Source organism: Delftia sp. DT-2 (assembly GCF_028401915.1).
Classification (GTDB): domain Bacteria; phylum Pseudomonadota; class Gammaproteobacteria; order Burkholderiales; family Burkholderiaceae_C; genus Comamonas; species Comamonas tsuruhatensis.
The window spans coordinates 168,888-280,942 of the sequence record NZ_JAQOTI010000004.1; the positions used below are offsets into that span (position 1 = coordinate 168,888).

Sequence of the window (112,055 nt, forward strand, 5' to 3'; positions counted from 1 at the left end):
GGTGGCGGGCCAGCAATTCCAGCGCCTCGGGGATTTCAGCGCGGCGCGGCAGGCCGGAGCCAGGCAGCTCGGCCTGCTCCATGGCATGAGCCGTGCGCTGCAGCAGCCGCAGGATCAGCGCCTCCGAGCCGCGGACAGCCTGCACCAGGCAGGCCTGCAACGCGGCAACAGAAACGGGTGGAGGATTCATGGCCCGAAGAATACAGGCTCCAGCCCGTGCCGGAGGCGCTTTGAGGCTTGCCTTTGATGCTTACTTCAGTGCCTTGTAGCGCATGCGCTTGGGCTTGGCGCCTTCTTCGCCCAGACGCTTTTTCTTATCGGCTTCGTACTCCTGGTAGTTGCCGTCGAAATACACCCACTGCGAATCGCCTTCGGCGGCCAGGATGTGCGTGGCGATGCGGTCGAGGAACCAGCGATCGTGGGAGATCACCAGCACCGTGCCCGCGTACTCCAGCAGCGCATCTTCCAGCGCGCGCAGGGTTTCCACGTCCAGGTCGTTGGAGGGTTCGTCCAGCAGCAGCACGTTGCCGCCCTGGATCAGCGTCTTGGCCAGGTGCAGGCGGCCGCGCTCGCCGCCGGAGAGGTTGCCGACCTTCTTTTGCTGGTCCTGTCCGTTGAAGTTGAAGCGGCCTGCGTAGGCGCGCGAGGCCATCTGGAACTTGCCGACGTTGATGATGTCCAGCCCGCCCGAGATGTCTTCCCACACCGTCTTGTCGTTGGCCAGCGCGTCACGCGTCTGCTCCACATAGGCCATCTTGACCGTCTGGCCCACGATGACTTCGCCGGAATCGGCCTGCTCGCGCCCCGCGATCAGCTTGAACAGCGTGGACTTGCCGGCGCCGTTGGGGCCGATGATGCCGACGATGGCGCCAGCGGGGATGTTCATGGTCAGGTTGTCGATGAGCACGCGGTCGCCAAAGCTCTTGGTGACGTTGTTGAACTCGATGACCTGGGTGCCCAGGCGCTCGGCCACAGGAATGAAGATTTCCTGGGTTTCATTGCGCTTTTGGTATTCGAAATCGCTCAGTTCCTCGAAGCGCGCGATACGGGCCTTGGACTTGGCCTGGCGGCCCTTGGCGTTCTGGCGAACCCACTCCAGTTCCTTCTTTAGGGCCTTGGCACGGGCTTCCTCGCCCTTTTGCTCGGACTCCAGGCGGTTTTGCTTCTGGATCAGCCACTCGGAGTAGTTGCCCTTGTAGGGAATGCCGTGGCCACGGTCCAGTTCCAGGATCCACTCGGCGGCGTTGTCCAGGAAGTAGCGATCGTGGGTGATGGCCACCACGGTGCCGGTGAAGCGGTGCAGGAACTGCTCCAGCCATTCCACGGACTCGGCGTCCAAGTGGTTGGTGGGCTCGTCCAGCAGCAGCATGTCGGGCTTGGACAGCAGCAGCTTGCACAGCGCCACGCGGCGCTTCTCGCCGCCGGACAGTTTGCCGATCACGGCGTCCCAGGCCGGCAGGCGCAGGGCGTCGGCGGCGATCTCCAGCTGGTGCTCGGAGTCGGTGCCGGCAGCGGCGATCTTGGCTTCCAGCTCGCCTTGCTCGGCAGCCAGCGCGTCGAAGTCGGCGTCGGGCTCGGCGTAGGCGGCGTAGATTTCATCGAGGCGCGCGCGGGCCGCGTTGACTTCGGCCATGGCCTCTTCCACGGCCTGGCGCACCGTGTGCTCTGGATTGAGCTGAGGCTCCTGCGGCAGATAGCCGATGGACAGGCCCTGCATGGGCAGCGCCTCGCCTTCGAATTCCTTGTCCACCCCGGCCATGATCTTGAGCAGCGAGGACTTGCCAGAGCCGTTCAGACCCAGCACGCCGATCTTGGCGCCCGGGAAAAAGCTGAGAGAGATATCCTTCAAGATCTGCCGCTTGGGCGGCACGGTCTTGGTGAGGTGGTTCATCGAAAAAACGTATTGAGCCATTCTGGTCCGAGTACTTGAATCGTTGATTTCTGCAAAAACCGGGCAACAAATCGGTTGCACGCCAGCCGTGATTATCGGCGCATGCGACAATACCCTGCGTTGCGGGTTCCAGTTGCCCGTGACATCAGCATTCCAGCTGGGGACGATGGACGCTGTTTTCCAGGCTCCCGACATTGAACCTCATCCGCCTACGACTGGTCCGGCAACCGCCCTGGTTGCCTCGGCAGGCTGATACCCAGCGCCCCGGACGGGCGCATCTTTGATCACATGACATTTGAAGAACTGAATCTGGCTCCCGCCATTCTGAAGGCCGTGCTTGAGGAGGGTTACGAGAACCCGACTCCCATCCAGGCACAGGCCATTCCGGCGGTGCTCGCCGGCCACGACCTGCTGGCAGGCGCCCAGACCGGCACCGGCAAGACCGCGGCCTTCACCCTGCCCATGCTGCACCGCCTCTCGCAAGGCCAGGTGCCGCGCAACAAGTTCGGCGGCAAGGGCATCCGCGCCCTGGTGCTGACGCCCACGCGTGAACTCGCAGCGCAGGTCGAGGAATCGGTGCGCAGCTACGCGAAGTACCTGGACATCAACTCCACCGTCATCTTCGGCGGCGTGGGCATGAAGCCCCAGATCGACCGCATCAAGAAGGGCGTGGACATCCTGGTCGCCACGCCGGGCCGCCTGCTGGATCTGCAGCAGCAAGGCTTCATGGACCTGTCCACCGTCGAAGTCCTGGTGCTCGACGAAGCCGACCGCATGCTGGACATGGGCTTCATCCACGACGTCAAGAAGGTGCTGGCCCTGGTGCCCAAGGAAAAGCAAAGCCTGCTGTTCTCGGCCACCTTCAGCGACGAGATCCGCGACCTGGCCAACGGCCTGCTGCGCAATCCGCAGTCCATCCAGGTCACGCCCAGCAACACCACCGTGCAGCGCATCACCCAGGTGATCCACCCCGTGGGCCGCGGCAAGAAAAAGCAGGTGCTGCTGCACATCATCAACGAGAACAACTGGAGCCAGGTTCTGGTGTTCACGCGCACCAAGTTCGGCGCCAACAACGTTGCCGAATTCCTGACCAAGAACAACATCAGCGCCATGGCGCTGCACGGCAACAAGAGCCAGAGCGCACGCACCCAGGCACTGGCCGGCTTCAAGACCGGCGAGCTGCGCGCACTGGTGGCCACCGACATCGCTGCACGCGGCATCGACATCGATGAGCTGCCGCACGTCGTGAACTACGAAATCCCCAACGTCTCCGAAGACTACGTGCACCGCATCGGCCGCACGGGCCGTGCCGGGCGCGAAGGCCATGCCGTCAGCCTCGTGTGCATGGACGAAGAAGGCTTCATGATGGACATCGAGCGCTTCACCAAGCAGGAAATCCCCGTGCAGGTGCTCGAAGGCTTCGGCCCGGAAGAAGGCGAAGTGGCCGAACCCATCGCCATGGGCCGCCAGACCATCTGGGGCGGCGCGGGCAAGCCGCCCAGCCGTGACGTCATGCAGGCCGCCGCCAAGGCTGCGCGCCAGGAAATGATGGACCGCATCCGCACCAACAAGGCTGCCCAGCCCGACCGCGGCGGTCGTGCAGGCGGCCGTGGCCAGGCAGCACCCAAGGCAGGCTCGGACGAAGGCCGCTCCGAAGGCAGCGCAGGCGGCCAGGGCCGTGGCCGCAACCACGCCGGCGCAGGCGCCAACAACAAGCCGCGCCGCGACCGCTTCGACGGTCCGGGCAACGGCTCCGGCGCTGCTCACCGCCCCAAGGCAGGTCCCCAGAACGCCCCCCGTCGCGGCCCGCGTCCTGACGGCGAAGGCGGCGGTGGCCGTCGCTTCGACGACCAGCCCCCGCGCGCTGATGCCCACCTGGGCACGCAGCTCGGCCATGCACGCAGCAGCGGACCGCGCGGCGGTGCCGGTGGCGGCCAACCCGACCCGATGCGCACCAGCGTGGACACCATGGCCGAACGCGGCCGCCGCGGCGGCGGTGGTTTCAACCGCGGTGGCGGCGGCGGTGGTGGCTTCGGCGGCGGTGGCCGTGGCGGCTCCTCGCGCGGCGGCTACGGTCGCTGACCGGCACTGAATACCCGGCGTGCCAGGCGGCATGCCGGGCATTGCACCAGCCCAAAGGGCTGCATCTCCCCGGGGCTGCAGCCCTTTTGCATTGCACAGATTGCGCCTTCAGCCGACAGCGCGCCGCAAGCCTGCATGACTATCATCCCGATAGCATTGCGGCCTGCGGCGACTGAAGGCCGCACCCCTTTTTCCCGGATTCCCCAAGATTCCACACGACTGGTTCCTCAAGGCCACGCCATGACACTGCTGACTCCACCCGCCATACCCTCCAGCCAGCGCCCCGATCCGGAGCTGCCACAGGGCCGGCTGCGGTGGTCGGCCCTGGCATGCACCGCCCTGCTGGCCGCCTGCTCCAGCACGCCGCTGCCGCCGTGGCCCACGTCCTCCAAGCCCCAGGTGGCCACGCCCACCCGCCCGGCCCCGGAAATACCCGTGGTGCCCCAGGCGACCACGCAGCCGATCGCACCGGCCAACAACCTCGTCCCCCTGCCCTACAACGCGGCCGTGGCGGCGCGCTTCCCCGACCCGGCCACGCGCTATGACACGCCCGGCCTGGCGCCGCAGCGCAACCAGTTCACCACGGCCAGCGAACTGTCTTCCTGGCTGAACAGCCAGGCCAGCAAATCTCTGGGCCGCGACACGCGCCTGGGAATCGTGCAGCCCGGCAGCTCGCAGCGCGGCAGCCCCATCCAGGCCCTGGTGGCCACGCGCGCTCCCGGCATCCAGCCGTCGGCGCTGTATGACAGCCGCCGCCCCACGGTCATGCTCGTGGCCGGCCAGCATGGCGACGAGCCTGCAGGGACCGAGGCATTGCTCATCATTGCCCGCGAACTCGCTCCCGGCGGCCTGCTGGAGCCGCTGCTGCAGCAGATCAACGTGATCCTGGTCCCGCGCGCCAACCCCGATGCCGTGGAAGCCGGCACGCGCAATGCAGCCGATGGCACCGACATCGCCCATGACCACCTGCTCCTGAACACGCCGGAGGCCAAGGCCCTGGCCACGCTGGCACGCGACTACCGCCCCGTCGCCGTGGTGGACCTGCAGGAATTCCCGGCCGCCAGCATCTTCCTGCAGAAGTACCAGGCCATACAGCGCTACGACGCCCTGCTGCAGTATTCGGCCACGGCCAACCAGAATGAATTCGTGACCAAGGCTGCGCGCGAGTGGTACACGGCACCGCTGCGCACCGCGCTGTCGCAGGCCGGCCTGAGCAGCGACTGGTACTACACCACCAGCCAGGAGCTGCAGGACAAGTCCATCTCCATGGGCAGCCTGGCGCCCGATTCGCTGCGCAACATCAGCGGACTCAAGAACTCGGTGGGCTATCTGGTCAGCAGCCGTGGCTCGGACCTGGGCCGCGCCCACATCCAGCGGCGCGTGCACACCCTGGTCACCGCCGCCACACGCATGCTGCATTCGAGCGCCGAGCGCGCCAAGGACCTCACCCAGGTGCAGGCCTTCGTGGCGCGTGAGACCGCCTCTCTCGCCTGCCACCAGCAACTGGCCGTCCAGGCCGAGCAGACGCCCGAGCAGCGCACGCTCACCATGATCCAGCCCGACACGGGTGCCGACCAGCAGGTGCGCGTGGACTGGAACGCCTCCCTGCAGGCCCGCACCACGCTGTCGCGCCCGCGCTCCTGCGGCTACTGGCTGTCCGCCAGCGCCCAGACCGCCGTGGACAGGCTGCGCCTGCTGGGCCTGCAAGTGCTCAAGGTGGCCGAGCCCGGCCAGCTGCTGGCCGACTCGTACAACGAGGCCCGCTCGGCCACGCCCGCCAGCGGCGCCTATGCGCTCACGCGCGGCGCCGTCGAAGCACCCGTGGGCAGCTACTACCTGTCGATGAACCAGCCCATGGCCAATATTGCCGCTGCGGCGCTGGAGCCCGACACGCCCTACAGCTACCTCGCACGCGGCCTGGTGCCCACGCTGAGCGACATGGCGCGCGTGATGGCCCCCCCTTCGGTGGTGTTCGAGGAAGAAGAAGACGCCGAATGACGGCAAGGGCGCCAGGGCACGCCGCCAAGCCCTGAGCGCCCGCCCATTGCGGGTATGATCCGCGCTGGCCCGTCAGCGGCCATACCTGCCCGTAGCTCAACCGGATAGAGCAATTGCCTTCTAAGCAATAGGTCGGGGGTTCGAGTCCCTCCGGGCAGGCCAGTCTTTCCCCTCTGAAGCGCGACTTTTCTCAGGTCCCCTGGGAAGAACTTGGGAAGAATCAGCCTTCAGAACGACAAAGCCCCCTCGGCGCCGTGATGGCAGCCGAGGGGGCTTTTTTGCGTTTGGGCTCAGCGCGACACCTTCGGCCATGCATCCCGTATCAGCGCAGCGTCACCGGCCCATACGCTGTTTGACGTATGTATGAAGTTTTTTGATTTCGTAATACTGGGCTGCAACAGGAAGCCACCCATGCGGACAAGCGTCGCAAATCCTCTCCGCTTGTGATCAAGCTGGTGGCCTCCACATCGCTCTACCTACCGATCAAACATGACCAATACAGCGTTCTGGACTATCTCCGACTGGCAATCTGCCTACCAACGTGGCGCCGCGCCCTCAGATCTTCTGGTGCCTCTGCTAGCCAGTCTGAAGGACGGTGATACCGCCTGGATTTCCCGTTTGTCCATGGACGGCCTGCACACACGGCTGGTTCAGCTTGGGCAGCAACGGGAAGCGGTTGGTGGAGACTTGTCCAAACTCCCGCTTTACGGCATACCGTTTGCCGTCAAGGACAACATCGACGTGGCAGGGCTGGCAACGACCTGCGCCTGCCCCGAGTTCGCATTCCTGCCAGCCCACAATGCAACGGTTGTCGACCGGTTGGAGGCGGCAGGCGCCGTGGCCATCGGAAAAACCAACCTCGACCAGTTCGCTACCGGCCTGGTGGGCACGCGCTCCCCTTATGGCCCCGTGCCCAACGCATTCAAGCCCGAATTCATCAGCGGGGGCTCCAGCTCGGGCTCTGCTTCGGTAGTGGCGCGCGGCCTGGTGCCATTCGCATTGGGCACCGACACGGCCGGCTCCGGCCGCGTGCCTGCTGGTCACAACAACCTCGTGGGCTTGAAACCGACACGTGGCCTGGTGAGCAACACCGGTCTCGTGCCGGCCTGCCGCACGCTGGACTGCATCACGGTGATGGCACTGAGCGTCGGCGATGCCGATGCGGCGCTGCGCACCATGGGCGGCTTCGACGCCACCGATGCGTACTCGCGCAGCGCCCCTGCTCGTCCCGCTGCATGGCCTGCCAAGCCGGTGCTGGGCATTCCGGCATCGCCCGACTGGTTCGGCGATGCGAATGCCGAGCGCGTGTACAGCGATGCGCTGCGCCGGCTGGAAGCCATCGGCGTGGAACTGCGGCCCATCGACTTCGCCCCGCTTTTCGAGGTCGCCGCGCTGCTGTACGAAGGCCCATGGGTCGGTGAGCGCTACGCGGCCATCGAGGACCTCATGAACACCAGGCCCGAGGTCGTGCACCCCGTCGTGCGCAGCATTGTGGACAAGGCGAAGAACTTCAGCGCCGTGGACACCTACAAGGCCGAGTACCGCCGGATGGCGCTGGCACGCAAGGCAGAGGCGCTGATGCAGGGGCTGGACGGCCTGCTCGTGCCCACGGCACCCAGTATCTACACCATTGAGCAGTTGCAGGCCGATCCAGTCACGCTGAACTCGCGCATGGGCATCTACACGAACTCGTCAACCTGCTCGACTGGAGCGCCATCGCGCTGCCCGCTGGCATGCGCGCCGACGGGCTGCCCGCCGGAATCACTCTGATCGCGCCCGGCTGGCATGAGGCACGGTTGGTCGAGTTCGGCCGACGCTGGCAGGCGGCCGCCCCCTGGAAACGTGGCGCCTCGCAGCAGGACCTGCCGCCCATCGACGCACCTGCATCAACCAATCTGGACGGACAGGTCGTCGTCGCTGTGGTGGGTGCCCATTTGTCAGGCATGCCGCTCAACGGCCAGCTCATCGAGCGCGGCGCCACGCTACTGGAAAGCACCCACACCTCTGCCGCGTACCGCTTCTACGCGCTGCCCGGCACCGTGCCTCCCAAGCCCGGCCTGGTGCGCACGGGTGATGGCGCACCCATCGCCGTGGAACTGTGGGCGATACCGGTGGAGCGCTACGGCTCCTTCGTGGCATTGATCCCTTCGCCATTGGGCATCGGCACGCTGGAACTGATCGACGGCCGCACGGTGCAGGGCTTCGTCTGCGAAGCGTGGGCCACGCAAGGGGCCGAAGACATTACGTCGCTCGGAGGCTGGCGCGCCTACATGGCTCGCAAGTAACCCCGCCCTCCCCTTTGACCATCTACTTTTCGAGCGGCCTGCGCGACAGGCCAGGCCGCTGCATTGCCTGGAGTCCGCCCATGTTCAAGACCGTACTCATTGCCAACCGTGGAGAAATCGCGGTACGCATCGCCCGCACCCTCAAGAAGATGGGCGTGCGCTCGGTGGCCATCTATTCGGACGCCGACCGCGACAGCCTGCACGTGGCAGCGGCCGACGTGGCCGTGCCCTTGAACAGCGATGGCGGTAGCAGCCCGGCGGAAACCTACCTGCGCGGCGACCGCATCCTGGAGATCGCCAGAGAAACGGGGGCCGAGGCGGTGATCCCCGGCTATGGCTTCCTGTCCGAGAACACCGAGTTCGCCGAGCAGTGTGCGGCAGCGGGCATCGTCTTCGTTGGCCCGACACCGGACCAGGTGCGGCGCTTCGGCCTGAAGCACACCTCGCGCGAGATCGCCGAGGCGGCGGGCGTGCCGCTCACACCAGGCACCGGCCTGCTGCAAAGTCTGGAGGACGCCAAGTCAGCTGCACAGCACATCGGCTATCCGGTGATGCTCAAGAGCACGGCGGGCGGCGGCGGCATCGGCCTCTCGCGCTGCGACAACGAGGCCGAGCTGATCGCGGCCTACGATTCGGTGCAGCGCCTCGGCCAGAACTTCTTCAAGGACAGCGGTGTGTTCATCGAGCGCTTCATCGCCGATGCGCGCCATGTCGAAGTACAGATTTTCGGCAACGGCCAAGGCCGCGTCGTGGCGTTGGGAGAGCGCGATTGCTCGCTGCAGCGGCGCAACCAGAAGGTGGTCGAGGAAACCCCGGCACCGCACCTGCCGCCAGCCACGCGCAAGGCGCTGCTGGCCGCTGCCGTGAAGCTGGGCGAGGCCGTGGGCTACGTCTCGGCCGGCACGGTGGAATTCATCTACGACGGCGCGCGCGATGCCTTCTACTTCCTGGAGGTGAACACCCGGCTGCAGGTCGAGCATCCGATCACCGAGGAGGTGACGGGGCTGGACCTGGTGGAGTGGATGGTTCGCATCGCCGCTGGTGAGCCGCCATCCTTCGACGACCTGCCTGAACCCAAGGGTGCCGCCATGGAAGTGCGCGTCTATGCCGAGAATCCCGTGCGCGGCTTTCAGCCCGCGCCCGGTGTGCTGACCGACGTGCAGTTTCCCGAAGGCGTGCGTGTGGACACCTGGGTGCAGACCGGCACCGAGGTGTCGGCGAACTACGACCCGATGATCGCCAAGGTCATCGCCTACGGCGCTGACCGAGAGGAAGCGCGCCACAAGCTGCTGATGGCCCTTGAGTTGACGCGCCTGCACGGCAGCGCCACCAACCTGGACTACCTGCGCAGCATTTTGCAGAGCCAGGAGTTCGTCACCGGCACCGTGTCCACGCGATTGCTGGACCGCTACGAATACGTTTCGCCCGTGGTCGAGGTGCTGGAATCTGGCACCTACACCACGGTCCAGGACTACCCGGGACGCACCGGCTACTGGGACATCGGCGTGCCGCCGTCCGGGCCGATGGACGACTATGCCTTCCGCCTGGCCAACCGCATCGTCGGCAACCACGAAAGCGCGGCCGGACTGGAATGCACGCTCCAGGGTCCGACGCTCAAGTTCCACGGCAACGCGGTGATTGCACTCACCGGTGCGCCAGCCCTCGCGACGCTCGACAACGGCGACCCGCTGCCCTGGTGGAAGCCCATCGCCGTCCGCGCAAACCAAGTGCTTCGCATCGGCAAGGCCACCAGCGGGTGCCGCAGCTACGTGGCCATCCGGCGCGGCATTGACGTGCCCGACTACCTGGGCAGCAATCCACCTTCGTGCTCGGCCAGTTCGGCGGCCACGCAGGACGAACGCTGCGCGTGGGCGACGTGCTGCCCGTCAGCCGGCCCGACCTGGCCGCCTGCAGCACGCCAGCCCCCGCCTATGTGCCGGCGACGCCTCCCCATGAACTGGTGCCAGCCTATGGCAAGCACTGGGACATCGCTGTGCTCTACGGCCCGCATGGCGCGCCGGACTTCTTCACAGAAGACAGCATGGCGGCCTTCTTCGCCACCGACTATCAGGTTCACTACAACTCCAACCGGCTGGGTGTGCGCCTGATCGGGCCGAAACCTGAATGGACACGCAGCGACGGCGGTGAGGCGGGACTGCACCCGTCGAACGTGCATGACTGCGTGTACGCCATCGGCAGCATCAACTTCACGGGCGACACGCCGGTGATCCTGACCTGCGACGGTCCGAGCCTGGGTGGCTTCGTCTGCGCAGCGACCATCGTCAAAGCGGAACTGTGGAAAGTGGGACAGGTGAAGCCGGGCGACACGATTCGCTTCCGGCGCATAGGCTTCGAGGAGGCACTGGCGCTGGAGAAGGCGCAGGACGAGGCCATTCGCCTGCTGCGCCCGCAGACCGAGCGACCCGCTCAGAGCCTGTCCACTGCACTGGCCACGGCTTCGCAATGCGTCTTGGCCGAATTGCCCGCCGAGGGCAGCCGCCCCGCCGTGGCCTATCGCCAGGCTGGCGACAAGTACATCCTGTTGGAATACGGCCCGAACGTGCTGGACTTGCGTCTGCGGCTGCGTATCCACCTGTTGATGGAGGCGCTCAAGGCCGCCAGGGTCGACGGCGTGCAGGAACTCTCGCCGGGCGTGCGTTCGGTGCAGATCCACTACGACAGCCGGGTGATCGCGCAGTCCGAACTGATCGGCAAGCTGATCGCGCTGGAAAAACAGCTTCCAGACGTGGAAGGCATCAAGGTGCCCAGCCGCATCGTGCACCTGCCCATGGCCTTCGAGGACTCGGCCACCCTGGGCGCAGTGCAACGCTATCGTGAAACGGTGAAATCCGAAGCACCCTGGCTGCCCAACAACGTGGACTTCATTCAACGCATCAACGGACTTGGCAGTCGCGAAGATGTGCGCAAGACGGTGTTCGACGCCAGCTACATGGTCATGGGACTGGGGGATGTGTACCTGGGCGCCCCCTGCGCGGTGCCACTGGACCCGCGTCACCGGCTGCTGACCTCCAAGTACAACCCCGCGCGCACCTACACGGCCGAGGGCACGGTGGGCATCGGTGGCGTGTACATGTGCATCTACGGCATGGACTCGCCCGGCGGCTACCAGCTCGTCGGCCGGACCGTGCCGATCTGGAACAGATTTCTCAGCAATGGCCAGTTCGGCGCTGACCCCTGGCTTCTGCGCTTCTTCGACCGGGTGCGCTTCTACCCGGTCAGCGAGACTGAGCTGGACAAGTTCCGTGTGGACTTCCGCGCGGGGCGGGCACAGACACGCGTAGAAGATGCAGTGTTTGACCTGGCTGAGTACGAAAGACAACTTGCGCAGAACGCGCAGGAGATCAACACCTTCAGGGAGAAACAGCACAAGGCCTACGCGAACGAGGTGGCACTCTGGGAAAGCGACGTAAAAGCCGATGCGAGCGAAAGCGCGGCTGAATCTGCCGCAGGCCCTTTGGATGCCAACACAGTCACTGCCGACATATCCGGCAATGTTTGGAAGTTTCTCGTCGAAGTAGGCCAAGAGGTCGAAGCCGGGCAACCACTTTTGGTGTTGGAAGCGATGAAGATGGAGTTCCAGGTGGTAGCCAGTCAGGCAGGCAGGATTGCTGCCGTGCATTGCCAAGCTGGAAAGGCTGTGGCTGCGGGAGATGCGTTGATGGTGCTCGAAGCGTTACAACCGGCCGGCTCCTGAAGTCCTGTGCGGCATTCAAGGAGACCGACCTTTTCAGCTCAGCGCGGTGTGCTGGCTGGGCGATGGGGAGTATCAGGTGGGTTCGCGTCGCCAGCTACGCCTTCAGAAGCGGTGATGCAACGTGATCTCCGCACGCCGCCCCTCGCCCACCAGCCACTGCGTCGTGGTGTAGTAGGCCGTGGAGAAATAGTGCTTGTCCAGAACGTTGAACCCGCGCAGCGTCAGCGTGGTATCTGCAGTGGCCTTCCATTGCAGTGCCATATCGAAGGTGGTGTACGCCCCCAGCTTCAAGGTATTGGCGTTGTCGGCATAGCGTTTGCCGACATGGCGCAGCCCTCCTGACAGTGTCCAGTTCGAAGCGAGGTTCCAGCCCACCCAGACATTGGCGACACGTTCAGGCACGTCGGTGGGCACGTTGCCATTGCGGGACACGGTGACGCCGCCAACCGACTCGCTGAAGTCGTCGTACCGCGCCTTGAGCAAGGCCACGTTGGCATCCAGCCGGACCGTCTTGGCGACCTGCATCGACAGGGTGCTCTCCATGCCTTTGGATGACCGCTGCCCCACCTGGATGCGCAGCGCGGGGTTGGCAGGGTCACGCGTGAGCAGATTGTTCTTGGTGATGGAGTACATCGCCAGCGTCCAGTCGCCCTTGCCTTCCCAGAACGATTGCTTGAGGCCGATTTCGAACTGCCGCCCTGTGGACACGTCGAAAGCGGCGTTGGCGGCAGACAGCATCAGCAGGCCGCTCACCGGATCCGCCGCCTTGGATGCCTGGGCATACAGTGACAGGCCGGGGTGGAGTTGGTAGACCGTTCCCAAGCGCCACCCCGCATTGGAGTAGCTGCGCTTGAAGGCCTGCGTACCAGCCACCAGGTCCTGGCGCGAGAGATTTGTATGGTCAAACCGCGCACCTGCCACCAATGACCAGCGGTCCGTCATCTCCAGGCGGTCCTCAGCGAACAGCGCATATTGCTCGGCCTTGTTGCGATAGCGGGGAATGAAGGGAATGGAGCTGGTGTATTGACCGGGATCGGGGTTGTAGGGGTCCACCGGACCGGAGCTGCCCGCATAGGTGTTGTTGGAATGCCGGAATGCCGCGTGGTTGACATCGAAGCCCAGGGACACCTGGTTCTTGCGGCCGAAGAGACTGCCGCTGAAGGTCGCATCCGTGGTGTTGCCGGTCTGCGTCTGGTCATGGGCGATCTCGGTGTTTCCGGATCGGTCGATCAGGCCGGTGGAGGCGTTGTACAGGTAGGTCTCGGCGTTGCGCCAGTAGCGGTCGCTGGCTATGTGATAGAGCTTGCTGCGCACGATCACGTTGCTGGAGGGCGTCCATTGCGCCGCCAGTTCGGTCCAGCGGTCCTTGTACTGGATGCGGCTGTCGGCCACGTTGTAGTTGCGTTCGCGTACCGCCGGATCCTGAACTCCATTGATCAACGGCGTGCCGAAGTAGCGCATGGGCTTTTGCCTGCCCAGCGCGTGGGACAGTTGCACGCTGAAGTCCTGCACCGGATCCCATCGCAAGGCTGCGGAGAGGGTGCGGTTGCTGGAATCACCCCGGTCAACCCATCCGTCGGCGCGGTCGCCACTGGCATCCAGGCGGTAGGACCAGTGCTCATTGATTGCGCCGCCGCTGTCAAAGGCCAGGCCGCGTTTTCCGTCGGTGCCTACCGTGGCCTGGACCTCGTTGCGTATCGGACTGCGCGTGGGCTTCTTGGGAATCACATTGATGACCCCGCCAATGGCGCCATCGCCATAGATCACGGAAGCCGGTCCACGCAGTACTTCGATGCGGTCTACGGACCAGGTGTCGAAGGGAAAACTCACGCCCACACCGCCATATTGGCGAGTGCCGTCATACAAGCGCATGACCGACGTGGTGTCGGTGAAGCCCCGTGCCGACAGCGAACTGCCGCTGTTGCCCGGATGCCCCAGGCTGGTGATACCCGTGGAGCGGGTGATTGCATCGACCAGCGAAGTGTCTCCCCTGGCCTGCAGTTGCTCGCGCGTGATCACTTCGACACTGGCGGGCGTATCGCGTGCGCTGAGATCCAGTCGGCTGCCGGTGGCCAGCGGGCGCTCCAGGGCGCTGTCGCCGGATGAGCGCACGGTGACGGTGTCCAGGGTTGTGGAGGCCTGCCCCCAGCTTGCCGAGCAAGCGAACGCCATGGGGAGCAACACCACGGCCCGGGTCTGGCGAGAACGTTGCAAAAAGGTGGACGAAGAAGTGTGAACGATGCCTTCGGGCATCGCGGGGCCAATGGAACGGGTCATGAGCGATTTGCGTGCAAGTGAGACCTGCCGTGCCCCGCAAGGCCCGGCGGCGAAGGTGAGGCAGGCATCGGGGCCCGCCGCACAAGGCTTACACGCGCGCCGGCGGACCTCTGGGCGGAAGCGGTGCCCCCACCAGCGCGGCAATGCGCGCCGACTCCACGGGCTGCACCGCCAATCCCAACGGCTGCGGCTGTTCAAACTCCGGCGAAGGGTGAAGCAAGGCAGGCGTGACCACCAGGCACAAAGGACAGTCGAGCGAGTGGTGCGTGCCGGCACTCGCCTGTCCTTCGTCATCCAGCACGACGACCTGCATGCTGCCATTGCCCGTGCAAACCACTTCCAGGGAGCGCGGATGCACGATGGGCGACGCCACGGCCATCGCCAATGCCAGCATGAACCACGCCAAAGCAAGGCGGGGCAGCATCAGGCAGTTGCGCAAGGTTTGCATGCGTACGCATTATGGGGGGCCATCGCCCGTTGAGCGAGGCAACTGCCTGGCAAGCTGTTGTGAGTTCCATGCAAAACTGCCTTGCCATCCGCCGCCTTCAAGCGGCGGCAGCGCCTTGACCAAGATCAACCGAGCCGGATCTGCATCCGCCATTGCGCAAGAAGGTTGCTGTCGGTCCGATATCGCCGCCATAATCGCGGGCTATGCACACCCTTCGCACATCGTCATTCTGGAAGCGCCTCGCCCTGGCGTGGTTCCTGCTGACGCTGGGTGTTGCAGGGGCTTCGCCCTTCGTCAACCCCAAGACCATGGAGTTCATCTGCTCCAGCGGCGGAGCCATCACCATGGTGGTTCTTGACGACGAGGGCCAGGCCCAGGCGCCAGGTCAGCACACGCTCGATTGCTCGATGTGCCTGGCCCCTGCATTGCCTCTGCCTCCCGTCAGCCTGGCGGTGGCACAACCCCATCCTCTGGCGGCAGCCCTGCATCCTTTTGCAGCGGCCCATATCGCAGCCCTGGTCGGCGCGCCGCTTCCGCCCCGCGGGCCTCCCGCACAGGCCTGATTCCCTCGCATCGATAGCGCGGCTGCCTTGGCCGCGACACCATGGCAAGGCCTTGCGCCACGCCAGTTGCGAGGTCATTTCCTGGCCTGCCCCAAGCCCCCATTGCGCCCGCCTGTGACCAGGCCGGCGGTGCGGCGCACGGGCAATGGCCTGCCCTGGATCGTCCAACAATGATTTGCGCAGTTCAGACGGACTGCGTGCACACCCATGCTTGCCCAACGCTTCACCTGCATTCCGGCCGTTTTCCACAGGTCCTCCATCGCCTCGGCCCTTCTCACACTGGCTGCCGGCGCGCATGCCCAGGAGCCTCAGATGGCCCCCGTCACCGTCAATGCCCGCCCCGTGGTGGAAGAGATGGAGCTGGATGCGTTTTCCTCCAACTCGGCCGTGATCGCCCAGGACCAATTGCGCGACCAGAACGCGGTGGACCTGGCCTCGGCCCTGCGCCGCACGCCCGGTGTGCAGATCTCGCGCTACAACCCCGTGGGTGCCTTTGGCGGCGATCAGGGCGGCGCCGTCTATATCCGCGGCATGGGTGTGAGCCGGCCCGGCAGCGAGATCAAGACCTATGTGGACGGCTTGCCGTTCTACATGGGACTGTGGAGCCATCCCCTGCTGGACCTGCTGCCCGTCAACGGCATGCAGTCCATCACGGTCTACAAGAGCCCGCAGCCCCAGATCAACGGCAACAACTTCGCCTCCATCGACTTGCTCACGCGCCGCGCCACCGAGGACGGCGTGCACGGGGATGCCAGGATCTCGGCGGGCTCCTACGGCACCCTCACCGAACAGGCCAGTCTGCTGGGCAGAAGCGGCAACCTGGATTGGAGCCTGGCCCAGGGCTTTGCGCGCTCGGACGGCCACCGCGCCAATGCGGATGGCCGGCTCAGCAACCTCATGGGGCGCATTGGCTACAGGCTGGATGCGAACTGGTCGGTGGCGGCCAGCTTCCTGCAGGTGGACAACAAGGCCAGGGACCCTGGCGACGCACGGCTTGCCGCTGCAGCGCTGGCCCCCCAGTACAACACCAAGGCGAGCATGTTCAGCAGCTCCGTGTCCCACGTGCATGGTGACTGGCGGGGCGAGCTCAAGCTGTACAGCAACCATGGCCGGGGCGACTGGCTGGACCAGCCCGCGCCGGACGGCGACAGCATCAACAAGTTCCGCATGAGCGGCCTGCGCTGGAAGGAACAGTTCTCGCCCTGGAGGGGGGCCACCGTCACTGCAGGCCTGGACCATGACCGCATTTCGGGCGATGCCTCTTTCAACCGCGTCGCACCAGCGCCGCAGGGATTTTTCCAGGCGCCCACCTTCAGGATCACCTCCCCCTATGCGGGACTCAGCCAGGAGATCCCGCTGTCGGCGACATGGAGCCTGGTGCCCTCTGCCGGCCTGCGCATGTACGACCACAGCCAGTTCAGCTCCAAGGCGGCCCCCCATGCGGGCCTGTCGCTGGCCTCGGAGCAGTTCACCGTCTACGCCAACCTGTCGCGCGGCATCAACTACCCCGGGCTGGAGACGCCGCTGCTGGCATCGCTGATTCCGGCCCTGGGCTCCACGTGGCAGCAGCTGTCCGCCGAGGAGATGGACCACGCCGAACTGGGCTTCAAGTGGACGCTGTCGCAGGCCACGCAGCTTGACGCCAGCATCTTCCACGACAAGGTCAAGAACCGCTATGTCTTCGGCTTTCCGCCCAATGTCCCGCCCCCGCCGCAGTTCATCAACCTGGGCGGCTACACCATGCGCGGCATGGAGCTGTCGCTGCGCCAGGCGCTGGGCGGCGGCTGGTCGGGCTTTGCCGGCCTGACGCTGCTGGACCCCAGCATGGACAACCTGCCCTACAGCCCGCGCCGCGCGCTGACGCTGGGCGTCAATGGCAAGGCCGGCCCGGTGCGGGTCGCCTTCGATGCGCAGTACCAGTCGGCAGTCTGGGCGCTGAGCCGCGCGCGGGGCGCCGATGCCGCCAACACCGAGCGCGTGGCCGGCTTTGCCGTGGCCAACCTGCGAGTGGCCTATCCGGTGCCTGCCCTGGGCAGCAAGGGAGAGGTTTTCCTGGCCGTGGAGAACCTGTTCGACCGCAACTACGCCTATCGCCCCGGCTACCCCATGCCCGGCCGCTCGGCACAGATCGGCGTGGCGGCCAGCTTCTGATCCCCCGCCCGCACAGCCCGCACAAGGAGCACGCATGAGACATCTTTCTTTGAGCAGCATCGCCCTGTCGATGGCCCTGGTCCTGGGCCTGCCCGCCATGGCGGCGGCCTCGGGCGCGACGCCCCCCGCCACGGCCGGATCGGCTGATGCGGCGGCCATCCGCAGCGTCATGATGGCCACCTGGGACAAGCCCGAGGCCAGGCTGGAGGTCGCGCCCATCTCCATCGAAGGCGGCCATGCGGTCGCCGGATGGATACAAGGCGATCGCGGTGGCCGGGCCCTGCTGCGGCGCGACGCGCAGGGCCAATGGCTGGTGGCCGTCTGTGGCGGCGATGGACTCAAGGACCCCAAGATGCTGGCAATGGCTGGCCTGTCTGCATCGGCCGCGCGCAGCCTGGCCAGCAAGGTCGTGCAGGCCGAGTCCGCCATGCCCGCCCCGCGCCGCGCCCTGCTGTCCCTGTTCGACGGCATGGTCCATATGGACGCGCAGGGCCAGCATCCCCCATCCGCACATCCGGCCCATTGAGCCGATCGCATCCTCCACACCATCCACCGTCTGCCTCACGTGATGTCTGTCTCCCTCTCCTTCTCGCGCAGCCCGCTGGCCCTGTCCATCACCCTGGCACTGGCCTCGGTGGCCCATGCCCAGGGCCTGGTCGCCCCCCAACCGTTGAGCCAGGACGACTCCGCCCTGACGCTGGGCACCATCCACATCACCTCCAAGGCCTCCGGCCCGCTGTCCACACGCAGCGTGTTCAGCTCCGTGGACATCGTGGGCGCGGACATGCTGGAGAACGAGCATGTGGACTACAGCTGGGAGCTGCTGTCCAAGGCGCCCGGCGTGCAGGTCACGCAGTTCAAGCAGGGCACGGATGCCGGGCGCTTCTCTTTCCGGGGCTTCAATGGCGAAGGCCGCATCAATGCGGTCAAGCTGTTGATCGATGGAATCCCCAGCAATGACAACGCCGGGGGCATGCCCTTTCTGGACGCGGTCTTCCCGCTGGACATCGAGGCCATCGAGATCGTGCGCGGCACCAATGACGCGCGCTACGGCCTCAACAACATCGCCGGCAATGCCAACGTGATCACCCGCACGGGCGGCAACGAGGGCCGTGCCAGCGTGACCGTGGGCAGCTTCGGGACCCAGGAGTTGCAGGTGTCCAAGGGCATCGAGAGCGGCAACTGGAGCCAGAACTACTTCCTGGCCTGGCGCGATTCGGACGGCTACCGGGACCATGCCGATGCCCGCAAGCTGTCCCTGTCCGGCAAATGGTTCTACACCTCGGACGATGGCCGCTGGCGCACCGGCGTGATCGCGCGCTACTACCGCAACAAGGCGCTGGAGTCGGGCTACCTCAGCTACGAAGAAGCCATCAAGGCGCCGCGCAGCTCCCCGGCCTACGCGGCGGCCGACCGTGGCGAGCGGGAAACCGGCCAGCTCAGCGCCCACCTGGATGGCGAACTGACGCCCGAGCTGTCGCTGTCCGCCAAGGTCTACGCCAACCAGTACGAGAACCAGCGCTGGGTGCGCTTCTCGGCAGCGGGATCGCAGCAGGAGCGCTACAACGACGAGCAGCAGCAAGGCGCCATCACCACCCTGACCTGGCGCCCCAAGGTGGCCTGGGCGCATGAATTCACGCTCGAAGGCGGTCTGGACGCCCAGCGGCAAAGCAACCTGGGCCAGCGCTACCGCACCACGGAGCGCGTGCGGACCTCGCAGTTCCGCGACTGGGACTTCGACCTCCATACGCAGGGCGCCTACGTGCAGGCCGTGATCCGCCCCATCGAAGCCCTGCGGATCATCCCGGCGCTGCGCGTCGACAATGTCGATGGCCACTTCATCGACCGCCTGGCCGGCACGCGCGCCCCCGTGCATGACTACGGCCTGATCAAGCAGCCCAAGATCAGCATCGCCTACACCCTGAGCCAGCAGGCCAGCGTCTACGCGAACTGGGGCCGGACCTTCCAGATCGGCTCGGGCATCGACGCCTACCGCACGCAGGATCGCAACCTCAGGCCCTCCATCAATGATGGCTGGGAAGCGGGCGTCAAGTTCTCTCCCCTGCCCTGGCTCAACGGCCGCCTGGCCTACTGGGAGCAGCGCGCCTCGGGCGAGGTGGCCCGGGTGCTGGGCGTGGACGGCCTGCCCGACCCGGGCGGCCTGGGCAACGTGGGCAAGACGCTGCGCAAGGGCTACGACATCCAGCTCAACATGAAGCCCCATGCCCGCACCACCGCCTGGATCGCCTACTCCCACCAGGTGGCGCGCATCACCGCGCCCGACCCCAGCGCACCCGCCACCCTGGGCAAGGAAATCGAGAACGTGCCGCACTACCTGGTCTCGGCCGGCGTGGACTGGCAGGCCACGGACCGGCTGAAGCTGTCGGCCTGGGGCAATGCCCAGGGCGACTACTACCTGGAGCGCACCAATACCCAGGGCCGCGCAGGCAAGTTCGCCGTGCTGAACCTGGGTGCCAGCTACCGGCTCTCGGACACCATGGACCTGGGCCTGCAGGTCAAGAACGTCACCAACCGCAAGTACGTCTACGCCTGGTATGACAGCGGCTCCTCGGGCTACTCGCCCGCCGACGGGCGCGGCGTCTATGCCAGCATGAACCTGCGCTTCTGATGGACACCTTCCAGCCGTCCACCGCACCAGTCGCGTACCAGTCACGCACCAGGCACGCACCCGACACACACGACATTTTTGCCAACGAAGGAGAAACCCATGAAACGCCACGTCCGTTTGCTTGCCCTCGCCGCCGCCATGATCAGCGGATTCGCCAATGCCCAGGTCAGCGTCAGTGATGCCTGGGTGCGCGCCACCGTGCCGCAGCAAAAGGCCACTGGCGCGTTCCTGAAACTGCAGGCCGCCCAGGACAGCAAGCTCGTCGCAGCGACTTCGCCCCTGACGCCGGTCGTCGAAGTCCATGAGATGGCCATGCAGGACAACGTGATGAAGATGCGCCAGGTGCCGTCCATCGCGCTGCCAGCAGGCAAGACCGTGGAGCTCAAGCCCGGCGGCTACCACGTGATGCTGCTGGACCTCAAGCAGCAGGTGCAGGAAGGCCAGACCGTGCCCCTGACCCTCATCATCGAAGGCAAGGACGGCAAGCGTGAATCCGTGCAGGTGCAGGCGCCCGTACGCCCGCTGGCCACCAAGGCGGCGCCCTCGGGCCACGATCACAAGCACTGACACAGGGCCCATGCGCTGCAGCAGCTTCCGCATCAAGCGCTGGGTGGCCTTCGGGCCACCCGCCTGGCCGTGGGCGTTGCCGGGCGCACGACAGCGGCGCGACCAGGGACGGCGCTTTGCCGCATGGATGGCTGCGGCGCTGCTGTTCGCCTTTGTGCACCCTGCCCTGGCGATGGTGCTGGCATCGGGCCAGGGCAGTGGCGACCCGCTGGCGCGGCTGGCCATGGAAGTCTGCACGCCCCTGGGACTGCAGCAGGCGCAACCGGTGTCTGCTGCAGGCGAGCCCAAAGCCGATGGTCAAACCACGGCCGCTGGCCAGGCGCATTGCCCGCTGTGCCGGGTCGTGGGCGATGCCCCTCCTGATGTGTCCCGCGCGGACCTGCGCTTTGCCGCGCCGCCGCCTCCCACCCCGCTGCCGCCCCAGGCCCTGCGCCCGCGGGACACCGTGCTGCGCGTGGTGCTGAGCACTCCCCCCAGGGCGCCTCCCCTTCCCTGAAGCCCGAAAGGGCCGCACGGGCGGCATGCCGTCGCCCATTCCCGAATTCCTTTCCCATGCCAAGCCGCGACCCGTGTCGCAGCCTGCAGGGTTACCCACGCCTGCGCGCAGCCATGGCCCCAGCGCAGGCACCAAGAAACCGTTTACCCATGCGTACCACTTACTTTGACAACTCCCGCTTTCCCCTCGCCCTGATCGCCACCGCGCTGCCGCTGCTGCTGGCCGCCTGCGGTGGCGGCGGAGGCGGTGACAACGGCCAGCCCACCACGCCCACCACGCCCACGGGCCCCCAGCCCGTGGCCATCGAGTTCGCCGCCAAGGCCGGCAACCTGCCCGCCAAATGCGGCACGCCCATCCCCGGCATGGGAACCAGCCAGGCCACGGTGGACCTGCATGACCTGCGCTTTTACGTCAGCGGCGTCTCGCTGATCAATGACAAGGGCGAGGCCGTGGCCGTCACCCTGGACGTCAACGACTGGCAGACCAAGGAGGTGACGCTGATCGACCTGGAGGACGGCACCGGCGCATGCGCCGACGCAGGCACGCAGGCGCAGAACACGCAGGTCAGGGGCACGGTGCCCGCAGGCACGTACAAGGGCATCAAGATGACCGTGGGCGTGCCCTCCTCGGTCAACCACACCGACTATGCTGTCGCACCCAAGCCGCTCGATGTGCAGGCCCTGGCCTGGTCCTGGCAGGCCGGCCGCAAGTTCGCCCAGATCGAGGTCAACCCCGTGGGCGGCGTGGCCCGCCCCGCGCCGGCCGCCCCCGGCAAGACCTTCTACGTCCACCTGGGCTCCACCGGCTGCACGGGCAACCCCGTGACCGGCGAGACGGTCAGCTGCGCGCGTCCGGACCGCATGGATTTCGGGTTCGGCGATTTCAATGCCGGCACCCAGAAGGTGGTGCTGGACATAGCGCAGCTGCTGCAGGGCTCGAACGTCAAGGAAGACCTGGGCGGCGCCGCCGGCTGCATGTCCGGGGCCACCGATCCGGAATGCGTGCCCATCTTCAGCGCGCTCAAGATCGATCTGACCACGGGCCGCTCCATCAATGAAGGCAGCGGCCAGACCGTGTTCCGTACCGAGGCCAAGTAATGCACAAGCCCCATTCGCTTCGGCGGGTGGCGGCATGGACCGCCGCCCTGTGCGGCCTTGCCGGGGCCATCGCCCTGGCGGGCTGCGGGGGCGGCGACACCGCCGTCCACGATGACTCCGGCAGCAGCACGGGCTGGTCCTGGGTGCTGCCCTCCTTTTTCCCCACCCCCAAGGTGCCCGACACCAATCCCATGACGGCAGAGAAGGCCGAGCTCGGCCGCTTTCTGTTCTATGACAGGCGCCTGTCGGGCAACGGCACGCAGGCCTGCGCGAGCTGCCACATACAGTCCAAGGCCTTCACCGATGGCCTGACGACCTCACTGGGCTCCACGGGGCACGCACATCCGCGCAACGCCCAGAGCCTGGCCAACGTGGTCTACAACGCCACGCTGACCTGGGCCAACCCCTCGCTGGTCACGCTTGAAAAGCAGATGGAGACGCCGCTGTTCGGCACGGACCCGGTGGAGATGGGCGTCAACGACAACAACAAGGAGGAAATCCTCGCGCGGCTGGCTGCCGACACCGGCTACGGCCCGCGCTTCGCCAGGGCCTACCCGGGCCAGGCAGCGCCCATCACCTGGGGCAATGTGATCCACGCCATCTCGGCATTCCAGCGCACCATTCTTTCGGGCAACAGCAAATATGACCAGTACCTCAAGGGCAGCACGGCACTGAACCCGGCCGAGCAGCGCGGCATGAACCTGTTCTTCGGCGAAAAGGCCGAATGCTTCCACTGCCACAGCAGCTTCAACTTCAACGACCAGATCGTGCACGCGGGCAGCCGCATCGTCGAGACCCCGTTCCACAACACGGGCCTCTACAACATCGGCGGCACCGGCGCCTTCCCCGAGCCCAACCGGGGCGTCTACGAACTGACCCAGCTCTTCAAGGACATGGGCAAGTTCCGCGCGCCCAGCCTGCGCAATGTGGAAGTCACCGGCCCCTACATGCATGACGGCAGCATCGCGACGCTGGAGGAAGTGCTGCAGTTCTATGCAGCCGGGGGCCGCAACATCACGTCCGGCCCGCATGCCGGCGACGGGCGCGCCAACCCCAACAAGAACGACTTCATCAACCAGATCGCCCTGACGGCCGACGACCGCGCCGACCTGCTGGCCTTTCTCAAAACCCTCACGGACCATGAGCTGCTCACCAACCCCAGGCTCGCCGATCCCTTTGCACAGCAGGCAGGCCAATAGCATGCAACGCACCTTCCTCGCGCAACGCACGCCGCTGGCGGCAGCCATCGCCATCGCCATCGCCTTGTCGGCAGGCAGCGCCGCCGCGCACACCCTGGATGACGGCATACCGCAGACCAACGGCCTGCGCATCGACATGGCGGCGGTGGCCGCCTATCTCCATGGCGATTCCACCTTGCCGGCGCCCAGGCTGGCCGGCACGCTGGGCCTGGGCGACACGCCTGACGACCAGCGCGGCTGGCGGCTGGAGCATGGCACCCTGGGCGCCGGCCTGCGCGTATCTCCCCAACTGGGGGCCAACATCGCGATGGGCTGGCACGACAGCGACCCAGCCCACGTGGAGGCCGCCTGGATGGAGGCGCGCAGCGGCTCAGACGCCGAACTGACCCTGGGCGCAGGCCGCAACCGCGTGCCCATGGGGCAGGTGCTCACGCGTGCCGGGCACTTCGACCGCTACGGCCAGATGCCGCTGGCCAAGCGGGCGGCCTTCAACGGCGACTGGATCGAGGATGGCGTCAACGCCGCCTGGCGTCCCCACCTGCAAGGCGCCATGTCCTGGCTGCAGGGCATTGACCTGGGGCTTTGGCGCGCCCGGCGCTTTCCCGGCAGCGACAACGCCGCCTGGGCGCCCGTCGTGCATGCCAGCGCCGCCTGGACCTCGGTGCAGGCAGACGTCTTCTACAGCCGGATGCAGCCCAAGGGCCGCGGCGCCTATGTGCAGCGCTCCAACAGCGGCCACATCCACACGGCGCCACAGTGCAACGCCAGCCTGCGCGACATCACCTGCTTCGACGGCACCGTGGACCTGGCCGGGGCCAGCGCCACCTGGACCACGCCGTTGCTAGGCGTCCAGCTCACCGCAGCAGGCATCTGGCGGCGCGAAAGCGGAAACCTCTATTCCCAGAACGGCGACACCCGCTACCAGGGCCGCACGCTGGGCGGCTGGCTGGAGGTGCTCTGGCAGCCGCACGCGCGCTGGGAATTCGGTGCCCGCCAGGAATGGCTCAGAAGCACCAATCGCGTCAGCGGGCCGGGCGCCCTGCTGGTGGCCACGGACGCCAACCTGCTGCCCAACAACCCATCGCGCCGCTTCACGGCCATGGCCGGCTGGCGCCCCGTCAAAAGCGTTCTGATCGCGCTTGAAGCCGGGCGCGAGCACATTGCCGGCAAAGGCCATACGGTGGCAGGCCTGCGGCTGATCTGGACCCCCGATGCCCTGTTGGAAAGGAACTGGAAATGACCACAATGCTTCGCCGCCAGGCGCTTGGAATGCTGCTGGGCACGGGCTGTACCCTGACACTGCCGCTGACGGCACGGGCCCATGACTTCCGGGCGGGAGACCTGGTCATAGACCACCCCTACGCCACGCCCTCCATCGCCGGCTCCAGCAACGGGGCGGCGTATTTGCGGGGGATCAGGAACAAGGGAAAGAACGCCGACCGGCTCATCGGGGCAAGCACGCCAGCGGCCACACGCGTGGAGCTGCATGAGATGAAGATGGAGGGCGACATCATGCGCATGCGCGAAGTGCCCTTCATCGAACTGCCCGCAGGCCAGGAGGTCCAGTTGCGCCATGGCCAGTCACACCACCTCATGCTGATCGGACTCACGCAGCCCCTGCGCGAGGGTGATCGCTTCGACCTGACGCTGCAGTTCGAAAAGGCTGGCGAATACAAGGTCAAGGTCTGGGTGCAGCAACCCAAGCGCATGCCATCCGGACACCAACACCCGCATTGAACGGACATGCGGCAGGAGCCGTGCCCCACAGGTCGAGATGCAGCCATGAACTGCTGCAATCGCCACCATGGGGCTTGCCGGCAGCTCAGTCTTCGTCCAGCGCCTCAAACCGCTCGGCCAGGAAATCCAGCAGCGCCCGCACGGCCGGCAGCAGCCCGCGCCGAGAGGCGAACACCGCGTGGATGATCTCGCGCCGTGGCGCCCAGCCCGGGATGACGTGGACCAGTTCACCGCGCGCGATCTGCTCGCGCACCATCATCGAGGGCAGTTGCACCACGCCCACCCCCGCCAAGGCCGCCGCGCGCAGCGCCAGCATGCCGCGCGTGACCAGGCGCGGCCGGTGGCGGATGGCCGCCTGCGTGCCGTCCGGGCCGATCAGGTGCCACACATGCTCGTGCTGCGGCAGGCCCAGGTCCATGCTCGGCAAGCCTGCCAGATCGGCGGGCACCTGGGGGATGCCGCCTGTCAACAGCTGCGGGCAGGCCACCAGGCATTGCCCGCGCTCGGCGAGCATGCGCATCACCAGGTCGCTGTCTTCCAGCGGCGGCGGGCGCACGCGGATGGCAACGTCGATTCCTTCGCCCACCACGTCCACGCGGCGGTTGGTTTCCTCGAGGTGGATCTCCACGCGCGGATACGCGGCCATGAAGGCCGCCAGCATGTCGGCGATGCGCGCATCGAGCAGCGCCACCGGGCAGGTCATGCGCACGATGCCGCGCGGCTCGGCGTGGGTCAGCGCGATGGCCTCGTCGGCGGCGTCGGCCTCCACCAGCATCGCCTTGCAGTGGCCGTAGTAGGTCTGGCCGGTCTCGGTGACGGCAAATCGCCGCGTGGAGCGCTGGATCAGGCGCGTGCCGAGACGCTCCTCCAGCTGCGCGATGCGCCGGCTCAGCTTGGATTTGGGCATCCCCAGCGCGCTGCCCGCGGGCGCAAAGCCGCCGTGGTCCACCACCTGCACGTAGTAGTAGAGGTCGTTCAGGTCTTTCATTGCACACCGTCTTCATCGTTCCTCAGATAAGACTCTGATGGCAAATATTAACGACTACCGCGTTCATCGTTCAAATCCTATTCTCCTTCCATCAGCCAAGACCTTTGTCTGGGCGACCCAAGGAGATTCACCATGACCAAGCCCTACGTCCGCCTGGACAAGAACAACGCCGCCGTGCTGCTGGTAGACCACCAGACCGGCCTGCTGTCCCTTGTACGCGACATCGACCCGGACAAGTTCAAGAACAACGTGCTGGCGCTGGCCGACATCGCCAGCTATTTCAAGCTGCCCACCATCCTGACGACCAGCTTCGAGAACGGCCCCAACGGACCGCTGGTGCCGGAGCTCAAGAGCCAGTTTCCCCAGGCGCCCTACATCGCCCGGCCCGGCAACATCAACGCCTGGGACAACGAGGACTTCGTCAAGGCCGTGAAGGCCACGGGCAGGAAGCAACTGATCATCGCCGGCGTGGTGACCGAGGTGTGCGTGGCCTTCCCGGCACTGTCGGCCATCGAGGAAGGCTTCGACGTCTTCGTGATCACTGACGCCTCCGGCACCTTCAACTCCATCACCCGCGATGCGGCGTGGAATCGCATGTCGCAGGCCGGCGCGCAACTGATGAGCTGGTTCGGCGCTGCCTGCGAACTGCACCGCGACTGGCGCAACGATATGCAGGGGCTGGGCACTCTGTTTTCCAACCACATCCCCGACTACCGCAACCTGATCACGAGCCACACCACGTTCACACAGGGCAATTGAGTCCAGGGCAGGACGGCCCGCCAGCGACTCGCGAGTTTGTCAGCCGGACTGCAGGCTTGCGGCGTCTCCCAGGCCAGGGGCAGAAGTCATTACACTTGTCGCCAAGCCGAAAGGCCCGGTGTGTCGTAACACCTATCTGGAGAGGTTGCAGCCCCCACCTTCAAGCGGGGTTTTGTCATGCCCAAATTTAAGAGGCTGGTGCGCCCGTGCGCGCCAGCCTGCATGGTTTCGGGCGAGATGGGCCTACCCGCGAGGATGGCCGCACGGCTCCGGACGTGTTACGAACATCTCGTCCACCCGTCGCCCTTCGTAAGGCAGCGTGTGGTGCTCAATGAGCCCGGAGCAAGAACCATGACCGCATCTTCACCCGCTTCCCGACCACCCCCTTCCCTCACCACCCGCCAAGCGGGAAAAGCCAAGGCTTGCCGCAGGCATCGCAGGACCCACTGCACCATGCGGACCGCTCTGGCCTTCATGCAGCGATCCCTGGAATTCCTGGTACGCGTGGCAGGCGAACACGACAACGCCAACTACGACGACGACGGCACCGATGCCGATGTGGAGCTGGCCGTGGAACTGGCGCTGGAGCACATCAGGCGCCTGCGCGCAGCGGGGCCCATGGAGCGCGAGGCCTTCGCCCAACACTGGAACATGGCGGCGGCCGCCATCCGGCTGGGGGCGCTTGCCTACGGCCGAACCGACAGCACCTACTACCGCATGCTGGGCTTTGTGCAGCAGCAGTTCGAGGTGTCGGCGGCCATGGTGGAATTTGTGGATGAGGCACAGGACTGAGGCCCCGGCCCCGGTGGCGCTCAGCGCCAGCAGTCTCCCACCGTTCCCAGGGGCGAGATGCCCTTCACGCCCAGGGCGTTCAGGGTGTAGTCGCCGCAGCGCCTGTCCGATGCCTGGCGGCCTGTGCGCGTGGCCTTGAGCGTGTAGCCGCCGTCATTGGCGGCCGTGGCCATCGTCAGGGTGTAGTGGCCGTTCTCGGACTTGTCCCCCCAGGGCAGCCTGAGGTTGGCGACGGAGCTTGTGTAGCCGCCGTTCTGCGCCCGCCAGCGCTCCTGCCGGGCGGCGGCCTCGCCCAGCAGGCTTTGCGCTTCCACGCGCCGCGATCGCAGCACGTATTCCTGGTAGGAGGGGTAGGCGATCGCCGAAAGAATGGCGATCACCGCCACCGTGATCATCAGCTCGATCAGCGTGAATCCATGTAGCTTGCTGCGCACGCATTTCTCCTCTGGGGCCCGCAGGGCCAGCCAGACGGCCGGGGCCGGCAGGCCCCTGTGTGTAGTGGATGGGTGTGTAGTGGATGGCATGGCGGTCACGGGTTCGCTGGCTGGCGGCGCCAGCTCTGTCGCCCCCGGTCCACTCCGCTGTTGATATCGTCGCCCCCGGTCTTGACTGGGTCTCCTGCCCCGCTTGGCTTTCCGCTGGAGTCGAAGATCTTCGCGCCGCTGATGGTGGGCTTGCCCGGCCCCACCTCGCGGCCGTTGACCTGCTGGCCTGCCAGGTTGTCGGAGGCGTTGAAGATGCCGTCGCCGTTCACATCGAAGGCGACATAGTCGGTCTTGCCCCCGGTGTCGGGATCGATGGCGTAGATCGTGCTGGCCAGGCCTGCGGAGCAGGGGTCGCCCAGCGGTGGCCGGATGGAGGTGAACACCAGCCCCCGCCCGTACAGGCTCATGTCGTAGACCAGTCTTTCTCCGTCGCGCGGCAGATCGACGTACCAGCCCCAGCTGTGCACATTGGAGTCGGCGGTGCTGGTGGCGTCCTTGTACCAGGTGACCGGGTTGGCCGACAGGGCGAACTTGCCCGGAAAGCCGCTCACCTGGGTGAACTGCTGGGCCTGCAGATCCCCACGCCCCTTGCCGGCGGTAGGCAGCGGCTGCGGCGCAGTCGTGGCGGGTGTGCCGTAGCGATCCCAGACGCCGAACACCGATTGCCGGCGCATGTCCAGCTTGTCGTCATCCGTCATGAAGCGGCCCGTGCCGAAGGCCACCACATCGCCCTTGCCGCTGGAGTGCCGCACCACGTAGGGCGCGGTGGTGATGGACAGCCGCTTGCCGCCGCTGCGTTCGGACTCGCGTGCCACAAAGAACAGTTGCGCATTCCATGAGCCGCTGGCACCGCTGGCCAGGTCCACGCGCCATACATTGCCCGCAAGATCACCGGCATAGGCCAGGTCCACCTTGCCATCGCCGTTGTTGTCCACCACGGCGGCGCGCGACAGGCCGTTTTTCGGCGCAGGCAGCGCGTTCAGCTCCGCGGCCGTCATGCCTGCCGCGAAATCAAAGCGCCGGATGACCTCGCCACTGGAGACATCCAGCACAAACAGGCTGGACTCGCCGGAGGCGCTGTTCGACGCCTGGTAGCCATTGGACAGGAATACCACCCACCTGCCCTTGGACCGGCCGGCATCGTTGAGCCGCGCAACGACAGGCGCGGGCATCGAGTAACCCATGCGGTCGTCCTGTTCAACCCCGAACTCCCACAGCAACCGGGGGGAGGTGGGGTCCGTGACGTCCAGCGCGAAGACCTGCCGCCCGCCCGCGCCCAGGCTGCCGACCAGCACCCTGTGCCAGGCGTTGCCGAAGTAGACATCCGAGACCACGGGCGTCCCGTCCACGAAGTAGCGGTGGGGAGCGCCGCCCGCGCCATACCGGGACGCCAGGACATTGAGCGAATCCTTCACGCCCGATGGAATGAAGGCGAACTCCTCCTTGCCCGATGCCGCGTCGAAGGCGTGCAGCATGCCGTCGTTGGCACCCACATACAGCATCTCCTTGGCAGCCTGTTTCGCGGCAAAGGCGGCATAGGTGGTGCTGCCCTCCAGCTTGTCCGCGGCGGAGGCGCGGTACAGGCCGCCCTTGACCCGCACCAGCGAGGAATTGACGATGTCGCCCAGCACATTGGGCTTTCCGCTGGCCAGGGGCTTGCGCACGCGCAAGTCATCGCGCACCTCGCCACGCAGGAACTCGATGCGCTTTTTTGCCTGGCCATCGGCGGAGTTCGTGGCCGGGTCCGTGTTGAGCACGGCCAGCCAGGACGCATCGGAGCGCTGCCCGCTGAGACTGGAGTACGTGAAAGGGCTCAGCGACACGGCACTGCCGGTCCTGCTGGGATAGTAGATCTTGCGGTCATCGGCGGACCGCGCCGACAGGAGTTCCGCCGCGCTCCAGACCAGCGTTCTGTCGCTGGTGGTGAGCTTCTCGCGGATGACATCGCCGCTCCAGTACTGGACCTCGAACGTGGTCCGGTACAGGTCGGCGCCTTCGCCCAGTGTCGCCGTGGGCATGTCCACGCTGACCGCCGTCACGGAACTGATGCTCTGCAGGATGTCGTTGAACGCCTTGGTCAATTGGTCCTTGAGCGTGCCGGCATTGGTCACCAGAAAATAGTTGTCCGGATCTCCCGTGATCTTGGAGGGGTCGCGGTCCGGCACACCGTACTTGGCGGCATACCACAGCGGTCCCTTCAGGAAGCTGCCCGCGTCGGTCGCATTGCCGGGAGTGAAGCTGCGGGTGGCCGTGAGTCCCAGGTTCGAGCATTCCGTGCGCTGCTGGGCCGAGATGCTGCCCCGGCAGTAGCCCGGATCGCGATTGGGGGGCGTGTTGTAGGCGTAGTAGGCCGAAGCCGTGTCCTTGTCACGCACCTCCAGGTACATGCCGTCCTTGGTGGTGCCCGAGATCACATAGCCCATGTGCTGCCCCAGGCCGCCAGAGGCGTATTCGGACACCATGTCGATCTTCACCGTGCCATCGGCCTGCAGCGCGACCGTGTAGCGCGCGATGGCGTCCATGTCATGGTCGGCGCCCTGCTCCACGTCCTCGTAGTTGATGCGGAACTCCGCATAGGGACGCCCGCCATTGACCGAGGCATCGATGTCCGCCTTGCCCGTGTTGGCAATGTTGACCACGTAGTAGTCGACGATCTGGTTGGTCGGCGTGAAGACCGCATTGTTCACGGTGCTGCCACCGGCACTGCCGGAGACGGTCTTGGCAAACGGCGCAATGGTCACAAAGCGCTTGCCGCCGATCGGAAAGCGTATTTCCGGCAGCGGTGACGCAATGGCCACGGAGTAGGTCCTCAGCGCATTCTTGCCCTGGCTGTTGCCGAAGATGGCATTCCTGGCGCCGAAACGGGCCACACCGGCGGCATAGTAGGTGCCTTCCTTGCTGGGCTCCTCGGGAGACAGGCCGCGCGCCCAGGACAGGTCTGCAATGGTCTTGACCGAAGGAGCCTGGTCGGCATTGGCCGACGTTGACTGGCCGATGAAGAAGTTCTTCCCGTCCATGCGCTCTGCCGAGCCGATGGCCGCCACCTCGTCAGAGACATTGAAGCCATTGAGGGCGCTGGCGCCGAGGCTCGCGTAGCGGCTGCCGGGCAGCTTGCCGTCGTAGGAGGGATTGATGTCGCTGAGCACCGTCATGACGGGACGGGAGCAGTACTGGTAGCCGCCCCCGCCTTCGGCCTTGGCCTTGTAGGGCGTTTCCCAAGCGGGCTTGGACAGGCCCAGGGACGCATCCTTGGAGGAGCCGCCGGCGTAGTCATAGATGCCGAGGGCCTGGGACGCGCCGCCGAAATAGCGCATGGTCTCGAACATCATCTCGCTGATGGGATTGCCCCACATGGCACACTTCGAGGGCTTGTCCAGCGAACTGATGGGGCCGGACGTGATCCAGCCGCATTCCACGTATTTGCCGCCGGTGTAGCCGATCAGGCGCTGGCGGTCTATGTTGGCGACCACGCCATTGACAGCCGTCCTGAACTGGCCCGTCTGAGGGTCGACCTCCTCTGCGAAATTGCTGATATTGCGACGCAGCACGCCGCCGGCGATGTTTTTCTCGTACGAGCCTGTGAGCAGGCCGAAGTACATCTTCCCGTTCTCTCCGAAGTCGTGCAGCAGCCCCGTGGGCTTGTAGATGGTCTTGCCGCCGTTGGGATAGGCCTTGCAACTGCCCTCGAGCAACTGGGCATTGCTGCTGGAGCAGGCCTCCACAAGCAGGTTGTAGTCGGTGATCCTGCTGGTGCCTCGCGCGCACGAATTGCCGCCTGCACAGTTGCTCTGCCCTGCAAAGCCCTCCTGGGACACCCAATCCCAGATCTGGAACGAGGAGTCATTGAGCACGCGCAACTGGGTGACGGCGTCAGTGGTCTCCTTCAGCGTGGTGACGGCAAACAGATGGCGCGTGCCGACCGCCGGCGGGCGCAGCGGCGCATAGTCCGAAATGCTGTAGACCTCGAGATCCCGCGCAGGGTCATAGGCCTTGCCCCAGCTGTGCGCATCCCTGGGAATGTAGGCGGTCTGCAAAACGGTGCGCGAAGCCGTGTCCTCCGCACGCATGCCGCCATAAAGCACGCGGCGTATGGCGTCCATGCGCGATGTGCCCAGATAGTTCAGGAAGTCGCCACTCCAGTTGTTCGAGCACTTTTTCCTGTTGCTTCCGGTCGCTGCCTGCGAGGGCACGAAAACACCCTTGGAATAGCTGTAGCAGACGTTGTTGTTGAAGTAGCCGTAGTAGTCGATCTGGTCCGGCTTGTACCCGACATCGATCACACCGTCTCCGTTGAGGTCGGAGGCATCGTTGTAGGCCTCGTAGTACAGCTTGTGGTCACGCCCCATCACCAGCATGTTCAAGGGCGCCAACGCCTGGTTCACGAACAGCGGCATCTGGGACAGCACGGTGTCCGCGCGCCCCTGGGCATGCGCCGGCGTACTGGCCAGTGCCAGTGCGCACGTCCACAGCGCCAGGGCCGGCCACGCGAGTGCCCGGCCCTGGCGCGCCCTCGGGCCATGCCTGGTTTTCCAACTTGCAATGCGAGCCATTGAAGCTCCCTCCCCCTGCTTACTTTATGAACATGTTGACGCTGGACCGCAGGCACAGCGCATCCGCTCCGCAGGCCTGGGCCTGCGACTTTTCCGTGGCCTGGGCATTGACCTCATAGAAGTCCGTGCAGCCGGTGGCGGGTGCATCCAGCGCGGACGTCGCACTACCTGACTTGGGACAGGCGGTCGTGATGTATCGGGGATACCAGTACCCATCGGGCTTCTGAAACCCGGCCGCCTTGGCCTTGGTCGTCCGAAAATCCGTACCGAGCCCGATGGAGTCCGTACGCACGTCGGACACCGAGCAGGGAATGCCGCTGCCCTCGGCCACCGGAGTGCCGGCGCCATTGCAAGACTTGAGCGCGACGGCATGCTCCAGCAGCTTGCGCTCGCCTTCTCGCAGCGTGCCATCCGCGGTTTCATACAGCCGCTGGCTATCCACCATGTTGGCAGCGATGCGCGCCTCCAGCGTGGCCACGCGCATGCCGACCACCACCAGCAACAACACCAGCAGCAGCATGATCATGGACACCAGCAAGGCATTGCCGCGCTGGCGCCCGTGCAGGACACAGGACATGCAGCGGCGGCTCCGGGCTCCGATCGGCGCGGTCATGGCATCAGATTCCTCAGGGTGAGCGTGCCGGTGGCCAGTTGCAGCAGGGCGCCGGCATTCGCATCGCATCGGGCCGCGGCGCCGCCCAGTTGCGCCCAACGCTCGCAGACGGTGGAGGCCATGCCCTGCGTCACCTTGCCGGAGCTTTCCAGCAAGAGGGCAAGGCGCAGGGAACGGATGGCTTCCTGCTGCCCGGGCAACGTGGCCGCGAAGGCATCGACCCTGCGTATCGCGCCGGGCGCTGTCTGCCGATCGATGCCGAACTCGAAATGCACCGCCCGCACGCCATCGGCAAGCGGCACAACCTCCTGCGCAGCCCGGCACACCAGCACACCACTTTCGACGGTGTATTTCTCCGCGAACATGCCGGTCGCCGGCGCCGGAGCGTCATAGGGGCCGGCGGCTCCCAGGTTCGCGGGCGTGCCCGCACAATCGGTTTCCGCAGCGTCCCGGGGCTGGAAGCGAAGGCAGATGCTCTGCGCGTCAGCCGCGTAGAGCGCCTGTCCCTGGGCGAACTGGCAGCCGTTGGGATGGGGCGAGGAATCGGCAGGAAATGCGTCGAACATCGCCTGCGAAGGGTCTCTCCTGTAGCCTGCCTTGGAGAACTCGGAGTCCAGCACGGCCAGTGCCAGCCGGCTGTTGCCGAGGTTCTCGCTCTGCCCCACGCGAAAACCGAAGCTCGACAGCCCCTGCATGTAGATGGTGGTGGCAATCAGCACGAGGAACAGGCCGATGGCCAGCGCCACCAGAATCTCCACCAGGGACAGGCCCGCCTGGGACGGCATACGCATGCGGCACGCCCGTGCGCCCGGCCCGCGCTCAAAGCCGCGACCGCAGCGTGAATGTGCAAAATTCATTGTCGCTTCCATCCAGACATTGGCCTTTCTTGACCGGCCAGGCCACCGTCACGGACACCAGGCCATCGGCATCGGCGCTCACGGCGAAGGAGCTGTCGATGCGGTCCGCGGTGAGATCGGGTACCAGCTTGCGGGCCCGGTCGCCCCAGCAGGCCAGGCGCTGCTCCCGCGGCTGCGGCAAAGGCTGGCAGGCCGCAGGGGCCGCGGGCATCGCCGCACCCTCCAGCTTCTGATAGCCGGCCAGTTCCTCCACGGGCGCGCCCTTCGCGTCAAGGACCGTGGCCGTATCCCCCCGCAGGGTCTCCAGCAGTTCGGAAGCCAGCATGGATGCCATCTGGCGCCGCTCGGTATCCACGGTGTATTCAATGGCACGCACATGGATGCGCACGGCGCCCAGCAGCCCCACGGCCACCAGCAGCACGGCAACGAGTACCTCGATAAGGCCTGCGCCGCGTTGCCTGCGAGAAGGAAAAGGAATGGACATGTTGCAGACCCGTTGCACGCGCATCAGCAACTGCCGCCGGCAGGCAGCCGCTGCTGGCGCACAAGCCCGGCGCGAGTCACTCTCAGGCAGTGCATGCGCGTGGCATGGCGAGCCGTGACGGTCAGCGTGTACAGCGTGCTGGCGCCGGAGAACTGCTTGGCGGTCCCCGTGGTTTCGAACAGGACGCCCTGGGAAGAATCACCGGAGGGCGACACGGTCACGGCATCAGGCACCCGGGCCTCGCGCACCAGTTGCCCTCCCGACTTGGCGGACCATGTCTGCCCCGCGCCCACGAAGCTGCTTTCCACCCGTTTGTAGACCGCTTCGGAGCGAGCCAGCTGCAGCAACGACTGCAACTCGAGCGCAGCCGAGCTGACGCGCTGGTTGGCTATTTGGACGATGAAGGAAGGAGCGGCCAGGGCGGCCAGAATCGCGACCAGCGCCACCACCACCATCATCTCGATGAGGGTGAAGCCACGGGGCCGTTGCCACCTGCCGCCTGGACAGCCGTTGCGCGTGTAACCGGGATTTTTCATGCAAGCGTGCTTCTCGTTGGCGGGGGACCATGCGACAGGCCTGCAAGCCCTGCGCCATTGCTCTTGATTGATGTTTGCAATCGTAATGCAAAGGCAATTTAGAACACCTATTGACACAGGTCATGGGACAAATATAGGACTTGTCTTATAAAAACCTGCGCAGAGCGCAACACCCCATCCAGCAAGCCCGGCCCGCCGTCCACGCACGCAAGCTCGGCGGAACGGCCCGCGCGACGGGCATGGCCACGGTGGCGATAAGGCAGATCGCGAAGTCAGGCAGGCAGGCCTCGCATCAAGCGCCTGAAAATCCACGGCAGCATGAGCGGCCGCAATCCAGCCGCAGCGCGATTGGCCATGCGAATATCCCGTCTGCTTGCAGCCCGAGGAAGAAAAAGTTCTCGCCCAAAGCAAAAATCCCCAGTGCATTTCTGCACTGGGGATTTTCTTGTTTGGGGTGGCTGATGGGGCTCGAACCCACGACAACAGGAATCACAATCCTGGACTCTACCAACTGAGCTACAGCCACCGTTGAAGCATTCGATTATATGCCAAAAACCAGCAGGCAAATGCTTTGGAACAGGCGTTGCGTGACGGATCGGGTGCAGCAGGAACAACGGCGCATCGGGGGACGCGGGCAAAGGGCAGGATGGCGCCATCCTCCATGCAGCCGCAGCCGGCAGGGACCTTGTCCGGCGCACCTGAAGCGGCCGGGGACAAGCTGCCGGGCACAAGCAGTCCCCCTGCCGCCCAAAGCAAAAATCCCCAGAGCATTTCTGCTCTGGGGATTTTTTTATTTGGGGTGGCTGATGGGGCTCGAACCCACGACAACAGGAATCACAATCCTGGACTCTACCAACTGAGCTACAGCCACCGTAGAAGAACGCTATTCTATTCCAAAAAACTGCTTGATTTCTGAAATTTCTGTTTTTCTAGAAATTTCCCTCATCAGGGGCGCGGGACCTTGATCTGCACCTTGAGCTGTTTCTTGAGAAGCTCGTAGTATGCCATAGCTTCCGCCACGGCCGAGCTTCGCAGGAAGTCCTGCTTCTGCGCGGCAGCCGCCTGCGCATCATCGGCCGGACGCTCGACGATGCGGTTGATCTTGACCACGGCATAGCCTTGCGCGCCCAGGTCAACACCCGTCCACGCAGGCAGTTGGGCCGTGGGCGCACGCATGGCAGCGTCCACCACTTCGCGCGACTGGCCTTCGGGCTGGTCACGGCTGATCACCTTGGCTGCGGGCAATTGCGCCGCGTCAGGCTTGGCCTTCCAAGCGGCGAGCTTGGCTTCGCCATCGGCCTTGGCCAGTTCGGCGGATTTTTGCGCCACATACAGGGTGCGCAGCTTGTCGCCGACCTCGGCCATGGGCAGCGTGCGGGCAGGCGTGTACTCCACCACGCGGCCGGCCACCAACTGGTTGGAACCCAGCTCCACCGCATCGGTGTTGCGCTTGTTGTTGAGCGAATCGCTGGAGAACAGCGCCTCCAGGAAACGGGGATTGGCCAGGGGGCCCTTGACATTGGGGCCGGGCTGGCGCGTCACATGGTCTGCCTTTTGCACGGTGAGCTTGAACTTCTCGGCCACGGGCTGCAGGCTGTCCGACTGCTCGTAGACCGCGTTGGAGAAGCCTTCCGCCAGTTCGGCGAACTTGCGCTGCGCCTGCTGCTGCTTGAGTTCAGCCTCCAGCTTGGGACGCATCTGCTCGAAGCTCGGCGCCTTGGGCTTCTTGATGTCCACCAGCGAGATGATGTGGTAGCCGAAGTCGCTGTGCACCACGTCGCTGATGTCGCCGACCTTCATGCCGAAGGCTGCGTCCTCGAACGGCTTGACCATGGCGCCACGACCAAAGTAGCCCAGGTCGCCACCCGATGCAGCGGAGCCGCCGTCCTGCGAGTTGGCCTTGGCCAGTTCGGCGAAGCGCTTGGGGTCCTTGCGCAGCTCGGCCAGCAGTTCCTCGGCCTTGGCCTTGGCCTTCTCCTGCTCTGCCGCGGGGGCATCCTTGGATGCGTTGATCAGGATGTGGCTGGCGCGGCGCTCCTCGGGACCGGCCAGGCGCTCGGCGTTCTGGTTGTAGTAGGAACGCACATCGTCTTCGCTCAGCGTGATGCCGGCCTCGATGCTGGGCACATCCAGCAGCAGGTATTCCACCTTGGCCTGCTCCAGTTGCTGGAACTGGCTGGTGTGGGCGTCGTAGTAGGCCTTGAGGTCGGCCTCGGTGGGCTGGACCTTGCTGGCGTAGGCGCTGGCTTCGAAGCGTGCCACCTGCACTTCGCGGCGCTGGTACAGCGCATCGATGGCCTGCTTGACCTGGGCGTCGGTCGCAAAGGCCGTGCCCGTGACGCCACCCATCACCTGGTTCATGGACAGTTCGCGGCGCAGATTGGCCTCGAAGCCCTCAGGCGTCAGGCCCTGCGATCCGACCAGGGCGCGGTAGGCTTCGGCATCCATGGAGCCATCCGGCTTCTTGAGCGCGGCAATCGCGGGGATTTCCTGCAGCGTGCGCACCAGCTGTGCATCGGATGCGGCCAGGTGCATCTTCTGCACGGCAGCGGCCAGCACCTGGTCACGCACCATCTTCTCCAGCGTGGCGTAGCGCGCCTGCGGCGAATCCAGCAGCTTGGGGTCGACGTTGGGGTTCTCGGCGCGCAGGCGGTCGCTTTCCATGCGGTGCGCGTTCTCCCAGTCGGCCTGTTTGATCTCATGTCCATCCACACGCGCGACGATCACGCTGGATTCGGTGAAGTAGTTCTGGTTGACCCCCACGAAGATGAACGAGGGAATGATCAGCAAGAACAACAAGATCATCACGAACTTGGAATGCTTGCGGATGGATTCGAACATGGTCTGTCTTTCAGTGGCAGAAATAGAAAAGGCGAACTTTCGTTCGCCTTTTGTTCTTGGTGGGTGCTGACGGGGTCGAACCGCCGACCTACGCCTTGTAAGGGAAAATTCCACCATTACAAATCAATAGCTTACAGCGCTCACCTACTTCGCCCCACCAACTAATAGAGGCGGAAGCGCACCATTCTACTTACATGAGGCGTCCGCCCCTTGCTTCGCTGGGTCATATACGCCACGGCAAGGGATCACGCTGGCTTGAGGGAAAGCATGGTTACTGTATATTTATACAGCACAAGGAATTCGACCATGCCCCACATCATCACCCCCACAAGCCCGGTTGCGGCATTCATGCCCTCAACGTCGCTGCCTGCTCCCGGCAGCCCGGTACGCGCGGGCTTTCCCAGCCCTGCGGAGGACTACACCTGCGCCCGCCTCGACTTGGCCAAGCTGATGGTCAAGCACCCCCAGTGCACATTCTTGCTTCGGGTCCGCGGCGACTCGATGACCGGCGCGGGGATCTTTGACGGTGATCTGCTGGTGGTGGACAAGTATCTGCGGCCGCAGCACGGGGATATTGTTGTTGCAGAGGTCGATGGAGATTTCACATGCAAGCGGCTGTGGAGCAGGTTCGACCAGGTGATGCTGCGTCCAGAGAACCCCACGTATCCCGACATCCGGGCAAAAGAAGGCCAGCAGCTTGAGATTTGGGGTGTTGTCGTCTGCGCCGTCAAATCATTCCGCGCTTTGTGAGCTGACCATGTTTGCCCTGCTTGACGGCAACAATTTCTACGTGAGCTGCGAGCGCGTGTTTAGACCAGCGCTCAAGGGCCTGCCAGTGATTGTGCTCAGCAACAACGACGGCTGTGCCATCGCTCGATCCGAAGAAGCCAAGGCTCTGGGCATCAAGATGGGCGAGCCCTTCTTCCAGATCAAGCACCGCATCCACCAGGGCCTTGTCGCCCTGTCCGCAAATTTCGTGCTGTACGGTGACATGAGCGACCGCATGATGTCCCTCGCGGCCGGCCTCGGGCCAGAGCAGGAGATTTACAGCATCGATGAGTGCTTCATAGGCCTGGCCGGCGTGAGCGACGTGACGCGCCGATCCTGGGCCATACGTGACCGAATTCTGCGCGGCGTCGGCATCCCCACTTGCATCGGCATCGGTCCGACAAAGACCCTCGCAAAGCTGGCAAACCATGTGGCCAAGGACGCGGAGCGCCGGCCTGGCAGCTACCCTGCCTCACTGGCCCAGGTTTGCAACCTCACCGAGCTTTCACCGGCACAGCTGCAGTCGTTACTGGAAAGCGTCCCCGTGAGCGAAGTCTGGGGCGTGGGGCGCCGAATCAAGATGCGCCTGCTGGATCACAAAATCTTCACGGCTTGGGACCTTGCCCGCGCGCCACAGCCGCAGCTGCGCGCCCACTTTGGCGTGGTGCTGGAGCGCACAGCGCGCGAGCTGCAGGGCACGCCCTGCCTGGGGCTGGAGCATGAGCCACCACCAAAGCAGCAGATTGCCTGCACGCGTTCTTTTGGCCGCCCGGTCAGCGACCTGGCGCCGCTGGTCGAGGCTGTCTCCGCCTTTGCCCAGCGCGCGGCAGAAAAGCTGCGGGCACAAGACCACAGGGCCGGCGCCGTGCATGTGTTCGCGCACACGAGCCCATTCCGGGATGGCCCACGTTTTGCCCGCAGCACCACGGTCCAGCTCCCTCAGCCCAGCAGTGACACCGCCTTGCTGGTGCGGGCTGCTGCACGCGGGATAGCCCGGATCTACGAGCCCGGTTATCAGCTGGCGAAAGCCGGGGTGATGCTACTGGATCTCTCCCCGGTGGCCGTGCAGCAAGCCTCATTGCTCGATGAGTCCAACGCCTATGCGCGCGACCACAGCCCCCTCATGGAGGCCATGGACCAACTCAACGCGCGATACGGCAAAGGCACCGTGGGCATGGCCAGCGCGCTGCAGGAGTCGGGCTGGGGCATGCGCCAGGACCGCCGGACGCCACGCTACACAACAGAGCTACGCGACATCCCCATTGCACGGACGTAAACCCAAGAAACCCTTATGAAAATGCCTCTTGCAGTAGAGGTGTTCCCTACCCTACTCACGATGCCCCGGTGGTTCGGCACCCCAGAGGTCAAAGTGCTACCGGGACGCCCCGAGCATTACTTCATTAATGAAGTCTTTCCCGATTGGTTTGTGGTGAGGGACCTTGACGGAGAACGGGTTTACAGCGGCCTGGGGCCTCTTTCTATCGAGCGATCGCAAGCGCCTTTCTGATGTTCGGCGTTTGAGAGGTGGGGTCAGCACAGTGCCTGAAGATCAACCGACACATCCCAGACACATCCTTCACAAGTGCACTGTTGAAGAATGCATGACCACAAGAAATCCCAAGGTAGCGCCAATTACTTCCAATGGCTAGAGCCACCAACTCTACCGATAGCCCGCCACAGCAGGCAGAAGCTGCGCTAAGATGGGAACTTTCCCGAGAGAACAACCGATGATCAAAATAAATGACCTTGAAATAATTGATTCAAAAACCTTAATAATTCACAAAGATGAATCTGCCGAATTCGCTATAAAAGGCGCATCGTGGACCATAAATATAATACTAAGTTTTAATGACAACAAGGAATCACAATCCATCTCAGTGCGTGGGGAGAAAAATACTGCACGATTGACGTTCAACAAATGGTCTGCCAGCACAGGAACATGCCTCACAAAGCCCTCTGAAATAGCCAGCTTAGGCAATGGAGATAAAATTCTTTTCACCGCCTTTAACTTAAGAGTACGCGATGTAAATCAAATAACCGTTCAATTCATGATACGGAAGAAGGCGAAATGAACACAGCCGTCACACCGCCCAATGTGCAAACAATTGTAGTTAACACAGTCGTAAGCAATACGGAACTTGTCCTCATAAATGTTACCGAGGACAAACTTCGCCTAGCGTGCCAAGCACATTACGCACAAATAAAAGACAAAAATAGCTGGCATGCGCCGACAGGAATTTTATTTGGACTTATACCTGTACTCCTCACAGCCGAATTCAAAGACATAGGACCTCTAAAACAAGGCCATCTGGAGGGCCTATTTTATGCCCTTGCTTTTTTGTGTACGATCTGGGCCATAAAAGCCGCCTGGTCGTCATACCATGCGATTGGAGTTAATGACTTAGTAGATAAGATAAAATCTAACAACCCAGTTTAATATTAAAAAGCACACATCACAATTATGGCACTCATAAATAGTCTTAAATTAACAAGAAGATACTATCCATGCCAAGAAGAAATATAACAAAGCACGTAATATATCGATCGGGATAGTTGCCACGCTAGGTGGTCTTAAACCTCTACTGTGCAGACTGGATTATTGAGAATGCCGCGTCGTAGGCCCGCTCGCAGGCACCGCCCCGGCCTCGGGCATCGTCAGCAATGCGCGCCAGCGCTCCCGCTCGCTCGTCAGCGCGGCGCTGCAGCTCGGCGAGCAGATCGAGGGCTGAGGTGTCTGGCGTGCACTGTACGGCAGTGGCGCGAGCCTGGGCGGCGACACGATGGGCGGTGATGTAGTCGGCGAGGTCGCCGCGCAGCCGGCCAGCAGCAACGCGAGCAGCGTCAGCGTCAGCTGCGAAGCGCGCCAGGTCCTGCCTGGCCTGGGCGTCGATGTTGCGTAGGTCGTCACGGTGTTTGTCCTCCAACTTGCGATATTTCTCGGATGCCTGCAGGGCAGCTGTGGCCGCTGCCTCTCGCTCGCCGGCCAGCTCGGCGCGGGCCTGGGCTACATCGCGCTCAGCGCCCACCCGCTCCATGGCCTGCCAGGCCAGTAGAGCCGCGAGCAGCAGGGCCAGCGCCTGCCACGCATAGGCCTTGAGACCGGCGATCATGGCGCCGCCTTTGCCGCGACCAAGGCTGCGCTGAAATGCCCATCCCTGCCCCACTGCGCGCACAGCTCGCGGGTGGCTTCGCGGCGATCAACAAGACCAGGAAGGCGCTTGGGTACGCCGTTGACTGTCCCGTAGACCCATCGCGGCATCTGCTGGCATGCAGCATCCAGCTGCCCGGCGTTCGCCAGCCGCATGACCGTCGTGTCAGGTGCCAGCGCCGAGGGCACGTTGTAGGCCATGTCGATAAAGCTGGCCTGCACCCAGAGGTTGTAGCTGTCCCAGTGCCGCAGCGAGCGACGCGCCTGGCGCTCGGCCTCGCGGTATTTGGGGCGCTCCAGGCGCTCGCAGTCCTCGGGCGTGTAGTAGCGCCCCGCCACCACCTCGGGGCCTGTGACGCCCGCGCAGACGGTCAGCGGCTGCCCCCTGCCCAGGCGGTCGATGTAGGGCGTGCCGATGTGCCGGCCGCTGCTCTCGTAGTGCAGTCCGATCTCTCGGGCCAGCTTCACGGCAGGAGTGGGCCCGGACTCCTGCGTGGCGACGTAGCCGCCGGCAGCGGTGACAGCCAGGCCAGCGGCTGTGGCCAGCAGTCGATTGCGAAGGGTCTCGTTCATCGACCACCTCCGCCCACCATCAAAGCCTTCCAGAACGCGATGCCGGCCGTGCCGAGCATCACGATGTAGGTGATGGGTTTTGCCGCCTTGCCGATCCAGTTGAGCACCTTGAAGGCCCCTTGTGCCGCCGCAAAAAACTCCACCATTTCAGCCGTATTCACACGCACTTTTTCCGTGGCCTCTGTGTTTGCACGCAGATCCGCTTCGATGCGCGTCATGCGAGCGTCACCCTCGTCTAGCCGGGCAGTGATGTTGCGTGCGGCACTTGGGTTGATCACATTTCCGAAATCGTCTTGCATTGACCCTCCTAGAGCGTTACAGCCAGCACAAAGGCCTCATCAAGCGTCTGCGGCGTGCCGCCAAGCTGCGCCCAGAGCTGCTGGAGGAAAGGGCTGTCCCGCTCCCAGGTGTCAGCCTCGTACTCGATCTGCGCGACTCGCTTTTGCACGGGGTCCGTGATCGCTGCAATGGCCGCTTCGGCGTCGTCAAGCACTCCGCAGGTAAGCAGTGCGAGCCGTCCCTGGCGCCGCGTGCAGGACTTCGGTATGAGTGCTGCAGCCTCGGCCTCGCGTTCAGCAAGCTCAATGGCATTGAGCGGCACAACAGACCACTGCTGCCGCCACACGCCATCGATCTCGACAGGCTCGATCTCGACAGGCTTGTGCGTGTCCGCGTTGTGCTCAGGCGGCTCCGAGCGCTCAACGAGCGCATAGCGCATCAAATTGTGCGCCATCATCGTCAGCGGGTGCCTTTCCTGTATCTGTGAGATATTCAACGGATAATCACCTGTTTCTTTGTCAATATACATATTATCCCTTTAAATCACATTTCCGATCCGCGTCCCTGCGACACGCCAGGTAACGAATGAATTGCCGTCAACGTAATATCCTGCAGGCCCTCCGGATCCTGGAGTTGTGTAAGACGGCGACCCCGGCTCAGACGTTCCGCCTGTTGATCCGGATGACCCAGATTGGCCAGCTAACCCAATTGCGCCGCCATCGCCTCCCCTGCCGCCAGATGCGGAGTTTACTCCGGGTATTGAATCATTTGACCCTTGATTTCCAACCCCGCCAGCTTGCCGATATTGGTAAGCCGACGCCACAAGAACATAGCCACCACCTACACCCCCACCGCCGCCACGACCTATGCTGCACGAGGAATAAGCGCATATCGTTGCATCACCGCCATCCCCGCCGCCACCGCCCCCACCAAATATAGTCCCGTTGTTGATGATCGTGATCCTGCGGCGCGTGTATATGCCAGTACCGCCGCGAGAATTGCGACTGCCACCGAGGCCTCCGATTCTGCCGTTGTTTACGATATAGACTGACCCGTCCGGAAAATCGTTGGGAATTACCAGAGCCCCGACGTCCGCCCCAGGGAGCACATTAATTGTTACCCTCCCGTACCCTAACCACCCCTGCGCTTGAGCAAGAGCAAGGATGTTTGGGTTAACCGTGATACCTGAAAGATTCAGTACCACACCAGATCCGCCTGCCGCCATTAGCCATCTTACTGTCATGGGTTGTGCACTCCCGCAATAAATGCGTCAATAAAAGACCCTTCAGTGTTAAAGAAAGTCAGTGTCAATGTTTGACCAGCAACATAAGTAGGAAATGCAGTCCCGGCAGGAAACCTGAAGTTAGTATTGAAACTTATTGGCCATGCCCCTCCCGAAAATTTCAAACGCAGCGTTATTTGATCACCTGGGTCTCGAAGACCGCCAGTAAAGTACGTGTTGTACTCGACTGTCAGCTGATGGATTGATCCTTTTGACGGGTCAAGTACGTAGACCTTTGCGTCACCAGGACCTACACCGGTATTCGCCGTCACAACCCTTTCTCGGAAATCGAGATCACTGATTTCGCGGCCCCAGGCCGACCAGGCGGCATCATGCTTGTATCGCCGAAACTTGGCCCCTGTTGCCAGAAATCCAGACAGGGTGAACGTCGCCTCCTGCATAGAACGTGCACCACCCCTATCCCAAGTCTCAACCAGCCAGCCATGAATGGCGACGTTGGTTTTATACGGCCAGTCCGCGCCCCCGCCATCGCTGGACTCAAAGAAGCAGACGGTGCCCACAGGCGCCGCAGACATGGGCGTGGACTTGTCGAAATAAGCGACTGCTCGCGGCACGACTTCATTTGCCCGAGGCACCTGGTTGCCGGTCGCCCCGGCCGGCACACTCAGGTGTCCTTGCAGCACCCCTCCTGTGATTGGGAGGTATGCGCCGGTAAATTCGCCCCATGCCAACTGCCACATCGCACCATCCCACCACCAGCCTCGCTTGTTGATCGAGGCATTCGTGCCCGTGTTGGTGTACAGGGCGCCCGCCTGGAGCGCGTTTCCCATGTTGTCGGTCGTCGGGTGCGAGGTGACCGCCTTGCTGCCCAAGTACATGACCTGCATTGCCGTCAGCGCAGTCGTGGCTGTTCCTGCAGCTGAGGACGCAGTGCTCGCGCTGCTGGCTGCCGCAGTCGCAGAATTGCCGGCTTGGTTGCGATAGCCCATCGCAGCGTCTGCTTGTGTCGTCGCAGTCAGTGCTGCAGACTGGGCTGTCTGCGCATACTCCTGGGCAGCAATGGCGCACGTCCGGCACGCGACGGCAATCTCCCGCATACGGGACACTGCAGGAGGCACGCTCATTGCGTAGTTGTAAGCCTCTTGATTGAAATTTGCACTACCCAGCGCTGGATACTGGGAAATAGGCAAAACATCTGGAATTTGCACAATATCCGTCATACATTACCCTTAATCTGAAACTCCACCTGAGCTTCGGTCCAGCTTATCGAAGTAACTGTTCCAGTCACTTTCCCAACAGTTGCAAGGTGCCCATACTGCGGCAACTCATCAACTTCAACTGCTACAACTTTGCCCAGAATCTGATCCAATACGGACTTAGCCGCAGGCGCCTGCACAGCATCAATTACACAAGTCAGCGTGATATTGGTAGCAAGACGACCAGCGATTTCCGTATACGTACCATCCTTCCTATCTTCAACATAGGAATAATCTCGAGTACTCGCGGTAACCCCGTACTGCGTACCACCCATTTTCGGTTCTCCGGGAAGAAGAAACTTTTTCCAGTTGCCTACGCTGATGTATCCAATAGCCGCGTCCGCCGCTGGATCAGTTCTGGAGACAGTAATCTCAATCTCAATATCTGGATGAATTGGGAGATTCTTAAGCGTGTAATAGCTACCGCGCTGCAAATCTCCAAAGAGATATTCCCACTCACCGAAAGCCTGCTGCCATAGATCTGCCTGAAGCGGAGGAATCAAATCTTCCCCACCCGCTCTTACCCTGATATTCAGTGAATCGGCCTCAATTCCGTAGATAGCCAATCCATTGACAAAACCAGGCTTCAACACGTAAGTAACTGAACCCTTCCGACGCGACTTGGTGAACAGATATTTATCAAAAGGCGCCATCCGATTGCTTGGCGCATTCTCATCCTTCTCCCAGTAACCAGCTGCAGCGGCAGTACCCGGCTCCACCAAATTAGCAGGCGCGCCCACTATAGCCTTCACGCACTCATAGGTATATCCGCTCCAAATCCTACGGTTTTTTAAAGCGTAATCAAGTCCTGAGACCCATGCGATCTCACCAACCGCTGAATCAATCTCTGGAATCGACGTGCCAGCACCAAACATGCTGGCCGTTATTATTTTAGGCAAAAGGATGTTCATGTGCGCCCTCCTGCGCCCGTGCGCATCATCTGGCCACCGCCAGTGACCGCGTCAAACTGTTCGGCAAACTCAGGCAGTTTGGCGGTATTGTTTGCTGTCCTTGCCATCTGCATTTCCAGTTGCCCCAGCCTTTGCTCAAGCCTATCAATTGATGCAGCCAACAATCCAAAATCAGCCCCAGCACCACTACCAGCCATGGCTCTTCCAAGCTGCTCTTGATTCCAGTATCTTGCCGGACCGGTTGCCTCAATCTCCCACCCACGTTCGCCGACAAGACGCAATCCACCAGCATGCAAACCGCCGTCTTCGAATCGCGGAATTCCGTTCCTATCCATTGCTGCAAGAACGTCGCTCTCACTGAAGCCATATAAAAATGCAAGATCGCTAGCAGTCCCACCAGCATTGCGAATTGCGTTGGAAAGACCTACAAAATCTCCAGTTCCGTCAAAAGAGTGGAAAATACCCGATAAACCATCGAGCTTTTTTTCCTGCTCCGAAGAGGCGTTCTCGTAAAGAACAGTGCCGCCCGAGAGAATTGCGGTAGGCTTCTTGTACTTTGAATCGACCGTTGCAAATCCACCGCCACCGCTGCCCCAACTGGGCACAACACCACCACCTTTTCCGCCGCCGGGTTTGGTTGAGTCATCGGATTTGAAAAGCCCAGCAATCAAGCGCTCAAAATAGACTTGCACGGTCTCAGCAAGCTCCACCGTGCCGTTGACAAGTTCTTCCGCTCGCTTGTTGAGCGTGTCCAAACCTTCAATCTGCGCCTGCAGGGCCTTGAGGGATCGCTCCTCGATGCTCAGCTGTGACTCGCCGAGCTCTCCCAGCTCAGAGAACTTGCCCGCCCACACCAGGGCGTCGCGGCGGCGCTCGAAGTCGGTGGCATAGACACCAGAAGCCAGGCCTGCGCGCGTTGCCTGGACAGCACCGCCAAGGTCACCATACTCGGACAGCTTGCGACCGGAGCGCACACCGGCCAGCGCCTGCTCGACATACACCATGCCGCGCGCTGCAGCCCATTGCGAGGTCGAATCGACCGTGCCATACAGCTCTGCCGCCGCGCTGTTGAGCACGCCAACAGAAGAACTGATGGTGTTGATGACCTCCTGCACCACCGAGACCTGCTGCTGCAGTGCTTCGCGGTCGCGGTCCACAGCGCGCCGGAACATGTCGTAGGCGGCAGCCTGAGCCGCCTTCTCGTCCTCGATGGCCCAGATGCGTTCCTGCAGGGCGCGGTTGCTGGGGTCCAGCGCGGCCAGTTCCCGGCGGCGCAATTCCGCCGTGTTGCCCTGCAGTTCAAGCAGCTTGCGCTCCAGGTCCGTGCGCTGGTCCAGGCGCGCGATTTCTTCGCGCAGCGCCTGGTTGTAGTCCCAGGCGGCACGCTCAGCTTCGCTCATGCCCTCGGTCGCCAGGCGGCGCAGGGCCTCGCGGTATTTGTCGGTCTGGCCCGTGGCGCGCAGGTATTCGGCTTCCAGCTGCCGGCGCTCGTTCTTGAGCGTGTCCAGCACCTGGCCAGCGGCATCGGCCACGGCGCCGAATTCCTTGGCCAGCGGGATGAGCTTGGCCAGCAGCTCCACATCGCCGGCCGCCATGGCGTCCTCGATGAGCTTTTTGAACTTGGCCTTGGCGTCCTGGCCCATGCGGGGGTCGATGTCGATCTTGAGGTCGGCCAGCGCCTTGTCCAGCGCATTGGCCGCGTTCTCGATGCGCTCCCGCTCGCTGTAGAAGCTGGTGTAGAACGCGTCCATGCCGGTGATCAGGTCCTGGATGCCGCCGGCGCTCTTGATGAGCTTGGCAATGGCCTCGTCGCCCAACTTGCCGAAGTTGGTGATGTTGCGGGTCCAGCCCTCGATGGCGGCGCCCGTCAGCTCCACGGTCTGCAGGGCCGCGTTGAAGCTCTCCAGCGTGATCTCCTCGTCCATGTCATCGAAGACATTGCGCATCCAGCTGGGGATGTCGGCCTTCTTGATCTGGTCGATGAGCGAGCCGCCCATATCGGCCACGAACTGAGCGAATGCCTTCTCAGGATCCTTGCCTAGGTCGCGGTTTTTGTAGGAGCTCAGGACTTCGCCCGTGGCCTTGTCCAAGATCTGGAAATAGCCGTGCGCCGACTCGTCCCCGTACTTGGGATTGGTCGCAAAACCGGCCGCGATATCGATGTCCTTGGCCGTGCCACCCGCGAACTTGGCCAGGGACTTGTAGACATCGATCAGGGCATCAACGGTGGTGCCGACCTGCTTGCCCAGTTCCTTGTTGCCGCGCTTGGTGAAGTCACCCAGGGCATTGCCCCACGCATCCTTGCCCAGCGCCTGGTTGGCCGCCGTGTCCCAATCGTCCGTACGGGTGGAGTAGACGCCGCCACTGTGATTGGGGCCACGCGAACCGAACAAACCACCCTTGAGCAGTGAGAAGATGGCCAAGCCACCTGCCAGCCAGGGTAGCGCTGCACCCAGTCCACTCATGAGCGAGCCGAAGCTGCTGCCGACACCGGCCCAGCTGCCATTGCCCGCGATGAGGGCGCCAAGAGCATCACCACCGGCCAGGCCCACGGCATTGGCTCCCGCCAGGCTGGCAGCCGAGGCGCCCGGCAGGAAGCCCCACAGCGCTTGAGCGCCGGCACCAAACATGCCCAGGTTGTTGAGCATGCCCATTCCGGCACCGCCACTCTGGCCGGCGGCAGCGGGGGCGCCGAACAAACTACCCAGGGCACCGCCAGCGATCTGAACCGTGGCCTGAATCAGCGGTTTGAAAATGAGCGTGCGCGCAAGATTCTTGAGGTACTGGCCGAACGAGAGCCCGCCTTGCATCAGCTGGTCGGCCAGGCTCTGGCCGATCTGGTCCACACCCTTCTGCCACTCCGAGGTGCTGGCCTTGGCCGCCTCGGCAGAGGCTTCGCGCGAGGCCTTCACCGAGGTCAGGCCCAGGCGCTCGCGCAGCAGCTCGATCTCCTGCTGGAGCAGCGCGTGCTCCATGGTCATGGTGCCGGTGAGCGCGGCTGAGCGCTCCATCTCGGCCAGCTGCTGCTCCTTGCTCAGGATGATGGCCATCTGCCGCTGCTCGATCACCACGCGCTGCTGCTCGGCGCTCAGGCCGATCAGCTCGATCTCATCGCGCAGCGCCTGGTTGCTGGCCGTCAGTTCCTCGACCGTCTTGCCCTGGGTGGTCATCCACTCCTGGCGGTACTTGCGCTCTTCCTCGGCCAGCTTCAGCGCCTTCTGCTTGGCCTCGTTTTCCTTCTCCAGCGTCTTGAGGGTCTTGAGCTTGGCTTCAATGTTGGCACGCTCTCCAGCATTGAGCCCCTTGAGCGAGCCCAGCAGATCCTGCGAGTACTTGATACGCAGCTTGTCGGCTTCGCCCAGCTTCTCGCCGCCGGAGATCTCCAGGCGCTGGGCGGCAATCTTTTCTTCGATGGAATCGACCAGGTTGCCATAGGCTGTATGAAGCTGCTTGGCGGATGCGGCGCGTGCCTTGGCCGACTCGTCTTCCTTGTAGTTTTCCTTGGCCAGCTTGCTGACGAGGTCCACATAGGCGGCCTCGGTGATGCGGCCGGCCTGGCGCAGCTCGTTGAGCTTTTGCAGCTGCGGCAGATAGTCCTTGTTGACGCCGTAGAGCTTCTGGCGGATCTCCAGCAGAGTCTGCTCGGCGTCCGCATCCTCTTGAGCCTTTTTCGCGGCGGTCTCTGCAGCGGTGGGCGGATTGATGGAGCCGCGCCCACCGCCCGCACCCTTGCTGCTGGCGTTGAGCATGTCCAGCTCGGCCCGCAGCTTGGCAATCTGGTCCTTGCGTGCCTCGATGGTCTTGGCGATGTTGTCCGCGCCAGCTGCGCGGCCACCCGCCACGGCGCGCGCCATGGCCGCCTCAGAACGCTCGTTCTCGACGCGCAAGGTGGCAATCGCGTCCTCGATGCCAGCAGCCGTCTTCGCGTACATGTTGACCGCCGCCACGCCTGCACCAGCCACCACCCCAACGCCCAGCAGCGCAAGCGTCACGGGATTCGCGGCCAACACGGCGGCCAGCGTGACGATGGCGCCCTTGACCACGCCGATGGCCCCGGCCACGGCCACCAGGCCCGCCGCTGCGGCCGCCCCGCCAGCAGCACCCAGGAAAGTCATCACCACACCCTGGTGGTTCTCAACCATCTTGCCCAGCCCATCGATGGCGTCCGTGACCAGGCGAACGCCCCCGGCAGCCTTCTCCGAAAACCCCGTGCTTTCGTTGATGGTGCGGAACAGTTCGTCCCAGGAGTCACCCAGGGCCGCAATGGCGCCGTCCAGGGTCTTGGCTCGCTGCTCCATGGCACCGCCAAAGGCGGTGTTGCCGATGTTCTCCAGATAGTCGGTGATGTCCTTGGCAGAATTCTTCACGCGGGTGGTGACGCCCTGGAACGTGAACGCCACCATGTCGCCCTGCTTGGACGCCTTGATGCCGAATTCCTTCAGGCGCTCGAATTCGCCCGTGGCCGCATCCGCCACGGCCTCGATCATCTGCATGAGGCTCTTGCCCATGCCGGCCGCCGTGTTGCCGAAGCTGGTGAGCTTGGCCTGGGTGGGATCAAGGCCCAAGGCCTTCATCTTCACGAAAGCCTCGGTGGCCTGGGCCAGCCCATAGGGCGTGTCCTTGGCAAAGGTCTTGATCCAGGCCATCTCCCGGCCAGCGGCCTGGGCACTGCCCGTGACCGTGACCAGCGAGCTGTTGAGCACGTCGAATTCGCGCTGCACCGATACCAGCTTGCCGACGAACGCCGTGACCGACACGCCAGCAAACACGCCGCCGAGGAGCGTGCCCAGGCGCCCCAGCGAGCCGGCCATGCCATCGACCATGCCCGTGACGGTGCGCTTGGACTTCTCGACCTCGGCCTGCAGCTGCGAACTGTCGCCCGTAATCAAGAACCGCAGGTAGTTGATGTTGCTGGAGCCAATCATGCAGCCCCCTGAAGATCACCTCGGCGCGCGTCGGAACGAGCGCAGCATGTCGCCCAGGCCGCTGGACACGCGCTCGCGCCGCTCCTCGGCCTGCTCAGGCGTTTCATCGACGCTGCCCGGCCGTGGGGCGCCAGGGTCCTTGGCAGCGTCCTTGGCGACAAGCCATGCAATGGACAGGTCGCAAAGCGTTTTGCCCTCCCAAGGCGTGAGCCGCACGCCGTGAATGGACTGCCAGGCAACCAGTTGCTCATAACCGATGGGCGCTTCGCCCGTGGGCGACTGCAGAGACGGACCCAGGTCAAAGAACACTTCGAGGAGATAGCCAGCCGGGCCAGGGTCGGGCAGGTCAGGCTCACGGCCTTCTGCCCTGATTTCCTCGATGCGTGTGATCCTGGGTTCGTCATATTGCGGCTGGGTCTTTTTTCCGTTCTTGGGCTTGAGCGGGGCGTTGAGCCACGCCCATGTGCGCACGTAGAGGCTCAGTCCTTCGGCGCACTCTTGGAAAAATTTGCCCAGTCCGCCGCAAAGGCGTTGACCTGGTCAGCCACCCAGCCGGCAGCAGGGTCCGCGTACAGGGCCTGCATGCCCTCGCGCACGGGGCGGCCTTCCAGGTCCAGGCCTTCGACGGAATGCGTGATGTCGGCCAGCAGCGCTGCGGTGTCGGCAGTGCGCTCCTCGGGCGTGCGCTCTTCCAGCGCGCGGCGGTTTTTCTTGACCAGCGCCATGACTCGGCGCTGGGCGCCCAGCTGGGCCTTGCGGTAAGGCTCCGAGCCAGGGCCGTACACATGGATCAGCACGGGCTGCTCCACCGCCCCAGCGCCTTTGGTGGGGTCCTTGAAGTACAAGGGCTCGCCGGAGGCATCCTTCAGATGCAGGGCAGCGGTGTCGGCAACGCGGAGTTGGGAAAGCTTGAGCATGGTGGTGGCGATGAAAGAAAGTCAGAAGGGCATGCCACCCGGCCGCAGCCGGGCAAGGCGGCGGCGAATTACTCGGGGATGAAGCTGGCCTGCACCGCCACGTTGGCGAGCACGTTGGCATCGGAGCGCGGGTTTTCCGTGCTGTTGTCGCTCCACTTCTCAAAGTCGAAGCCGGCGGCGGCCTGCGCGAACACGGGCTTGCCCGTGGCGCCCTGCAGCACGGTCTGGCTTGCAACGCCCACGATGGAGCCATTGGCGCCGGCCGTGTAGGCAAGCGTGAACGAGATGGCGGGGACTTCGATGATGTCGTTGTCGATTTCCAGCTGCGCCGTGTGCGCCGTGATGGAATCGACGCCGCCCACGTTGAGCTTGAAGCTCATGCACTGCGCCGTGAAGTAGTGGCTCGAGCCGTCCTGCAGGCGGATGCAGTAGCTGTAGCTGTCGTCGGACATGGAGGCGGCCTTCAGCAGAACCTGGCCCTCGTCGTTCATGTCGCGGGCCATGGGCACGGACAGGCTGCCATCGTTGAAGCTGCCTTTGCGCTTGACGATGCGGCGAGTTGCCAGGGGCGAGTGCGTGGCCTGGTTGTATTCCCGGCCCAGTTCGGCCAGATCGGTGATCTCAGCGATCTCTTTGAAGGCCAGGGCCTGGAAGCCGGCTGCATCGTAGGATGCTGGCCGGGCGGCGCAGATCAGCAGCTTGCTGCCAGCCGAGGTACGAACGTTTTGGACTGCCATGGTCGTTTCCTTTCAGGGATGGGATGCCGGGCCGCGCGGAGCGCCCTCGGCGGTGAGGTATCGGCACAGCCACATGCCGCGCACGATGTAGATGGGCTGGGTAGCGGCGTCGTCCCACTGCCCCCGGATGCCGCGCAGGCGCGGTGGCGCAATCAGCAGGCCGGGGAGCACGCCGCCCGCAGCAGGCCCCATGCGCTCCTCGATCTGCGCATGCAGCTCCATGGCCTGCTCGCGTGCCTGCTCGCCCGTGGCGATGCTGGTGACATCGACCAGGAATTCCCGGTGCAGCGTGGCCAGGCCACCGCGCCCGCCCGAGAGGGGTTCGATGCCTTCGTCTGCCGCGCTGATATCAATGGCTGGCAGGGCACTTACCGGGTATGCGTTGCGACCTTCGACGCGAACCTTGTCTCCAGCCAGGGTGGCCGCGAGCACAAGATCCACCCGCCAGGCGGCCAGGATCTGCTGTTGCATGTGCTGCGCCATGTCAGGCCTCCTCCAGCTGCAGCAGCAGCCAGCCGGACTCGTCGGGCTGGGGCGGCTCGGCGATCCGGTAGTTGACCTGGTCAATCTCGATGGGCTCGCCCTGGGCGATGCCTGGCACCATGTCAGCGGGCAGCCGGCAGGCCAGGACGTAGGCACCCACCATCCCCAGGGCCTCGCGCGGGCCGCGCCGCAGGATGACGCCGAAGGGCTCGCCGCCCTGCCAGACAGCCACCGCATTGGCGTGGTGCCGCTGCTGGGCAGAGCGCACGCGCCCTGCCCGCTCGGCGCCTGGGATGAGGAGGAAAGTCATGCCAGTACCCGCTCCGCTTAGGCGACCGTGCCGATGACGCCGGGCAGGCAGACGGCGCCCTGCGTGGCCGCGCTGTCGGCCGCCTCGAAGGCGAACGCCGCCCCCGTCACGTCGCCGGCCGTGGTCGCGCCGCCAACGGCGAACGCGCCGGTTTCGACATCCCAGCGCAGGGGCTGGCCCTGCGTCCACGCGGTGCCTGCCGCCTTGGGCAGGACAAAGACGCCCACGCGCTCGGCGTTGTAGGGCTCTCCGACCTGGGCCGGGCCATTGGCCACGGCGAGGATGGCACCGATGGCCACGGGCTGGCCTGCAGCCACTGCGGCGGCGGCCGCCAGGACCTCGATGACGTGGCCGCGCTGTTGGTAGTTTTTCATGGGTTGAACTCCTGAAAGCGTGTGTATGGATGGCTGCGCGCTCAGGCGCCGTTGCTCTTGGCCAGGCCATGCCAGTCCAGGCACTTGGCCGCAAAGTCCAGGCTGGCCCGCAGCTTCACGCCGTCCACGTCTTCGCTGGAGAAGGTCTCGGTGCGCAGACCCTCGTAGCCGTCCACGTAGGCGTACTCGACGGTGTCGATCTGGCCGGCGCGGGCCGCCAGGTAGAAGGCGGTGGTGGACACGTCATCCAGCAGCGGCTCCACGATGGGCTCCAGCGCCGTGCGGCCGCCCGTGCGGAACTCGTTGATGTCGCCCGCCTTGGTGGGCTGGTAGTTGGGGCTGGTGTACTGGTAGGCCAGGGTTTCCAGGTCGGAGGGGACCAGCAGGTAGGCAGGAGCGATGTTCAGCGTCTCTTCGTCCCGGCCCTTTTGCTTGCGCATCAGCGTGCGCAGGCTGGACAGTGCTTCCAGCGAGAACTTGGACCCTGCGCCGGTCAGCAGGTTGTTGTGCTCGGCATCGAACAGCGGCTCGCCATCGGACATGTCCGGGTTATTGAGGATCTGGCCATAGACCAGGCGGTTTTCGAGGCTCCGCGCTGCGGCAGCAAATTTGGTCCCTGTGCGTGTCAGGGAGTCCAGATCGTCATTGACGATCATCTGGCGGGTGATGGCCAGCGAGCGGCCGAACGTGAAGGCGCGGTAGCCCGTGACATCCTCGGAAAGGCTGCCGTAGGTGTACTCGCCGTGCTCATTGAGCTTCTTGAGTTCGACATCACCGCCCACGCCGATGGCCTGGCGGATGCGGAAGTCCGGCAGGTTGGAGGCACGGCGCGCCCACAGCTGGTAGGTGCTGGGCGCCTCGTCATAGGCCGCACGCAGCACGCGCTGGCCCACGCCACCGAGCAGCGCAGGGAAGTCGCCCGTGCCCAGCATGCCGGAGCGCACACGCAGCGCCACGTTGACGATCTCGGCGCGGCTCATGCCGCGCGTCTTCTGGCCCAAGCCCTCGACCACCTCGCGCGCCATCTCCACCATGGTCATGGCGCGGTACTGGCGGCCATTGTCATCCAGCTGGGCGCCGGGGTTCAGGCGGTGCATGAGCGCGTTTTCAATGCCGCGCATGCGGTTCTCGTGCTCATCGCCCACGGTGCGGATGGAGGTCGTGGGGCCAGTGGCCTGCTCCTGGCTGCGCTGGTCCAGCGCGCTCAGCACAGCGGCACGGGCCTGATCCATGGTGGACTGGTTGCGCAGCAGTTCGGTCTGCAGATCGGCCAGGTTGTGACGCTGGCACAGCGCAACGATGTCGGCGGCGCGCTGGCCATCGAACGCACCAGCAGGCGCGGGCTGCGGGGCACCCTCGCCCTGGCGGTTCTGCGGGACCTGAGAGACGTTGGCGGGCGCGGCGCCCGGGGTGGTGTTGGCGGTCTGGCCGCCTTCACCGGCTGGGATGGCTTGGGGCATACGTTGGTGCTCCTGAGTGGTGGGTTGGGCGGCTGCCCGTTGAAAGAACTCGCACGGCATGCCGCCTTGGGGCGCTGCACCGGACGGGGCCTGGGAAGTGGGCGCGCTGCGCGTGCCGGCGTTGGGGTCGGCAGGCACAGTGACGAAAGAGATTTCCTGCGGGGTCCAGGCGACTGCGCGGTAGAGATCGACGTTGATGCCGTCCGTGCGGTCCTGGGCGCGGGTGATTTCGTAGCGCTGCACGCTGTAGCCGAAGCTGATGGCGCGGATGATTCCGGCGCGGATGTCGGCCACGATGCCGGCCAGCTCGGGACGCTGGCTCAGCCGGATCACGGCCCGGCCTTCGCCACCTTCGATCCAGCCCCGTACAGCGATGCCAAGGATGGCGGCGACACCGCCGTAGCTGCGGTGGCCGTCCAGCACCTGGACCGTGCCGGCGTCGAAGCGGGCCATGTCCACGGCTTCGGGGGTGATCTGCAGGTCCTCGTCGTAGGGACGGTCGTTCCAATAGTCGTAGCGGCGCACCTTGGCGCCCGTGGTCCAGACCACCTCAACCGTGCCCTCGGCCTCGTTGTAGGTGTCAGGGACCAGGCTTGCGGCACGCGTCTGCACCGGCAAATCGTGGACCTGGGGCGCGGAAGATTGGGCGTTGGCTTGTGGCATGGCGCTCAGTTTTCCGGTTTGACTGTCTCAAATCCCGGAAAACTGAGACGATTTCACTTCTGCCCCTGCCCCTCCATCTGGGCCACCAGGTCAATGGGGTTCTGCGCACCCCACAGCGCGGCCAGCAAAGGCAGAATGCCGCGCTCTCGCAGCCGCACCAGGTCGCTCTCCAGCTCCGTGAAAACGTCCTCAGGGTCATAGCCCCGGCGCCGGATCACTTCGCTGATGCTCTGCATGCCGCCCTTGACAGCGCTCAGGTCGCTGGCCACGTCCTGCACAGGATTCGGGCTGGCCCAGCGGGGCGTGCTCCAGTCCGGCGCCTGCACATTGGCCGGCACCGTGGCCACCAGATCCACCGCTGCCACGAACCACCGCGCAATGGGCGCGCACAGGCGCGGCACGGTGACGCGCCACTGCTCGGATTCGACCTCGGCCCGGAACTGGTTCATGGACATGCGTGAGGTGCTGAAATTCACCTCGGTCAGGTCGCCCGTCATCAGCTCGTAGGGGCACCGGTAGCCTGCGGCCACTTCCTTCCAGCCCCCTTTCATGTAGTCGCCAAAGCCCGGCACAGCCTTGGGCTCGATGAAGGTGGGATTGGTCATGCCTGGCGGCAGGCCCACGATGCCGCCGCCAGCAAGATCGCCCAGGTCCATCAGGCCAGGCTTTTGCCCTGCGGCCTCGTCTGGCAGCGGTGGCGGCATGCCACCATCCCCACCCATCTCGGCCAGCACCCCCATGCGCGATTCCAGCTGCTTGCGCTGCAGCTCGGAGTCACCGTAGGTATGCAGATCACGCACCTTGGCGATGATGGGCGCCAGGCGCGTGATGCCGTCCTGCTGGCCAGCGCGCTCGGGGTCGAAGAAGTGGATGATTTCCTCGGCCGGCACACGCTGGCTGGTGCCGCTTCGGCCCAAGGTCCACATGCCGGCATCACCGGGGTGGCGGTCGAATAGGTAATAGGCCAGGCGCTGCCCGCGCTTGTCGTACTCGATGCCCCGGATGATCTCGCGCCCGCCGGCCAGCACGCCGTTGCGCTCCACGTCCAAGAAATCGATCTCCAGCAGCTGCAGCTTGAGCGGCACCGTGGAGCCCATGCGCTGGATGTGCTTTCGGATGAGCACGGCGCCGTCCACGTCGCGCGTGCGCTCGGCCTTGTACTGCAGGCCGTAGAAGTCGAGCAGGCCGTCGTAGTCGGCATGGGGCACCCACTCGCGCCAGCGTTTGGCCAGGCCCTCGTCGGCCCACACGGGCACGATGCCCTGGCCCACGCGCATGGCGAGCACGGCATTGACGGCGCGCACGATGTTCGGCACGTTCTGCGCAAGTGAACGCGCACGCATGCGCAGCTCGCGCGCATCGGCGGCGTGGTCTGCCGTGGGGCTGGCCCCGGAACGCTTGACACGCCAGCCATCGGCACGGCTGGCGCCCTCGTAGGCGCGCACCAGCATTTCCCGGGCAACCTGGCGGCGCACGCCCTGCGCGGGCGAGAAATAGCCGACAACGCGGTCGACCAGCGTAGGGGATGCCCTGCGGGCCACGGTACGGCGCTGCATGGTCAGCGGTCCCGCAGGCCGGCGAAGCGAAAGCGCGCCACCAGGGCGCGCGGCTGGCCGGTGCCAGCCACGGCTGAAATCTGCGTCTGCAGATCCCGGCGCGCGGCCTTCATCTCATCCAGGCTGCGATAGGTGACCGAGGCGCCATCCTCGGTCGTGATGGTGCGCTCGCCACTGTGGATGGCGGCATTGAGGCGCGCGAGGCGCATCTGGAGGTCTTGGAGCGTGCTCATATGCCGCACGCTACCGGGGCAACTGTCTCATTTCCCGGAAACCTGAGACGGTTTCAGCCGGGCTGCTTCAGGTGCCGGTACACGGTGGCACGGCTGATGCCCAGCGTGCGCGCCACGGCCGTGGCATTGCGCCCATTCCACAGCCGCAGCACCTGCCGACGCTCCTCTGCCTTGTCTCCCGAGGACCTGGCAGGGATGTAGGCATCCTGGCCGGCGAACTCACGGCGCAGCTGAAGCTGGACACGCTCCATCGCGGCTGGGCTGCCGCGCAGCTCAGGCAGCAGCTCCACCAGATAGTCAAACATACGATCCACCAGATCGGGCGCGAAATCGGCCTCTGGCATGGCGGGACTCTTGGCCGCATCGGGGGCCATGTGGGGTGCTGGGGCGTTGGTCTTTGGGGTCATGGTGCTACCAGGAGCGGGAGAAACCGCCGTTGCGGCGAACGGGTGCCGCACGGCGCGGCGCGGGGGCCGGCGCACGGGGCGCGGTGGAGGCGGAAACGGGTGGCGCGTCCGACGTGGGCGCAACCGTGGGCGCCGGCGGCGCCACGCTGGCGGGCGCCTCGGGTGGGCTGAAGAGGTCGCGCGCAGGCTGCACCATCTGCTCGACCTGCGACCAGCGCGCATCGGTGTACTTGTGCAGACCCTGGGCCATGGCCGCGTGGATGGCGTAGTTGCGGCAGTCCAGATCCTCATTGCGCTGGCGGCGCTTGACCCAGCGGTAGGCCTCGCGGCCCTGGACCTTGGCCAGGATGCGCTGCTCTGCGGTCAGTTGCTCGAAGAATTCGCGCGGCAGGTCCTCGCTGAAGTGCACGCAACCCGGGCCGGCGTCGGTGATAGCGAGTTGGCCCAGCAGCAGATCCTTGGCGTTGTCCACGCCCACCAGCCAGAGCTTGATGCCCTGCTTGATCTTCTGGCCGCGCCAGTCCAGGTCCTGCATGCTGGCCGGACCCACGATAGGCCGGTTGTCGTTGTTGTCGCCCTTGATCGCGCGCAGGTTGGGCAGCATGTGCTGGTGCGTGCGGACGTAGTTGTAGACCGCCTGCGTCTGGTCCGACGAGTCGATGCTGATGGCGCTCAGTCCCAGGCTGCCACCGTGCCAGGCCTGGCGGTAGCGGCGCTGCAGGTAAGCGGTCACGGGCGCCCAGTCGCCTTCGCTGGAAGGATTCCCCTCGATGATGTGGCGGTCCACGATCCAGCTTTCCATGCCACGGCCCCATGCCCAGACGTTGATCTGCCACCAGGTGCGCTGCACGTCCACGCCAGCCGTCAGCACCAGGCCACCCACGGGCACCGTGCCGATGGCATAGGGTTCGGCGCGGGCTTGCAGCACATGGTCGTCGGTGCCTTCGCCCTTGAGCTCCCAGGCCTGGCCCAGGGTTTCGTTCGTGAACGAGGTCATGGGGCCTGCATCGCCCTCCTGCAGGGCGCGGTGGGCCTTCTCGAACTCGTCCACGATGGACGCCCAGGTGCGCTGCGGGCTGTAGGCGGCCCAGATGTGGACGCCCAGCGTGCGCGGCGGCCTGCAAGGCGTGCCATCGGCAGCGCGCCAGATCCGGTCTGCACCGAAGCGGCGGCCAGACCTCCGGCACACCCAGGCGCCCGTCAGCGGCCAGCCGCCCGGCAGGTACTCGGCCTGGCTGATGGACTCCCGGCAGTGGGGGCACATGTGGCGCACAGTCTCGTGCTTGCCGGCCTCCCACTTGAAGCCGTGCATGGCCTCCTTGCCGCCCCAGGTCAGCGGGTGCTCGGCCTCGCAGCGCGGGCACTCGATCAGGTAATCGACCTCGTCCTCGGAATCCTCACAGGCGCGGCTGACGTGGCACAGGCCCTTGATGCCGGGCGTGCTGCCGCCGATGAACTTGGGGTAAGGAGCGCCCTCCAGCCGGCCCTTGGCCAAGGTGCCGGGCGAGCCCGCCGACTTGTCCTTGCTGCCCCCGATGGTCTGGTCGAACGCCGTCCATTCGTCCAGGATGGCCACGGCCACCGTGATCCGGCGGTAGGCCCGTGCCGCCTTGCCGCCCAGCAGGTGCAGCACGCTGTCGCGGAAAGGCTTGTACTTGATGGTCTCCTCGACCCGGCTGCCCTGCTTGCGGGCCGCGATCACCGAGGGCACGCCGTCCTTGCTGTCCAGCAGAGGCTCGATCTCGGTCTTGACGAAGCTGTCACGGTCGTCGTCCGTGGGTTGCCACAGCGCCTGCTTGCGGCGGCGGTGCGCGATGTTGTAGCAGACGAAGGCGGTGATCATCTTCGAGTAGCCGACGCGCTTGGACTTCTTGACGGCCAGTTCCTCGATGCGGTCATCGGACATGAAGTCCAAGATTCCGATCTGGAACGGCCAGGCCACCCAACCGCCCTTCTGGTGGCTGGATTCGCCAGCCAGCAGGAAATTGTCGGCAGCCCATTCGGACAGGGTCTGCGGCGGATCGGCCCGCAGGCTGGACAGGCCCAGCTGCGCGGCGGCCTGGATGGCGGAAATCGCCTCTCTCGACAGGGGTGCGCTCAAAATGCGGCCTCCTCGTCCAGCTCATCCTCGTCGGGCGCTTCAGCCATGGCCGCCACGCGCTCGCCGATCAGCTTGGACGTGACGCGGATCCACTCGTTTCGGGCATCGGCCAGCACGCGCAACACCGTGACGCGGGCATCCTCGGGCAGATCCGGGCAGGCCTTGCGCAGCTGGCCTTCGATCTGGTCCATGCGGTCCACCACGGCCGAGCTGGCCAGGCCCAGCACGTCCGCCAGGGCGCCGATGGGCGCGAATTCGCCACGGGCGACGGCATTTTTCAGGTCTTGGGCCTCGCGCTGCGAGCGCGCCAGCGCCGCACGCTCCTGGACCAGGTCCAGACCGCCCAAACCGGCCGATGCACGGCCCGCCGCCTGGTCGCGCAGGCGCTCGCAGTATCCCAGCAGCCATTCGTGGCCCGAATCGCCCCGGACGATCACGCCTTCGTTCACCAGCTGGCTCACGCGGGCCTCGCTGACACCGATCAAATCCGCGAATTCTGCTTGCGAAATAGGAGCATCAAAGTAAGGCAGGATCTTCACTTAACCCCCTTAGGAAGGTTGCGCAACAGTCCGAGAGCGCGGCTCGAATTACCCGCTTCCAAGGGGGCCAAAAAGGACCCGCGATCCTGCCTTTTTTTTGAGCACATCGAGAGGGGCGCCGCCGCGCCGATGAGGGCGAGCACCGTCATGCCGACACCCCCTGACGCTCGGCCAGCAGCGCATGCACCGCCCCCTCGTAGTCCGCAAAAGCCCGTCGCAGGCCCTGCCCCGCTCGCGCATCGCACCAGTCGTCGTAGCCCGGCATGCCCAGGCTGGCCGCCATGCCCTCGACCCCGCTGCGTGTGTCAGCCCAGTTGTCGGGCTGCTGCCCTTCGCCTGCCGCAGATGCCAGCATCACCACGTCCCTCCAACGCTGCTCACGCACCCAGCGCAGAAGACTGGGGCAGGCCTTGCCATCCTTCGCCGCCAGCAGTCCACGCTGCTGCTCAGCGGCAGCCAGCAACTCCTCGGCCGTCACGTCGCCACGGGCGATGGCATCGGCCACGGCGTCGGCCACGTCCACCAACCGGGTGCGCCGATGCTCCGGGAAGCTGCCTGCAAGTGCCGTGGCGATAGCCAATCCACCGTTCGCCCCCCCTGCAGGGGGGTTGGGGGGTATGTATTGGTTTTGGTTCTGGTTCTGGTTACCCGTGTCATCGCCGTGACGAGGCGTGACACCACCCGTGACATCACCGTGACGTGGCGTGACATTGCCCGTATCACCACCGAGCCAGTCCGTGCCATTAAGCGTGACACTGGTGTCTGTCACGACGATCCCATGCTGACGGCACAGGGCCATCAACTCTGCCGCCTTGGCCTTGGCAGCGGGCACCACACCCAGGGCACGCAACGCAGAAAAGATAGCACTACGCCTAGCCCTGCTGCGCTTCTGCCGCAGGTGCTCATTGCTCTTGACCTCTTCTCGCCCCTCCTGCTGCTGGCGGAACTGAGCCACGATCTGCTCACATTCAGCGTTCTGATATCGGCCATCAGGCTGGAGTGTGAAGAACTCGGACAGCACGAACTGCAGGGCATCGATCTCTTCCGGCGACCGACACAGCAGGCGCCGCGCCAGCAGATCGAAGCTGGAGCCGTCCAGTGCCTGCTCGGTGTCACAGTACATGTCACGCATGTCACGGTAGATGGCACGTTCCAGCCGTGACAAGTGCCGTGTCGCGGTGTTGAAGTCGCCGATGTGGTGGGGGTAGTGATTCATGCCTGCTCAACCTTCGATATCAAATCAATCCGTCAACGTCGCCTGCTGCAGGCGGCAGCGCACAGGCTTGACCAGGCGATGCGGCGGCAGGGAACAGGCCCGTGCCGCCACCTCCTCCACGCGCTTGGCCGCAACCAGTGCATTGACCGTGCTGGCCACGCTGGAGATCTCCAGCCATTCGCCCGTGCACTCGTTGTGAAAGTCCCTCAGCTCGCGCCGGCTCAGGGCGGGCTGCCCCCGGCGGTGGGCCTCGGCCAGGCTGCTGTACAGCCGTTCGTTGAGGCGCACCCGCGTGGCATTGCCAATGGCAGAAAACGAATCCGCCTTGGTGTCATGCGTGGTCACCTGATGGGTGGTGTGTTGCATGTCTATCTCTCCTGATATCAGCCGGGCCGTCAGCCCTGACTGGCTTTCTTGAATGCGTCGTAGACGCGGCCACGGACCCAGCGGGGAATCAGCTCATCGATGCCCGAGCGCTTGCGCACCCCGTCCAGGCTGATGCGGGGCTTGTAGTTGCCGCCGCGCACGAACATCAGCACCGGCCGCACGTCTGCGCCACCAGTGCCGGTCACCGCCCAGATGCCAGGCGGCAGGTTGGATGCGCGCTTGTCGTATTCGCCGCGCGCAGTGGCCCGTGCACCGCCGCGCAGACGGCCATAGGCCACGATGTAGCGGATGCCCTTCACCGGCCCCATGAAGCGCGCACCCTTGCCACCACGCTGGTGCAAGGCCTGCATGCGCCCCTTGGTCATGTTGGCCCGGTAGCCCTGCTCGCCGAAGGCCTGGAAGTAGGCAATCAGCTGTACCAGGGTCGAGCCCTTGAGATTCCCGCGCCCGTCGTCGCTGCCCGGGAATGGCGTGGCGGGAATCGCGGTCTGGTAGCCAATGGGCAAGATGCCTGCCGTGCGCAGCGCCTTCTCACTGCGCTTGTCACGGCGCCGGCCCCCATCCTCTTGCGCGGCCAGGATCTGCTGCGGGTCCACGCCCTTGCCACCCATGTAGGTAGGCGCCACCAGCGCATTAAGGTCGCCGGCCGTGGCCTTCTTGACCACCTGCACCGACTGCAGCACGTAGCCCGTGGGCCGGTCGAAAACGCTCTGCATCTCAGCGCGCATGGCGTTCTTCACACGGCCCACACCCATGTTGATGGCCTCGGCCGTGGCCTGAGCAATCTGCCCGCCATCGAGGCCGGCCAGGGCACGCTTGTACCGATCACCGCCCTCAGGCTTGATATCAATACGCATTGCCACCTCCAGGGGTGTCGGCCAGGCGTTGCTGTGCCGAACGCGCCAGGTACTGCGCCATGACCGTGAGTTCCTGCACCTGGCGGTCAAGCCGCCGCACCGCATTGCGCGACGGCTGGCGGTGCGCATCAGCTGCAGCGCGCGTGACCTCGGCCACGGCGGACTGGAAGTGCATGAAGGCCTCCACCGGGTCCCCCTCGGCCTGGTCTGGCAGGGCGCGCCGGCACTCGTACCCCAGCTGGCTGGCCATGGCATGCAGCACAGCCGCATTGCCCGTGACCACCTGCAGCTGCACGGCCTCGCGCAGGGTCAGGTGGTGCGTTTCGTTGTTGGTGTTGAGCTTGTGCTGCAGCGTGCCGGCGTTGATGCCCATGCGCACGGCCAGTGCCTTGACACCGCCCTGGCTGGTCTGCGCCGTCAGGTAGGCCGCGTCCAGCACATCCATGCCGGCGGCAATGTCGGCTTGGGGATCGGATTCGACATAGCCAGGGGCGATGCCAACTGAGAAAGTTGCACTCATCAGCACAACCCCTTGCGAGCCATCGACATGACCCACAACACAACACCCGCAACGCCCACAGCAGACAACATCGGCAGCCCCCAATGGGCGCAGGCCCTGGAGCTGTTCCTGGGCCAGATGATCGAAGTCCTGGAAGGCGAAGGCCGAGCCGGTTTCAGCGCGGGCGCGCTGGCGCGGTGGAGCGAACTGTGCTGCCGGCGTATGCAGGAGACTGGGAGCGCGGCACCGGAGGTGATTGCACAGCTGCGAGCACTAGTCGCACAAACCACGCGATGAGCTTTAGGCATGTGAAGCCTCGCCCACGCTCCGAGCTTCGCCTGTGCAGGTAGGCAACTCGACATCGCCATACACATGCTCCAGCGATATGGCGAGACCAAGCCCACGAGCGAACTCAACGATCCGCCGGGCGCGACCAGGCGACGGCTCAGTCTGACCACGCTCGTACTGGGCGATGTTGCTTTGAGTGCAACCAATCCCATCAGCAAATGCCTGCTGAGTGATCTGTAGAAGCGCGCGTATAGCTTTAACGTTGCTCATCGCAACATAGTAGCGGCACTTCTAGATAAGGTCAACAGTGGCACTTCTTTGCGAATTCAAGTAGTTCTACTACTGTCAAAGAGTCATGACCAACAGGAAAGCCATCGTCACCGACGAGCACCGCCAGGAGGCGCTGCTGCTCGCCGACTTGTGGGAACGCCTCCCGCACACTAGCCAAGCGGTCTTCGGGGAGCAGCACGGCATCGGCAGCCAGAGTGCTGTTGGCCAATTTCTGCGAGGAGACACACCTCTTAGCCTGAAGGCGGCTGCTGGATTCGCAGAAGGCTTAGGTTGCAAAATTAGAGATTTCAGCCCCAGACTGGCTGAACAAGCAATTCACTTTGCCGGTCTTGCTGGAACAAGTGATTCGCCAGCAAGCATTGCAGATCTGAGCAAATTTGAGATTCAGTTGATACTAATGGTCAGGTCGATGACTAAAGAGTCTGTCGATGCAATTAGTAAGCTGGCTCAAGAGCTTTACAAAAGCTCTCAGCATGCCATCGCCCCTGCCGGATCTTCTCCTCTTGGGACACCTGCCAAGCCCAAATCAGTCAAATCAGCTAGTAAGCGACACAAAGAAACGGCTGATCACTAGCTCAGTGGCGAATGATCCTACCGCGCGAGCATTGTGGATCATCGTGCCACTGACATGCGGGGATGTACATGGTGGAACGCTCCTTGATGAGCGCACCCAGTGCGATCAACTCCTCAAGCTCTTGAGCGGTAATCCGTTCCGCCAATCTAGCTACAGCCTCAATATATAAATCAGTGACGAACCGAGGAGTCGGCAATTTCTCCTGGTAGTTCTCTATTAGTTCAGCTATCTGCGTCGCATCTTTCGCCATTTTTCATTCTTTCAAATAGTGGCTGGGTTAGGCACTGCTTTTGCAAAAATTCACTAAATTGCACTTGCTCGAATGGTTGACCAAATAATAACGAGTGTGCGCAGGCGCAGTACAGAATCGCCAAATCACCGAGCTGAATAGCAGTGGGACAACTCAATCCTCTCTCCCACTTTGAGACCACCTGCCTAGAAACCCGCAACGTATCTGCTGCATGCTCTTGCGATAGACATGCCGCCTGGCGAGCAGACTTCAAACGTTGGCCAAGAAAGAGCTTTAGGTCAGTGGTCATGTGTATACCTGTTCTTTTATACAGTGTTGCACAGCCCTACACCGAAAGCAACCCCCTTCATGCATATGCAACCCAGCGTTGCGCAACGCTGGGTTGCGCAACGCAACGCAAGGTTGCGCAACGCCAAGTTGCACTGCTGGAATCGAGCCGCCAACACTGAAAACATTGCTACAGATTTATTTTTTTCATCCCAAAAAGAAGTGGCACTGTTGCAATAACTAAGAAGTGCCACTACTATCACCCCTGTGCCGCGACTTCGCTGCACGGGCACCATGGCATCGGCCGGGCAAGCCCCGCCCCTTAACAAGAGAGTGGTGACAGCTGCGCGCTTGCTACCATCCCCCTACGCAACCAGACGAGGGGGACAGATGGCATTGATCAAGTGCGCCGAGTGCGGCAAGGAAATCAGCGACAAGGCTGCGGCCTGCATAGGGTGCGGGGCGCCCATCAACCCCACCCCTCACCGGACAGAGCCCCAAGCGAAGCGCGAGCCCTCTGCGCTTGCCAAAAGCCTTGGCTACGGAGAATCCAAGGGCGAGGAACAGTACGGGAACATCTTCCCCGACATGCAACAAAAGGCGCCCCAGTCAAAGGCCGCCCAGGTGATCGGCTGGGGACTCACAATCGCCACAGTTGCACTGATCGGCTCCTGCATGTTCGGCAGCAGGGGCAAGTCAAGCTCCAACGGAATCAGCGACTCACGCGCACTCAGCTTGTGCAAAGAAGGCATACGCTTGGTGTCTCGCGATCCAGACAAGGCGCAGATCCCATATGCCGAATCCGAGCGCATAGGGCCGGACTACGTGTTCACCTGGACCAATGGCACCAACACCATCCGCCTGCGCAACGGCTTTGGACTCGAAGTTCCAGCCAGCGCCCGATGCTCGGTGAATGCAGCGCTCGGAAAGATTTCCAGCCTCACGGTCAACGGCAACACGATCATCAGCCAGTAGGCTGCAGCAGTCACCACTCTCGCCCTGCGAAATAAACGAGACCAGCACCCCACGCTGTGAAGCATGGGGCTGCCTTCGGAGCCCTGCTTTCGCCCAGGCCGGCAGGCGCCCACTCCAATCACTGGAGCTGCGGCGCGAAGACCTGAAAACCCCCTTGCGGCCCAGCGCGGCCGATTTCACTGAGCGCGTGACTACGACCGCCAGGGGATGACCTCGTTTTTCGAGGCGCCCACACACCGCAGCCATGGCGGGTAATGGCTGAAGCACTGCCGGCTGTCGGGCTGACCGCCAGCAGCGCGCCCGCCCTGCGCAACGCAGGGCAAACCCAAGCGTCTTGGGTTGCAGGGCGCTTCGGTTTGATGCCGCGCATCCGCCCTCTCAAGCACTTCGCCTTTGGATGCACATGCGGCCTTCTTTTCGCCGGGCCTGGGTTCTTCTTCGCAACCACCAGCCATCTCGCCCACGCAGCCGCCACGCGGCACCGGCCCTTTTCTTCGTCCACCACTGGAGATCTGCCATGGCAAATGCCATCCCACCGCGTCGCCCACCTTGCAAGCCAAGGGCCGAGCATCTGAGCATGCCCTACCCGGAATTGCCTGGCTCACATCACCCAGCTTTCTGGCTCGCCGCCTATTTCCGGGATCTGGCGGAAACCGCAGCCTTGGATCAGCTCTGCAAACGCAGCCACGCAAAGCGCGGCCCCGGCACGGACAACGTTACCCAACTTGCTCTCTATGGAGCGCGCACCAAGCAGACAGATGAAACGAGTGCGTCTGCAGCACGAACCCGGGATGACGGCATGCTGCTCTACGCCTGGCCGGGCACCACGTTTTTCGACGCGGCCACGCAGCACCAATGAGCCCGCCGTACCCCGAGACACCGTCGCCAGCACCACCAGGCCCGTTCTGGTTGGCCACCTACTTCCGCGACCTGGCCGAAGGCGCCGTGATGGAGCGCGAGGGCGACGGCCAACCCCTGATCTGGAGCGCATGCGCGCTGCTGAGCAACGCGGGATATGCGGCGCTGGACGAGGCCAGGCACAGCGGAATGCTGCTCTACGCCTGGTGCGGCACCACCTTCTTTGACCAACCAACGGCCCGCCACTGAGCGGGCCGTTTGCATGCCGGAGACCCACATGCAACTCGCCCGCATCACGCACCCCACGACACCGCTCACAGATCGCGCCTTCATCTACCGCCGCAGCGAAGCCACCAACGTGGCAGAGACGTTTGCCAAGGCACGCGAGCAGTTGGCCAGCGCTGCAGCTACTGCCACTGCGCCCAAGCGCCGCAGCCGCAAAGCCAGCGCCGCAGATGCGCCCAGCGCGCCCAGGCTCCAGCAGATACCGCTGGAACTGCCATCCCTCTGATCACTGGAGTCACATGCGCACCTTCACCATCAAATGCGGCTGCACGCAGCAGCAATTCGTCGGCGCCTGCACGCAAGACGCATGCGCCTGGGCTCAGGAGCAATTCGGAGGCCGGCCCTATGTCGTCATCTGCCACCGCTGACCGCGAACACCACTGGGCCAGCGATTGGCACTACGCGCTGCGCCACGCCGTCGCCCTGGCCGACGCCCACGCACTGGCCGCACAGCACGCAAGCCGGCCACCCGTCACCCAGCTCGCCGCGTGGGCCGTCCAGTTCGACCGCTCGCGCGACCAGATCCACCGCCTTCTGCACCTTGACGGAACTCCGTCCTAACCCCACCGCACCACAGGAGACCACCATGGCCCGCCAGATCATCATTGCCATTTCCGCCGACGACGAGGGCCGCGTTGCCCTGACCACCAACCTGCCCCGCCCCATGCCTGGGCGCGGCCTGCACACCGAGGACGCAGCTGCCCTTGAGCTGCTGCGCATGGCCCAGCAACTGCCCAACCTCGAAACCACCACCTACGACGCCAACCACCTGGCGCCGGATGTCGCCGAAGCCTTCGACCTGATCCGCGAGCTGATCAACCCCGATGGCTACGGCTACTCGGTCACCGCCGAAGTCGGCAACCACGCACGCCGCGTGCTGCAGATCAAGGGGCAGCAGGTCGGTCTCCCGATATGAGCAAGAACACGCCATGGCGGGCCGAGGATGACGCCTACCTGCGGGCGCACTACCCCACCCAGCCTACGGCCGACGTCGCTGCGCACCTGCAGCGCTCGGCCAGGCATGTGCAGCAGCGCGCCTATGACCTGGGCGTGAAAAAGGCATCCGGCGCCAAGACCCTGCGCACTGGCCGCTGGACGCACCTTGATGACCTGCTGCAGCTGCTGTATGCCGATATGCTCAACGAGGACCTGGGCGAGCTGCTGGGCATGCCCATGCAGGACATCGCCACTCGGGCCAGCCGCCTGGGACTGCACAAAAGCCCTGCAGCGCTGTCCCAGACCTACAGCACCTCCATGCTGCGCCAGGGCCGGCGGCAGGGCCAGTTCACCGCTGGATTCAAGCCATGGAATAAAGGCTTGCACGGATACAGCGTGGAGCTGGGACGAAGCCATTTCAAGGCCGGCAACCGGCCGCCCACATGGGTCCCCGTGGGCTCAGAGCGCTGGACCACGCCGCCCCGAGCGCTGCCCCATGCAGCCCGCTACCTCAAGCGCAAGGTGGCAGAGCCAAACCGCTGGGCGCTGGTGCACCGCATCGTGTGGGAGCAGCACCACGGCCCTATCCCGGAGGGACATGCCGTCATCTTCCATGACGGAGACACCTCCAATTTCGACATCAACAACCTGCGCTGCATCTCACGCGCAGAGCTGTCCCGCAGCAACGGGGCTGCAGTCCCCGTCGACCTGCTGCCCGTGTGGGAGCTCACACGCCAGCTGGACCATGAGATCAAGGAAATTGAGAAAGCCGAGCATGACCACCACCACAACCGACACCCAGCCCACGCAGCCTGAAACCAGCGGCATGGGCCAACTGCAATCGCTGCTGCTCCAGACCATCAAGGATCTGCGCAGCGGCGCCACCACGCCGCAGATCGCCCGTGCCATCACCGACATCGGCCAGACCCTGGTTGCCAGCTCTCGGGCGGAGATCGAGTTCGCGCGGATCACCAAGGCCTCTCGCGTGGGATTTCTTGACTCGCCAGCGCTGCAGGCTGCGCTCCCAAGGCCCACGGCAGACGGGTCCGGCCACACCACGCCATTGCCACCGGGCCAGCACTGGCAAGGCCTGGTCCACCGCACCAGCGACGATGAGCCCACGCGATGACTCAGCATCAGCCCAAAGGCTCCATGTGCCAAACCTGCTGCGGTGGCAGCCGAGCCTGCGCCACGCTGCCCTTTGCCTCCATGCCCGTCATCAAGGCATATCCGGACGGCGTCAAGGCGGTGAAGTGCAGCGCCCACCAGCCGGCTGCCTGTTCGCCCTCGCGGCTCTGCTTAAGCTGCGGTGCGACGGTCCCTGCCAAGCTTGCCGAAGGCGAAGGCCTACCCTGCGGTCATTGAGCCGATTGCTGCAACGTCCCGCACCACTGGACCGGCCGGGGCAAGCCGCCGAACTGGATCGAAGGCAAGGATCGCGCGCCTTTCGAGATCAATCCTCCCGCCTGACGCAGCGAGTGCTTTCCTAATATTCACAGCAGAATTATTCTCCTACTCTAATGCTCTGATGGAGATAAATAATTCTCCAATTAAACGATATTACAAAAACCAAAATCACAACCTCCACTCTTCTTCAGAAAAATTTACTCCAGGATAAGATTTACTCACAATCCCTTCAACTTTATCGACGTGAGCAACTAGCCTTTTTATAATGATCATTGCTTCCGGCAGCTTAGTGTCATCTTTTGCCAGAACGTCACACAACAGGGCCAACTGTGTTGCGATTAATCTGGATGTCTCAAACGCATGAAGCCATTTACCGTTAAGAACTTCCACTGGAATTGCAAGGCCTACTGCCAACGTCTCTTTCAGAAAAGCTTGATGACGCATCATTTCTAACTCTTCTACAACCTCCACTTTACCCAAGATCCTTGCACAAGATAAAACATTACTCGCAAAAACTTTAACCCTAATTACCGCAGATTTTTTCAATCGCAGTTGATTGCTGCTTTCTTGAATTTTTGATAAGTAAAACGCCCCCAATATTGCTAGCACCGCGCCTATCGCTTGCATCCAACCAGACCATTCCGCTTTCGTCATGCATGACCACCAGCGTTGAATTTGCCAGTCTCCCCATAGTAGACAAATCTCATTAGCTTCCATCGCCCTCTCCTTTCATGAGCGGCGAATCCTAACCTCCCACAGCCCGTTTGGCAGTCGCCTCTCGGGCTTTTTGCATGGAACCCACAATGTCTGAGAACAGCAAGATCGAATGGACCGACCACACGTTCAACCCCTGGGAAGGCTGCCAGAAGGTGAGCCCGGGCTGCGACCACTGCTACGCCGAGACCCGCAATGCGCGGTTTGCCGGCGGCCAGGCCGTTAACTGGGGCCCAGGCGCGCCGCGCCGCCGCACCAGCCCCGCCACCTGGGCCATGCCGCGCCGCTGGAACGCTCAGGCCGACGCATTCATGGTGCAGCATGGCCGCCGACAGCGCGTGTTCTGCGCATCGCTTGCTGATGTGTTCGACAACGCTGTTGATCCGCAGTGGCGCGCCGACCTCTTCGCGCTCATCCGCGACACACCCGATCTGGATTGGCTGCTGCTGACCAAGCGCATCGGCAACGTGCCCGCGATGGTAGCCATCATCCCCGGATGGCTGCCTGACAACGTTTGGCTGGGTGCGACGATCACCAGCCAGAGCGAGGCCGACCGCGACATCCCAAAGCTGCTGGCAGTGCCTGCGCGCGTGCGATTCCTCTCCATGGAGCCCCTGCTGGGACCCGTAGACCTGACGGTCATCGACATCAATGGTGACTGCGAGATCTACCCGCTGCGCGGCACCACGCAATGCGTCAACGAGGAGCATGAGCCGGCGCCGGATCTGCCTGCGCTGGACTGGGTGATCGTCGGCGGCGAGAGCGGCCCAGGTGCGCGGCCCATGCATCCCGACTGGGCACGCAGCCTGCGCGACCAGTGCAATACGGCCGGCGTGCCCTTCCTGTTCAAGCAGTGGGGCGAGTGGCGGCCTATCTCACAGATGAGCGAAGGCGAGGACCGCACGCTGTGGCGGTCCCGTGTGATTGCGAAGCCCCACGAGGACCAAGCCAATCTGGATGACATCTATGGCCGTGTGTGCACTACCGAGAGCACGGCGCTTCACCTGGACAGCAGCGTGCACCACTTCCATGAGCCGAATGCTTTCCCGCCCGGCGCCATGACGATGTACCGGGTCGGCAAAAAGGCCGCAGGCCGCCAGATGGACGGACGCACCTGGGACGAGACGCCCGCCAGCTGATTCGAGGCATGAGGACAGCTCATGGGCGCTGTCTTCAAAGCTCAACTCTTGGCTTGGCGTAGAGAAAGACGAACTTTACAAACAATTAGTGCGTGATGACATACGGCTAGTAGCTCATCCAGTCTGTTAAGAGTATCAAGTGATGGGTCCTCAAACTCTAGCTTCAACAAACTCGAAGCTTGTAGAACTTTCTGTAAGTCGATGGCAACCCTGGTATCTGGCAAGTCCCAGTATGGGTAGTCCATTAATTGCTTGGTTGACAAATCCAATATACCAAGAATGCTTGTTATTGCTGATTGTTTAGTTGATTTAGTTGCAATGGCAGTAATATACAACCTCTTGGCAGCAACCATTTCCTTCAAAGACGAGATTATAAATATTGCTCTTTCCAAAACTGCAATTTCGTTATCCTTCTTTATCGCAGCGGTGCTTTTCTTTGCCTCACGTAATTGATAATTCGTTTGCCACCAAACACCAATGATGGCTCCGATGGCTCCTATCGATTGGAACCAGCTAGCCAATTCGGATGAATTACTAGGAAGCCAACCCGATAAACCCGGGAATGCCATCAACAGAGCTGCGATAACGATTAGCGCGCATAGAGCACTGATAAACCATAGTGCGGCATCGAATTTCACGCGAATTTCCATATCTCCTCCTGTGCTGCACATGGTAGGCGATTACCCCCCGGAAGCCCTCCCGGCGCATGCCGCGAGGGCTTTTTTTGGCCCAAATTTAGAGGAGCAGCATGCTTACCCCTCAATTCCTCCTGCCCTTGGCGGCAAAGCTGGTGATCGACCTGTTTGCCGGTGGTGGCGGCGCATCGACCGGCATAGAACAGGCGATAGGCCGGCCCGTCGATGTCGCCATCAACCACGACGCCGATGCCATCGGCATGCACGAGGTCAACCACCCGCAGACCAGGCACTACCGTTCCGACATCCGCGAAGTGGATCCGCTGGCCGTGACACGCGGCGAGATGGTGGGCCTCCTCCACGCTTCACCCGACTGCACGCATCACAGCCAGGCCCTGGGCGGCCAGCCCCGCAACGGGGAAATCCGCTCGCTTGCCTGGATCGTCATCCGCTGGGCCGGCAAGACCCAGCCCGATGTCATCACGCTGGAGAACGTCGAGCAGATGATGCAGTGGTCCCCGCTGATCGCGAAGCGCGATCCCGCCACCGGCCGCGTCATCACGCTGGACCGCATCACGGACCCCGCCACGGGAAAAGCCACCTTCCGCGTAGCCGAACCCGGCGAGGTGGTGCCGCGTGGCAATCAGTTCCTGGTGCCGGACCCCAAGCACAAGGGCCGCAACTGGCGCCACTTCATCCAGGCCCTGCGCGACCTGGGCTACAAGGTGGAATGGCGGGTGATCTGCAACGCCACCCTGGGCTCACGCAGCACCCGCACACGGCTGTACCTGATCGCCCGCCGCGACGGACTGCCCATCGTCTGGCCAGCGCAGACGCACTGGAAGAACCCGAAGCCGGGCCAGAAGCCATTCCGCCAAGCAGCCGAGTGCATCGACTGGAGCATCCCCGGGCAAAGCATCTTCGGGCGCAAGAAGGAACTGGCGCCGGCCACCATGCGGCGGATCGCGCATGGCCTGGACAAGTTTGTGCTGAACAGCCCCCAGCCGTTCATCGTGAACATGGCCCACGGCGGGAAGATCGAAATGCTCGACAGGCCCATGAGCACCATCGCCACGGAAAAAGGCGGCTGCCGTGCCCTGGTGTCGCCCACCCTGATCCAGATGGGCTACGGCGAAGCCAAGGGCCAGGCCCCGCGCGTGCTCGACCTGTCCCAACCCCTGGGCACGGCCGTGGCCGGCGGCATCAAACACGCCGTCAGCTCGGCATACCTGGTGCAGGCCGGGCACGGCGAGGGCAAGGACGGTGGCAAGCGCTGGAGCCACGGCGCCAACGACATCCGGGGGCCGCTGGGCACCGTGACGGCCAGCGGCGGTGGGCAGAGCCTGGCATCAGCCTTCATGGTCCAGGCCAACGACGGGTTCAACACCACGCCGGCCCGCGACCTGCGCGACCCTGTATCGACCGTGACCACCAGCGGCAGCCAGCAGCAGCTGATCGCCGCCCACCTGTGCACGCTGCGCAGGAACAGCGTGGGCCGCGACATGCGCGAGCCTGTGCCCACGGTCACAGCCGGGGCCGAGCACCATGCCCTGATCCAGTACCACCTGTCGCCCGAGCAGGAGGCCGGCGCTCTGCGCTGCGCCGCCTTCCTGATGCGCTACCACGCCAGCGGTGGCCAGTGGGCGGACCTGCGCGACCCCATGACCACGATCACCACGCGCGACCGCCTGGCGCTCGTGACCGTGTGGCTCAAGGGCGAGCCCTGGGTGATCGTGGATATCACGCTGCGCATGCTGGTGCCGCGTGAGCTCTACAACGCTCAGGATTTCCCCCCTGGCTACGTCATCGACCGGACCGCCTCCGGCAAACCCCTGACGAAAACCGCCCAGGTAAAGATGGTGGGCAACTCCGTGAGCCCCGTGCCCATGGAGCAAATCGTCTCGCTGAACTCTCCCGAGTCCACGGCCTGGCAACTGCGCCGGGCCGCCTGATCCCACCAACCCGGCCCGCCAAGCGCGGGCCGACCTGTTTTCGCATGACCCCGACCCATCTCCAGGCCGCGTGCCAGCAGCTGCTACAGCGCGCAGGCCACTTCATCAACACCACCGCAGCGCATTGGCAGCTGCTCACCAAGGAAGCCTCATGACAGCAATCACGACAGCCGCACACATTGACGCCCAGACGCAAGAGGATCTGATGCGCCAAGCAGGCATATGGATAGAGCACTCGACGCTGATTGAAGACGACATGCCGGCGCGGCCACTGGCGGCCGTGCAAGCCGAGAAGCATCAGTTGGACCGCTACACGCAACTGGTAGCAGCCCGCGCCGCCGAGCATGCTCCTCAGTGCCTGGCCCAAATCGAGGAGCCCGCAACCCTGGCCGGCACCACTATCGAGCAGTACGCCCGCATGTTCAACGCAGCCTGTGAGGCCCTGGGCCAGATCAGCGACTGCCTGGGCATCAATTCGGACATCAACCCAGGCGCCGAACCCATCATCGCCGCCATTGAGCAGCTGCGCGCTGGCGGCCCGCATCCTGTGCTGGACGACCGCTGGAAGGCCCGCATGCTCGACGGCCGCGCGCCAGAGCGCGACGAGATGGGCCTGGGCGATCACCCCGATCTCCCTTGGCTGGACGAAGGCATGATGCCGCGCAGCTTCTTCGCCGCGCTGGGTCTGGAGCTGGCCCGCACGATGGCCGAGGACCAGCTCGACGCCGACGCTCTCGAAGCCATGAGTGAGGCCGTCAACTGGACCGACTGGCAGCCGACCTCACCACAGGGTGACGGCTGGAAGCTGGTTTCCATCTTCGACACCGAGGACGGGCCCGCTGCGTGGTGGCTGCGCGAGTTGCCCGAAGCCGAAGACGGCACCACGACCATCAGCAAGCTGCAGACCGAGGCCGGGCGACTGCAGAAGGCAATCAACGAGCTGGCCGGCATGTTCCATGACCAGATCGTCGGCCAGCAGGCCGCCTTTATCGAGTGGCAGCACGGCGCCGGCGCGGAGGCTGCTATGGGATGGATCGAGAACGGCCTCTGCGGCCCTGGCCACATTCCCGATGAGGACGCCCCCTATGGCAAGGAGGCACAGGCCTGGTTCGACGCCAACAAGCACGAACCTTTCCCTGCATGCCCGTGCGGACGGCCCTCAAACATTCTCTGGATGGGCAAAGGCTTCTGCTGCAACACGCACTACGACGAGGCCTTCAAGGCCCACCAGGCCGCCAAGGGGGAGCACGGCAATGGCTGACGCGCACGACGAATTCCTCAAGGCTTTCGACCGGCTGCTGGAAGAGCACGGCATTGCCGATGCCATGTCCATCGCAACTGGCACCTTCGTGTCGCTGGTTGTTGGCTTTGCCAAACACAACGGCCATGCCGATGACCTGCCGATCACGATCAAGGGCACAGACCGCAACAGCGGGCACCGCCGCGACATCACGATCCACCCCGCAAAGCCGCGCGCCACGGCCCACAAGGAGAGCACATGAAAGAACGACCGATACTGTTTTCGGCGCCGATGGTTCGCGCCCTGCTGGCCGGCACGAAGACCCAGACGCGCCGCGTCGTGAAGCCGCAGCCCGACTCCACGCACAGCGGCTATCCGTACTGGAACATTGGCGGATACCGCGCATCGTGGTGCCGCAGCGCGGCGGACGGCGGTCCGCTGGAGCCCGCGAACCCGCTGCTCTGCCGCTATGGGCAGCCAGGCGACCGGCTGTGGGTGCGCGAGACGTGGTGCCGCAAGTGGGACGACGAGCGCGGCTTCCTGGACGAGTGCTGGTATCGCGCATCGAACCCGGACGTGGTCAGCGTGGACGCCATGGAGAAATCGCCCTGGAAGCCCAGCATCCACATGCCCCGCTGGGCCAGCCGCATCCTGCTGGAGATCACCAGTGTGCGCATTGAGCGCCTGCAGGACATCAGCCACGAGGATGCCCGCGCCGAGGGCCTGGAGTGCATGGCAGGCGCCCCGGAGTGCGGCTATCGCAACTACCTGGACAAGACCAGCCAGGACTGGACGCTGAGCCCGCGCGAATCGTTCCAGAGCCTCTGGGAATCGATCAATGGCCCGGCCAGCTGGAGCGCTAACCCTTGGGTGTGGCCGCTCGACCTCCGGCGCCTCCTGAACCAACAGCAAGGACAAAAACAATGAGCAACACTGACACCCTGAACCTCCGCGAAGCTGCGGACATACTCAAGGTTCACGTCAAAACAGCTGAAGACATGGCCCGCGAAGGGAAAATTCCGGCTGCAAAAATTGGCCGGGCGTATGTCTTCATGCGCCGCGACGTGGTGCGCTTCGCCGAGCAGGTGATCAACAAGCAAACCGCCGACCGCATACTCAAGCGCTCACCAAAGCGCGTTCGCAAGGTCAGTGCCCCGGAGGTTCGCGTAGCGCATTAGCATGCGCTGCGTCTTGTGGCCTGTGATCTTCATGATCTGCGTCTCGCTCAGCGAGGTCCGCTCAAACAGGCGGCTGGTCGCTTCGTGACGCAGATCATGGAATCTCAGGCCATTGGCGCCGGCCTGCTCCATGATTCCAGCGTACAAGCTCGACAGGTAGTCCGTGGTGGCATGCAGGTCTTCATCGCGCTTCGACCACCACGGGAAAATCAGTGCCTGCGGGCTGGGCAAATCCAGGCCCTGCAGGTAGCTCTCAAGCACTCCAACTGCCACCGATGACAGGGGAACCTGCCTCTTGTCACCGTTCTTGGTCTTGTCCAAAAACACCGTTCGCCGTGGCAGGTCCACCTGCCCGAGCGTCAGCGTGTACATCTCGCGCATTCGCATTGCCGTCTCCACGGCCAGGACGAACAGGCATCGCAACGCTGCCTGGTGCTCCAGTTTCAGCGGCCGCTGCCTTCGCGCGAGAACTCCCCCATCAATAACAGCCAACACGGCCTCATACTCGCCGCGCTCCAGGCGCCGGTCACGCTCCACATCGGTGCGAGCGCCACCTTCTGCAAGCGCGGCATCCGTCTTTGTGTACTGGGCATATCCGTCTGGCAACGTGCGTAGCGGATGGTCCGGCAGGGACAGCAGCCCCTTTCGCATGCCCCAGTCCGTGCACCTGGCCAGTGCCCCTACCTTGGCACGGATGGTGGCCGGCGCCAGGTTCTCCACCCTCTTCATTTCCGAAATCCAGCCATCGACCCAAGCCGAATTGATCTCGCTCAGCGGGTAATGGCCACGGCTGTCCAGGATGGTGCCGAGGGCACTTCGATCTTTCGGCGACGGATGCGCATCGCGCTCGTACTCGCGCACCAGCTCCTTGATTGTCAGCACCACCTCAGCCTTTTGGTGCTCGGCGGGCACGATGCCCCGTGACAGCAGGGCATCCAGCCTGGCTGCATATTCATCGCCCTCGGCCTCTGTTGCGAAGGTCAAATAGAGCGGTTTGTCCAGCACGCCCCGGCGCTTGAACGTGTACTGCCAGGTGCCATTCGGGAACTGTTTCTTGCCTGCCAAGCCGGCCTCCGATCTGCTGCAAATGGGGCGCGAGTCTACGCCCAGGCAGGTTGGTAGACAACTATTCTCGGCTGGTAGACGCTCCCTTTGGCTACCATTCTGGCGGGTAAAACGAGCAAAGAAAAAGGCCCTAGATGTCTCTAGGGCCTTGATTTCATTCAGTTTTTGGTGGTGGGTGCTAACGGGGTCGAACCGCTGACCTACGCCTTGTAAGGGCGCCGCTCTACCAACTGAGCTAAGCACCCCACCTTGACTGGTGTCAGTTCAGGGCATCCTTCAATGCCTTGCCCGGACGGAACTTGGGAACCTTGGCGGCCTTGATCTTGATGGTCTCGCCGGTGCGGGGGTTGCGGCCCGTGCGGGCGGCGCGCTTGCCAACGGCGAATGTACCAAAACCAACGAGCGACACTGTACCACCCTTTTTGAGGGTTTTCTTCACAGCCTCAATCGTGGAATCCAGTGCGCGAGCAGCCGCAGCCTTGGAGATGTCGGCGTTGTTAGCGATGTGCTCAATCAGTTCGGTTTTATTCACAAGATGCCTCTGGAGAAATAAGTGAATGGAATGTCTCTGCGGCCACCAACTTGGCGCGACCAGAAACCCGGCGCGACGGATACGGAATCTGGCTTGCCGTTCGACGCTTGCCTCGGGGCAGGCATCGGTGAATTAAAGCCATCGACCTTCCAGGTGTCAATGCACGCTGTGCATCGCAACGACAGGGCACGATTCTATGCGGTTTTGGCGCCAGCTTTGGCTTTGCGGCCGGTTTTTTGCGCGCAGCGGGTGCTAGCGGCTTCACGAATTGACAAGGGTTGACAATGGACTTGCCCGCCGCAGGCCTTGCCAGTGCTGCAATGTGCCTCACCGCTTCGCATCCACGACGCCGCAGCCGCTGCCCTGCCTGATTCAAATGCTTCCAAAAATATAGCAACGCCAGACAGTTTGACGTGTCTGGCGCAGGATCCCGGGAACGGCCGGAAAGGCCCTCAGTGCGTGACCCGTGCGCGGATCTCGGGCAGGGCTTTTTGCAGGTAGTACACCATGGACCAGACGGTGAGCACCGCCGCCACCCAGATCAGCACCTGGCCCCAGACGCCGGTGTCGATCATGCCGAACACCCGGCCGTCGTACAGCAGGAAGGGGATGGCCACCATCTGCGCCGTGGTCTTGAGCTTGCCCAGCATGTGCACGGCCACGCTCTTGCCCGCGCCCAGGTGGGCCATCCATTCGCGCAGGGCCGAGATGGCGATCTCGCGGCCGATGATGATCAGGGCCACGAACACATCGGTGCGCTGCAGATGCACCAGCACCAGCAGCGAGGCGCAGACCAGGAACTTGTCGGCCACGGGATCGAGGAAGGCGCCGAAGGCCGATGTCTGGTTGAGCTTGCGCGCCAGGTAGCCGTCCAGCCAGTCGGTGGCCGCGAAGACGATGAACATGACCGTGGCGACCAGGTTGCGGGTCGCCACGTCGAAAGGCGCATAGAACACCCCGACGATCAGCGGAATCGCGACGATCCGCGTACAGGTCATCAAGGTGGGGATTGTGAGAAACATGGCCGCCATTGTGTCACGTACCTTGGTGTTTGAGGTTCTGTTTGCGGGCCTGCGGTGCAGCCCGCGGGACAGTCGTTTCAATGCAATGCACGGTAGATATCTTCAGCCAGCGCGGCCGAGATGCCGTCCACGCTGCACAGGTCTTCCACCGTGGCTTCCGACACGCCGCGCACGCCGCCGAAGCGCTGCAGCAGGCGCGCGCGCTTCTTGGGGCCCACGCCCGGAATCTCCTCGAGCTTGCCGCCGCCCACGCGCACCTTGGCGCGCGCCGCGCGCATGCCGGTGATGGCGAAGCGGTGGGCCTCGTCGCGGATCTGGGCCACCAGCATCAGCGCGGCCGAGTCGTAGCCCAGGTAGATCTTCTCGCGCCCGTCGGCAAAGACCAGTTCTTCCAGGCCGACCTTGCGCCCCTCGCCCTTTTCCACGCCCACGATGCGCGAGACATCGAGCCCCAGCTGCTCGAAGACTTCGCGCGCCATGCTGACCTGGCCCTTGCCACCGTCGACCAGCACCAGGTCCGGCAGTTGCGGCTGCTTGCCGGTGAGCTCGGCACCGCCCGCCTCTCTTTGCGCCTCGGCCACGCGGCTGTAGCGGCGCGTCAGCACCTGGCGCATGGCGGCATAGTCGTCGCCGCCCGTGATGCCTTCGATGTTGAAGCGCCGGTATTCGCTGCTTTGCATCTTGTGGTGATGGAAGACCACGCAGGAGGCCTGCGTGGCTTCGCCCGCCGTGTGCGAGATGTCGAAGCATTCGATGGTGAGTTCGTCCAGGTTCTCGCAGGCCAGGTCCAGCGCCTCGACCAGGGCGCGCGTGCGCGCCTGCTGCGAGCCTTCTTCAGCCAGCAGGCGGGCCATCTGGATGTCGGCGTTCTTTTGCGCCATCTCCAGCCAGATGCGCCGCTGCTCGCGCGGCTGCTGCACGGCGGTGATGCGCACGCCGCTTTGCTCGCTCAGCAGCGCCAGCAGTTTCTTGTCCACCGGGTGGCTGACGATGAGCACGGGCGGCACGGCCACGCCGGTGTAGTGCTGGGCGATGAAGGCCTCGAGCACGATCTCCTCGACCGGGCGCGCGGACTCGGCAAGACTGGCCTCTTCCTCGCCGGCGTAGACCGAGGCGGCATCGCCCAGGTTGGCGGGAAAGTACGGCCGGTCGCCCAGGTGGCGGCCGCCGCGCACCATGGCCAGGTTCACGCAGGCGCGGCCGCCCTGCACCTTCACGGCGAGGATGTCCACGTCGCGGTCGTCGGCGGTTTCTATGACCTGCTGGTGCAGCACGCGCGACAGTGCCGTCATCTGGTTGCGCACCTCGGCGGCCTGCTCGTATTCCATGCGCCCGGCGTGCTCCATCATGCGGGCCTCCAGCTGGCGCAGCAGTTCCTGGGTCTCGCCGCGCAGCATGGCCTCGGCATTGCGCACATCCAGCGCATAGGCTTCGGGCGAGATCAGGTCCACGCAGGGGCCGGAGCAGCGCTTGATCTGATAGAGCAGGCAGGGCCGCGAGCGATTGGCGAAGACCGTGTCCTCGCAGGTGCGCAGCCTGAAGACCTTTTGCAGCAGCTGGATGCTTTCCTTGACGGCCCAGGCATTGGGATAGGGGCCGAAGTAGCGGTGGCGCTTGTCCACGGCGCCGCGGTAGTAGGCCATGCGGGCGAAGAGCTGGTGGGCCGGCTCGCCATCCCGGCCGTCGCGCGCGGCGACGCCGGTGATCTTCAGATAGGGATAGCTCTTGTCGTCCCTGAACAGGATGTTGTACTTGGGTTGCTGCGTCTTGATCAGATTGTTTTCGAGCAGCAGGGCCTCGGCCTCGGAGCGCACCACCGTGGTCTCCATGCGGGCGATCTTGCCCACCATGTGACCTATGCGCGTGCCGCCATGGTTCTTGGTGAAGTAGCTGGAGACGCGGCGCTTGAGGTTGATGGCCTTGCCCACGTACAGCAGCGTGCCTGCCGCGTCGAAATAGCGGTAGACGCCGGGCAGACCCGGCAGCGCTGCCACCTGGGCCAGCAGTTCATCGGAATGGGGTTCGGACATGCGCCTATTGTGGCCGCTGCCCGGGCCCGCCGCAGCGGGCCTGCGGGTTCTTACTCGGCCTCGATCTTCGAGGACTTGACCACCTGGGCCCAGTTGGCCCAGTCGGTCTTGACCATGGCGCCGAGCTGCTGCGGGTTCATGTAGTCGGCCGTGGCGCCCTGCTCCTGCGCCTTTTGCTTGAAGGCCGGGTTCTCCACCACCTTCTTGAGGTCGGCCGTGAGCTTGTCGATCACAGGCCTGGGCGTGGCGGCGGGCGCGAACACGGCAAACCAGGAGGTGGCGTTGACGCCTGCGTAGCCGGCCTCGGCCGTGGTGGGCGCATCAGGCAGGCTGGGCAGGCGCTGCGTGCCGGTGACGGCCAGCACGCGCAGCTTGCCGCTTTGCACATGGGGCATGAAGGGCGGCGCCGTGCCGAAGGTCAGGTCCACCTGGCCACCCAGCAGGTCCTGGAGCGCGGGGCCCGTGCCCTTGTAGGGGACGTGGACCATCTTGATGCCGGCCTGCTGCTCCAGCATGGCGCCGGTCACGTGCTGCAGCGATCCGTTGCCGGAAGAGGCGTAGTTCAGCTTGCCCGGGTTGGCCTTGGCATAGGCCACGAGTTCGGCCAGCGTCTTCACGGGCAGCTCGGACCGCACCACGATGATCTGCGGCGCCGACAGCACATTGGCCACGGGCTGGAAGTCGCCCTGCTCCCAGGTGCGGGTCTTGGTCAGGTGGGGCGAGATCACGTGGTAGCCCGAGTACTGCATGAGCAGGGTGTAGCCATCGGCCTCGGCACGCTTGACCAGGCTGGCCGCGATGGAGCCGTTGCCGCCGCCCTTGTTGTCCACCACCACCGACTGGCCGATCACCGGCGCCAGCGCCTGGGCCGCCATGCGCGCGGCCAGGTCGGTGGTGCCGCCGGCTGCGGCCGGCACGATCATGGTGATGGTCTTGGCGGGGTAGCCGCCCTGGGCCAGCGCGGCCGTGCCGCCCAGGCCCAGTCCTGCGATGGCCATGGCCACGGCTGCGATCTGTCTGCGTTGAATCTTCTTCATCTTTGTCTCCTTGGTTTGCTCGGTTCTTGTGAATGAGAATGCGCGGCGGGTTCAGCCCTTGGCCAAAGCCCGTTCGCGGATGGCTGCGAACTCGGGCGGCGGCTGGTGCAGGTCCAGCCGCGCGCCGGCCTTGGCGATCTGGCTGGCCGTGTCATGGCCGATCAGCGCGGGCAGGCTGCGCGCGGCCGCGACGATCTGCGCCAGGTCCACGCCGGTGTCGTAGCCCATGAGCTGCAGCGCGTGGACGATGTCCTCGGTGCAGGCATTGCCCGATGCGCCGGGCGCATAGGGGCAGCCGCCCAGGCCGCCGATGGAGGCATCGAAGCGGTCGCCGCCCGCCTCGATGGAGGCCAGCACATTGGCCAGCGCCATGCCGCGCGTGTTGTGGAAATGCAGGGTCATGCCCAGCTGGGGCCAGCGCTGCCGGAAGGCGGCCACCATGGCGTGCACCTGGGTCGGGAAGGCCATGCCCGTGGTGTCGCACAGCGTGATGCCCTGCACGCCCAGATCGGCAAAGCGCTGCACCCAGCCGAAGACTTCCTGCTGCGGCACATCGCCCTCCATGGGGCAGCCAAAGCAGCATGACAGCGAGACATTGACGGGCACGCCCGCCTGCTGCGCCGTGGCCACGACCTGGGCCAGCGCCGCGAACGACTGGCTGCGCTGCATGCGCAGGTTGCACAGGTTGTGGGTCTCGCTGACCGACATGACCAAGTTGAGTTCGTCCGTGCGCGCCTCGATGGCGCGCTCGGCGCCCCGCGCATTGGGCACCAGGGCGGTGTAGACGGTGCCGGGGCGGCGTTCGATCTCGCGCATGACGATTTCGCCGTCGCGCAGCGCGGGAATGGCGGTGGGCGAGACAAAGGCCGTGACCTCGATCTTGGACAGGCCGGCCTGCGACAGCGCATTGACCAGGGCGATCTTGTCCTCGGTGGGGACAAAGGCCTGCTCCATCTGCAGCCCGTCGCGCGTGCCGACCTCGTTGAAGAAGACGCGGCGGCCCGCGCCCTGCCAGACATCCGTGGTGTGGACGGCGTTCATTGGATCACTCCCTTGCTGCGCAGCAGCGCAATCTGTTCGGCCGTGAGGCCGGCCTCGGCCAGCACCGCGTCGGTGTCGTCGCCCACATGGGGGGCGCTGGTGCGCACCGTGCCCGGCGTGAGCGAGAGCTTGGGCACGATGCCCGGCACCTCGATGTCGTCGCCGTCGCGCGTGTGCTGGCTGAGGATCATGTCGCGGGCGCGGTAGTGCGGGTCCTCGGCAATGTCCTTGGCGGTGTAGACCTTGCCGGCCGGCACGCGTGCGGCGGCCAGCTGGTCCATCACGGCCTGCACGCTCTGCGTGCGCGTCCAGCCGCCGATGACGGCATCGATCTCGGCAATGCGCGCCACGCGGCCCGCGTTGTCGGCCAGTTGCGGATCGTCGGCCAGGTCCTGGCGGCCGATGGTGGCCATCAGGCGCTTGAAGATGGAGTCGCCATTGCCGGCCACCAGCACCCAGCCGTCCTGGCAGGGATAGGCGTTGGACGGCGCGATGCCCGGCAGCGCGCTGCCTGCGGCCTCGCGCACGGCGCCGAAGGCGCTGTATTCGGGCAGCAGGCTTTCCATGACGTTGAACACGGCCTCATGCAGCGCCACGTCGATGACCTGGCCGGCACCGCCGTTCACCTTGCGGTGGTACAGGGCCATCATCACGCCGATCACGCCATGCAGCGCGGCCAGCGTGTCGCCAATCGAGACGCCCACGCGCACCGGCACGCGGCCTGGCTCGGCCGTCAGGTGGCGCAGGCCGCCCATGGCCTCGCCGATCACGCCAAAGCCCGGCAGGTCGCGGTAGGGGCCGGTCTGGCCGTAGCCCGAGATGCGCAGGATGACCAGCCCGGGGTTGAGCGCATGGAGCTCTTCGGGCGACATGCCCCAGCCCTCCAGCGTGCCGGGACGGAAGTTCTCCACCAGCACATCGGCCTCGGCGATCAGGCGCCGCGCGATGTCCTGGCCCTCCTGCTGGCGCAGGTCCAGCGCCACCGAACGCTTGTTGCGCGACTGCACCTGCCACCAGACCGAGGTGCCGTTCTTGATCAGGCGCCAGTTGCGCAGCGGATCGCCCGCGCCCGGCGCCTCGATCTTGACCACGTCGGCGCCGAATTCGCCCAGCGTCTTGCCGCAGAACGGCCCGGCGATCAATTGCCCCATCTCGACCACGCGCACGCCGCTGAGCGCGCCGGGTGTGGGGGCCTGCCTTGTCTGTTGTGTCATGGGTTAGCGCTTCCTCTTTGTCTCCTGCGGCCGGCCTCCGATGGCATTGCCGCGGCGCCGATCTTGCCGCCGTCCGCGCCGGCCGCAAAACGCTCAAGCGCGACGCTGCCATCGCAAACCGGCATGGCAGAACCCGGTCGGGCGGGGCCGGGCGATAATCGCCACCCCATGAAACTCGACCCGATTTCGCTGCGCCTGTTCGTGGCCGTGATGGAGGAAAGCGCCATCGCCCGCGCCGCCGCACGTGAACACATCGCCCCCTCGGCCGCCAGCCGGCGGCTGGCCGAGCTGGAGAGCCAGCTGCAGGTGGAGCTGTTCACCCGCAGCAACCGCGGCAGCGTACCCACGGCCGCCGCCTATGCACTGCTGAACATGGCGCGCGGCGTGCTCAATGACCTGGACGGCATCGGCGAGCAGATGCGCGAGTACGGCAGCGGCCTGCGCGGCCATGTGCGCGTGATGGCCAACATCTCGGCCATCACGCAGTTCCTGCCCTCCCAGCTGCAGCGCTTCCTGGACCAGCATCCGCATGTGGACGTGCGCCTGCAGGAGCGCGTGAGCAGCGACATCGCACGCGCCGTGGCCGACAACGAGGCCGACATCGGCATCCTCAACCAGGGCAGCTACGGCGAGAAGATCCGCCTGCGCCCGTACCGGCGCGATCGCCTCATCGTCATCGTCCCCCAGGGCCATGCGCTGGCTCGCCGGCGCTCGCTGCGGCTGGCCCAGGTGCTGGACCATGACTTGGTGGGCATGCACGCCGGCAGCGCGCTCAACCACCAGATCACGCGCGCCGCGGCCGACCTGGGCCTGCAGCCCCGGCTGCGCATGAAGGTCACGGGCTATGACGCGCTGTGCCTGATGGTGGCCTCGGGCCTGGGCGTCGGCATCCTGCCCGAAGGCAGTGCCCGCCTGTACCTGGGCGCCCTGCCGCTGCGCTGCATTGCGCTGGACGAGCCCTGGGCCGAGCGCCAGCTGATGTTGTGCGTACGCTCGCAGGAGGCCCTGCCGCCCGTGGCCCAGTTGCTGGTCGAACACCTGTGCGAACCCTGATTCCGATGCTTGCCTTCAACCCCATCCCCCCGGCCCCTCTGCCAGAGCAGGCCGCTGCACGGACCTGGGACATCTTCTGCCAGGTCATAGACAACTTCGGCGACATCGGCGTGTGCTGGCGCGCGGCGGCCGACCTGGCCTCACGCGGCCAGCGCGTGCGGCTGTGGATGGACGACGCCAGCGCCCTGACCTGGATGGCGCCCCGGCCGCACCCGGCCGGACTCAGCGTGCACGGCTGGCCCACGCAGGCGCAGGACATTCCGCAGGCCGTGGGTGATGTGGTCATCGAGGCCTTCGGCTGCGAGATTCCGCCGCCCTTTCTGGCGGCCATCGCGCGCCGCGCGCCGCTGTGGATCAACCTGGAGTACCTGTCGGCAGAGGACTATGTGGAGCGCTGCCACCGCCTGCCCTCGCCGCTGATGTCGGGGCCGGCTGCGGGGTTGACGCGCTGGTTCTTCTACCCGGGCTTCACGGCCGCCACGGGCGGCCTGCTGCGCGAGCCGGACCTGGCCGCGCGCCAGGCGACTTTTGCTTCCGAGGGCCGGCAGGCCTGGCGCACACGCCACGGCATAGGCACCGGTGATTGCGCCATCTCGCTGTTCTGCTACGAGCCCCCTGCCCTGCCGCACTGGCTGTGCCAGCTGCATGCTGCGCCGCCCGCACCACAGGCCACGCATCTGCTGGTGACGCCCGGGCGCGCGGCAGCCGCGGTGCAGCAGGCCATGGCCGGCGTGACCGCCGTAGACCAAGGTGCGGTGACCCGGCATGCGCTGCAGCCCTGCCCCCAGCCGCAGTTCGACGAAATGCTCTGGGCCTGCGACCTGAACCTGGTGCGCGGCGAGGATTCGCTGGTACGCGCGCTGTGGGCCGGCCAGCCGCTGGTCTGGCACATCTATCCCCAGCACGACGACGCCCATCACGACAAGCTAGACGCCTTCCTGGACTGGCTGCAGGCGCCGGCCAGCCTGCGCGCCTTCCACCATGCCTGGAACGGCATGGCACCGGCAAGCACCCTGCCCGCAATCACGCCTGCGCTGCTGCGGCAATGGCAGGACTGCGCACTGGCCGCGCGCGCGCGGCTGCTGCAACAGACCCCATTGATTGAGCAGCTGCAAGCTTTCGTGACCGAAAAAAGCTAGAATGCACGTTTTGCCTCCCTGGAGGCGCCGTTGCGGGCGACCGCCAGCCGGCCGCCATCGACCAACCAGGGTTGCACCCGCCGCGGAACTGCGGCAGGCGCACCGTCCCAGCGACTTCGCTTGCCTGCCCTGTTGAGCGGCTTCAACCTCAGCCAAGCAAGCTATGAAAATCGCTCAAGAAATCCGCGCCGGCAACGTGATCATGCACGGCAAGGACCCGATGATCGTCCTGAAGACCGAATACGCTCGCGGTGGCCGCGGCGCCGCCACCGTGCGCATGAAGCTCAAGGCCCTGCTGTCGAACATGGGCACCGAAGTCGTGTTCAAGGCCGACGACAAGATCGACAACGTGATCCTGGACAAGAAGGAGTGCACCTACTCCTACTTCGCCGATCCGATGTACGTCTGGATGGATGCCGAATACAACCAGTACGAAGTGGAAGCCGCCAACATGGGCGACGCCATCAACTACCTGGAAGACGGCATGCAGGCCGAAGTCGTGTTCTACGACGGCAAGGCCATCTCCTGCGAACTGCCCACGTCCGTGGAACGCGAAATCACCTGGACCGAACCCGCCGTCAAGGGCGACACATCGGGCAAGGTGCTCAAGCCCGCCAAGATCGCCACCGGCTTTGAAGTGCCCGTGCCCCTGTTCGTGAGCCAGGGCGACAAGATCGAAATCGACACCCGCACGGGCGAGTACCGCAAGCGCGTCTAAACAACGCTTGCAGTTCCCTCTGCGAAGCCCCTGGCAGTCTCTGCCAGGGGCTTTTTCTTTGGGCGCGCGGCATCCATGCAGATATTTACCCGGGTTTAATTGACTTGCAGATTTTACCCGGCTAATATCCAGCACATGACTACCGACTCTTGCATGGCGGGCGCCGAGCCCGCACCCAGCTACACCATCTTCCAGGGCCATGGCCGCCTGCTGCAGGGGGACAGGCCTGCCGTCCTGCAGTTCCTGCAAAGCCATGAACAGCAGCCGCAAGGCAGCGGATCGGCGCCGCCGCTGTGGGTTTTCGACGACCACAGCGGCATGCGGCTGGACCTGGACTGGCGCAGCGAACTGGCCGCATCGCCCGCACCCGGACAAGCCGCCGCACCGCGCAGCGTGGGCCGCCCCAAGCTGGGCGTGGTGGCACGCGAAGTCACATTGCTGCCACGGCACTGGGAATGGCTGAACCGCCAGCCCGGCGGCGCCTCCGGCGCACTGCGCAGACTGGTGGACGAGGCGCGTGGCAAGCATGCCGCACAGGATGCCGTGCGCGCCGCCACCGAGGCCGCCTACCGATTCATGAGCGAGATGGCGGGCGACCTGCCCCATTTCGAGGACGCCAGCCGCGCCCTCTTTGCGCACCAGGCCGACGCCTTTGCAAGGCACACCGCCACCTGGCCCGAGGATGTGCGAAGCTATCTGCAGCAACTGAGCAGCGCTGCCTGGTCCTCGCCGCCATCGCCAGCGCAGGACTGAAGCCCCCGCCTTCCATTGCATTTTCTCGTCGCATTAACAGACACAACATGACGAAACCTAACGAACCTCTGCCCCAGGCTGCTGCGCCTGCCGCATCCAGCCCCGCCGGGCCGCCCATCGCCCACGGCACCCAGCCGCTGTGGCGCACCTTCCTGGTGTTCCTGGGCCCCATGGTCCTGGCCAATATCCTGCAGTCGCTGTCGGGCACCATCAACAGCGTCTTCATCGGCCAGATGCTGGGCGTGCAGGCCCTGGCGGCCGTCGCGGCCTTTTTTCCGGTGATGTTTCTCTTCATCGCCTTCGTGATCGGCCTGGGCGCAGGCTCCTCGGTGCTGATAGGCCAGGCCTACGGTGCGCGCATGCACGACAAGCTGCGCGCCATCGCAGGCACGGCCATGTGCATAGGGCTGCTGTTCGGCGCCGTCGTGGCCCTGTTCGGCGGACTGTTCACCGAGCCGCTGATGCGTCTGCTGGGCACGCCGCCCGACATCATGGAGCAGGCCACGCTGTATTCGCGCATCGTGCTGCTGGGCATGCCGGGGCTGTTCGTGTTCCTGCTGGCCACCTCGCTGCTGCGCGGCGTGGGCGACACGGTCTCGCCCATGCTGGCCCTGCTGATCTCCACCGGCACGGGCCTGGTCTGCACGCCGGCGCTGATCGCGGGCTGGGGCGGCCTGCCGCGCCTGGGCGTGGCCAGCGCGGGCGTGTCCATGATCCTGGGCTTCACCCTGGCGCTGGCCTGGCTGGGCTGGCGGCTGCGCCGCATAGCCAGCCCGCTGGCGCCCAATGCCGCGCTGTGGAAGGCCATGCGCATTGACCGGACCCTGCTCAAGAGCATCCTGCGCGTGGGCATTCCCACGGGCGTGCAGATGATCGCCTCGTCCATGGCCGGGCTGGTCGTCGTGTCGCTGGTCAACGGCTTCGGCTCCAGCGCCACGGCAGCCTATGGTGCGGTCAACCAGATCAACTCGTTTGCGCAGTTCCCGGTCATTTCGGTGGCCATCACGGCCTCCATCCTCGGCGCCCAGGCCATCGGCGCTGGCCGCAGCGAGCGCCTGGGCGCCATCACGGCCACGGCCATACGCATGAACCTGGTGCTGGGTGCCGCCCTGGCCCTGATCGGCAGCCTGTTCGCGCGGCCGCTGCTGGGCATGTTCATCACCGACGAGCAGGTGCTGGTGCTGGCCATCGAGCTGCTGTACATCGTGCTGTGGAGCGGCCTGCTGCTGGGCTGCTTCATTGCCCTGTCGTCCATCATGCGTGCCAGCGGCGATGTGGTCATTCCCACGGCCATCACCATCACGGTGCTCGCCGTGCTGGAGCTGCCCATGGCATGGTGGCTGAGCCGCAGCTTCGGGCTGATGGGAATCTGGATGGCCTTTCCGCTGTCCTACACCCTGACGCTGTGCCTGCAGACCGCCTACTACAAGCTGGTGTGGAAGAAGCGCCCGATCCGCCGCATGGTGTAAGGCGTGCGCCATGCAAAACAGGCTTCCCGAGGGAAGCCTGTTTTTTTGGGGGTGGGCAAAGCGTCAGGCGTTCAGGTCCAGCACCACGCGCCCTTCGATCTTGCCTTCATGCATGCGCGCGAAGATGTCGTTGATGTTCTCCAGCCGGTCGGTGGACACGGTGGCCTTGACCTTGCCCATGGCCGCGAAATCCAGCGACTCCTGCAGGTCCAGCCGCGTGCCCACGATGGAGCCGCGCACCGTCACGCCGCTGAGCACCATGTTGAAGATGGGCAGCGGGAAGCTGCCGGGCGGCAGGCCGTTGAGCGATACCGTGCCGCCGCGCCGCACCATGCCCAGCGCCTGCTCGAAGGCCTTGGGCGAGACCGCCGTCACCAAGGCGCCGTGCGCGCCGCCGATCTCTTTTTTCAGATAGGCCGCAGGGTCCGTGGTCATGGCATTGACCGTGACCTGTGCGCCCAGGCGCCGGGCCAGCGCCAGCTTGTCGTCATCCACATCCACCGCCGCCACGTTCAGGCCCATGGCCTTGGCATATTGCACGGCCATGTGGCCCAGGCCGCCAATGCCCGAGATCACCACCCAGTTGCCGGGCCTGGTGTCCGTGACCTTCAGGCCCTTGTAGACCGTGACGCCCGCGCACAGCACGGGCGCGATCTCGATCAGGTCCACGCTGCCGGGCAGCAGGCCCACGAAATTGGCATCGGCCAGCGCGTACTGCGCAAAGCCGCCGTTGACGGAGTAGCCGGTGTTCTTTTGCTGCTCGCACAGCGTCTCCCAGCCGCCCAGGCAATGCTCGCAATGGCCGCAGGCCGTGTACAGCCACGGAATGCCCACGCGGTCGCCCTCCTTCACGTGAGTGACGCCCGCGCCCACGGCGGCCACGTAGCCCACGCCTTCGTGGCCTGGGATGAAAGGCGGATTGGGCTTGACGGGCCAGTCGCCCTGCGCCGCGTGCAAATCGGTATGGCAGACGCCGCAGGCCTCGATCTTCACCAGCACATGGCCGGGATCGGGCCTGGGCACCGGGACTTCCTCGATGGTGAGCGGCTTGCCAAACTCCCGCACCACGGCGGCCTTCATGGTCCTGTTCATTCGCGCCATCCTTTCTTTGCGTCAAAGTAGGTACAGCATTTCAGCGAAGCGACCTGAACGCCTTGATCAAAATCAGGCCTTGGACCATCAAGGAAAAAAAAGCGGGCAAGGAAAACCTTGCCCGCTTTTCAGGGATGCGAATGCAGGCCTTACACGGGCTGGCCCACCAGGTCGTGGCCCTGCGTGCCCACGATGCGCGCCTTGACGAAGTCACCCACCTTGTAGGTCTTGCTGGCCTTCTCGGGCGGCAGCAGGTGCACCAGGCCGTCGATCTCGGGGGCATCGGCATAGCTGCGGCCCACGCCACCCTTCTTGCCCAGGCCCACGGACTTGTCCACCAGCACCTGCATGGTCTGGCCGACGCGCTTTTGCAGGCGTGCCGTGGAAACCTCCTCGGCCACGGCCATGAAACGCGCGCGGCGCTCCTCGCGCACTTCCAGGGGCAGCATGCCGGGAATCTCGTTGGCGGCAGCGCCTTCGACCGGGCTGTAGGCAAAGCAGCCCGCGCGGTCGATCTGCGCCTCGCGCAGGAACTGCAGCAGGTGCTCGAACTCCTGCTCCGTCTCGCCGGGGAAGCCGGCGATGAAGGTGGAGCGGATCACCAGATCCGGGCAGATCTCGCGCCAGCGCTGCAGGCGCTCCAGGTTCTTTTCACCGTTGGCGGGGCGCTTCATGCGCTTCAAGACATCAGGATGGCTGTGCTGGAAGGGCACGTCCAGATAGGGAAGCACGCGGCCCGTGGCCATGAACGGAATGATCTCGTCCACGCTGGGGTACGGGTAGACATAGTGCAGGCGCACCCAGGCGCCATAGGGCTCGGCGATCTCGGCCAGCGTCTGCACCAGTTCGAGCATGCGTGTCTTCACCGGCTTGCCGTCCCAGAAGCCCGTGCGGTACTTCACGTCCACGCCATAGGCCGAGGTGTCCTGGCTGATCACCAGCAGCTCCTTGACGCCGCCCTCGAACAGCGCGCGCGCCTCCTTGAGCACATCGCCCACCGGACGCGAAACCAGATCGCCGCGCATGGAAGGGATGATGCAGAAGGTGCAGCGGTGGTTACAGCCCTCGGAAATCTTCAGGTAGGCGTAGTGCCTGGGCGTGAGCTTGATGCCCGCCTCGCCAAAGGCGCCCGGCACCAGGTCGATGAAGGGATCGTGCGGCTTGGGCAGATGGGTGTGGACGGCATTCATCACCTCCTGCGTGGCATGCGGACCGGTCACGGCCAGCACGCTGGGGTGCACTTCCTGGATCAGGTTGCCGCCGTCCTTGCCCGCCTTGGCGCCCAGGCAGCCCGTGACGATGACCTTGCCGTTCTCGGCCAGCGCCTCGCCAATGGTGTCCAGGCTCTCGCGCACGGCGTCATCGATGAAGCCGCAGGTGTTGACGATCACCAGGTCAGCGCCCTCGAAGGTCTTGGAGGTCTGGTAGCCCTCGGCGCTGAGCTGGGTAAGGATGAGTTCGGAGTCCGTGAGTGCCTTGGGGCACCCAAGCGATACCATACCTATACGCGGCAGGCGGTCCACTTTCACAGCGGGTTCATTCATGGGAAAAACTTCTCTTAAAGGTCTTGTCTATAGCTACCTGCGGTTCTCCGACCCGAAGCAATCGACGGGCAGCAGTACAGACAGACAACTGGCATACGCGGAAAAATGGGCCTCTGAGCACGGCCTGCAGCTCGACAGCAGCCTGACCCTGCGCGACGAGGGCCTGAGTGCCTACCACCAGCAGCACATCAAAAGTGGTGCGCTCGGGGTGTTCCTGCGGGCCGTGGAGGACGGGCGTGTACCGCATGGATCTGTGCTGATCGTGGAGGGGCTGGACCGCCTCTCTCGCGCCGAACCCATCCAGGCCCAGGCGCAACTGGCCCAGATTGTAAATGCGGGCATCACCGTGGTCACGGCGAGCGACGGAAAGGCCTACAGCCGCGCCCGGCTCAAAGAAAACCCCATGGATCTTGTCTACAGCCTGCTCGTGATGATCCGCGCGCACGAGGAAAGCGACACGAAGAGCAAGCGGGTGAAGGCCAGCATCAGGCGCCTGTGCGAGGGATGGCAGAACGGCACGTACAGAGGGCATGTGCGCCAGGGACATGACCCGGAATGGGTCAAGGAGGTGGAGGGGGGGTGGGAGATCGACGCCGGCCGTGCGGCCGCAGTACGCCGGGCTGTGCAGCTGTATGTCCAGGGACACGGCGGCAAAGGCATCGTCCAGCGCCTTGACGCCGAAGGCCTGCAGCTCTACACCACGTCTGCCGAAAACAGGACACACCAGATCTACCGCCTGCTCAAAATGCCGCAGCTCGCAGGCATCAAGCCCATCTCCATTGATGGCGAGGAGTACCAGCTGCGTGACTACTACCCTGCTCTATTGAGTGCAGACGAGTGGACGGAACTGCAGCGCGTGGCAGCGCAGAGCGGCCGCCGGCGTGTGAAGGGGGATTTACCGCATGTCATCACTGGACTGGGCATCACGATCTGCGGATACTGCGGCCGCCCGATGTCTGGCCAGCACCTCGCCACCAAGAATCGACTGCCAGATGGGCGCCTGCGCGACGGAAACCGGCGCCTGCTCTGCGCCTCGGCAGCCGCCTATGGTGGCGGCTGCCCTGTGTCGGGCAGCACAAGCGCGGCGCCAGTGGAGCGGGCCATCATGTCTTACTGCAGCGACATCGTTAACCTACAGGCCCTGTACGGGGCAGACCGCAGCCAGGCCCCGCGCGCCCAGGTGGTAGCAGCACGCCAGGAGGTGGACCAGATCAGCGCCCAGCTCGACAAGCTCACCGACGCGATGCTGGCCAGCGCGGAAGAGGGAACGCCGGCAGTTTTCGCACGGCGCGCTCGCCAGCTGGAGGTCGATCTGGCAGCGGCTCAGGCCAAGCTGCAGGCGGCCGAATTGGATTTGGCAGGCGCGGCGCGCACAGACATCTCTGGAGCCGATGCTGCCTGGCGTGCGCTGGCGGCCGGCGTGGAGGCACAAGAGATCGAGCCCAGACTGCAGGCCCGCCAGCTTGTTGCTGACACTTTTGAGCGCATCGTGGTGTACGCCCGAGGCGTCAACCCCGATCCGAATGCCTCAGAGCGCGACTACAAGATTGACCTAGTGCTGATCGCACGCGGCGGCGTAGCTCGGATGCTCAGCGTGGATCGACAAGGCACTCTGATTAACGCAGAACAAAGCTCTTTAAACTAGCGAAAACCCAGAAAATAAAGTACCACAAAGCCTTATTGAAACGCTTAACTCATCAGCCTAGAAACGCGAGCAAAACAAAAACCTATTATCAAGATATCAAAGGGCAGACACCTTAATTTGATTGCGCTCGCGCACGTAAAAGAGAATGCACAACAAGCAGGGAGGCCGGATGCATCTCATCAAATGAAATGGGAGTGTCGTGATATAGACCGGCACAAGCCACAACGTCCTCAGGCCGAAACCGGCGTAGTGCTTTAGCTTGTAATCTTTGAATAGCAATACTTGGAAGATATTCTGGATATCTACTTTTCACGTACTCAGACAAACTATCCAAAATATTATTCATCCAGCTTACATCATTCTCACGACCAACGGGCCAAGTCGTATGTTCAGCTATCGGAATACCAAAATCAGAAAACAACGCCAACACAAAAGTGGCGCAAGTCAACCCACTTCCGTCGTTCGAAGATATAAAACAGCCAGAACTATCAAAGTTTCCATCAGGCCTAAACAAAATACTATAGGGTATTGGATGATCAGGCTCCTTCATGCAAACCAGCTTAGCCCAATCTACAAATAATTCCTGCTGCTCTATATCCAATCCCGGTAAGACTACCCAATGATATTCTTCATCCCATCTCTGATGAAGAAAGTAATTATGCCACCCCAAGTGAATAAGGCCAAACCCGTTATCATCACGCTTGTAGATTATAGCAACGTGCCTCTGCTTGGGATTTTCTTTCTGAGTAGTGATTCCAATTGCAAGAGCATGTGAAGCACCAGCCGCCAGCAAAGAATCGGGCGAATTAAGCAATTTTTCTTCTACTCCGAAATTTTTGGCAAACCGACAAATGTCGTCTTTGGCGACTTTCCAGATGCAGCTACGGCACGCCAAGCCTTGGCATACGACTCACTCCAAGCAGGCAGCATCTTATTGACTCGAAAAGTAGAACGTATCATCCCACTAAGTGTTCTACTACTCACCCTAGAGTAGTCCACCTCGACCAAGACCATATTTGCCAAATCCAAGGAATTCTTCTTAAGATTTCCCTCAAGAGTCCGCATCATTTCCCTTGCCGCTTGCCGATGCGCACCAGCCCTCTCAAGATCATATACATCCTGAAGACTAGACTTAACAGCTTTCTTTGCAATTGAATGATCCGTCGCGGCCCGACCATTTAGAAGGAGACCAACAGCCTGAGCTCTATCAAAAACTGATACCGGAGACTCCACGACAAAAACAGCACAAGGCTGGGCAGAAAAGCCTCCGAGCATAATAGACACATTATGCATTGTCTGAGACGTTTCAATCCTAGCAGTCGGAGGCCTTAGAAAACCGCAACCCTCATCGCTGGGTTTCGTAGACGAACGACGGAATACAATTCCGGGCGCAGCCCTCTGATCACTCAAAGACTGAAGCATAAGCCCCCCTTGAAAAAATCGAAGACTGCTCTACCACCATCTCATCCAACAAGGCAAGAAACTGCTCATAACCAATTATCGAACCTCGATCAGCACGAGAGCTTATATCAGTAAATAAACCAGAGTAATGTTCACTAAGCATTGGTGTGGGCGCACCATCGATCATCATCCCTATTTCTACTTTTAGAGCGGAAGCAGTAACTACTCTATTTATTTTCTCATTTGGCACCGAACTAGACGAAATTGGCCGATTATATACAAATTGAACATCCTCCAATTCATCAGGCGCCGATATAGTCACGCCCGCCAGCTCAGTTGCCTTCCTTGCCGCCCGTGCTCTATCCTCCACTTTCCACAAAGCATTGGTAGCCAAAGCAAACCGATTCACCTCAAAATTAGCACCTTGAATCCAGTTTTTAACGAGCAGAACAAATTCTGCGAATTTATCGAATGGCCTTTCAACAAAAACCATTTGAGCAGTCTGTGGAATTTGCGCACCAACAATAATATCCAGCCTATTTAAAGAAACTCTAAACTGCACCCTTTGAGCATTCCAGTTACCAATGCAAGCATGCTCACCCGCGTTAGGCTTTGACTCTACAGAATCTGGTAGAACGCTAAAAATCCCAGCGAAAGCAACATCAACAGGTCCTTCCCACGGGCGGAGGAGGAAAAGGGTTATGCGGAAATGATCGACTAGCCAGAGGTCGATAGAGTTGCTGGACACATTGCTTCCTAAGTTAAACTATGCTAGACGCATGCACTAGGCGCGTGCGTGCATGAGCAGAGTATATATAGTGTTTCAAGCATGTAGCTAGCGCTAGGTCGCCCAGGATCACCGACTCTTCACGGGGCTGGCCACCACACACTAGCTAACATCCGTGCCAGTGCGTAAGCCTGACGGCATCAACCTCACGACTCATTCCTGATCACGAAGTCCACGACGGCAGACGGGATCGCTCACGGCCCTTGCCCTAGCGCTGCGTCCGTCATAAGGGCGAGGCCTGCATCGTAGGACCACTCACAGACGGTGCCACGGGCGCGGGCGTCGTCAGCAATGCTCGCCAGCTCTCCCGCTCGCTCATCAGCGCGGCGCTGCAGCTCGGCAAGCAGATCAAGGGCGCCGGTGTCTGGCGTGCACTGTCCGGCAGCGGCGCGAGCCTGGGCGGCGGCACGATGGGCGGTGATGTAGTCGGCGAGGTCGCCGCGCAGCCGGCCAGCAGCAGCGCGGGCAGCGTCAGCGTCAGCAGCAGCGCGAGCCTGTGCCTGGCCAGATTCGCGGGCGATTGTGTCGAGGTTTTCACGGTAGGTGCCTTCCAGTTTTCGATATCGCTGGGATGTTTCGGCGGCCGCTGCAGCTGCGTCCGCGCGCTCGGTCGCCAGGTCAGCGCGGGCCTTGTCGGCGGCGCGCAAAGCGAGCAGATGGCCAACGCTCTGCCAAAGCAGCAGCACGGCCAGCACCAGGGCCAGGAGCTGCCAGACGCGGGATTTGAGGAGGGCCAGCATCTAGACCTCCTGGATGCCCACCAGAGTGTTTTTGCCGCTGACGGTGATCACGCGGTTGACGGGCTTGTCCGGCGTGCGCGTGGACAAGTGCACCCAGCGCTTGCCGCCCACGGACTCATAGATGATTTGCCCGATGCCCAGGGCTGCGACAAGCGGCGCCAGGACCTTGGCGACGGCATACGGCGTGCCGTAGCTGGGTGCCACGATGTCGGCGGCCGCGCCTATGGCGTGGTCGCTGCTGGTGACGCCACCCACGGCGGCATTGACAGCGCGCGATCGATAGCCGCTGGTGACGATGACTGGCACGCCCAGGTGCGCGCGCACGCGCTCCAGCATCGCGGCCGTAAGCGCCAGGCGCTGCAGGGCCTCGGGCGTTGGCGTGTTGTCCAGCCCCTGGCGCCGGGCTGTGCTGCTGGCGGTCATTTCGGCCAGCGTGAAATGGGGGGTCAATTGCATGTCTATCCCTCTTTGAATCGGGTACGAACGATGAGCACGACGAAGCCCGCGAACATGCACAGTTCGCGGGCCGTGGGTGCTGGGAAATCGAAGATGGGCGCGACGAGCGCGCCGGCGCCGGCGGCAGCTAGCAGGCACCAGGCCAGGGCCTTGAGCCAGGCAAGCAGGCGCTGATTGCGGGTGAGCCCTGGCAGGCACGGCCGCGTGCGCTCCAGCTTGTTGAGGGCTTCGGCCAGGACAACCAGGCCGAAGATCCAGAGCAGGAAAAAGCCAAGGTGTCGCATGTCAGCTCTCCCCGGCCTGCGGCCAATACTTGCGCATGAGGGCAAGCAGCACGCGCTGTGCGCCGGCGCCGACCAAAAAGGCCATGGACAGCATCAGCGATGCGGGCACGTTTGCGATGAGCAGCGCCAGGGGCGTGAGATAACCCGCAGTGATCGAGGAGGCCCAGGCCACGGCCAAGCGCCGCACGGAAGTGCGCAGCAGCTCGCGCCAGGTGTCCGCAGTGCCCGGCACGGTGTTGAGCAAGATGATGCTCACCAGGGCGCCGAAGAAGCCGGCCAGCAGCAGATCGACGTGCAGACCCAGCGGCACGCCAAACGCGGTGAGTGCAGACGTCGAGACTGCGGCTCCGGCGACAGTAGCGAGCCCGGCTGCAGTGGTTGTGGGTTCGGGCATCAAGGTCCTTCGGGCATGAAAAAACCGCCCGAAGGCGGTTTGTTGTGAGATGTCATCTATCAGGGCAGCTCGTGCGGCTGGATCGGCGCGTCGAGGATCGCACCAGGATCGATTGCATGCCCTGCGGCCTGCAGGATGGCCAGGCCTGCCGGCAGATCAGCGTTGTCCAGGTCGATGTACTTGCGCACGCTCGCGTCCTGGATCACCGCCTTGCATTGATCACTTCCATCGGCCAGGATCTGCCATTTCCCTGGGCCGAACCTGTCGAAGAATGCTCCAACGCTGATGTGACGCACGGGCGTAGGCTGCGGCCCTGGGTCGGGCACAACAGGCGCGGCGAAAGCCTGGCCATCCCATGACCAGCCAATGCCGACACCTTCTGGCGCAGGTTCTACGCGGTCCCACTGCGCGCGGACCGAGTCCGCAAAATCTGCGTCAGCAACGATGACTTGCTCGACACAGCCGCTTTTGATGAGTGCGTAGTTTTTGATCATTCGTACCACCAGATCCTTACAAATCCCGATCCCCCAGCACCGCCAACAGCGTTGTAACCGCCGCCACCGCCGCCACCGCCACGATTTGCGGCACCAGCGCTACCAAGCCCACCAGGGCTGCCTTCCACGCCGCCACTACCGCCGCCAGACATACCCAGTCCAGGACCGTTGGTGGCCGAGTCTCCTCCACCCCCGCCCCCGCCGCCATAACCGTTGATGCCCAAACCACCAACGCCGCCATTGCCAGAGCCACCGTTGCCCCCACCACCACCCCAGAGGCCCTCACCACCGCGCCCCTGCCCGCCCGCCCCGTTGCCGCTGCCATTGCCAGGACCACCGGCGCCTCCACCACCGCCTCCCGTATTTGCCCCAGAGCCGCCGCCTCCCGCCCCTCCGCTGCCACCTCGCTGATATCCAGACAAACCGCCAGCGCCATACCCACCACCCGGGACAGACGCAGATCCAACAGATGTGGCGCCACCCGCAGTGCCGTTGCCAACGCCCGATGCAGTCCCGCCAGCACCACCCGCACCGATAGTGACCGCGACAGGCCCGGCAAACGTCATCGGCAATGTCAGAACAGCACCTCCACCGCCACCGCCACCCCGCGAACAACCTCCACCGCCGCCACCACCAACAAGCAAGACCCAGCCCTGCCCGCCACTCGCCAAAAGCGCCGCAGGAGGGGTAAACGTCCCAGACGCCAAGAACTCCTGGTAGCGCAGTTTTCCCCCGCCACCACCGCCAAAGTAATCCGAATAAAAGCTCATGCTGCCTCCATAAATCCATCCGTTGCATTGACCCAGCGACATACCGCCGAATCGTTTTGGGACAGCAGTTGCATCACGCCAGGACTGCGGCCCTTGAGCTTGTTTGACTGCCAGTCGATGTTTGCGGCCCAGATGCCGCGAGACATCCCAAAACCAAAGGCCTGGCCTGCAGCGAAATTGATTGGCACCGTCAGCGTGATCCCAGCAGCCGCCAGAACGTAGAAGACACCCGGCACAGCGACAGCCGATGCAGTGATGACTTGCGTTGTCATCCAGGCTGAAGCACCTGGCGCAGCCACCCCGATCACCCAGTCCGCTTTTGCTGCAGTCCCCGCGAACGTGTCAACTCCAATAACTAGAGCGCCTGTGCCTTGGTTGTAGCTCTGGACATAGCCGCTCATGCGCGTACCAGGGTCGCTTGTGGACGTGGCGACCAGGTACATGCCCGCCACAAACGAGCGCGATGGCTCCATGCCGAAAGTCTTCGCACCGGCGCCAGGTGTGACGCTGGTTGTGCTGCTGCCCTTCAGTTGAGCAGACGCGAATACTTCAGCTTGGTCGCGGTAGGCCTTGGATGCGTCGCGGGCAGCTTCCGATGCATTCTTCGCAGCGACGGCAGCATCTCGGGCTGTTTCAGCCCCGCCCTTGGCCGCGATGGACAAGTCGCGCGCTGCTTCAGATTGCCCCTTGGCTGTGATCGAGCCATCGCGTGCCGACTCAGATCCACCTCTTGCCGAGACCGACGCATCACGTGCAGTTTCAGACTGCCCTTTGGCTGTGATCGCGTCGTCTCGCGCCTTCTCCGCTGCAAGCTTGGCATCACCGGAGCCGCCCGCCGCAGCGACTGCTTCCTGCGCGTTGTGCTGGACATTGGCAGAGAGCGCATTGATTTCCGGCACAAATGGCCCTGGAACGCCCATGTGCGTGCCGAATGTATAGGCCTTGCTGTTGTAGGTGCCTGCCGCTCGATCCGACAGCGCCGGAAACTCCGGGATCGGCGTGAGCGTGGCTGCTGGTTGTACTGCCATCAGATATTGCCCTTGATATTGAGTGTGAGAGAGGTCACCCCCCACTCGTCTGCCCTGATTGCTCCAGAGACAAAGCCGAGCGTGTTGAGGTAGCCAAGGCGTGGAAGATTCGAGGCCTCGAAGGGCACAGCCATATCGAGAATCTCGCCAAGAATTGCGTCCGCATACATCGCCTCCTCGGCGTCCAGCAGTACGCGGCAGGAAACGTCGCGGGCATTGCCGCGTCGCACTTGGTCATACGTGCCGTCATCGTTGTATTTGCGATAGGTGTAGGGCTTGCGCTGCGCCTCCGCGCCTCGCTCCACCCCCCCCATATCCGCGTCGCCGACCAAGGGGCGCCAGTCACCCACCTTGATGTCGCCCACTGCAACCGCTCCATTGCCAGGCGCTCGGATGGTCACCGTGACCTCTGCATTGGGCGCTATTGGAATTTCGTCCATGCTGACTTTTTCCAGGGCCGGTAGCGGCGTAAAGAGCAGCTCCCAAAGCCCTGCAGCTTGGGCATAAAGATCTCCGTGCTTCTCACGGATCACAACGCCACCAGGAGCATCACGGACGACAAGCGAATAGGTTGCCCCTTCGGGTCCATAGACGCTGACGCCATTGATAAAGCCCGGAGTCAGCACGAACGTGACGACCCCTTTGCCACGCGATTTTGTAGACGAGTAGTCATCAAAAGGTGCCTGTCGATCTGTCGGCCCTTTGCGGCGCCAGTAGCCAGGGTCGAGTTCCGGGCGAGTGGCTCGCCCAGAGTGCACACGTATGCACGAATAGACGGACCCATTGGATGTGCGCAGATCGTCAATGGCATAGCTGCCACTGGCGACCCACGCAACCTCCCCATTGGCCGTGTTTGGCTCGGGCACGGTGGTGCCCGCTGCAATCATGGCGTCCACGATCTTCACGGGCACCATGACGCGCGCAGATGGGTTCATGCCTGCATCTCCTCTGCAATGGCTTGCGCCAGTTGTTTGATGTTCATGACCTCGACCCGGTTGGCATTGCCGCCTTCCGTCACACTGTCGTGCTGGTCGTAAAGCGCGGTTGCGCTTTCGCTGACTTCGGCCATCCGTGCATCCAGCCGCTCCACGCTGGAAAGCAGCCTTTCCAGCAGCGCGTCGGCGCGGCTCGAACCGGCCCCTGCCAGGCCAGCGGCGCCGGCCCACGGATTGAACGCCTTGGGCAGAATGGCCTCCCCTTCGTGGATCTGCGCGAGCATGTCCTGCGGCACGTAGTTGGTCCCCACGTCAAAGCGTGGAATCCCGTTACGGTCCAGGGCCGCGAGCACATCCGCCTCGGAAAAGCCGTACAGGTACGCCAGATCCCGGGCCGATCCGCCAGCTGCTTTGAACTCGTTGGCAAGGCCCGTGAAATCCCCCGTGCCGTCGTACTTATGGAACGTGGACGAGAGACCATCGAGCTTCTTCGAGTAGTCGGCATCTGCGTAGTCATAGATAACCGTGCCACCGCCAAGGATCGCTGTGGGCGTCTTGTATTTGCCGCTGTAGGCGGGTTCAAACCCGCCACCGCCTCCACTCCCCCAGCTCGGGGTCGGCGTCTTGCCGCCACTGCCGCCGCCAGCCCCAGATCCTGCAGGGCTGTCAGGAAACAGCAGCGCTTCGAGCGCCTTGATCGCGGCTTCCACACTCAACGTGGCATCGATGTGCTTTTCGTTGCCCTCAATCAGCTCGCGCCAGTAGATCAGCGTCTTATCCAGGCGCTCAAGCTGCTCCTGCGCGTTCTTCAGCAGCCGCTCCTCCTGGCTCAACTGGACATCGCCCTGCTCTGCCAGGTCAGCGAGCTGGCCCGCCAGCACAAGCGCGTCGCGGTCCTTTTCAAACTGCGTGGCATATGCGCGGGAATTGATGCCGCTGCGGGCTGCGCTGATAGCGTCACTCAAATCACTGTAGTCAGTGATCTTGCGACCCGCGCGCACGCCCTCCAAGGCCTCTTCGATGTAGACCATCCCCCGCGCCGCCAGCATTTGCTGGGTGGAGTCCACGGTGCCATATAGCTCCCGGGCATTGGATTTCAGCGTAGCCAGCACCGCAGACATGCTGCTGATGGCCGACTGCGCAGCCGAGGCACTGGCGTTCCAGTAGTCCTGTTCACGCTGCACAGCGGCTTCAAAGTTCGCCATTGCGGCGTCCTTGGCCTTCTGCCGAGATTCGGCCAGCGCCTTCGCTGCGTCGTCCGCTGCTGCCTTTGCCGCATCGGCCGCCGTCTCCGCAGCTTTCTGGGCATAGTCCGCTGCAACACCAAACATCTGGGCCAGAGCCAAAAGCTTGGCCGCAAGCTCTGTATTGCCCGACGCCAAAGCGTCTTCGATGAGCTTTCGGAACGCCTTCTTTGCGGCCTCGCCATCAGCTGGGTCGATATCCACACCCAAGGCCTTGAGCCCTTCTTTCACCTGGCGCTGCATGATCCCCGCCCTCTCCTCTTCCGAGTAGAAGCCGGAATAGAAGGCGTTGATGTTGTTGGACAGCGCCTCAATGCCACCCGAGAACTTGAGCAGCTCGGTCTGGGCCTTGGCCGACAGATCCGCGAAGCCCACCAGCGTGTCAGCCCATCCACGGAATGCCGCATCGATCATTGCGATGTTGCGCAATGCTTCGTTGAGACCTTCAACGGTGATGTTCTCACCCAGGGCATCGAACTCCTCGCGCATCCAGCCCGGGATATCGGCTTTCTTGAGCTGGTCGATGACCGCCCCGCCCATGTCCGCCATGTACTGCGCCCAGGCCTTTTGCGGATCAGCATCCAGGTCTCGGTTTTTGTACTTGGTCAACACCTCGCCGGTGGCTTTGTCCAGGATCTGGAAAAAGCCCATGGCGCCTTCGTCGCCGTACTTTGGATTGACCGAAAAGCCGCCGGCGATGTCGATGTCCTTGGCTGTGCCGTTGGAGAACTTGGCCAACGCCTTGTACAGGTCCAGCCACGATGTGATCGAAGACCCCAGTTGCTTGTCGATCTCGGTGTTGCCGCGCTTGGTGAAGTCGCCCCAAGTGTTGCCCCAGGCATCGGTCCCCAGCGCCTGGCGCGCGGCCGTGTCACGATCCGTGGTGGCAGTGGACGCAACACCGCCTGAGTGGTTTGCACCACGCGAGCCGAATGCCTTGTCCAGCAAGCCGCCAATCCAGTTGCCGATGAACGCACCGATAGGGCCACCGAACCATTGCCCGACGGCCCCCCCAATGCCCGCGCCCCACTTGCCATCCGCGATGTTCAAGATGGCGCTGACATAGCTGAACGCAGCGCCCGCCTTGTTGATGATCCCGGAATACTTCGTGAGCATGTCCCCGAAGTCGATCAGCGAGCTGCCCACCTTCTCCAAGCCCAGGTTGTAGAGCTTGCCGCCGGCGTTGTTGACCAGGTTGCCCAGGCCCAGACCGAAGTCCTTCATCATTGATGAGGTGCCCAGCCGGTACATGGTGGAGAGGTTGCCCAAGCCCACGCCGGAACCGCCGCCCGAGCTGCCACTTGGACCCATGCCCAGCATGGACAGCACAGTTGATGCGATGTCCCCGGCGATGGGCGCCACGATGGCTTGGATCACAGGCCGCAGGACCAGGGAGCGGAACAAGCCCTCGATGTACTCGGCGCCGTTCTTGCCGCCCGCCATCAGCGCATCGCTGAGCGACTGGCTGGCCTGGTCAAAGGCCTTGTTCCATTCGTCGTTGTAGGCCTTGGTCTGGGCACTGGCCACGCGCTGGTACGAGACCACGCGCGCACGGTCGATCAGCTCATCCTTTTGGGATGTGGTCGCATCCAGCCGGTCTATCTCGGCAATCTTGCGCTTGAGCTCCAGCTCGGCATCGTATTGGGCCAAGGCCACAGCACGCGCCTGATTGCTCATGCCGATGAGGCCCGCCTCCAGCTGCAGACGCTCGAAGTCCTCTTTCGCCGACTTCTCGTAAGCGTCCATGGCCTGGCGCGCCGACTCCAGGGCCTTGGAGCGCTTGAGGTAGTCCTCAGTGACCTGCTTTTCAATGTCGAGCTGCTGCTGGTAGAGCGCGACGTTTTCCTTGGCCTGCGCCTTATCCTTCTCCTGCTGCTTCCAGACCCCAATGCGCCCGCGCAGGTCGGCCTCATGCGCGGCCGACAGCTTGATCTTGCCTTCCTTCAGATCGGCATTGAGCTTGATCTCGGCCTTTTGGGCGTCGTTGAGCTTGCCGGACTGGGTGACTTCCGCCTTGTTGGCGTCAATCTTGGCTTGGATCGAGGCAGCAAGTTCCGCATAGGCAGACTGCTCTTTCTTGGCGCCATCGCCGCGCGTCTTGCTCAGCGACTTGATCTTTTCGTTGATGCCGTTGATGCGGGCCTGCAGCTCATCCGCCTCCTTGGAGTCGCCGCGGCCCTCTTCACGCAGCCGCCTCTGTGAAGCCTGCAGGAGGTCCAAAGTCTTGCGCAGATCCTCCGCCGCATCCTTTTTGCCCTTGTAGGCTTTCGTGGCCTCCAGCAGCGCCGATAACTCCTGATCGGCTGCAGATTTCACGCCAGTTCGGGCCTCCCCTGAGGCACCACCACCGTCGCTCGGCGCCGCCCCTGGCGTTCCGGTCGGGATACTCGGCAGCGCGGGCCCGGCATCAGCCTCAGCACCCAGAGTCTGCAAGCCCTTGATGCGTGCCCACATGCCGAGAGGGCCCATCATTGCCTGCATGCCAGGCAGCCATTTGGTGATCTCAGCGTTCGCTCGCGGTATCGCTTCCGTCAGGCTGTTCACACCCCTAACAACCCCGGCTAGTCCGGCCGATATCGTTCGCAGGGTGTCTGCGGACGGCGCCATTTTCTCCATGAGGCTGTCCCACGCATTGGACAACTCCTTCGACGCCTGCTGCAGGTCCGTCTGCTTCTCGGCCGTCCCGGCAAGCGACTGCCCCAGAGCATCCAGCAGGAGTCGCTGAGCGCCTGCCTTGTTGCCCGCCTCAACCATCGCATCTATAGCGATCAATTGCTCCAGGGTCAGGAAATTGAAGGCCTCATCCAGCGCCCTGGCCGCCTTGTCTGGCTCCTCCATGGCTTTAGCCAGCTCACGCGCAGCACCGGCGGCATCTTGCCCCGTCGCGGCGGCGAAGTCCGCCGACATGAGGGCAATTTTTTGCAGCGCCTCCCCTCCGAGGGTGCGCACTTGCACTAGGTCCGAGATGATGGCCGAGGCTGCGCTGCGGCTGATACCCGGCAGCTCAGACATGTCTCGCTTGAGCTGTTTGATGGCCTCGCTGTTAAGGAAACCGGCCCGACCCGTTGCCTCCAGCTGGTTCATCAGCGTCATGTGCGCGCGCAGAGTGGACTCTGCATGCGCCATGGACGCGCCGAGCGCCACCACACCGGCGGCGGCAACCGTGTAGGGATTCACCAAGCCCAGCAGCGTGGCACCCAGCGCCTTGCCAGCAGCGCCAAACCCGCCGAACATGTCGCGCAACTGCAGGCCCTGCTGCATGAAAACGGTCATGACGGGCATGCCGCCCTGCAGGCTCACAACGATGTCGCTGATTTGGGCCGGCACGCCGCGCATGGCGGCGGACGTTTGACGGGCAGACATCCCAACCGTCTTAAACGATTCCTCGGCCTGCTTTTCGAAGAGGCGCATCTGCTGCAGGTACGGACCCAGCGCGGCCATGTCAGCGCCGCGCTGCTTGGCAATGGTCTCGTAATAGGCTGCAGTGCCTTTGCCACCAGCCTGCATGGCGGCCATCTCACGCTCCAAGGAGCTGATGATGCTGCGCGTGCTGCGGTCAATGCTGCTCGCAGCCGTCTGGCTGCTCTTACCCATCCCGTCGAAAGCCGTACCAGCCTTGGCACCTGCTTGGGCAGCCTCATCGCCCACGGCTTTGACATCCTGCTTGATCTCCGACAGTCCGGCCTTGGTGTTGTTGCGTACACCAAACTCAAGATTTGATTTGCGCGTGGTGTCTGTCATACATACCGTCCAAGCAACAAAAAAAGCCCCACGGCTAGGCCGAAGGGCTTGGAAATGAAAAACCCGCCATAGGCGGGTTTGGTGATCTGAAAATTACCCAGGGTCTACATAGCTTGCACGCTCGACCTCCAGGAAATACCTCCGTTCGTACCAGTCGATAATTCACGGATCTCGCATTTGAACCGATTTAGACGAAGTGCGTTGAATGCATTTTTGGCGCGCACATCCACGATTACGTCATAACTAACCGGCTCAGAAACCGGAGTGACTATAAATTCGCCCCTTGGGGGAAATTGTGCTGAACCAGGGTCATGCAGCTTTTTCCTGATTGATTCTTCACAAGCATAAAGAGCATTTCTTCTTGCGTCGATTTCTGGAGGTTTTTTTGCTGGTTCACCCCCAGATTTATAGGACATAAAAAACACGTACCCCAACACAGCTACTACGATTGCCGGAGCGATCAAAGCGGCCAAAAATTTGTCTTTCATATCCCCTCCCACAGTTGCAGGAGGGGAATGGTAGCAAAGGGCTATATCCACCCTCACCCGCGCAGCACGCCCTTGATGTGGGCGGCCAGCTTTTTGGCCTGCTCGCCACTGTCGGGCCGCATGATCTCGGGCGATGGACAGGCATCGCTTTTGGACAGTCGGTACTGCTCCAGATAGGCAGCCGAGAGGCTGCGCAGCAGCTGCAGCTCATGCGGGCGAAATGGGCACCGCGTGGCCTGCTGCCAGGCGGCTATCTCCGGCCAGGAGATGGGCGCCAGGTCCATGCCCGCATAGGAAACCGGCCCCACCTCCATCAGCGCCGCGATGATGTGAAAGCCGTCCTCCAGTTCTGGCAACGGCAGCTCGGCATCCTCTCCCATGCGCTGCGCCCTGCTTTGGCGCGGCGCATCCTCGCTCGATCCCTTGGGCGGATCGACGGGCGCCTGCAGCCAGGCCAGCTGTTTTACGTAGCCTCGGAGCTGGATGCCGAGGTCGCGCCAAAGTTTCCCAGGCTGTCGGACTCCTCGATGATCTGAACGGCCCAGTGCGGATTGCGCTTGAGCGCGGCGCGCAGTTGGTCAGCGCTGTAGGGCTGGCGGACGCCCTCCCAGCCAGCGACACGCACCACGGCGCCCTCGATGTTCTGGGCCTCCATCTCGTCGATGGTCTTGGCCTTGGGGGCCTTGCCCCGGCGCTGGGCCGCGCGCTGCTCGTTGAGGAATTTTTCCGCAACGCCGGAGTTCCAGGCAACCACCTCGGGTGCGAACGTGCCGCGCACAATGAGGGTGATGCCGGTGGACGAACCATCCGGGTTGCGCAGCACGAACTTGTGGCCCGCCTCGCATGCGCCCACCAGGTCAAATGCGGTGATGTCCACGAGTTCAGCTGCAGCGACGGCGGCGGATGTGGCCACGGCCACGGCTTGGGTGATGGTTTTGGTCATGTCGATCTTTCAGCGGAGAAAAAGGAAATGCCCGCGCCCGACTGCCCGCCTCCGCTGAGAGACGAAACAGCCGGGCCGGTGCTGGGGTGACCCGAGGGCCAAAGGGGAAAGGGTCAGGGGCCGACAGGCGCGGGCACTTCGATGATGCCGACGCCATCCTTGGAGGTTGTCAGCTCCAGGCCGACGCTGGCCGAGTACATGCTGTCCACGCTTTCAGTGGACTTGGACCAGCTGGTCACAAGGCCTGTGAAGTAGTCGATGGAGCCGTCTTGGTACTTCACCTCGAAGGCATAGGCGGCATCGGAGTTGAGGGCAGCCTTGACGATGATCTGTCCCGGGTCTGCGGCATCCACAGCGAGTTGGATGGTCTTCTGCCCCTCGTTGAACGAGCCCTTGTACTTGCGGGTGCCGCGCGTATCGATGGGGTTGTGATTGACCACCTGATAAGTGCGGCCGTGGCTGCCGCCATTGGTGATCTCTCCAATCTTGGAGAAGGTCAAAGCCGCATAGCCATCCTTGTCGTAGGCGGCGGGCAGTGCTGCAGAAATGCCGATCTTGGTCCCGGCAACGGTTTGTGCGCCCATGGCGTTTTCCTTTCGGACGTAAAAAAGCCCGCTGCTGCGGGCCGGGGTTGAAAAAGTGTTGAGCGCTATCGCCGCGCCCAGATTGAAAAGCTCTGCTGCATGCCGAAGATCACGACATCGCTGCCGCCGTCATCGAACATGTCCAGAGGTTCATCCAGCGGCGTGCACTGGATGGCATCGGAGGCCGTCAATGCGTCCTCGATCTGGCGGATCAGGGCCGTGGCCTTGATGGGCGTTTCATCCCAGACCGTGATGCTGACGCGACCATTGCGCAGATTGCCTGTTGGCCGCTTGTCGATGTTGCGCATCGCACGGCCGCCAACGCGCTGCCATATCACGTAGGGCATCTTGGTTCCCCACGGGGCGACCACCGGCAAAGACCTCGGACACAGCGCCGTCAGGATGGCCACAAGGGCGGGTTCATAGCTCATGTCACTTCACCTGGTCATAGCGCTTTTGCAGCTCCAGATTCGCAGCCTCAACGGCTTTGGACATGGAGTCCTCAGCGCGCGCAACGAAGAAATATCCCAGCCGGTGGACGGGGCCCCCAGGCCTAGGCACGTAGTACGCATCTTTCTCGGCCTGTGTGGCGCGGCGCTTCGGCCGGGGCTTGCCCTGCGCCTCGGGCCGCACTCGCGTGACCCACTTGCCACCCTTGGCGATGGTCACTGCGTAGCGCTGTACCCACCCCCTCTCCAGCAGATGGCCGTGAGGCGCTTTCCTGGCGTTCCAGCTGACGTGGTACTGCGCCTGCACGCCATCGATGGAGTGCTCAGGAGAGAACGCCTGGTAGACCGCACGGCCCAGGTTGCCGGTCACGCTGCCTATGGAGCTGACGTTGACCTTGACCGCCTCGTAGAGCACCTGCGCGCCGGCCTGCGCAGCGGGGCGCACGGCCTGGTCGGCAGCTTCGCCCAGCGCATCCAGGAAATCATCCAGGGCGGCAGTGTCGGCACGGATGGTGAAAGAGTTGGTTCCATTCCCCATTGCCGTACCTCACTGGATGAGCTTGCACGCCAGGTCGAGCCAGCGCCGGGTCGAGTCAGGCAATGGCGCCTCGATGTCGTAAACCTGGCCGACATGCACAACACGCATGCCGGCGTTGATGCCAGCGCGATAGCGAATGCGGATGGAGACCCGCACGGTGGACACTTCGGCGCCGGCACGAATAGTTTCACTGCCAGACATGTGCCGGATGTTGGCCCAGACCTTCGCCACCTCAACCCATGCGATGGCGCCAGGCGCGGGCGTATTCCACTCGTCTTTGCCCTGGCTGTGCTGCTGGATGGATATCTGCTTGTTCAAGGTTCCGGCTCTCAGCATGGCTCACCTCAAAACCGCGTGGGCACAATGATCTCGGCCAGCATGTGGCCAAGGAATTTCAGGGGCAGATCCGTGACGGTGCCGCCAACGATCAGCGATTCGCGCTGCTGGTACAGCGTGCCGGCCTGCAGCAGCAGCCAGGTCTTGACCGCAGGGTAGGCTTCCAGATCCACGCCCGCCAGGTACTGCACGCGCAGCGCGCCAGCAGGGCGGCCACCAGGGAACTCCAGCCAGGCCACGCGCTGGTCCTGGCCCAGCTCGTACTCGGTGAAGGGCTCAGGCGCTGCACCGGCACGCAGGATGTGCACGCTGGTGATGCTCTTGACCTGGCCGACGTCCAGCACGCCATCGGCACGCTCTGCAGCAGTCCAGTCCTCCTGGTACTGCGCTTCGCGGATGGCGGCGCCCGTCTCGGACTCGCACATCTGTGTGACGGCGGGGACGATGACGCCGTCCACCAGCTCGCGCTGCAAGTCATCGACGTGCTCACGGCACCACTGAGCGACAAGCTCCGCAGTCAGCACCGGGGGGCCGGTGTAGCTCAAGCGGCGCGCCATGGTCAGGGCCTGGCGTTGTCGTCGGAGTCGGCCCCCTTGGCGGGGTCATCCGGGGGCGGGGGCGGCGCATCCGCCTTCTTGCCGCCCTCGGCCTTGGTACGGGTGCGGCGCCCGGCCTCTTCGCCCTCCTCCTCGACAATGCCGCGCTCGCGCAGGGCGTCTGCGGTTTCCTTGTCGAAGCCGGCGGTTTCGCCCTTGTTGTAGCCGCGCCAGGGCTTGGCGAAGACCACGGCGACGGGTTTCTGCTTGCTCATATCGATGTCCTCTCAATGGTTCGGTGATCAGTCCAGGCCGCCCGGCTGTGCCGAGCGGTTGGCGGTCAGGCCAGCATGTCCTTACCCCACTTGACGCCGACGCCCACGGCGATGGACTCCACATGGCGCGGGCCGAAGTCGTTGTGGGTGATGACGCGCACCAGGGTTTGATCGCGCTGGAATGCGCTGATGGTGTCGCCGTTGCCGTCCTTGTAGGAGGCCTCGGTGCTGTACGCGAGGACCATTTCGCCGGTCTCACCGATGTAGCAGTCCGAGTAGTCGCCGAAGTAAATTTCGGACTCGTCGCCGCCGGCACCCAGGTTGATGGGGATCTGCGTGGACAGCTTGAAGGGGTAGCCCTTGAGCTTGCCCTGCTCGATCTCGGGATAGGCCTTGTTGCCGTTGCCATCGCGCAGGGCCTGCAGGAAACGGATGCTGCGCGGGCTCATGATCCAGCCGCTGGCCGCCAGGTTGGCACTGGCCATTTCCACGCGCAGCATCAGACCGCCAAGGAATGCGTCCAGCTCGGCCAGCGACGTGCCAGCAGGCGCTGTGACGATGTTGAAGGCCGGAGCCCAGTAGCGCAGGCCCTTCGGGGAGACACCGCCGTTCCCGTTGGAACGGATAAAGGTGATGTCTTCATACAGGCCCGTGCTCGTGAACAGGTCAGCAACCACGATGGCATCGACTTGAGGGCTGACACCCGAGAACTTCAGCAAGTCATTGCTGATGGGCACCAGGGCGGCCAGCTTCTTGGCCTGCAGCTTCAGGTCATCGAACACCATGCCGGTCACGTTGATGTCCGTGTCCATGCCGATATAGCCCACGGTGGTGTTGCCCTTGATGCGCGGCAGGCCCATGTTGCCGTTGACCAGCGGCAGCGGACGGGCGCCGAAGCTGCGCAGGATGGAAGTAGGCCGCAGAGACTCGATGACCTCGCGCGCCATGTTCGCAGGGACCAGGACACCACCGGCGCCGGGACTGGTGGTGGACAGTGCCATCACCACATCTTCGCCCATGCCGCTGGAGCGGGCCAGCTCGGCAGCCTGCATCTGGTTGCCGCCGGCGGCAGCGATCATGCGGGCCATCTGGGCTACGCGCGTGCCGGCCTGCGCGTTGTCCGTCACGGTGATGTGGGCAGGGCGATTGCCGGGAGGGCCGTTGATGCCTGCGGCCGATTCGTTGAGCGGCACGGCAGCTGCAGCTGCAGCACGTTCGGCCGATTCAGCGCGGGCGATCTTCGCGGACAGATCCGCAATCTGCTGCTCCAGCTGCGAGAATTCCTGCAGCTCTTCGGCCGACAGGGTGGCGCCGCCGGATTCCTTGGTGGCGAGCGCCTGCAGCTTGGTGTTCGCCTCGGCGCGTTCGCTGCGGAGTTTGGTGACAAGGGACATGGTTTTTCCTTGG

Annotated in this window: 111 protein-coding genes, 4 tRNA genes and 3 pseudogenes (1 of these 118 only partly in view); 45 read left to right on the top strand and 73 right to left on the bottom strand. The window is 63.9% G+C overall.

Annotated features, from left to right (window positions below; translation table 11 throughout):
• Positions 1-190, bottom strand: partial view of a DUF1631 family protein gene (locus tag PO605_RS08050; protein WP_272206228.1) — the 5' portion only. 2,396 nt of this gene lie to the left of the window's left edge; only the first 190 of its 2,586 coding nucleotides appear in the window; it begins with the start codon at positions 188-190; its stop codon lies beyond the left edge, outside the window.
• Between the two features lie 60 nt (positions 191-250).
• Complete coding sequence (ettA, locus tag PO605_RS08055; protein ID WP_016449924.1) at positions 251-1,912, bottom strand: energy-dependent translational throttle protein EttA; 1,662 nt, start codon at positions 1,910-1,912, stop codon at positions 251-253.
• Between the two features lie 267 nt (positions 1,913-2,179).
• Here ettA and PO605_RS08060 point away from each other — a divergent pair, with 267 nt between their 5' ends.
• The 5 genes and pseudogenes from PO605_RS08060 to uca all read left to right on the top strand — a co-directional run bounded on the left by PO605_RS08060 (position 2,180) and on the right by uca (position 11,971).
• Positions 2,180-3,973, top strand: coding sequence for a DEAD/DEAH box helicase (locus PO605_RS08060; protein ID WP_016449925.1), 1,794 nt, complete (start codon positions 2,180-2,182; stop codon positions 3,971-3,973).
• A gap of 240 nt (positions 3,974-4,213) precedes the next feature.
• Entirely contained in the window at positions 4,214-5,971 is a 1,758-nt protein-coding gene (locus PO605_RS08065) for a M14 family metallopeptidase (RefSeq protein WP_017404579.1), read from the top strand.
• Positions 5,972-6,056: 85 nt separating this feature from the next.
• Positions 6,057-6,133: transfer RNA gene (locus tag PO605_RS08070), tRNA-Arg, on the top strand.
• A 327-nt stretch (positions 6,134-6,460) separates the two neighbouring features.
• A pseudogene (atzF, locus tag PO605_RS08075) lies at positions 6,461-8,256 on the top strand (allophanate hydrolase).
• Positions 8,257-8,336: 80 nt separating this feature from the next.
• Positions 8,337-11,971, top strand: a pseudogene (gene uca / locus PO605_RS08080) (urea carboxylase).
• 102 nt (positions 11,972-12,073) lie between these two features.
• On the opposite strand, the gene PO605_RS08085 reads toward uca, so the two are convergent.
• Together PO605_RS08085 and PO605_RS08090 are read right to left on the bottom strand one after the other, a co-directional pair.
• Positions 12,074-14,248 carry a TonB-dependent receptor gene (locus PO605_RS08085; RefSeq protein WP_047468749.1) on the bottom strand — a complete coding sequence of 725 codons (2,175 nt, stop codon included), beginning with the start codon at positions 14,246-14,248 and terminating at the stop codon, positions 12,074-12,076.
• 88 nt (positions 14,249-14,336) lie between these two features.
• Positions 14,337-14,696 carry a DUF2946 family protein gene (locus PO605_RS08090; RefSeq protein ID WP_016452463.1) on the bottom strand — a complete coding sequence of 120 codons (360 nt, stop codon included), beginning with the start codon at positions 14,694-14,696 and terminating at the stop codon, positions 14,337-14,339.
• Positions 14,697-14,899: 203 nt separating this feature from the next.
• Here PO605_RS08090 and PO605_RS08095 point away from each other — a divergent pair, with 203 nt between their 5' ends.
• From PO605_RS08095 to PO605_RS08140, 10 genes are all read left to right on the top strand, one after another.
• Complete coding sequence (locus tag PO605_RS08095; protein WP_016445422.1) at positions 14,900-15,259, top strand: hypothetical protein; 360 nt, start codon at positions 14,900-14,902, stop codon at positions 15,257-15,259.
• A gap of 312 nt (positions 15,260-15,571) precedes the next feature.
• A complete protein-coding gene (locus PO605_RS08100) occupies positions 15,572-17,410 on the top strand; it encodes a TonB-dependent receptor (protein ID WP_047468866.1) in 1,839 nt (612 codons plus the stop codon).
• Positions 17,411-17,444: 34 nt separating this feature from the next.
• Complete coding sequence (locus tag PO605_RS08105; RefSeq protein WP_047327172.1) at positions 17,445-17,936, top strand: copper uptake system-associated protein; 492 nt, start codon at positions 17,445-17,447, stop codon at positions 17,934-17,936.
• Positions 17,937-17,978: 42 nt separating this feature from the next.
• Positions 17,979-20,039, top strand: a complete 2,061-nt coding sequence (locus PO605_RS08110; RefSeq protein WP_047468756.1) for a TonB-dependent receptor — start codon at positions 17,979-17,981, stop codon at positions 20,037-20,039.
• A 99-nt stretch (positions 20,040-20,138) separates the two neighbouring features.
• Positions 20,139-20,606 (top strand): copper chaperone PCu(A)C, encoded by a 468-nt coding sequence (locus tag PO605_RS08115; protein WP_013803107.1) that lies wholly within the window; start codon positions 20,139-20,141, stop codon positions 20,604-20,606.
• Positions 20,607-20,616: 10 nt separating this feature from the next.
• Positions 20,617-21,102, top strand: coding sequence for a DUF2946 family protein (locus PO605_RS08120; protein WP_046239726.1), 486 nt, complete (start codon positions 20,617-20,619; stop codon positions 21,100-21,102).
• A gap of 149 nt (positions 21,103-21,251) precedes the next feature.
• On the top strand, positions 21,252-22,199 hold the full coding sequence (locus PO605_RS08125) for an MbnP family copper-binding protein (protein WP_047468762.1): 948 nt from the start codon (positions 21,252-21,254) through the stop codon (positions 22,197-22,199).
• On the top strand, positions 22,199-23,398 hold the full coding sequence (locus PO605_RS08130) for a methanobactin export MATE transporter MbnM (protein WP_272206229.1): 1,200 nt from the start codon (positions 22,199-22,201) through the stop codon (positions 23,396-23,398). The genes PO605_RS08125 and PO605_RS08130 overlap by 1 nt, the downstream gene beginning before the upstream one ends.
• A 1-nt stretch (position 23,399) precedes the next feature.
• Complete coding sequence (locus PO605_RS08135; RefSeq protein WP_047468769.1) at positions 23,400-24,638, top strand: hypothetical protein; 1,239 nt, start codon at positions 23,400-23,402, stop codon at positions 24,636-24,638.
• Entirely contained in the window at positions 24,635-25,135 is a 501-nt protein-coding gene (locus PO605_RS08140) for a copper chaperone PCu(A)C (protein WP_047468770.1), read from the top strand. Before PO605_RS08135 ends, PO605_RS08140 begins: the two co-directional genes overlap by 4 nt.
• 85 nt (positions 25,136-25,220) lie before the next feature.
• Here the strand turns inward: PO605_RS08140 and PO605_RS08145 are convergent, their stop codons facing one another.
• A complete protein-coding gene (locus PO605_RS08145) occupies positions 25,221-26,123 on the bottom strand; it encodes a LysR family transcriptional regulator (protein ID WP_047468773.1) in 903 nt (300 codons plus the stop codon).
• Positions 26,124-26,255: 132 nt separating this feature from the next.
• On the opposite strand from PO605_RS08145, the gene ycaC reads away from it, so the two are divergent.
• Together ycaC and PO605_RS08155 are read left to right on the top strand one after the other, a co-directional pair.
• Positions 26,256-26,882, top strand: a complete 627-nt coding sequence (gene ycaC, locus PO605_RS08150; RefSeq protein ID WP_047468776.1) for an isochorismate family cysteine hydrolase YcaC — start codon at positions 26,256-26,258, stop codon at positions 26,880-26,882.
• A 453-nt stretch (positions 26,883-27,335) separates the two neighbouring features.
• On the top strand, positions 27,336-27,674 hold the full coding sequence (locus PO605_RS08155; protein WP_052195740.1) for a hypothetical protein: 339 nt from the start codon (positions 27,336-27,338) through the stop codon (positions 27,672-27,674).
• Between the two features lie 20 nt (positions 27,675-27,694).
• On the opposite strand, the gene PO605_RS08160 is transcribed toward PO605_RS08155, so the two are convergent.
• From PO605_RS08160 to PO605_RS08200, 9 genes are all read right to left on the bottom strand, one after another.
• Positions 27,695-28,108 (bottom strand): type IV pilin protein, encoded by a 414-nt coding sequence (locus PO605_RS08160; protein ID WP_197065099.1) that lies wholly within the window; start codon positions 28,106-28,108, stop codon positions 27,695-27,697.
• 95 nt (positions 28,109-28,203) lie between these two features.
• A complete protein-coding gene (locus PO605_RS08165; protein WP_047468778.1) occupies positions 28,204-32,709 on the bottom strand; it encodes a pilus assembly protein in 4,506 nt (1,501 codons plus the stop codon).
• A 19-nt stretch (positions 32,710-32,728) separates the two neighbouring features.
• Complete coding sequence (locus PO605_RS08170; protein WP_272206230.1) at positions 32,729-33,286, bottom strand: pilus assembly PilX family protein; 558 nt, start codon at positions 33,284-33,286, stop codon at positions 32,729-32,731.
• 32 nt (positions 33,287-33,318) lie between these two features.
• Positions 33,319-34,179, bottom strand: a complete 861-nt coding sequence (locus tag PO605_RS08175) for a prepilin-type N-terminal cleavage/methylation domain-containing protein (RefSeq protein ID WP_231574337.1) — start codon at positions 34,177-34,179, stop codon at positions 33,319-33,321.
• Positions 34,142-34,663, bottom strand: coding sequence for a type IV pilus modification protein PilV (gene pilV / locus PO605_RS08180; RefSeq protein ID WP_231574338.1), 522 nt, complete (start codon positions 34,661-34,663; stop codon positions 34,142-34,144). The genes PO605_RS08175 and pilV overlap by 38 nt, the downstream gene beginning before the upstream one ends.
• 23 nt (positions 34,664-34,686) lie before the next feature.
• Positions 34,687-35,199 (bottom strand): GspH/FimT family pseudopilin, encoded by a 513-nt coding sequence (locus tag PO605_RS08185; RefSeq protein WP_047468788.1) that lies wholly within the window; start codon positions 35,197-35,199, stop codon positions 34,687-34,689.
• A gap of 450 nt (positions 35,200-35,649) precedes the next feature.
• Positions 35,650-35,725, bottom strand: a tRNA-His gene (locus tag PO605_RS08190).
• A gap of 269 nt (positions 35,726-35,994) precedes the next feature.
• Positions 35,995-36,070, bottom strand: a tRNA-His gene (locus tag PO605_RS08195).
• A 74-nt stretch (positions 36,071-36,144) separates the two neighbouring features.
• Entirely contained in the window at positions 36,145-38,040 is a 1,896-nt protein-coding gene (locus PO605_RS08200) for a SurA N-terminal domain-containing protein (protein ID WP_047468790.1), read from the bottom strand.
• Positions 38,041-38,346: 306 nt separating this feature from the next.
• Between PO605_RS08200 and PO605_RS08205 the strand changes: the two genes are divergently transcribed.
• The 3 genes from PO605_RS08205 to PO605_RS08215 all read left to right on the top strand — a co-directional run bounded on the left by PO605_RS08205 (position 38,347) and on the right by PO605_RS08215 (position 40,880).
• Positions 38,347-38,790 carry a LexA family protein gene (locus tag PO605_RS08205; RefSeq protein ID WP_272206231.1) on the top strand — a complete coding sequence of 148 codons (444 nt, stop codon included), beginning with the start codon at positions 38,347-38,349 and terminating at the stop codon, positions 38,788-38,790.
• 7 nt (positions 38,791-38,797) lie between these two features.
• Positions 38,798-40,084 carry a Y-family DNA polymerase gene (locus PO605_RS08210; RefSeq protein ID WP_272206232.1) on the top strand — a complete coding sequence of 429 codons (1,287 nt, stop codon included), beginning with the start codon at positions 38,798-38,800 and terminating at the stop codon, positions 40,082-40,084.
• Between the two features lie 424 nt (positions 40,085-40,508).
• A complete protein-coding gene (locus PO605_RS08215) occupies positions 40,509-40,880 on the top strand; it encodes a DUF6864 domain-containing function (protein WP_050042375.1) in 372 nt (123 codons plus the stop codon).
• Between the two features lie 507 nt (positions 40,881-41,387).
• Here the strand turns inward: PO605_RS08215 and PO605_RS08220 are convergent.
• From PO605_RS08220 to PO605_RS08330, 23 genes are all read right to left on the bottom strand, one after another.
• Positions 41,388-41,918 carry a DUF2514 family protein gene (locus PO605_RS08220; RefSeq protein ID WP_272206233.1) on the bottom strand — a complete coding sequence of 177 codons (531 nt, stop codon included), beginning with the start codon at positions 41,916-41,918 and terminating at the stop codon, positions 41,388-41,390.
• Complete coding sequence (locus PO605_RS08225; protein ID WP_272206234.1) at positions 41,915-42,529, bottom strand: lysozyme; 615 nt, start codon at positions 42,527-42,529, stop codon at positions 41,915-41,917. The genes PO605_RS08220 and PO605_RS08225 overlap by 4 nt, the downstream gene beginning before the upstream one ends.
• Complete coding sequence (locus PO605_RS08230; RefSeq protein ID WP_272206235.1) at positions 42,526-42,828, bottom strand: hypothetical protein; 303 nt, start codon at positions 42,826-42,828, stop codon at positions 42,526-42,528. The genes PO605_RS08225 and PO605_RS08230 overlap by 4 nt, the downstream gene beginning before the upstream one ends.
• A gap of 8 nt (positions 42,829-42,836) precedes the next feature.
• Entirely contained in the window at positions 42,837-43,337 is a 501-nt protein-coding gene (locus tag PO605_RS08235; RefSeq protein ID WP_272206236.1) for a hypothetical protein, read from the bottom strand.
• Between the two features lie 710 nt (positions 43,338-44,047).
• Positions 44,048-45,271 carry a hypothetical protein gene (locus PO605_RS08240; RefSeq protein ID WP_272206237.1) on the bottom strand — a complete coding sequence of 408 codons (1,224 nt, stop codon included), beginning with the start codon at positions 45,269-45,271 and terminating at the stop codon, positions 44,048-44,050.
• Positions 45,268-46,218 (bottom strand): hypothetical protein, encoded by a 951-nt coding sequence (locus PO605_RS08245; protein WP_050042458.1) that lies wholly within the window; start codon positions 46,216-46,218, stop codon positions 45,268-45,270. The genes PO605_RS08240 and PO605_RS08245 overlap by 4 nt, the downstream gene beginning before the upstream one ends.
• The gene (locus PO605_RS08250) at positions 46,215-51,143 is read right to left on the bottom strand and encodes a tape measure protein (RefSeq protein ID WP_272206238.1); all 4,929 of its coding nucleotides are present in this window, start codon (positions 51,141-51,143) and stop codon (positions 46,215-46,217) included. Before PO605_RS08250 ends, PO605_RS08245 begins: the two co-directional genes overlap by 4 nt.
• A gap of 15 nt (positions 51,144-51,158) precedes the next feature.
• Positions 51,159-51,614 (bottom strand): hypothetical protein, encoded by a 456-nt coding sequence (locus PO605_RS08255; RefSeq protein ID WP_272206239.1) that lies wholly within the window; start codon positions 51,612-51,614, stop codon positions 51,159-51,161.
• Between the two features lie 8 nt (positions 51,615-51,622).
• Entirely contained in the window at positions 51,623-52,060 is a 438-nt protein-coding gene (locus PO605_RS08260; protein ID WP_272206240.1) for a hypothetical protein, read from the bottom strand.
• Positions 52,061-52,128: 68 nt separating this feature from the next.
• Complete coding sequence (locus PO605_RS08265) at positions 52,129-52,797, bottom strand: InlB B-repeat-containing protein (RefSeq protein ID WP_272206241.1); 669 nt, start codon at positions 52,795-52,797, stop codon at positions 52,129-52,131.
• Positions 52,798-52,809: 12 nt separating this feature from the next.
• On the bottom strand, positions 52,810-53,268 hold the full coding sequence (locus PO605_RS08270; protein ID WP_272206242.1) for a hypothetical protein: 459 nt from the start codon (positions 53,266-53,268) through the stop codon (positions 52,810-52,812).
• Positions 53,269-53,281: 13 nt separating this feature from the next.
• On the bottom strand, positions 53,282-53,590 hold the full coding sequence (locus tag PO605_RS08275) for a head-tail joining protein (protein WP_272206243.1): 309 nt from the start codon (positions 53,588-53,590) through the stop codon (positions 53,282-53,284).
• A 17-nt stretch (positions 53,591-53,607) separates the two neighbouring features.
• Positions 53,608-53,964, bottom strand: a complete 357-nt coding sequence (locus PO605_RS08280; RefSeq protein WP_272206244.1) for a DUF2190 family protein — start codon at positions 53,962-53,964, stop codon at positions 53,608-53,610.
• Between the two features lie 41 nt (positions 53,965-54,005).
• Entirely contained in the window at positions 54,006-56,087 is a 2,082-nt protein-coding gene (locus PO605_RS08285) for a prohead protease/major capsid protein fusion protein (RefSeq protein WP_272206245.1), read from the bottom strand.
• 53 nt (positions 56,088-56,140) lie between these two features.
• A complete protein-coding gene (locus PO605_RS08290) occupies positions 56,141-57,643 on the bottom strand; it encodes a phage portal protein (RefSeq protein ID WP_272206246.1) in 1,503 nt (500 codons plus the stop codon).
• Between the two features lie 2 nt (positions 57,644-57,645).
• Positions 57,646-57,876, bottom strand: a complete 231-nt coding sequence (locus tag PO605_RS08295; RefSeq protein WP_074923543.1) for a phage head-tail joining protein — start codon at positions 57,874-57,876, stop codon at positions 57,646-57,648.
• 53 nt (positions 57,877-57,929) lie between these two features.
• A complete protein-coding gene (locus PO605_RS08300) occupies positions 57,930-58,283 on the bottom strand; it encodes a helix-turn-helix domain-containing protein (RefSeq protein ID WP_272206247.1) in 354 nt (117 codons plus the stop codon).
• Between the two features lie 4 nt (positions 58,284-58,287).
• Positions 58,288-60,384, bottom strand: coding sequence for a phage terminase large subunit family protein (locus PO605_RS08305; protein ID WP_272206248.1), 2,097 nt, complete (start codon positions 60,382-60,384; stop codon positions 58,288-58,290).
• Positions 60,381-60,869, bottom strand: coding sequence for a hypothetical protein (locus tag PO605_RS08310; protein ID WP_272206249.1), 489 nt, complete (start codon positions 60,867-60,869; stop codon positions 60,381-60,383). Before PO605_RS08310 ends, PO605_RS08305 begins: the two co-directional genes overlap by 4 nt.
• A gap of 199 nt (positions 60,870-61,068) precedes the next feature.
• Positions 61,069-62,139, bottom strand: a complete 1,071-nt coding sequence (locus PO605_RS08315; protein WP_272206250.1) for a YdaU family protein — start codon at positions 62,137-62,139, stop codon at positions 61,069-61,071.
• 24 nt (positions 62,140-62,163) lie between these two features.
• Positions 62,164-62,505, bottom strand: coding sequence for a hypothetical protein (locus tag PO605_RS08320; RefSeq protein WP_272206251.1), 342 nt, complete (start codon positions 62,503-62,505; stop codon positions 62,164-62,166).
• Positions 62,506-62,534: 29 nt separating this feature from the next.
• A complete protein-coding gene (locus PO605_RS08325; protein ID WP_272206252.1) occupies positions 62,535-63,383 on the bottom strand; it encodes a hypothetical protein in 849 nt (282 codons plus the stop codon).
• Positions 63,373-63,903 carry a phage regulatory CII family protein gene (locus PO605_RS08330; protein ID WP_051940622.1) on the bottom strand — a complete coding sequence of 177 codons (531 nt, stop codon included), beginning with the start codon at positions 63,901-63,903 and terminating at the stop codon, positions 63,373-63,375. Before PO605_RS08330 ends, PO605_RS08325 begins: the two co-directional genes overlap by 11 nt.
• Before the next feature lie 27 nt (positions 63,904-63,930).
• Here PO605_RS08330 and PO605_RS08335 point away from each other — a divergent pair, with 27 nt between their 5' ends.
• Entirely contained in the window at positions 63,931-64,179 is a 249-nt protein-coding gene (locus tag PO605_RS08335; RefSeq protein WP_272206253.1) for a hypothetical protein, read from the top strand.
• Positions 64,180-64,182: 3 nt separating this feature from the next.
• Here the strand turns inward: PO605_RS08335 and PO605_RS08340 are convergent, their stop codons facing one another.
• Positions 64,183-64,440, bottom strand: coding sequence for a helix-turn-helix domain-containing protein (locus tag PO605_RS08340; protein WP_230355130.1), 258 nt, complete (start codon positions 64,438-64,440; stop codon positions 64,183-64,185).
• A gap of 85 nt (positions 64,441-64,525) precedes the next feature.
• Here PO605_RS08340 and PO605_RS08345 point away from each other — a divergent pair, with 85 nt between their 5' ends.
• Positions 64,526-65,035, top strand: a complete 510-nt coding sequence (locus PO605_RS08345) for a hypothetical protein (protein WP_272206254.1) — start codon at positions 64,526-64,528, stop codon at positions 65,033-65,035.
• 1 nt (position 65,036) lies between these two features.
• Here the strand turns inward: PO605_RS08345 and PO605_RS08350 are convergent, their stop codons facing one another.
• Both PO605_RS08350 and PO605_RS30990 read right to left on the bottom strand, forming a co-directional pair.
• Positions 65,037-65,285, bottom strand: a complete 249-nt coding sequence (locus PO605_RS08350) for a hypothetical protein (RefSeq protein ID WP_272206255.1) — start codon at positions 65,283-65,285, stop codon at positions 65,037-65,039.
• A complete protein-coding gene (locus PO605_RS30990; RefSeq protein WP_353889159.1) occupies positions 65,257-65,574 on the bottom strand; it encodes a helix-turn-helix domain-containing protein in 318 nt (105 codons plus the stop codon). Before PO605_RS30990 ends, PO605_RS08350 begins: the two co-directional genes overlap by 29 nt.
• A gap of 59 nt (positions 65,575-65,633) precedes the next feature.
• Between PO605_RS30990 and PO605_RS08355 the strand changes: the two genes are divergently transcribed.
• From PO605_RS08355 to PO605_RS30995, 11 genes and pseudogenes are all read left to right on the top strand, one after another.
• A complete protein-coding gene (locus tag PO605_RS08355; RefSeq protein ID WP_272206256.1) occupies positions 65,634-65,792 on the top strand; it encodes a hypothetical protein in 159 nt (52 codons plus the stop codon).
• A 150-nt stretch (positions 65,793-65,942) separates the two neighbouring features.
• The gene (locus tag PO605_RS08360) at positions 65,943-66,527 is read left to right on the top strand and encodes a zinc-ribbon domain-containing protein (RefSeq protein WP_272206257.1); all 585 of its coding nucleotides are present in this window, start codon (positions 65,943-65,945) and stop codon (positions 66,525-66,527) included.
• Positions 66,528-67,044: 517 nt separating this feature from the next.
• Positions 67,045-67,386, top strand: a complete 342-nt coding sequence (locus tag PO605_RS08365) for a hypothetical protein (RefSeq protein ID WP_272206258.1) — start codon at positions 67,045-67,047, stop codon at positions 67,384-67,386.
• Positions 67,383-67,634, top strand: a complete 252-nt coding sequence (locus PO605_RS08370) for a hypothetical protein (protein WP_272206259.1) — start codon at positions 67,383-67,385, stop codon at positions 67,632-67,634. The genes PO605_RS08365 and PO605_RS08370 overlap by 4 nt, the downstream gene beginning before the upstream one ends.
• Positions 67,635-67,662: 28 nt before the next feature.
• A complete protein-coding gene (locus PO605_RS08375; RefSeq protein WP_272206260.1) occupies positions 67,663-67,896 on the top strand; it encodes a hypothetical protein in 234 nt (77 codons plus the stop codon).
• Positions 67,897-67,909: 13 nt separating this feature from the next.
• Positions 67,910-68,038, top strand: a complete 129-nt coding sequence (locus tag PO605_RS08380) for a hypothetical protein (protein WP_272206261.1) — start codon at positions 67,910-67,912, stop codon at positions 68,036-68,038.
• On the top strand, positions 68,016-68,231 hold the full coding sequence (locus PO605_RS08385; protein WP_272206262.1) for a hypothetical protein: 216 nt from the start codon (positions 68,016-68,018) through the stop codon (positions 68,229-68,231). The genes PO605_RS08380 and PO605_RS08385 overlap by 23 nt, the downstream gene beginning before the upstream one ends.
• Before the next feature lie 25 nt (positions 68,232-68,256).
• A complete protein-coding gene (locus PO605_RS08390) occupies positions 68,257-68,586 on the top strand; it encodes a hypothetical protein (protein ID WP_272206263.1) in 330 nt (109 codons plus the stop codon).
• The gene (locus PO605_RS08395) at positions 68,583-69,422 is read left to right on the top strand and encodes an HNH endonuclease signature motif containing protein (RefSeq protein ID WP_272206264.1); all 840 of its coding nucleotides are present in this window, start codon (positions 68,583-68,585) and stop codon (positions 69,420-69,422) included. The genes PO605_RS08390 and PO605_RS08395 overlap by 4 nt, the downstream gene beginning before the upstream one ends.
• Positions 69,382-69,735, top strand: a complete 354-nt coding sequence (locus PO605_RS08400) for a hypothetical protein (protein WP_272206265.1) — start codon at positions 69,382-69,384, stop codon at positions 69,733-69,735. Before PO605_RS08395 ends, PO605_RS08400 begins: the two co-directional genes overlap by 41 nt.
• Positions 69,736-70,001: 266 nt before the next feature.
• A pseudogene (locus PO605_RS30995) lies at positions 70,002-70,076 on the top strand (H-NS histone family protein); the annotation flags it as partial.
• Between the two features lie 105 nt (positions 70,077-70,181).
• Here the strand turns inward: PO605_RS30995 and PO605_RS08405 are convergent.
• Complete coding sequence (locus tag PO605_RS08405; protein ID WP_272206266.1) at positions 70,182-70,730, bottom strand: hypothetical protein; 549 nt, start codon at positions 70,728-70,730, stop codon at positions 70,182-70,184.
• An 86-nt stretch (positions 70,731-70,816) separates the two neighbouring features.
• On the opposite strand from PO605_RS08405, the gene PO605_RS08410 reads away from it, so the two are divergent.
• Positions 70,817-71,866 carry a phage Gp37/Gp68 family protein gene (locus tag PO605_RS08410; RefSeq protein WP_272206267.1) on the top strand — a complete coding sequence of 350 codons (1,050 nt, stop codon included), beginning with the start codon at positions 70,817-70,819 and terminating at the stop codon, positions 71,864-71,866.
• Between the two features lie 41 nt (positions 71,867-71,907).
• Here PO605_RS08410 and PO605_RS08415 read toward each other — a convergent pair whose 3' ends face one another.
• Positions 71,908-72,516: a hypothetical protein gene (locus tag PO605_RS08415; protein WP_272206268.1), complete on the bottom strand. Its 609-nt coding sequence runs from the start codon at positions 72,514-72,516 to the stop codon at positions 71,908-71,910.
• 98 nt (positions 72,517-72,614) lie between these two features.
• Between PO605_RS08415 and PO605_RS08420 the strand changes: the two genes are divergently transcribed.
• The 5 genes from PO605_RS08420 (at position 72,615) to PO605_RS08440 (ending at position 76,871) form a co-directional block, all read left to right on the top strand.
• Positions 72,615-74,453, top strand: a complete 1,839-nt coding sequence (locus PO605_RS08420; protein ID WP_272206269.1) for a DNA cytosine methyltransferase — start codon at positions 72,615-72,617, stop codon at positions 74,451-74,453.
• 205 nt (positions 74,454-74,658) lie between these two features.
• Positions 74,659-75,714, top strand: coding sequence for a hypothetical protein (locus PO605_RS08425; protein WP_272206270.1), 1,056 nt, complete (start codon positions 74,659-74,661; stop codon positions 75,712-75,714).
• Positions 75,707-75,955, top strand: coding sequence for a hypothetical protein (locus tag PO605_RS08430; protein ID WP_272206271.1), 249 nt, complete (start codon positions 75,707-75,709; stop codon positions 75,953-75,955). Before PO605_RS08425 ends, PO605_RS08430 begins: the two co-directional genes overlap by 8 nt.
• Positions 75,952-76,620 (top strand): hypothetical protein, encoded by a 669-nt coding sequence (locus tag PO605_RS08435; protein ID WP_272206272.1) that lies wholly within the window; start codon positions 75,952-75,954, stop codon positions 76,618-76,620. Before PO605_RS08430 ends, PO605_RS08435 begins: the two co-directional genes overlap by 4 nt.
• Entirely contained in the window at positions 76,617-76,871 is a 255-nt protein-coding gene (locus PO605_RS08440; RefSeq protein WP_272206273.1) for a helix-turn-helix domain-containing protein, read from the top strand. The genes PO605_RS08435 and PO605_RS08440 overlap by 4 nt, the downstream gene beginning before the upstream one ends.
• Here PO605_RS08440 and PO605_RS08445 read toward each other — a convergent pair.
• The 8 genes from PO605_RS08445 to PO605_RS08480 all read right to left on the bottom strand — a co-directional run bounded on the left by PO605_RS08445 (position 76,818) and on the right by PO605_RS08480 (position 84,812).
• Positions 76,818-77,936: a site-specific integrase gene (locus tag PO605_RS08445; RefSeq protein ID WP_272206274.1), complete on the bottom strand. Its 1,119-nt coding sequence runs from the start codon at positions 77,934-77,936 to the stop codon at positions 76,818-76,820. The two genes, PO605_RS08440 and PO605_RS08445, sit on opposite strands and share 54 nt — an antisense overlap.
• 169 nt (positions 77,937-78,105) lie before the next feature.
• A tRNA-Val gene (locus PO605_RS08450) sits at positions 78,106-78,181 on the bottom strand.
• A 14-nt stretch (positions 78,182-78,195) separates the two neighbouring features.
• A complete protein-coding gene (locus tag PO605_RS08455; RefSeq protein WP_012204727.1) occupies positions 78,196-78,468 on the bottom strand; it encodes an HU family DNA-binding protein in 273 nt (90 codons plus the stop codon).
• 452 nt (positions 78,469-78,920) lie between these two features.
• A complete protein-coding gene (gene pgsA / locus PO605_RS08460; protein WP_026062576.1) occupies positions 78,921-79,490 on the bottom strand; it encodes a CDP-diacylglycerol--glycerol-3-phosphate 3-phosphatidyltransferase in 570 nt (189 codons plus the stop codon).
• 77 nt (positions 79,491-79,567) lie between these two features.
• Positions 79,568-81,520 (bottom strand): excinuclease ABC subunit UvrC, encoded by a 1,953-nt coding sequence (gene uvrC, locus PO605_RS08465; RefSeq protein ID WP_016445352.1) that lies wholly within the window; start codon positions 81,518-81,520, stop codon positions 79,568-79,570.
• Positions 81,521-81,570: 50 nt separating this feature from the next.
• Positions 81,571-82,557 carry a Bug family tripartite tricarboxylate transporter substrate binding protein gene (locus PO605_RS08470; RefSeq protein ID WP_016453010.1) on the bottom strand — a complete coding sequence of 329 codons (987 nt, stop codon included), beginning with the start codon at positions 82,555-82,557 and terminating at the stop codon, positions 81,571-81,573.
• 51 nt (positions 82,558-82,608) lie between these two features.
• The gene (locus PO605_RS08475) at positions 82,609-83,598 is read right to left on the bottom strand and encodes a hydroxymethylglutaryl-CoA lyase (RefSeq protein ID WP_047468797.1); all 990 of its coding nucleotides are present in this window, start codon (positions 83,596-83,598) and stop codon (positions 82,609-82,611) included.
• Positions 83,595-84,812 carry a CaiB/BaiF CoA transferase family protein gene (locus PO605_RS08480; RefSeq protein WP_047217675.1) on the bottom strand — a complete coding sequence of 406 codons (1,218 nt, stop codon included), beginning with the start codon at positions 84,810-84,812 and terminating at the stop codon, positions 83,595-83,597. The genes PO605_RS08475 and PO605_RS08480 overlap by 4 nt, the downstream gene beginning before the upstream one ends.
• Before the next feature lie 168 nt (positions 84,813-84,980).
• Between PO605_RS08480 and PO605_RS08485 the strand changes: the two genes are divergently transcribed.
• The 5 genes from PO605_RS08485 to PO605_RS08505 all read left to right on the top strand — a co-directional run bounded on the left by PO605_RS08485 (position 84,981) and on the right by PO605_RS08505 (position 89,944).
• Entirely contained in the window at positions 84,981-85,865 is an 885-nt protein-coding gene (locus PO605_RS08485; protein WP_017406152.1) for a LysR family transcriptional regulator, read from the top strand.
• 5 nt (positions 85,866-85,870) lie between these two features.
• A complete protein-coding gene (earP, locus tag PO605_RS08490) occupies positions 85,871-87,004 on the top strand; it encodes an elongation factor P maturation arginine rhamnosyltransferase EarP (RefSeq protein WP_047468799.1) in 1,134 nt (377 codons plus the stop codon).
• A 163-nt stretch (positions 87,005-87,167) separates the two neighbouring features.
• Positions 87,168-87,722, top strand: a complete 555-nt coding sequence (gene efp / locus PO605_RS08495; protein ID WP_016445346.1) for an elongation factor P — start codon at positions 87,168-87,170, stop codon at positions 87,720-87,722.
• 153 nt (positions 87,723-87,875) lie between these two features.
• Positions 87,876-88,475 carry a DUF2239 family protein gene (locus tag PO605_RS08500; protein ID WP_017406154.1) on the top strand — a complete coding sequence of 200 codons (600 nt, stop codon included), beginning with the start codon at positions 87,876-87,878 and terminating at the stop codon, positions 88,473-88,475.
• A gap of 47 nt (positions 88,476-88,522) precedes the next feature.
• Positions 88,523-89,944 carry an MATE family efflux transporter gene (locus tag PO605_RS08505; protein WP_046983666.1) on the top strand — a complete coding sequence of 474 codons (1,422 nt, stop codon included), beginning with the start codon at positions 88,523-88,525 and terminating at the stop codon, positions 89,942-89,944.
• 63 nt (positions 89,945-90,007) lie between these two features.
• Here PO605_RS08505 and adhP read toward each other — a convergent pair whose 3' ends face one another.
• Together adhP and rimO are read right to left on the bottom strand one after the other, a co-directional pair.
• Positions 90,008-91,036 (bottom strand): alcohol dehydrogenase AdhP, encoded by a 1,029-nt coding sequence (adhP, locus tag PO605_RS08510; RefSeq protein ID WP_016445343.1) that lies wholly within the window; start codon positions 91,034-91,036, stop codon positions 90,008-90,010.
• 149 nt (positions 91,037-91,185) lie between these two features.
• The gene (gene rimO / locus PO605_RS08515; RefSeq protein WP_272206276.1) at positions 91,186-92,580 is read right to left on the bottom strand and encodes a 30S ribosomal protein S12 methylthiotransferase RimO; all 1,395 of its coding nucleotides are present in this window, start codon (positions 92,578-92,580) and stop codon (positions 91,186-91,188) included.
• On the opposite strand from rimO, the gene PO605_RS08520 reads away from it, so the two are divergent.
• Positions 92,579-94,225 carry a recombinase family protein gene (locus PO605_RS08520; protein ID WP_272206277.1) on the top strand — a complete coding sequence of 549 codons (1,647 nt, stop codon included), beginning with the start codon at positions 92,579-92,581 and terminating at the stop codon, positions 94,223-94,225. The two genes, rimO and PO605_RS08520, sit on opposite strands and share 2 nt — an antisense overlap.
• Positions 94,226-94,337: 112 nt before the next feature.
• Here the strand turns inward: PO605_RS08520 and PO605_RS08525 are convergent, their stop codons facing one another.
• From PO605_RS08525 to PO605_RS08625, 21 genes are all read right to left on the bottom strand, one after another.
• Positions 94,338-95,039 carry a hypothetical protein gene (locus PO605_RS08525; RefSeq protein ID WP_272206278.1) on the bottom strand — a complete coding sequence of 234 codons (702 nt, stop codon included), beginning with the start codon at positions 95,037-95,039 and terminating at the stop codon, positions 94,338-94,340.
• Positions 95,040-95,627: 588 nt separating this feature from the next.
• Positions 95,628-96,374, bottom strand: a complete 747-nt coding sequence (locus PO605_RS08530; RefSeq protein ID WP_272206279.1) for a hypothetical protein — start codon at positions 96,372-96,374, stop codon at positions 95,628-95,630.
• Between the two features lie 233 nt (positions 96,375-96,607).
• Positions 96,608-97,153: a DUF2514 family protein gene (locus tag PO605_RS08535; protein ID WP_272206280.1), complete on the bottom strand. Its 546-nt coding sequence runs from the start codon at positions 97,151-97,153 to the stop codon at positions 96,608-96,610.
• Positions 97,154-97,609, bottom strand: a complete 456-nt coding sequence (locus tag PO605_RS08540) for a D-Ala-D-Ala carboxypeptidase family metallohydrolase (protein ID WP_272206281.1) — start codon at positions 97,607-97,609, stop codon at positions 97,154-97,156.
• A gap of 2 nt (positions 97,610-97,611) precedes the next feature.
• The gene (locus PO605_RS08545) at positions 97,612-97,893 is read right to left on the bottom strand and encodes a hypothetical protein (RefSeq protein WP_046989120.1); all 282 of its coding nucleotides are present in this window, start codon (positions 97,891-97,893) and stop codon (positions 97,612-97,614) included.
• Between the two features lies 1 nt (position 97,894).
• Positions 97,895-98,287 carry a hypothetical protein gene (locus PO605_RS08550; protein WP_180317500.1) on the bottom strand — a complete coding sequence of 131 codons (393 nt, stop codon included), beginning with the start codon at positions 98,285-98,287 and terminating at the stop codon, positions 97,895-97,897.
• A gap of 59 nt (positions 98,288-98,346) precedes the next feature.
• Positions 98,347-98,781 (bottom strand): hypothetical protein, encoded by a 435-nt coding sequence (locus PO605_RS08555; protein WP_272206282.1) that lies wholly within the window; start codon positions 98,779-98,781, stop codon positions 98,347-98,349.
• Positions 98,782-98,797: 16 nt separating this feature from the next.
• On the bottom strand, positions 98,798-99,247 hold the full coding sequence (locus PO605_RS31000) for a hypothetical protein (protein WP_272206283.1): 450 nt from the start codon (positions 99,245-99,247) through the stop codon (positions 98,798-98,800).
• 300 nt (positions 99,248-99,547) lie between these two features.
• Entirely contained in the window at positions 99,548-100,579 is a 1,032-nt protein-coding gene (locus PO605_RS08565) for a hypothetical protein (RefSeq protein WP_046988460.1), read from the bottom strand.
• Positions 100,579-101,514 (bottom strand): hypothetical protein, encoded by a 936-nt coding sequence (locus tag PO605_RS08570; RefSeq protein WP_272206284.1) that lies wholly within the window; start codon positions 101,512-101,514, stop codon positions 100,579-100,581. The genes PO605_RS08565 and PO605_RS08570 overlap by 1 nt, the downstream gene beginning before the upstream one ends.
• A complete protein-coding gene (locus tag PO605_RS08575; protein ID WP_034368413.1) occupies positions 101,511-106,499 on the bottom strand; it encodes a phage tail length tape measure family protein in 4,989 nt (1,662 codons plus the stop codon). The genes PO605_RS08570 and PO605_RS08575 overlap by 4 nt, the downstream gene beginning before the upstream one ends.
• A gap of 104 nt (positions 106,500-106,603) precedes the next feature.
• Positions 106,604-106,987, bottom strand: coding sequence for a hypothetical protein (locus PO605_RS08580; protein ID WP_272206285.1), 384 nt, complete (start codon positions 106,985-106,987; stop codon positions 106,604-106,606).
• A 53-nt stretch (positions 106,988-107,040) separates the two neighbouring features.
• Positions 107,041-107,367 carry a hypothetical protein gene (locus PO605_RS08585; protein WP_034368410.1) on the bottom strand — a complete coding sequence of 109 codons (327 nt, stop codon included), beginning with the start codon at positions 107,365-107,367 and terminating at the stop codon, positions 107,041-107,043.
• A gap of 83 nt (positions 107,368-107,450) precedes the next feature.
• Positions 107,451-107,930 carry a hypothetical protein gene (locus PO605_RS08590; RefSeq protein WP_046988463.1) on the bottom strand — a complete coding sequence of 160 codons (480 nt, stop codon included), beginning with the start codon at positions 107,928-107,930 and terminating at the stop codon, positions 107,451-107,453.
• A 113-nt stretch (positions 107,931-108,043) separates the two neighbouring features.
• Positions 108,044-108,514 carry a phage tail tube protein gene (locus PO605_RS08595; protein WP_046988464.1) on the bottom strand — a complete coding sequence of 157 codons (471 nt, stop codon included), beginning with the start codon at positions 108,512-108,514 and terminating at the stop codon, positions 108,044-108,046.
• Positions 108,515-108,579: 65 nt separating this feature from the next.
• Positions 108,580-108,945, bottom strand: coding sequence for a tail completion protein gp17 (gene gp17 / locus PO605_RS08600; protein WP_034368403.1), 366 nt, complete (start codon positions 108,943-108,945; stop codon positions 108,580-108,582).
• A 1-nt stretch (position 108,946) separates the two neighbouring features.
• Positions 108,947-109,501: a hypothetical protein gene (locus PO605_RS08605; RefSeq protein WP_034368402.1), complete on the bottom strand. Its 555-nt coding sequence runs from the start codon at positions 109,499-109,501 to the stop codon at positions 108,947-108,949.
• Between the two features lie 9 nt (positions 109,502-109,510).
• A complete protein-coding gene (locus tag PO605_RS08610; RefSeq protein ID WP_272206286.1) occupies positions 109,511-109,819 on the bottom strand; it encodes a phage head closure protein in 309 nt (102 codons plus the stop codon).
• A 26-nt stretch (positions 109,820-109,845) separates the two neighbouring features.
• Positions 109,846-110,394, bottom strand: coding sequence for a hypothetical protein (locus tag PO605_RS08615; protein ID WP_034368395.1), 549 nt, complete (start codon positions 110,392-110,394; stop codon positions 109,846-109,848).
• Between the two features lie 2 nt (positions 110,395-110,396).
• Positions 110,397-110,648 carry a hypothetical protein gene (locus PO605_RS08620; RefSeq protein ID WP_046988465.1) on the bottom strand — a complete coding sequence of 84 codons (252 nt, stop codon included), beginning with the start codon at positions 110,646-110,648 and terminating at the stop codon, positions 110,397-110,399.
• A 65-nt stretch (positions 110,649-110,713) separates the two neighbouring features.
• Complete coding sequence (locus PO605_RS08625) at positions 110,714-112,042, bottom strand: phage major capsid protein (protein ID WP_046988466.1); 1,329 nt, start codon at positions 112,040-112,042, stop codon at positions 110,714-110,716.
• Positions 112,043-112,055 lie beyond the last annotated feature (13 nt).

Bases quoted from the DNA above. Each gene is read 5' to 3' on its own strand.
- PO605_RS08420 (WP_272206269.1), top strand. From the start codon at position 72,615: ATGCTTACCCCTCAATTCCTCCTGCCCTTGGCGGCAAAGCTGGTGATC.
- PO605_RS08340 (WP_230355130.1), bottom strand. From the start codon at position 64,440: ATGAGCAACGTTAAAGCTATACGCGCGCTTCTACAGATCACTCAGCAG.
- PO605_RS08320 (WP_272206251.1), bottom strand. From the start codon at position 62,505: ATGCAACACACCACCCATCAGGTGACCACGCATGACACCAAGGCGGAT.
- PO605_RS08500 (WP_017406154.1), top strand. From the start codon at position 87,876: ATGGCGGGCGCCGAGCCCGCACCCAGCTACACCATCTTCCAGGGCCAT.
- PO605_RS08245 (WP_050042458.1), bottom strand. From the start codon at position 46,218: ATGAACATCCTTTTGCCTAAAATAATAACGGCCAGCATGTTTGGTGCT.
- PO605_RS08315 (WP_272206250.1), bottom strand. From the start codon at position 62,139: ATGAATCACTACCCCCACCACATCGGCGACTTCAACACCGCGACACGG.
- PO605_RS08345 (WP_272206254.1), top strand. From the start codon at position 64,526: ATGACCAACAGGAAAGCCATCGTCACCGACGAGCACCGCCAGGAGGCG.
- PO605_RS08110 (WP_047468756.1), top strand. From the start codon at position 17,979: ATGTCTGTCTCCCTCTCCTTCTCGCGCAGCCCGCTGGCCCTGTCCATC.
- PO605_RS08130 (WP_272206229.1), top strand. From the start codon at position 22,199: ATGCACAAGCCCCATTCGCTTCGGCGGGTGGCGGCATGGACCGCCGCC.
- PO605_RS08235 (WP_272206236.1), bottom strand. From the start codon at position 43,337: ATGTATATTGACAAAGAAACAGGTGATTATCCGTTGAATATCTCACAG.
- PO605_RS08330 (WP_051940622.1), bottom strand. From the start codon at position 63,903: ATGAGTGCAACTTTCTCAGTTGGCATCGCCCCTGGCTATGTCGAATCC.
- PO605_RS08240 (WP_272206237.1), bottom strand. From the start codon at position 45,271: ATGACGGATATTGTGCAAATTCCAGATGTTTTGCCTATTTCCCAGTAT.
- PO605_RS08435 (WP_272206272.1), top strand. From the start codon at position 75,952: ATGAAAGAACGACCGATACTGTTTTCGGCGCCGATGGTTCGCGCCCTG.
- PO605_RS08280 (WP_272206244.1), bottom strand. From the start codon at position 53,964: ATGAAAAACTACCAACAGCGCGGCCACGTCATCGAGGTCCTGGCGGCC.
- PO605_RS08355 (WP_272206256.1), top strand. From the start codon at position 65,634: ATGCATATGCAACCCAGCGTTGCGCAACGCTGGGTTGCGCAACGCAAC.
- pgsA (WP_026062576.1), bottom strand. From the start codon at position 79,490: ATGTTTCTCACAATCCCCACCTTGATGACCTGTACGCGGATCGTCGCG.
- PO605_RS08625 (WP_046988466.1), bottom strand. From the start codon at position 112,042: ATGTCCCTTGTCACCAAACTCCGCAGCGAACGCGCCGAGGCGAACACC.
- PO605_RS08060 (WP_016449925.1), top strand. From the start codon at position 2,180: ATGACATTTGAAGAACTGAATCTGGCTCCCGCCATTCTGAAGGCCGTG.
- PO605_RS08375 (WP_272206260.1), top strand. From the start codon at position 67,663: ATGCAACTCGCCCGCATCACGCACCCCACGACACCGCTCACAGATCGC.
- PO605_RS08570 (WP_272206284.1), bottom strand. From the start codon at position 101,514: ATGAACCCATCTGCGCGCGTCATGGTGCCCGTGAAGATCGTGGACGCC.
- PO605_RS08145 (WP_047468773.1), bottom strand. From the start codon at position 26,123: ATGAAAGACCTGAACGACCTCTACTACTACGTGCAGGTGGTGGACCAC.
- PO605_RS08250 (WP_272206238.1), bottom strand. From the start codon at position 51,143: ATGATTGGCTCCAGCAACATCAACTACCTGCGGTTCTTGATTACGGGC.
- PO605_RS08175 (WP_231574337.1), bottom strand. From the start codon at position 34,179: ATGAATTTTGCACATTCACGCTGCGGTCGCGGCTTTGAGCGCGGGCCG.
- PO605_RS08085 (WP_047468749.1), bottom strand. From the start codon at position 14,248: ATGACCCGTTCCATTGGCCCCGCGATGCCCGAAGGCATCGTTCACACT.
- gp17 (WP_034368403.1), bottom strand. From the start codon at position 108,945: ATGAGCTATGAACCCGCCCTTGTGGCCATCCTGACGGCGCTGTGTCCG.
- PO605_RS08215 (WP_050042375.1), top strand. From the start codon at position 40,509: ATGGGAACTTTCCCGAGAGAACAACCGATGATCAAAATAAATGACCTT.
- PO605_RS08170 (WP_272206230.1), bottom strand. From the start codon at position 33,286: ATGTCCTGTGTCCTGCACGGGCGCCAGCGCGGCAATGCCTTGCTGGTG.
- PO605_RS08185 (WP_047468788.1), bottom strand. From the start codon at position 35,199: ATGAAAAATCCCGGTTACACGCGCAACGGCTGTCCAGGCGGCAGGTGG.
- PO605_RS08370 (WP_272206259.1), top strand. From the start codon at position 67,383: ATGAGCCCGCCGTACCCCGAGACACCGTCGCCAGCACCACCAGGCCCG.
- PO605_RS08380 (WP_272206261.1), top strand. From the start codon at position 67,910: ATGCGCACCTTCACCATCAAATGCGGCTGCACGCAGCAGCAATTCGTC.
- PO605_RS08270 (WP_272206242.1), bottom strand. From the start codon at position 53,268: ATGCAACAGCAGATCCTGGCCGCCTGGCGGGTGGATCTTGTGCTCGCG.
- PO605_RS08395 (WP_272206264.1), top strand. From the start codon at position 68,583: ATGAGCAAGAACACGCCATGGCGGGCCGAGGATGACGCCTACCTGCGG.
- PO605_RS08265 (WP_272206241.1), bottom strand. From the start codon at position 52,797: ATGGCAGTCCAAAACGTTCGTACCTCGGCTGGCAGCAAGCTGCTGATC.
- PO605_RS08155 (WP_052195740.1), top strand. From the start codon at position 27,336: ATGCGGACCGCTCTGGCCTTCATGCAGCGATCCCTGGAATTCCTGGTA.
- PO605_RS08285 (WP_272206245.1), bottom strand. From the start codon at position 56,087: ATGCCACAAGCCAACGCCCAATCTTCCGCGCCCCAGGTCCACGATTTG.
- PO605_RS08480 (WP_047217675.1), bottom strand. From the start codon at position 84,812: ATGACACAACAGACAAGGCAGGCCCCCACACCCGGCGCGCTCAGCGGC.
- earP (WP_047468799.1), top strand. From the start codon at position 85,871: ATGCTTGCCTTCAACCCCATCCCCCCGGCCCCTCTGCCAGAGCAGGCC.
- rimO (WP_272206276.1), bottom strand. From the start codon at position 92,580: ATGAATGAACCCGCTGTGAAAGTGGACCGCCTGCCGCGTATAGGTATG.
- PO605_RS08410 (WP_272206267.1), top strand. From the start codon at position 70,817: ATGTCTGAGAACAGCAAGATCGAATGGACCGACCACACGTTCAACCCC.
- PO605_RS08205 (WP_272206231.1), top strand. From the start codon at position 38,347: ATGCCCCACATCATCACCCCCACAAGCCCGGTTGCGGCATTCATGCCC.
- PO605_RS08100 (WP_047468866.1), top strand. From the start codon at position 15,572: ATGGCCCCCGTCACCGTCAATGCCCGCCCCGTGGTGGAAGAGATGGAG.
- PO605_RS08300 (WP_272206247.1), bottom strand. From the start codon at position 58,283: ATGACCCCAAAGACCAACGCCCCAGCACCCCACATGGCCCCCGATGCG.
- PO605_RS08115 (WP_013803107.1), top strand. From the start codon at position 20,139: ATGAAACGCCACGTCCGTTTGCTTGCCCTCGCCGCCGCCATGATCAGC.
- ettA (WP_016449924.1), bottom strand. From the start codon at position 1,912: ATGGCTCAATACGTTTTTTCGATGAACCACCTCACCAAGACCGTGCCG.
- PO605_RS08400 (WP_272206265.1), top strand. From the start codon at position 69,382: ATGACCACCACCACAACCGACACCCAGCCCACGCAGCCTGAAACCAGC.
- PO605_RS08335 (WP_272206253.1), top strand. From the start codon at position 63,931: ATGACCCACAACACAACACCCGCAACGCCCACAGCAGACAACATCGGC.
- PO605_RS08485 (WP_017406152.1), top strand. From the start codon at position 84,981: ATGAAACTCGACCCGATTTCGCTGCGCCTGTTCGTGGCCGTGATGGAG.
- PO605_RS08065 (WP_017404579.1), top strand. From the start codon at position 4,214: ATGACACTGCTGACTCCACCCGCCATACCCTCCAGCCAGCGCCCCGAT.
- PO605_RS08545 (WP_046989120.1), bottom strand. From the start codon at position 97,893: ATGCGACACCTTGGCTTTTTCCTGCTCTGGATCTTCGGCCTGGTTGTC.
- PO605_RS08405 (WP_272206266.1), bottom strand. From the start codon at position 70,730: ATGGAAGCTAATGAGATTTGTCTACTATGGGGAGACTGGCAAATTCAA.
- PO605_RS08290 (WP_272206246.1), bottom strand. From the start codon at position 57,643: ATGCAGCGCCGTACCGTGGCCCGCAGGGCATCCCCTACGCTGGTCGAC.
- PO605_RS08210 (WP_272206232.1), top strand. From the start codon at position 38,798: ATGTTTGCCCTGCTTGACGGCAACAATTTCTACGTGAGCTGCGAGCGC.
- uvrC (WP_016445352.1), bottom strand. From the start codon at position 81,520: ATGTCCGAACCCCATTCCGATGAACTGCTGGCCCAGGTGGCAGCGCTG.
- PO605_RS08165 (WP_047468778.1), bottom strand. From the start codon at position 32,709: ATGGCTCGCATTGCAAGTTGGAAAACCAGGCATGGCCCGAGGGCGCGC.
- PO605_RS08105 (WP_047327172.1), top strand. From the start codon at position 17,445: ATGAGACATCTTTCTTTGAGCAGCATCGCCCTGTCGATGGCCCTGGTC.
- adhP (WP_016445343.1), bottom strand. From the start codon at position 91,036: ATGAACAGGACCATGAAGGCCGCCGTGGTGCGGGAGTTTGGCAAGCCG.
- PO605_RS08325 (WP_272206252.1), bottom strand. From the start codon at position 63,383: ATGCGTATTGATATCAAGCCTGAGGGCGGTGATCGGTACAAGCGTGCC.
- ycaC (WP_047468776.1), top strand. From the start codon at position 26,256: ATGACCAAGCCCTACGTCCGCCTGGACAAGAACAACGCCGCCGTGCTG.
- efp (WP_016445346.1), top strand. From the start codon at position 87,168: ATGAAAATCGCTCAAGAAATCCGCGCCGGCAACGTGATCATGCACGGC.
- PO605_RS08385 (WP_272206262.1), top strand. From the start codon at position 68,016: ATGTCGTCATCTGCCACCGCTGACCGCGAACACCACTGGGCCAGCGAT.
- PO605_RS08350 (WP_272206255.1), bottom strand. From the start codon at position 65,285: ATGGCGAAAGATGCGACGCAGATAGCTGAACTAATAGAGAACTACCAG.
- PO605_RS08585 (WP_034368410.1), bottom strand. From the start codon at position 107,367: ATGGGAGAGGATGCCGAGCTGCCGTTGCCAGAACTGGAGGACGGCTTT.
- PO605_RS08540 (WP_272206281.1), bottom strand. From the start codon at position 97,609: ATGCAATTGACCCCCCATTTCACGCTGGCCGAAATGACCGCCAGCAGC.
- PO605_RS08605 (WP_034368402.1), bottom strand. From the start codon at position 109,501: ATGGGGAATGGAACCAACTCTTTCACCATCCGTGCCGACACTGCCGCC.
- PO605_RS08520 (WP_272206277.1), top strand. From the start codon at position 92,579: ATGGGAAAAACTTCTCTTAAAGGTCTTGTCTATAGCTACCTGCGGTTC.
- PO605_RS08425 (WP_272206270.1), top strand. From the start codon at position 74,659: ATGCGCCAAGCAGGCATATGGATAGAGCACTCGACGCTGATTGAAGAC.
- PO605_RS08220 (WP_272206233.1), bottom strand. From the start codon at position 41,918: ATGATCGCCGGTCTCAAGGCCTATGCGTGGCAGGCGCTGGCCCTGCTG.
- PO605_RS08535 (WP_272206280.1), bottom strand. From the start codon at position 97,153: ATGCTGGCCCTCCTCAAATCCCGCGTCTGGCAGCTCCTGGCCCTGGTG.
- PO605_RS08430 (WP_272206271.1), top strand. From the start codon at position 75,707: ATGGCTGACGCGCACGACGAATTCCTCAAGGCTTTCGACCGGCTGCTG.
- PO605_RS08470 (WP_016453010.1), bottom strand. From the start codon at position 82,557: ATGAAGAAGATTCAACGCAGACAGATCGCAGCCGTGGCCATGGCCATC.
- PO605_RS08440 (WP_272206273.1), top strand. From the start codon at position 76,617: ATGAGCAACACTGACACCCTGAACCTCCGCGAAGCTGCGGACATACTC.
- PO605_RS08590 (WP_046988463.1), bottom strand. From the start codon at position 107,930: ATGACCAAAACCATCACCCAAGCCGTGGCCGTGGCCACATCCGCCGCC.
- PO605_RS08360 (WP_272206257.1), top strand. From the start codon at position 65,943: ATGGCATTGATCAAGTGCGCCGAGTGCGGCAAGGAAATCAGCGACAAG.
- PO605_RS08365 (WP_272206258.1), top strand. From the start codon at position 67,045: ATGGCAAATGCCATCCCACCGCGTCGCCCACCTTGCAAGCCAAGGGCC.
- PO605_RS08575 (WP_034368413.1), bottom strand. From the start codon at position 106,499: ATGACAGACACCACGCGCAAATCAAATCTTGAGTTTGGTGTACGCAAC.
- PO605_RS08125 (WP_047468762.1), top strand. From the start codon at position 21,252: ATGCGTACCACTTACTTTGACAACTCCCGCTTTCCCCTCGCCCTGATC.
- PO605_RS08595 (WP_046988464.1), bottom strand. From the start codon at position 108,514: ATGGGCGCACAAACCGTTGCCGGGACCAAGATCGGCATTTCTGCAGCA.
- PO605_RS08415 (WP_272206268.1), bottom strand. From the start codon at position 72,516: ATGGAAATTCGCGTGAAATTCGATGCCGCACTATGGTTTATCAGTGCT.
- PO605_RS08505 (WP_046983666.1), top strand. From the start codon at position 88,523: ATGACGAAACCTAACGAACCTCTGCCCCAGGCTGCTGCGCCTGCCGCA.
- PO605_RS08200 (WP_047468790.1), bottom strand. From the start codon at position 38,040: ATGTTCGAATCCATCCGCAAGCATTCCAAGTTCGTGATGATCTTGTTG.
- PO605_RS08260 (WP_272206240.1), bottom strand. From the start codon at position 52,060: ATGCTCAAGCTTTCCCAACTCCGCGTTGCCGACACCGCTGCCCTGCAT.
- PO605_RS08120 (WP_046239726.1), top strand. From the start codon at position 20,617: ATGCGCTGCAGCAGCTTCCGCATCAAGCGCTGGGTGGCCTTCGGGCCA.
- PO605_RS08135 (WP_047468769.1), top strand. From the start codon at position 23,400: ATGCAACGCACCTTCCTCGCGCAACGCACGCCGCTGGCGGCAGCCATC.
- PO605_RS30990 (WP_353889159.1), bottom strand. From the start codon at position 65,574: ATGACCACTGACCTAAAGCTCTTTCTTGGCCAACGTTTGAAGTCTGCT.
- PO605_RS08550 (WP_180317500.1), bottom strand. From the start codon at position 98,287: ATGCCCGAACCCACAACCACTGCAGCCGGGCTCGCTACTGTCGCCGGA.
- PO605_RS08140 (WP_047468770.1), top strand. From the start codon at position 24,635: ATGACCACAATGCTTCGCCGCCAGGCGCTTGGAATGCTGCTGGGCACG.
- PO605_RS08225 (WP_272206234.1), bottom strand. From the start codon at position 42,529: ATGAACGAGACCCTTCGCAATCGACTGCTGGCCACAGCCGCTGGCCTG.
- PO605_RS08580 (WP_272206285.1), bottom strand. From the start codon at position 106,987: ATGAAAGACAAATTTTTGGCCGCTTTGATCGCTCCGGCAATCGTAGTA.
- PO605_RS08555 (WP_272206282.1), bottom strand. From the start codon at position 98,781: ATGATCAAAAACTACGCACTCATCAAAAGCGGCTGTGTCGAGCAAGTC.
- pilV (WP_231574338.1), bottom strand. From the start codon at position 34,663: ATGTCCATTCCTTTTCCTTCTCGCAGGCAACGCGGCGCAGGCCTTATC.
- PO605_RS08275 (WP_272206243.1), bottom strand. From the start codon at position 53,590: ATGACTTTCCTCCTCATCCCAGGCGCCGAGCGGGCAGGGCGCGTGCGC.
- PO605_RS08615 (WP_034368395.1), bottom strand. From the start codon at position 110,394: ATGGCGCGCCGCTTGAGCTACACCGGCCCCCCGGTGCTGACTGCGGAG.
- PO605_RS08295 (WP_074923543.1), bottom strand. From the start codon at position 57,876: ATGAGCACGCTCCAAGACCTCCAGATGCGCCTCGCGCGCCTCAATGCC.
- PO605_RS08230 (WP_272206235.1), bottom strand. From the start codon at position 42,828: ATGCAAGACGATTTCGGAAATGTGATCAACCCAAGTGCCGCACGCAAC.
- PO605_RS08090 (WP_016452463.1), bottom strand. From the start codon at position 14,696: ATGCAAACCTTGCGCAACTGCCTGATGCTGCCCCGCCTTGCTTTGGCG.
- PO605_RS08565 (WP_046988460.1), bottom strand. From the start codon at position 100,579: ATGGCAGTACAACCAGCAGCCACGCTCACGCCGATCCCGGAGTTTCCG.
- PO605_RS08475 (WP_047468797.1), bottom strand. From the start codon at position 83,598: ATGAACGCCGTCCACACCACGGATGTCTGGCAGGGCGCGGGCCGCCGC.
- PO605_RS08390 (WP_272206263.1), top strand. From the start codon at position 68,257: ATGGCCCGCCAGATCATCATTGCCATTTCCGCCGACGACGAGGGCCGC.
- PO605_RS08620 (WP_046988465.1), bottom strand. From the start codon at position 110,648: ATGAGCAAGCAGAAACCCGTCGCCGTGGTCTTCGCCAAGCCCTGGCGC.
- PO605_RS08095 (WP_016445422.1), top strand. From the start codon at position 14,900: ATGCACACCCTTCGCACATCGTCATTCTGGAAGCGCCTCGCCCTGGCG.